The sequence below is a fragment of the Actinosynnema sp. NPDC049800 genome (genome assembly GCF_040656635.1).
GTDB lineage: Bacteria > Actinomycetota > Actinomycetes > Mycobacteriales > Pseudonocardiaceae > Actinosynnema.
This window is the reverse complement of the sequence record NZ_JBFAMT010000001.1, coordinates 1-112547: the sequence shown is the minus strand read 5'-3', so window position 1 is coordinate 112547 and position 112547 is coordinate 1. Positions and strand designations below refer to the sequence as shown.

Here is a 112547-nt window from a genome sequence, read left to right as displayed (position 1 = left end):
GATCACCGGCCACTGTGGACCGAGGCGTCCCGGTGTTCGGGCAAGCCTTTCCGCAGCGCGGACCGGTGACCCGAAGTCACTCGACGACCCGTCTCGGTGTGCGGCGACCATCGTGCCGGGGAATGGCCGTCCGGCGGACGTGCACCGTGTGTAACGCGCGCCGCCGGTGCGACGAATGACGGTTTGGCGAGGCGAGAAATCGCCGGCCGCACATTTGCCGTACACCACGCGGGTCCGTCGGGGATGCCCTGCGAACGTGCAACGCCGAACCGGCCCAACCCGGGGAGTACCACGATGAGCGAGCAGGTCCAGCCGACGCGACGCAGACCGGTCGCAGGGCTCGGCGCCGCCCAGGACACCGACCAGGGCGCCACCCGGCGCACCGCCGAGCACGCCACCCAGCGCACCACCAGCCCCACGGTGGGCAGTTGGGAACCCGCCTACCGCTACGGCGTCATCGCCGCCGACATCGTGTGCACCGTCCTGGTCGTCGTGCTCGCGGGCTTGCTCCTGTCCGCCCGCCACGCCTCGGTCGGCCCGCTGTCCTTGTTAGGGCTGCAAGCGGTCACGGTCGCGGTGATCGTGGGATCGCTGTTCCTCGGCCGCGTCTGGAACCCGATGGTGCTCGGCCAGGGCGCGGAGGAGTTCCGCCGCCTCGGCCGCGGCCTGTTCGGGTCCGTCGTCGCGCTGGGCCTCGGCGCGCTCGCGGCCGGGCTGCCGGGCGCCCGCCTGTGGGTGTTCGTGGTCGGACCGGCGGTCGCGCTGGTCGCCTTCCCGGTCCGCTACCTGCTGCGCCGCCCGCTGCACCGCGCCCGGGGCGAGGGCCGCTGCCTGCTGCCGGTGCTCGCCGCGGGCAACCTCGACACCGTCACCGACCTGATCGGCCGCACCCGCCGCGCGCCCCACCTCGGCTGGCGCGTGGACGCCGTGTGCACGGTCGACGGACGCGCCGAGATCGGCCTGGAGTTGGACGGCGTGCCGGTCGTCGGCCGGTTCGGCGACCTCGGCGAGCAGGTCCGCCGCGGCGGCTACCGGATCGTCGCGGTCACCGCCGACGCCTACTGGACGCCGCGCCGGCTCCAGCGGCTCGCCTGGGACCTGGAGGGCACCGGCACCGAGATGGTCGTCGCGCCCGCCCTGATGGACTTCGCCGGACCCCGGCTGCACGTCACCGGCGTGCTCGGGATGCCGCTGCTGCGGGTGAGCGAGCCGTCGTTCACCGGCTTCCGCCGCGTGGTCAAGACGGCCGTGGACAAGGTCGGCTCGGCCCTGCTCGTCGCGCTGCTCACCCCGGTGCTGCTGGCCGTCGCCGTGGCGATCATGGTCGACACCCGCGGGCCGGTGCTCTACCGGCAGCGCCGCGTCGGCAAGGACGGCGTGCCGTTCACCATCCTCAAGTTCCGCACCATGGTCACCGGCGCCGACGCGCTGCGCGCCCAGCTGCAAGCGGTGAACGAGGGCGCGGGCGTGCTGTTCAAGATGCGCCGCGACCCCCGCGTCACCGCCGTCGGCCGGTTCCTGCGGCGCTACTCGCTCGACGAGCTGCCGCAGCTGTTCAACGTCCTCACCGGCGCCATGTCGCTGGTCGGCCCGCGGCCGCCGCTGCCCGAGGAGAGCGCGAAGTACGGCCCCGACATGCGCCGCAGGCTGTTGGTCAAGCCGGGCCTGACCGGGCTGTGGCAGGTCTCCGGGCGCAGCGACCTGTCGTGGGAGGAGTCCGTGCGGCTCGACCTCCGGTACGTGGAGGAGTGGTCGCTCGCACTGGACGCGTTGATCTTGTGGAAGACCTTCCGGGCCGTGTTCGGCGGCCAGGGGGCCTACTGAGATGAGGGACGAGATGGACCAGCCGATCGGCATCGCCGTGATCGGCGCCGGCTACTGGGGGCCGAACCTGGTGCGCAACGCACAGGCCACCCCCGGCCTGAAGCTGCGCTACCTGTGCGACCTGGACGTGGAACGGGCCCGGCGCGTGCTGGGCGAGTACTCCACCGTCCGGGTGGCCGGCTCGCTGGACGACGTGCTCGCCGACCCGGCGGTCGACGCGGTCGCCATCGCCACCCCGGCCGCCACGCACCTGCCGGTCGCGCTGGCCGCGTTGCGCGCGGGCAAGCACGTGCTGGTGGAGAAGCCGCTGGCGGCGAACTACGCCGACGGCCTCGAACTCGTCCGCGAGGCCGAGGACCGGGGCCTCACGCTGATGCTCGACCACACCTTCGTCTACACGCCGACCGTGCAGCACCTGCGGCACCTGGTGCGCGGCGGCGAGATCGGCACCGTGCAGTACCTCGACTCGGTGCGGGTCAACCTCGGCCTGGTGCAGCCGGACGTGGACGTGTTCTGGGACCTCGCGCCGCACGACCTGTCGATCTTCGACGCGATCCTGCCCGACGGCGTGCGCGTGACGCGGGTCGCCGCGCACGGCTCGGACCCCATCGGCGCGGGCCGGGCGTGCGTCGGCCACCTCACGCTGGAGCTGTCCGACGGCGTGATGGCGCACGTGCACGTGAACTGGCTGTCCCCGAGCAAGATCCGCACCATGATCGTCGGCGGCTCCCGCCGCACGGTCGTGTGGGACGACGTGAACGCCGTGCAGCGCCTGTCGGTGCACGACCGGGGCGCCGACCGGATCGAGGACGACGAGGACCGCCGCCAGGCGATCATCTCCTACCGGCGCGGCGACACCGTGGCGCCCGCCCTGCCGGAGAAGGAAGCGCTGCGCGGGATGATGGCGGAGTTCGCCGCCTCCATCACCGAGAAGCGCGCGCCGCTCACCGACGGCTGGTCCGGCCTGCGCGTGCTGGCCACCCTCGAAGCCGCCTCCGCGAGCCTCGCCGCGGGCGGCGAGTTCGTCACCGTCGCCCGACTCGACCACCCGGCCGAGCTCCAGCTCGCCACCGCGTGACCCAGCAGATGGAAGGAACAAGCACCATGTCGGACGCGGCTCAGCCGATCACCGGCCAGCGGGCCCTCATCACCGGAGGGGCGGGCACCATCGGCTCCGCGGTGGTGGACCGGTTGCTCGCCGCCGGCGCCGCCGAGGTGGTCGTGCTGGACAACTTCGTCCGCGGCCGCCGGGAGAACCTCGCCGACGCCGCCGCGCTCGCGGGCGGGCGGCTCACCGTGGTCGAGGGCGACATCAACGACCGGACCCTGCTGGCCGAGCTGAGCACGGGGACCGACCTGGTGTTCCACCTCGCCGCCATCCGGATCACCCAGTGCGCCGAGGAACCGCGGCTCGCGCTGGAGTGCCTGGTCGACGGCACGTTCACGGTGATCGAGGCCGCCGCCGCGGCGGGCGTGAAGAAGGTGATCGCCTCGTCGTCGGCGTCGGTCTACGGGCTGGCGGAGGAGTTCCCGACCACCGAGCGGCACCACCCGTACAACAACGACACGTTCTACGGCGCGGCCAAGGCGTTCAACGAGGGCATGCTGCGCAGCTTCCACGCCATGCACGGGCTGGACTACGTGGCGCTGCGCTACTTCAACGTCTACGGGCCGCGGATGGACGCGCACGGCAAGTACACCGAGGTGCTGATCCGCTGGATGGAGCGCATCGCCGACGGCAAGCCGCCGCTGATCTTCGGCGACGGCGCGCAGACCATGGACTTCGTGCACGTGCACGACATCGCCCGCGCGAACGTCCTGGCCGCGATGGCCCCGGTGACCGACGAGGTCTACAACATCGCCAGCGCCCGGGAGACCAGCCTCAAGGAGCTGGCCCACGCCCTGCTCGTCGCGATGGACTCCGACCTGCCGCTGGAGCACGGCCCGGAGCGCGCGGTCAACGGCGTCACGCGCCGCCTCGCCGACATCTCCGCCGCCGCCCGCGACCTCGGCTGGAAGCCCGACATCGAGCTGGTGGACGGCCTGCGCGGGCTGGTGTCGTGGTGGCGGTCGGCGATGGTGGGCGCTCCCGGGGCCGAGGTGTCCCCGTGATCCCGGTGATGAAGCCGTGGCTGGGCGCGGAGGAGGCCGAGGCCGCGTCCGCCGCCGTGCTGTCCGGCTGGGTCGCGCAGGGCCCGAAGGTGGCGGCGTTCGAGGACGCCTTCGCCCGCCGCGTCGCCGCCCTGCACGCCGTCGCCGTGTCGTCGTGCACCACCGCGTTGCACCTCTCGCTGCACCTGCTCGACGTGCGGGCGGGTAACGAGGTCGTGGTGCCGTCGCTGTCGTTCATCGCCACCGCCAACGCGGTCCGCTACTGCGGCGCCACGCCGGTGTTCGCCGACGTGGAGCCGGGGACCGGCAACCTGTCCGCGGCCACGGTGGAGGCGGTGCTCACCGAGCGCACGCGCGCGGTGATCCTGGTGCACCAGGCCGGCGTGCCCGCGGACGTGGACGCGATCCGCGCGCTGTGCGGGCCGCGCGGCGTCACGGTGGTGGAGGACGCCGCCTGCGCCGCCGGGTCGACCTACCGGGGCGTGCCGGTCGGCGCGGACGCCGAGATCGCGGCGTGGTCGTTCCACCCGCGCAAGCTGATCACCACCGGTGAGGGCGGGATGCTCACCACGAACCGCCCGGAGTGGGCGGCCCGGGCCAAGCGCTTGCGCGAGCACGGCATGAGCGTGAGCGCCGCCGAGCGGCACAGCGGTGGCGGCGCGGTCGTGGAGAGCTACCTGGAGACCGCGTTCAACTACCGGATGACCGACATCCAGGCCGCCGTCGGCCTGGTGCAGCTGTCCAAACTGGACGCGATCGTGCGCCGCCGGCGCGAGCTGGCGGCCCGCTACCACGAGCTGCTCGCCGACGTGCCGGGGCTGCGCGCGGTGCGCGACCCGGAGCACGGCACGACGAACTACCAGTCGTTCTGGGTGATGCTCCCCGACGACCTCGCGGTGTCGCGCAACGACGTCCTGGCGCGCCTGGCCGAACGGGGTGTGTCCGCGCGGCGGGGGATCATGGCCGCGCACCTGGAGCCGGCGTACGCGGGTCACCCGCACGTCGAGCTGCCGGTGACGGAGGCGTTCACCACGAGGTCGCTGATCCTCCCGCTCTACCACGACCTCACGGCCGAGCAGCAGGACACCGTGGTGGAGGAGCTCGGCGCGGCGCTGCGGCTGCCGCTCCCGTCGCACTAGGGAGCACGCCCGACACGACCTGCGTTCGGCGGTGCGGATCCCCTCCGTTGTGGTGTAACGCGAAGCCGGCTCCCAGCGACGATCGGAGCAACGAGGCTCCGCTGGTCGACGCAGTGCGCACGCGATCACCACCCGTCACGACAGCTTGTGTTCGAAAGGTGCAACCATGACCGCCGACCGGAAGCGGGCCAGACCCGTTCTCACGGTGACCCTGCTGCGCGTGGCGGTGGTGGCCGCCCTCGTGGCGTCCACCATCGCGGTCGTCGGTCTGCTGCGCGCCCCCGAGGCCACCGCCGCGCCGTGCGACGTGCCCGTGGTCAACAAGGTGGCGTGCGAGAACACCAAGCCCGGCACGCCGGACTGGCAGGTGTCCTACCGGGACGACGCCATCCTCGGCTACACCACCGACATCAGCGCCACCCCCGGCGGCCGGGTCGACTTCAAGATGCTCACCAGCGCGTCGTCCTACTACGTCGACATCTACCGGCTCGGCTACTACGGCGGCGTCGGCGCCCGGTTCCAGGAGCGGATCACCCGCAACACCGCGCAGAACCAGCCGCCGTGCCTGCGCGGCGAGGACGGCAGCGCGTTGATCGACTGCGGCAACTGGGCCGTGTCGCTGAGCTGGAACGTGCCGACCACCGCGGTCTCCGGCCTGTACTACGCGCGCACGCACCGCAACGACAACGGCGCGGAGAACGAGATCGTGTTCGTCGTCCGCGACGACACCAGCACCTCGAAGATCCTGTTCCAGACCTCCGACTCGACCTGGGTGGCCTACAACCGCTACGGCGGCAACAGCCTGTACTTCGGCGACGGCCCCGGCCAGGGCGGGCAGGCGTACAAGGTCAGCTACAACCGCCCGTACACCGGCGGCGACGGCGACGACAACTTCATCTTCAACGCCGAGTACCCGATGCTGCGCTTCCTGGAGGCCAACGGGTACGACGTCAGCTACACCACCGACGCCGACTCCGCCCGGCGCGGCCACCTGATCCGCAACCACCAGGTGTTCATGGCCGTCGGCCACGACGAGTACTGGTCCGAGGAGCAGCGCGCCAACGTGGAGGCCGCCCGCGACGCGGGCGTGCACCTGGCGTTCCTCACCGGCAACGAGATCTTCTGGAAGCACCGGTGGGAGAAGAGCATCGACTCCTCGAAGACCGACTGGCGCACCGTCGCCTGCTACAAGGAGACCAAGGGCACCCAGAACGACAACCTGAGCGACTGGACCGGCACCTGGCGCGACCCGCGCTACCCCGACCAGGACGGCGGGAAGCCGGAGAACGCCCTGCTCGGCAACATCTTCACGGTCAACGGCCGCCGGGAGGACTCGCTCCAGGTGCCGGCCGCGCACGGGAAGATGCGGCTGTGGCGGCACACGTCGTTGCAGAGCCTGGCCGCCGGCAGCACGTACACCTTCCAGCCCGGCACGCTCGGCTACGAGTGGAACTCGGTGGAGGACAACGGCTTCCAGCCGCCCGGCGTGGCGCAGCTGTCCCGCACCACCGTGACCATGCCCGACGGCCCGTACGTGCTGCAGAACCACGGCGACCTCTACACACCGGACACCAAGACCCACGCCATCACCTACTACAAGCACCCGAGCGGGTCGCTGGTGTTCGGCGCGGGCACGGTCCAGTGGGCGTGGGGCGTGGACGACGAGCACGCGTTCCTCACCAACACGCCGACCTCCGACGTGCGGATGAAGCAGGCCACGGTCAACTTCCTGGCCGACATGGGCGTGCAGGCGAGCACGTTGCAGGCCGGGCTGGTGCAGGCGACCAAGAGCACCGACACCCAGGCCCCGGCGGTGGCGTTCACGACCGTGCCGCCGATCTCGACCGTGGGCGCGGCGTACACGTTCTCCGGCACGGTGGCCGACGTGGGCGGCCAGGTCGGCGGCGTCGAGGTGTCCACCGACGGCGGCGACCGCTGGCACCCGGCCGCGTGGCAGGCCGGTCAGACGACGTGGAGCTACACCTACACGCCGAGCAAGTCCGGGCCCGCGAGCCTGCGCGTGCGCGCGGTGGACGACTCGGCGAACCTGTCCACCCCCGTGGTGTCCACGCCCGGCGTGAACCCGCGCACCTGCCCGTGCGGCCTGTGGACCAACGCCGACGCGCCCGACGTGCCCGACAGCGGTGACGCCTCGCCGCTGGAGCTCGGCGTGAAGTGGCGGGCGAACAGCGACGGCTACGTGCGCGGCGTGCGGTTCTACAAGGGGCCGGGCAACACCGGCACGCACACCGGCACGTTGTGGGACAAGAACGGCGCCCCGCTGGCCACCGGCACGTTCACCAACGAGTCCGCGAACGGCTGGCAGACGCTGACGTTCGCCCAACCCGTGGCCGTCACCGGCGGCGTCACGTACGTCGTGTCGTACTTCGCGCCCAACGGCCACTACTCGTACGACCTGGAGTACTTCTTCCAGCAGCCCCGCTACCTCGAACCGCTCACCGGCCCGAAGAACGGCGAGGACGGCCCGAACGGCCTGTTCCGGTTCGGCGGCCCCGGCTTCCCGACCCAGTCCCACTGGGGCAGCAACTACTGGGTGGACGTGGTGTGGGCGCCGGACCCCGGACCCGACCAGCGCGCGCCGCTGCGGGTGTCCACCACGCCGGTCGACGGCGAGGGCACGGTCGCGCTCACCCCGGTGATCTCCGCGACCTACGACGAGGCGATCGCGCCCGGTTCCGCCCAGTTCACCGTGACCGGGCCCAACGGCGCGGTGTCGGGCTCGACGGCGCTGTCCGGCGAGAACAAGACCGTCACGTTCACGCCGAGCCAGGCGCTGACCCCGAACACCGGCTACACCGTGGCGCTGCGCGTGTCGGACGCGGCGGGCAACCAGACGCCGCAGTCGACGTGGTCGTTCACCACCGGCGCGACCAGGCCCTCGACGTGCCCGTGCACGATCTGGGACGACTTCGCCCGGCCCGCCGTGTACGCGGCCGACGACGCCACGCCGATCGAGGTCGGCACCAAGGTCCGCTTCAACGGCAAGGGCGAGGTGCTGGGCGTCCGGTTCTTCAAGGGCACCGGCAACACCGGCACGCACACCGGCTCGCTGTGGTCGTCCACCGGCCTGCTCTTGGCCACCGGCACGTTCACCAACGAGACCGCGAGCGGTTGGCAGAAGCTGACGTTCGCCTCACCGGTGGTTGTGCAGGCGAACACCACCTACATCGTGTCGTACCACGCGCCGAACGGGCGCTACTCGGTCACCCCCGGCGACTTCGCGGGCAAGGGCGCGAGCTACGCGGGCCTGCGGGCGCTCGCCGACGGCGTCGACGGGTCCAACGGCGTCTACCGCTACGGCAGCGGCGGCTTCGCGCCGACCTCGACCTACAACGCGACGAACTACTGGGTCGACGTCGTCTACCGCAACGGCCTCAACGGCGACACCACCCCGCCGACCCTCACCGACCGCACGCCGGCCCCGGGCGCGACGGACGTGGTCGCCGGCAGCCCGGTGACGGTGACGTTCAGCGAGCCCGTCGACCCGGCCAGCGCCCAGATCTGGCTGACCGACCGGCGCGGCGCGCAGCTGACCGGCTCGGTGTCCCTGTCCGGCGACCAGCGGACCGTCACGTGGACGCCGTCGGGCAAGCTCATGCCGTTCACCCGCTACACCGCGAGCGCGCTGATCGCCGACGTCAACGGCAACCCGATGCCCGACCCGGTGACGTGGTCGTTCACCACCACCATGGTGGTGATCTGCCCGTGCACGCTGTTCAGCTCGGCGACCGTGCCGACGGTCACCTCGGCCGACGACGGCGGCGCCTACGAGCTGGGCGTCCGGTTCACCCCGACCGCGGGCGGCCGGATCACCGGCGTGAAGTTCTACAAGGGCGCGGGCAACACCGGCACGCACACCGGCACGCTGTGGTCGCCGAGCGGTCAGCAGCTGGCGACGGGCACGTTCACCGGGGAGACCGCGTCCGGCTGGCAGACGTTGACCTTCGCCGCGCCGGTGTTCGTGTCCGCGGGCCAGACCTACACCGCCTCGTACACCACGACCACCGGCCACTACGCCGTCGACGCCGGGTACTTCGACGGCTACTCGGTGGCCAGCGGGCCGTTGAGCGCGCCGTCGGGCCTGGACGGCGGCAACGGCGTCTACCGCGCGGGCGCGGGCCACCCGACGAACTCCTACGCGGGCGGCAACTACTGGGTCGACGTCGTCTTCCTGCCCAACGAGGACAACACCCCGCCGGTCGTCAACGGGCGCACGCCGCTCGACGGCGCGGGCGAGGTGGCCCGCACGTCGCCGCTGACCGCGTCGTTCGACGAGCCGGTGGACCTGAGCACGGCCCAGTTCGCGCTCGCCGACTCCGGTGGCGCGAAGATCGCGGGCACGCTGTCGCTGTCGGCCAACCAGCAGCAGGTGACCTGGACGCCGGCCGCGCCGCTGGGCGGCGGCATGACCTACACCGCGAGCCTGCGCGTCGCCGACGTCTACGGCAACCTGATGACCTCGCCCACGACCTGGTCGTTCACCACGACCACGGACGGGGACTGCCCGTGCTCGCTGTTCAGCGCGGCGACCGCGCCGACGGTCACCTCGGCCGACGACACCGGCTCCTACGAGCTGGGCGTCCGGTTCGTGCCGTCGGTGAGCGGGTCGGTGACCGGCGTGAAGTTCTACAAGGGCGCGGGCAACACCGGCACGCACACCGGCACGCTGTGGGACGCGGCGGGCACTCCGCTGGCCACCGGCACGTTCGCGAACGAGACGGCCACCGGCTGGCAGACGCTCACGTTCTCCTCGCCGGTGACCGTGATCGCCGGGACCACCTACGTGGCGTCCTACACCGCGCCGAACGGCCGGTACTCCGTGGACACCGGGTACTTCATGGGCAACGCGGTGACCAGCCCGCCGCTGAGCGCGCCGGCCACGGCCGAGGGCGCCCGCAACGGCGTCTACCGGGCCGGCCCCGGGTTCCCGGAGTCGTCGTACGCGGGCAGCAACTACTGGGTCGACGTCGTGTTCACCACCGGATGAGCGCCGCCCGGATGAGTGCACCCCGACCGCTGCTGCTGGTGGGCGGTGGCGGACTGGCCCGCGAAGTCCTCGCGGCCGTCCGTCTCCTGCCGGCGTGGCGACCCGTGGGCGCGCTGGACGACGACCCGGCGCGGCACGGCGCGGACCTCGACGGCCTGCCCGTCCTCGGCGGCACGGACCTCGTGCACTCGACGGACGCGGCGGTGCTGGTGTGCGTGGCAAACGCGCACCGGCCGCGCGGCAGGCTCGACCTCGTCGCCCGGCTCGGCCTGCCGGAGGACCGGTGGGCGACCGTGGTCCACCCGGCGGCCTCGGTGGCCGTCGGCGCGGAGGTGGGGCCGGGCACGGTCCTGCTGGCCGGTGCGGTGGTGACGGCGCCGTTGCGCTTGGGGGCGCACGTCGTGGCCATGCCGCACGTGCTGGTCACGCACGACGACGAGGTGGGCGACGGCGTCACGTTCGCCGGCCGCGCGTCGCTGGGCGGGTCGGTGCGGGTGGGGGAGGGCGCGTACCTCGGGCAGGGCAGTGCGGTCCGCGAGGGCGTGTCGATCGGCGCGGGGGCGGTGGTGGGCATGGGTTCGGTGGTGCTCGCCGACGTGCCCGCGGGTGAGGTCTGGGCGGGCAACCCCGCCCGGCGACTGCGAGAGGGGAACGGTTCGTGATCGACATCCCGCTGGTCGACCTGCGCGCGCAGCACGAGCAGGTGGCCGACGAGGTAGCCGACGGCTGGGCGGACGTGCTCAAGCACACCTCCTTCGTCGGTGGCCGCCAGGTCGCCGAGTTCGAGGCGGAGTTCGCCGCGTACCAGGAGGTGCCGCACTGCGTCGGCGTCGGCAACGGCACCGACGCCATCGAGCTGGCGTTGCGCGCCTTGGACATCGGGCCGGGCGACGAGTGCGTGCTGCCCGCCAACACGTTCATCGCGACCGCGGGCGCGGTGGCGCGGACGGGGGCCACGCCGGTGCTCGTCGACTGCGTGGCCGACACCGGCCTGATCGACGTCTCGCAGGTCGCGGAGGCCGTGACGCCGCGCACCAAGGCGTTGCTGCCGGTGCACCTGTACGGGCAGGCCGCGCCGGTGGAGGAGCTGCGGTCGTTCGGCGTGCCGATCGTGGAGGACGCGGCGCAGGCGCAGGGCGCGCGGCGGCACGGCGTGCCGGTCGGCGGGCTCGGCGACCTCGCGGCGACCAGCTTCTACCCCGGCAAGAACCTGGGCGCGTACGGGGACGGCGGTGCGGTGCTGACCACGTCGGCCGAGCTGGCCTCGGCGGTGCGGCTGCTGCGCGAGCACGGGTCGCCGCGCAAGTACGAGCACTCCGTGGTCGGGTTCAACAGCCGGTTGGACACGCTGCAGGCCGTGGTGCTGTCGGCGAAGCTGCGGCGGCTGGAGGGGTGGAACGAGCTGCGCCGTGCGGCGGCCGACCGCTACTCGTCGCTGCTGGCCGACGTGCCGGGCGTGACGCTGCCGGTGGTGCTGGAGGGCAACCTGCCGGTGTGGCACCTGTACGTGGTGCGGGTGGCGTCCCGGGACCGGGTGCTGGCGTCGTTGCACGAGGCCGGGATCGGCGCGGGCATCCACTACCCGACGCCGGTGCACCTGACGGGCGCCTACGTCCACCTGGGCCACGCGCCGGGCGACTTCCCGGTCAGCGAGGCGGTGGCGGGGGAGATCGTGTCGCTGCCGCTGTTCCCGGAGATCACCGTGGCGCAGCAGGAGCGCGTGGTGGCGGCTCTGCGGGAGGCCGTGCGATGAGCGAGGTCTTCGTGCACCCGAACGGCCTGTGCGAGAGCTCCGACGTCGGCGACGGCACGCGCGTGTGGGCGTTCGCGCACGTGCTGCCGGGCGCGCGGGTCGGCCGGGACTGCAACATCTGCGACGGCGCGTTCGTGGAGGGTCGCGCGGTGCTCGGCGACCGGGTGACGGTGAAGAACGGCACCCTCGTGTACGACGGCGTGGTGTGCGAGGACGAGGTGTTCCTCGGCCCGAACGTGCTGTTCACCAACGACCTCCGGCCGCGTGCGGCGATCAGGCGCACCGGCGACGCCCTGCTGTCCACAGTGGTCCGCCGGGGCGCGACCCTGGGCGCGGGCACCGTGGTCGTCTGCGGGGTGGAGATCGGCGAGCACGCCTTCGCCGCCGCCGGGTCGGTGATCACGAAGGACGTCCCGGCCCACGCGTTCGTCGCGGGCAACCCGGCCACCCACAAGGGCTGGGTGTGCGCGTGCGGCCAACGCCTGGACCCGACCCTCACCTGCCCCGACTGCCACATCACCCACACCACCACCGCCACCGGCCTGACCCCGACCGACTGACCCCACTCCCCGCGTGTCCTGCGCTCAGGAACCCCGAGTTCAACCCTCAGAACACGCGACCTGCGGTTTCCGCGCCTCCTGAGTCGCCAAGACCCGTACGTGAGAGGGAAGCAGTGGACCTCTGGTCGATGGAGGCCGAACAAGCCCTGCGCGCGGCCGGTTGGTACCCGGGGCGACAGGTGGACACGACCCCGTGGCGGGTCCACTTCGAGCCGGTCGGACTGCACCTGCACCAAGCGGCCCAGCGGTTCCTCGGTGAGTTCGGCGGCTTGGCGTTCGACATCGGCGGACCCGGGATCACCTCGGCCAAGGAGCCGTTCGAACTCGACCCGATCCTGTGCGACGGCGAGGAGGACCGGTTCGAGGGCTGGGGCGACCACGTCGACCGGTCCCTGTTCCCGATCGGCGAACTCGACCACGGCCGGTTCCTCCTCGGCATCGACGAGCACGGCTTCCTCTACGTCGTCGCCGACTTCCTGATGAGGTTCAGCGCGCACGTCAGCGGCTTGGAGGAGTTACTCCTCGGCGTCATGGGCGAACGCGCCGACCTCTGACCTGCGCCTTCACGCCTCCGTGGTGGCCGGTTCCGCCGCGGCGCGCCGCCGCTGCTCCCTGGCCACCCGCAGCAACGCCCCCGTCGCGCCGATCATGGTGAACACCAGCCCGGTCGCCACGCCGAAGCCGAGCAGGTCGAACGTCACCGACGCGATCCCACCCGACACCACGGCCGCCACCAGCGCGCTCGCCAGGCTCCGCAGCTGCTCGTCCTCACTGATCATCCGCACCCGGATCGCCGCGAACGCCGCCGCCAGGAACATCCCGACCAGCGCGAACAGCCCCAGGTAGCCGTTCTCGATCAACGTCAGCAGGAACTGGTTGTCCAGGATCGTGTACTTCGTCGGCAGGTACGTGCCGAACCCGCGCCCCAGCAACGGGTTCAGGTCGATCTGCTCCCACGCCGCCTCGTAGTCCGCCGTGCGCGCCTTCACGCTCGGGTCGTCCTCGATGTTGGAGAACATCCCGCGCAACGTCCCGAACAGCCCCGGCACCACCAGCGTCGCACCGAGGAACGCCCCACCGCCCACCACCGCCGTGGCGATCTTGCGCGGCCTCGGCAACGTGATGATCATGATCACCGCCCCGACCGCCATGCACAGCAGCGCCGTCCGCGACAACGACAGCAACGCGCCCAGCCCCACCAGCCCCAGGCACACGAACCAGCGCACGTGCGGCGTGCCGTCGTCCCGGGCCTTGAACACGTAGTGCACGCCCAGCGGCACGGCCATCGCGCACACCAGGCCGAACTCGATCGGGTGGTTCGTGGTGCCGGTCGGCCGGCGGAAGATCGACCGCGCCTCCATCGCCGAGTACCCGTTGTCCTGCACGCGCAGCCCCGGCAGCGACACGTACGAGGCCAGGTCCACCCCGAGCCCGAACTGCACCAGCCCGACGAACGCGATCACCGCCGCACAGCCCAGCAGCAGCTTGAGCACCCGGTCCAGCCGCTCCTTCGTGCGCACGGCGTCGCACACGAACACCGCGACCGCGATCATCGACGTGATCCGGATGATGCTGCTGTCGGCCACGGTCAGCTCGTCGGTCGGCAGCCAGCGCCGGGTCGCCACGCCGTAGGTCGCCAGGTGCGACGCCAGGTACAGCGCCACGGCCGTCCGCACGACGTTGCGCCCCTTGCCCATGCCGACGTCGTCGACCATCTGCCCGGACACCCACAGCACGCCCAGCAGCAACGCCACCACCAGCGCGGGCGGCAGGGTCATGGGCACGAACGACAGCACCAGCCGGGCCGGGATGATCAGCAGCGCCAGCAGGAACGCGCTCATCAACGTGGCGCCGTCCGCCCGCCGCCGCACGGGCCGCTCCGGCGGGAACCGCTCGGCCACGGTCAGGGTTTGTCGTCGTTGGTCGGCCACGCCGGGGCACCCGGGTTGCCGAGGTTGCGCGGACCCGGCGCGGCGATCTTCACCGTCTGCTCGCTGGCCGTCGGCTGCGGTCGGCGGACCGGTGGGCCGGGCGGACGGCGCGGCACGCCGTTGGGCGCGGGCGGGGGAGAAGCGGGAGCGGCAGCCGGCGGGGTGGCGGTGGCCGGAGGAGGCGTCACGGCGTCGTCCGCGGCGTCGCCCTCATGCGCCTCACGACGTCGCCGCAGGTGGTTCAGCACGCTGTCGCCGCCGAACGTGGCCGCCGTCGTCAACAGCATGAGCAGCACGAACGCCGCGCCCGCGTACCGGACCTTGCCGCCGATCTGCGCCTCGGCCTCGGTCGGGTTCACGATCACCTGCGAGGTGATGAACGTCGACGCCGGCGCCTTCAGCGCGGTCTGCTGCTCGTCCAGCTCCTTGGCCGCGAACTCCATCACCGTGGTGACCAGCCGCTCGGCCGCCTCCGGGGTGCCGCCGTCCGCGGTCACGAACAGGAACGGGCCGCCCATGCCGCCACCGGCCGCGGTGAAGTTCTCCGTCGAGTCCTTGTCGAGGCCGAGCGACTCCTTGCGGGTCTTCGGGTCGGCCAGGATCTGCGAGATGATCTGCGCGGTGGTCGTCAGGCTGCCGTCGAACGACAGCAGCGGGTTGACCCGCACCGCGTCCTCGGGCGAGATGTTCTCCGAGAACGAGCCGCCGGCCGACGGCGACGTGAACACCATGACCCCGGTGGACTGGTAGCGGGTCGGGATGGACAGGAACACGCCGGCGGCCACGGCGACAGCCGTGATCGCCGCCGGCAGGGCGATGTACCACCGCCTGCGCAGCGTTCGCACGGCGCCCCAGAAGTCCATCCGCTCCCCGATCCACGTCTACCCCGCGGGCGTGCGCGCGGGGTGTTGTTACTCTGAAATCGGCCGACTCGCGCCCAGTCGTTACAGGTGGTGATGGACTTGACCCACCGGCGCGTGGTGTTCGCCGTCGTGGCCATCGTACTGGTCGTCGGCGCCTCGGTGGCGTACGTGACGTCGGTCGCGCGCGACACCCCGCCCGTGCCGGTGGCCGCGGTCGACGGCGACCTGATGTTCGTGGCGCTGACGGACGGGCGCGGCCGGGTCGAGCAGGCGCGCCTCGCCGATCCCGCCGCCCGCAGCGCGACCGCGATGACGTGCCAACGGGTGTACCGGGCCGCCGGCACGACGGTGTGCCTGAAGCTGTCCGGGCCGGGCCCGACCTACGCGGCCGAGGTGACGCGGGACGGCGGCGTGGCGCGGACCGTGCCGCTGCCGGGGGTGCCGAGCCGGGCGAAGGTGTCGGCGTCGGGGCAGGTGGTCACGTGGACGTCGTTCGTGACCGGCGACTCGTACTCGGTGCCCGGCGGGTTCTCCACCCGCACCGGGTACCTGGACCTGCGGACCGGCGAGGCGGTGGAGTCGCTGGAGGGTTTCGCCGCCGTGGTCGAGGGGCGGCCGCACGCCGCGCAGGACGTGAACTACTGGGGGCTCACGGTCGCCGCCGACGACCGGACGTTCTACGCGACCCTGGCCTCGGGCGGGTACACCTGGCTGGTGAAGGGCGACCTGGCGGAACGTCGCCTGGAGTCGCTGCGGCGTGACGCGGAGTGCCCGTCGCTGTCCCCGGACGGCACGAAGGTCGCCTATAAGAAGCGCATCGGCAGGCTCGGGCCGTGGGAGCTGGCGGTGCTGGACCTGGAGACGGGCGAGGAGCGCAGGCTGCCGGGCACCGCCGGGGTCGACGACCAGGCCACCTGGCTGGACGACGAGCGGATCGCGTTCGCCGCCGTGCCGAAGGACGCCAAGCTCGCCTCGATCCACGTCGTGCCCGCCGACGGCTCGGCCGCCGCCGTGCTGATGATCTCCGATGCCACCTCGCCGTCCCCGCTCTGATCTTCGGCTAACGCCTCTCGTGGCACCGCGATTTCCTTGTGGTCGAAGGAAATCCTGCTGCATCGGAGGTGGAAGTTGTTATTCTTTGCGGGAAACGAATATTCGACCGCAAGAATCGTGTTACGCGGCAACGGTGGCACGGACCGCTGCGCCGGTCGGGCCAACCGCCGATGACGAACGCGCCGGCGCCGCTCCCGTCGTCCGCCCCGGCGATCCCGCCACTGCCGCAGGTCCGGTTGCCCTCGCTCACCGGGCTGCGCTTCCTCGCCGCGTTCGTCGTCTTCGGCTTCCACCTGCACGCCGGCGGGTTGTTCGCGGGCACGGGAGCCGAAGGCGTCCTCGAAGCGGTGTTCGGGCAGGGCGCGACCGGGGTCGGGTTCTTCTTCCTCCTGTCCGGTTTCGTGCTCACGTGGTCCGCGCGGGAAGGCGTGCCGGCGAGCGTCGGCCGGCGGCGCAGGGCGGCCAGGGTGCTGCCCAACCACGTGGTGGTCTGGGTCGTGGTGTTCGCCGGCCTCGCCTGGCTGGGCGGCGTGTCCGTGCTCTCGGGCGTGGTGGGGCTGTTCCTGCTCCAAGCCTGGGTGCCGGTCCAGTCGGTCTACTTCGGCGTCAACACGCCGGCGTGGTCGCTGTCGTGCGAGGCCGCGTTCTACGCGGCGTTCGCCTGGCTCCTGGCGCGGGTGGACCGCGTGCCGCGGCGGAGGCTCTGGGCGCTCGCGCTCGGCCTCATGGCCGCGGTGGTCCTGGTCCCGGTGATCGCCCTGCCGCTGCCCGCGGACCTGGAGTACTGGTTCGTCTACGTCTTCCCGGTGACCCGGGCGCTGGAGTTCGTGCTGGGCATGGCGCTGGCCCGGATCGTGCGCGCCGGCCGCTGGCCCCGGCTGCCCCTGTGGCGGGCGGGCGCGCTCGCGGTCGCCGGGTACGTCGGCTCCGGTCACCTGCCGGGCACGTTCGGCTACGTCGCCGGCACGGTCGTCCCGCTGGCGCTGCTCATCCCGGCCGCCGCGGTCGCCGACATCACCGGCGCGCGGTCACCGTGGCGCGGCCGCACGGCGGTGTTCCTCGGCGAGGTCTCGTTCGCCTTCTACCTGGTGCACCAGGTGGTGATGCGGGCGGCGGAGGCGCTCGGGCCGCACGACGTCGCCCTGGCCGGGGCGATCGGGATCGCCGTGGCCGTCCTGGGCGTCTCGCTCGGGCTGGCGTGGCTGCTGCACCGGCTCGTCGAACGGCCGGCGCAGCGCCGCCTGCTCAGGCCGGCAGCTCCCGCCTGAGCACCTTCTCCAACTCGTGCCCGGCCGCGTCCCACGACCGGCCGGACACGCTCGCCGACGCGGCCCGGGCCACCGCGTCGAAGTCCGGTGACGTGACCACGTCGGACAGCGCGCGGGCCAGGTCGTGCGGTGTCGCGGGCGCGTACCGGACGTGGTCGTTGTCCAGCACGACCCGGTTGTGCACGGCGTCGTTGACGACCGGCAGGCACCCGGCGGCCAGCATCTCGTGCGGCACCAGCGAGACGTTCGTCATCGACAGCGTGAGGCCCGCGTAGCACCGGTTGTAGATCTCGTTGAGCCGGTCGGGCGTGACCAGCCCGTGGTCGACGTGCCGCGGGCCCAGCGAGCCGATCTTCTCCCCGTACGTGTGGATCACGACGTCCGGGTGCCGCTCGGCGAAGATCTCCAACGCCAGCAACCCGATCTCGATCGCCCGCCGGGGCGCCAGCCGGCGCGCGTAGAACACCACGCCGTTCCGCCGCACGCCCTCGGTCAGGTGGTAGCGGTCCGCGTCGCAGCCGAAGTCGAAGTGGTCGGCCGCCATCCCCGTCTCGGCGCGCACCTTGTCGGCCAGGAACCGGCCGGCGGTGAAGCCGTGGAACCCCATCCGGTAGGTGTTCTCCGCCAACGCCGAGAGTCCGCCGACCGGGAAGAACCACGGCTCGTAGTCCTGCACGAGGTAGAACCGCCTGCCCGCGCACGGGTCGTTGAACGCCGGGTAGGCCGTCATCCAGGCGGTGGCGAACACGGCGTGCGCGTCGGCCATCCCGTCCGCCACGTCGTGCACCGACCCGCGGAAGCCCGGGAACGCCGACCTGATCACCTGCTCGTGGTCGGCCGCACGGCTGCCGTACACGTCGTACAGGTACAGCCGGCACGTGTGCCCCACCGACTCCAGGTGCTCGATCAGCCGGAACATCGTGGTGTGCCCGCCGGAGCCCGGTGAGGGCGGCGTGCTGACCCAGTTGACCACCAGCCGCCCGTCCTCCGGCACCGGCGGCACGACCACCGGCCGCCGCGCGCCGATGTCCGCCGCGCGCACGTCCTCCAGGCGCACCGGGAACACCTCGGCGCCCGCGCCGAACCGCCGTGCCGCACGGCCGAGCGCGCGGGCGCCGACCTGACGCACACCCTGTTCGCGCATGATGCGCGTGACCTGGTGCGCCCGCCGTCGCAACTGCCGGACGACCCTCACGCGCCACTCCTCCGCAACAGGCCCAGCACCTCGTGGCGCAGGGGGAACACCACGGCCGCGTACGCCAGCGACGCCAACGCGCCGCCCACCAGCAGCCGCCACAGGGCGCCGTCGAGGACCCACTGCACGCCCGACGCCACCAGGACCATCACCACACCGCCGGCCACCGGCCGCGCGACCGCCGCGCCCAACGCCCGCGCCCGCAACCCGTAGGGCCGGAAGGCGATCAGGTACGCGGGCACGATCACCACGAGCACGACCACGCTCTGCGCCAGCGCCACGCCCCGGATGCCGTCCAGGTGCGCGCCCAGCGCCAGCAGCGGCACGAGCGCGGCCAGCCACACCAGGTGGATGACCAGGATCGCGCGCGACCGCCCGGCGCCGGCCAGGTAGTCGTACCCGAGCTCCAACGCCACCCGCAGCGCTCCCAGCAGCACCAGCAACGCCAACGCCTGCGCGGCCGGCGCCCACCGCTCGCCGTACACCGTGCGCACGAGCGGGTCGGCCAGCGCCGCCAGCAGCACGCACGCGGGCACCGTCACCAGCGCGAGCAGCCGCAACGCACGCGCGAACGTACGCGCGAACAGCTCCGGATCATCTCTGACCTGCGCGAACGCCGCCAGTGACACGCTGCGCACCGGCTGCGAGAACGCGCCGACCGGCCAGTTCGCCAGGTTGAACGCGAGCAGGTAGAACCCCAGCGGCACCGTGCCGAGCACGCCGCCCACGATGACGTAGTCGACGTTGAGCACCCCGAACACGAGCAGGCTCGCACCCGCCAACGGCAGCCCGAACGCCAGCACCTCCCGTGCCCGCGCCGGGTCGAACCCCGGTCCGTAGCGCTTCGGCGTGTAGGCGAACATCACCACCGCGGCGACCAGGTTGGTGGCGATCCGCGACCACGCCAGGCTCCACGCGCCGAAGCCCAGCAGCGCGAGCACGACCACCACGGCCGTGCCGACGACGAACGCCGACGTGTCCGCGACGAACTTGTGGTCCTGCCGGAACTCGCGTTGCAGCACGGCGCCCGGCACCGCCGACGCGCCGGCGACCACCAGCGACAACGACATGAGCTGGATCACGCCCGTCGCCTGCGGCGTGTCCATCGCCTCGGCGAACCACGGCGCGCCGAGCACGCACAGCAGCGCCAACAGCGCGCCGGACGCGATGGACAGCGTCGTCACCGTGGGCGCGAGCTCCTCGACCGGGCGTTCGCTGCGCACCAGGGCGACGCTCACGCCCATCTCGCTGACGCTCATCACGATGTTGAGCACCACCAGCGCGACCGCGAACACGCCGAACTGCTCCGGTGCGATCAGCCGGGCCAGCAGGACGCCGACACCCACCTGGCCCAACCGCTGCACCAGGCTGTTGACCACGCTCCACCGGATCGCCGAACCGACCTTGCGCCGCAGTTCCGGCCGCCCGGTCACCGGCGGCTCCACCTCGGCGGTCACTGGCCGCGCCACTTCCAGACCTGCTTGCCCACGACGCCTGCGCCGCGCTTGACCAGGTGGCTGCCGACGAACAGCTGCGTGCGGCTGCACACCCTCGGCCCCACCGCCCGTCGCCGCCGCAACGCCCGGTACTCGGGCAACCGCGCCGCGTCGGGGAACACCCGCCGGGCGAACGCCTCCAGCTCGTCCACCGGGATCTCGTCGAGCCGGTCCCGGTCGTAGGCGCGCACCGCCCGCCACAGCGCGTCCTTGGCGATCGACCGGTCGGCCAGCGCCCGCAGCCGCGCCGGCAGGTCGGGGTGCTCGGCGAAGAACCGCTCGAACACGGCCTGCCGCTGCTCCAGATCGGCGAAGAGCGACGAGAACTGCGTGCGCATCATGCTCTGCTGGTGCACGCGGTAGTACGCGGCGGGCTTGCCGCGCACGTAGCCGATGTCGGACACCGCGGCGATGCGCATCCACATCTCCAGGTCGCCCGCGTGCGGCAGGTCGGGCCGGTAGCCGCCGACGGCCTGCTGCACCGACGTGCGCACCACGGCCTCGGGCGAGGACAGCACGTTCTGCCCGGTGCGGCACCGCGCCTCGATCCAGTCCACACCGGACCAGACCGTGCGGCCGGCCGGCGGGGCGATCACGGACGGCAGGTTGTCGTGATCGGTGTAATAAACGACACGTCCGTACACCATGCCGACGTTCGGGTTCGCCTCGAAGACCTCGGCGGCACGGGCCAACGCGCCCGGCGCGAGCAGGTCGTCGGCGGACAGCAGCACGGTGTAGTCGGCCTTGGCCCACTCCAGCAGGCCCTCGTTGTAGGTCGCGATGTGGCCCTGGTTGACCTCGTGCCTGCGGCCCTCGACCCGGGGATCGCGCGCCAGGTCGGCCACGACCTCGGGCGTCTCGTCGGTGGACGTGTCGTCGATGATCAGCACCCGCACGTCGACACCGGGTTGGTCGAGCACGCTCTTCACGCACGCGCGCAGGAACCGCGCGTAGTTGTAACACGGGATGACGACGTCGACCGTTGGTCGTGCCGGGGGCTCAGTCACGCTCTACTCATCGTGCGCGACCGCGGATCGTTAACGGCGCGGCCCCGATCCCGATGTACGGGACACGAGGGAAGGGGTTCCATGGACCACGTCGTGCTGACGCGCTTCAACCTGCCGTCCGTCGGGGCGGAGAGCGTCGTGCGGGCGCGGGAGGGGTGGTTGACCGAACGCGTCGGGCTGTTCGAGCGGTACTGCCTGCCGTCCGTGGCGGCGCAGACGTCCTCGGACTTCCGGTGGCTCGTCTACTTCGACCCGGAGAGCCCGCGGTGGCTCAAGGACCGCATCGAGGCGCACGGCGACGCGTACACGCCCGTGTTCCGCACGCAGGTCAGCCGCGACGAGCTGGTCGAGGACATCGCCAAGCTCTTCCCGGTCAAGGGCGACGAGCTGATCACCACCAACCTCGACAACGACGACGGCCTCGCCGCGGACTTCGTCGCCCGGCTCCAGGCGCAGCCGTCCACCGGTCGCCGCACCGCCCTGTACCTGGCGAACGGGCTGGTCAAGAGCCCAACCGGGTTGTTCGCGCACCACGACCGCGACAACGCGTTCGCCTCGATGCGGGAGAGCTGGGACGCGCCGGTGACGTGCTGGGCCGACTGGCACAACCGGCTGCACCGGCACGCCGAGGTGGTGTCGCTGGGCGGACCGCCCGGCTGGCTCCAGGTCGTGCACGGCGGGAACGTGAGCAACCGCACCCGCGGCAGGCTGGTCGCGCCCGCGCCGCACCGGGCGCTGTTCGGCGCGGCGCTGGACGACGTGCCGGAGCCCGCCGGCGGTGTGCTGGCCCGTGACCGGTTCGTCGGTCACCCGCTGCGGTCGGCGCGTGACGGGGCCCGGTACGTGGTCAAGACCGCGGCGATGCGGCTGCTCGGCCCGGACGGCTTCGAGAAGGCGAAACGGGTGCTGGCCGCGCGGACGTCGAGGTGAAGCCGACCCGTGCGGCGCTGGCGCTCGCCCTCGTCGCGACCGCGTGCACGGCCGAGGCGCAACGGCCGGCCGACCCGCCACCGGTCCTCGCCGGCCCGTCCGTCGACTACTACAAGAAGTGGGCCAACGGACCCAACCCGACCGGCGACCCGGCCGTGTTCCCGATCAACGTCTGGATGCAGGACCCGTCCGGCGTCGAGAACGGGAAGAAGCTCGGCCGGGCGTTCCCGGAGATCGGCGTCGACTTCGGCATCGGGCTCTGGGAGGACGAGTGGTGGTACCTCCGCCAGGAAGGGCTCCACGAGACCGACTGGCGCGTGTACGTGGACGGCACGCGCGTCGACGAGGTCCTGGCCGACACCGCGCACGCCCGCAACTACGTCGGCTACCTGATCGCCGACGAGCCGGACATGACCAAGGTCTACGGCGACGTGTTCCACCCGGACATGCAGCCGTCGGCGATCGTGAAGGCCGCCGACGCGGTGCGCGCCGAGGACCCGTCCCGGCCGACGTACCTCAACTTCAGCCCGTGGATGGGCACGCCGACCGGCGAGATCGGCTACGGCTACATCGAGGAGTCCTACGAAGAGGACATGCGGACCTACTGCTCGGCCGCGGACATCGCGTCGGCCGACTACTACGGCTGGACCCACCCCGACCGCAACCACACCGTCGGCGCGTACAGCTACGGGCAGGTCATCGACACGATGCGCAAGTGGTGCGGCCCGGACAAGCCGCTGTACGGGTTCGTCGAGACGGGGCACCCGCACGACCGCGGCGAGATCATCGACCCCGACCAGCTCGAATCGGCGGTGTGGAACACGATCCTGCACGGCGCCACCGGCATCAACTACTTCGCGCACAGCTTCTACACCGACGGGACGGGGGAGTACTCCAGCATCCTGACCCGCCCGGAGATCACCGCCCGCGTCGCCGCGGTGAACGCGCGCCTGAAGTCGTTGGCGCCGGTGCTCAACGCGCCGAACGCGCCGGGCGTGACCGCGTCGAGCGACAACGGCATCCCGGTCCCCGTACTGCACAAGGATCCGGGCATGCACAAGCAGCTCGGCGACACCCGGTGGGTGCTGGCGCAGACCGACGGCACCAAGGACCACCCCCGCAGCCTCGCCGCCCGCGTCACGCTCACCGTGCCGGTGTCGTCGGGCACGGCCACGGTGGTGGACGAGGACCGGACCGTGCCGATCGTGGACGGCCGGATCGTGGACGACTTCGGTCCGTACCAAGTCCACGTGTACCGGTTCTGACGGCTAACGGCGGGGCGCCGGCCGGCGATGGGGGCAGTGGACCCCAACCCACGGAGGCCGATCGTGCTCAGACAGATCCGCAAGGCGCCGGCGGTGTGCGGCGCGGTCGCCCTGGGAGCGGCGCTGCTGCTCGGACCGTCCGGGACGGCCGTGGCGGCCCCCGTGCGCGTGCTCGCCTACGTCGCCAACAACGGCGGCGGGGTGTCGGTGCTGGACACCGCGACGAACGCCGTCACCGCCACGCTCGTCGACTCCGCGGGCGACTCGCCCTACGGCGTCGGCGTCGCGTTCGACGGCACGCGCGGCTACGTGACGAACGTCCGGGACGACACGCTCACCATCATCGACACGCCGACCAACACCGTGGACGCGTCCGTGCCGGTCGGCGACGGCCCCGCCGGCGTCGTCGTGTCGCCGTCGGGTGGGCACGTGTACGTGTCGAACTACCTGGCGGGCACGGTGTCCGTGGTGGACGCGGCCACGTCGACGACCACCGAGACCATCCCGGTCGGCGCGAACGCCGACGGCATCGCGATCGCGCCGGACGGCAGGCGGCTCTACGTCGCCCACGACGTCGCGGGCCCCGGCACGGTCTCCGTGGTGGACACCGCGACGAACGCGAAGGTCGCCGACATCCCGACCGGCAACACCCCGACCGCCGTGGCCGTGACCCCCGACGGCGCGAAGCTCGTCGTGGTCAACAAGCTGTCGAACACCGTGTCCGTGGTCGACACCGCGTCCAACGCCGTGATCGGCGCGGTCCCGGTCAGCTTCATCCCGCACGGCGTCGCGATCTCCCCGGACGGCGCGCGCGCCTACGTGACCAACAGCGAAGGCCACAGCCTGTCGGTGGTCGACGTCAACGCGCTGACGCAGGTGGCCCGGATCCCGGTGGGCAGCAGGCCGATCAGCGTCTCCCTGACCCCGGACGGCGCGAAGGCCTACGTGACGAACTACAACAGCGACACCGTGTCCATCGTGGACACCACGACCCTGGCGGTCGTCGGTACGGTCCCCGTGGGCGCGAACCCGGTCGGCATCGCGATCCACGCCGTACCCCCGGCACCCACCAAGCTGACCGCCGGCCACGCCCAGCTGCAGCTGCGCCTGCTCGGCTTCACCGCGCGCGGCCTGGACGCCACCCTCACCGAGTCCCACACGGGCAAACCGGTGGCGGGCAAGCAGATCTCCTTCCGCACGGTCAAGGGCCACCCGCTCTGCACCGCCACCACGAACGCCTACGGCAAGGCGCAGTGCGACGCCAACGTACCCCTGCTGGTGGGCCTGGCCACCCTGCTCCAGGGCTACACGGCGAGCCACGCGGGCGACCTGACCCACGGCCGTTCCGCCGCGCACGGCTCCATCGCCCTCACCCTGCTCTGACCCGGCAGAGCCCGGCCGCCACCAGGACCGCGACGAGCAACGAGCCGATGGCCGCGTGCACGGCCGTGCCGAAGGCGGCGAACTGGAGCAGGAAGCCGAAGGCGACGGACGACACCAGCCGCGCCAACGCCTGTCCCGTCTGCACCACCGCCAACCCGGACGCCCGCAACGACTCCGGCACGAGCGCGCTGACGCGGGCGGACAGGACGCCGTCCGTCGCGGCGTAGAAGAGCCCGTGCAGCAACAGGGCCGCACCGACCCCGGCGTAACCGGTGCCGGCGGCCAGCAGCAGCACGTACACGCCCAGCAGCAGCACGTGCCCGCCCAGGAACACCGGCCACCGGCCGATCCGGTCGGCCAGGCGTCCCACCGGCGCGGCGGCGAGGAGGAACACCAGAGCCGTGCCCAACGGCAACAGCGGCAACAGGTGCAGCGGCGCGCTCGTCGCCTTCTGCACCAGGATGAACACGAACGCGTCCGACAACGTCGCCAGGCCCAGCACCGCCGACGCGACCGCCAGCCGCCGGTACCCCGCCTCCCGCAGCAGCGCGAGACCCGCCTTCACCGACGGCCGCGGCCCGGTCGGCGCGGGGCGCGGGTTCTCCCGCACGAACGCCACCAGCACGATCAGCCCCACCACCGCGAAGCACGCGCTCACCACGAACACCGGGCCCGCGACCGTGCCGACCCAGTACAGCAGCAGGAACGTCACCAACGGCCCGAGCAGCGCGCCCACCGTGTCCATGCTCCGGTGCAGCCCGAACGCCGCGCCCAACCGGTCCGGCGGCGTGGCCAACGAGATCAGCGCGTCCCGCGGCGCGGTGCGCAGCCCCTTGCCCGCGCGGTCCGCCGCCATGGTCGCGCCGATCCCGAACGCCGACGCGCCCACGAGCGGGAAGATGAGCTTCGTCACCGCCGACAGCCCGTAACCGACCGCGGCGACCGCCTTGTGCCGGTGCGTCCGGTCCGACAGGTGCCCGCCGACGAGCCTCAGCACCGCCGTCGCACCGGTGTACAGGCCGTCGAGGACGCCGAACTGCGCGTAGCTCAGGTTGAGCGTGAACAGCAGGTAGACCGGCATGAACGCGGTGACCATCTCGGCCGAGACGTCGGTCAGCAGGCTCACCGCGCCCAACGCGACGACCGTGCCGGGAACCCTGCCCCTGACCCGCTCGCCGGGCCGGACGGACGCAACGTACATGCCCCCGATATCGGTCACGTGCGGTAACCGTTACCGCCGTTCGGGGACGTCGTAACGGGGACCACCCGGAACCCGATGACGCGGGTATGCCGGACATAGCGCAGGCCCGCGTTCGCGTGGGCGCCGTCGACGTGTGGTCCGTCCGCGAGTCCGGTGTGGCCGACCACGTCGCCGAGGCCTGGCGACGGGCCGAGGGCGGCGCGATCGTCACGGCCAACGTGGACATCGTGCGCGCGGCGACCCGCAGCCCCGAGCTCGCGGCGCTGATCGCCGAGTCCGAGCTGGTCGTCGCCGACGGGATGCCGGTCGTGTGGGCGGGCAGGCTCGCGGGCGTCCCGGTGCCCGAACGGGTCACCGGGTCGTCACTGGTGTTCACCCTCGCCGAAGCCGCCGCCCGCGAGGGCCGTTCGCTCTACCTGCTCGGCGGTGAGCCGGGCGTGCCGGAGAAGGCCGCCGACGCGCTGCGCGCCCAGTACCCCGGGCTGCGCGTGGTGGGCACGGACTCGCCGCCGTTCGGGTTCGAGACCTCCGCCGCGGCCACCGCCGGGACCGTCGCCAAGGCCGTGGGGGCCAAGCCGGACCTGGTGTTCGTCGGCCTCGGCTTCCCCAAGCAGGAACGCCTGATCCGACTCCTGCGCGCCGAGCTGCCCGCGTCCTGGTTCCTCGGCTGCGGCGCGGGCATCCCGATGGCCGCGGGCGAGTTCCGGCGCGCCTCGGGCGCGGTGCAGAAGCTGGGCGCGGAGTGGCTGCACCGCCTCGCGCTCGAACCGCGCCGCCTGGCCAGGCGCTACCTGCGCGACGACCTGCCGTTCGCGTTCCGCCTGCTCGGGGGCGCGCTGCGCACCCGGTTGCGCCGCTCGACCGCCGACGGAGTCGGCGACCAGCCCGGGGAGCAGAAGTGCCGCTAGCCGTCGTCGTCGTGACCTACCACAGCGCGGACGTCGTCGAGGACTGCCTGAAGTCTGTGGCGATCGCGCTGGAGTCCATTCCGGACAGCCGGGTCGTGGTGGTGGACAACGCTTCCACCGACGACACCCTGGCGGTCGTGGCACGGGTCGCGCCGCACGCCCAAGTCGTCGCCCGCGCGTCCAACGACGGCTTCGCGGCGGGCGTCAACGCCGGGTTCGCCGCCGCGCCGGACTGCGACGTGCTGGTGCTCAACCCGGACGTCCGGCTGCACCGCGACGCCGTCACGCTGCTGCGCGCCGCGCTCGCGCTGCCCGGCACCGGCATCGCGGTGCCCCGGCTGGCCGGTCCCGACGGAGCGCCGCAGCTGTCGTTGCGCCGGGCGCCGAACCCGTTGCGCGCCCTGGGCGAAGCGCTCCTCGGCGGCACGCGGGCCGGCCGGTCCGAGGCTCTCGGCGAGCTGGTGGTCGACCCGCTCCGGTACGAGACGGCCGGCACGGCGGACTGGGCGACCGGCGCGGCGTGGCTGATCTCCCGCGAGGCGCGCGAGGCGACCGGCGTGCTGGAGGAGCGGTACTTCCTGTACTCGGAGGAGACCGAGTACATGGTGCGCGCGGGCGAGCGCGGTTACGCCATCCGCTACGAGCCGCGGGCGCGTGCCGTGCACCTCGGCGGCGAGCAGTCGACGTCGCCGGTGCTGTGGTCGATGGCCACCACGAACCGGGTCCGCGCGGTCCGCGAGCGCGACGGCCGCCCGGCCGCCTTCGCGATGTGGTGCGCCGTGCTGCTGAACGAGCTGCTGCGCGTGCCGCGCGGCGCCAAGCACCGCAAGGCCGTCGGCGACCTGCTGCGCTGGCGGCGGTGGCCGGCCCGCCCCGGCGCGGACCCCGAACCCGGCTGGGTGTGCTTCTCCGCGCAGGACTGGTGGTACCACAACCGGGCGCACTCGGACTTCCAGCTGATGCGGTCGATGGCCGCGCACCGCAGGGTGCTCGTGGTCAACAGCATCGGCATGCGGATGCCGACCCGCGGCAACAGCACCCACGTGGCCCGGCGCGTCCTGCGCAAGCTGCGCAGCGTGGCCAAGTTCGTGCGCCGGCCGATGCCGGACTTCTACGTGATGTCCCCGTTGCCGCTGCCGTTCTACGGCTCGCCGTTGCTGCGCAAGGTCAACGCCGTCCTGGTCCGCGCCCAGGTGCGGCTGGTCGCCCTCGCGCTGGGCCTGCGCACGCCGGTGATCATGGTGACGATCCCCACCGCCTGGGACGTCGTCGCCCCGATGCGCCGGCACAGCCTGGTGTTCAACCGCTCGGACCGGCACTCGGACTTCCCCGAGGCCGACCGCGCGTCCATCGAGGCGTTGGAGGAGCAGCTGCTGGCCAACGCCGACCACGTCGTGTACGTCAGCCACGCGTTGATGGACGAGGAGCTGCCGCGCACCGGCTCCCGCGCCCACTTCCTCGACCACGGCGTGGACGTCGACCACTTCACCGCGCGGCCGGAGCACGAGTGGCCGTCGGACGTCCGCGCGATCCCCGGCCCGCGCATCGGCTTCTTCGGCGCGCTGGACGACTTCGTGGTCGACTTCGACCTGCTGGAACGCGTCGCCGCCGAGCTGCCGCACGCGTCCCTGGTGCTGATCGGCGACGCGACCCACCCGATGGAGCGCTTCGACAAGTACCCGAACGTGCACTGGCTGGGCTTCCGCCCCTACACCACGATCCCGGCCTACGGCTCGGCGTTCGACGTGGCGATCATGCCCTGGCAGGACAACGACTGGATCAAACGGTCCAACCCCATCAAGCTGAAGGAGTACCTGGCCCTGGGCCTCCCGGTGGTCAGCACCGACTTCGCCGAGCTGGCCGGCTACACCGACCGCGTCCGCGCCGCCCGCACCCACGCCGACTTCGTCGACGCCCTGCGCACCACCCTCGCGACCGGCCCCCTGCTGCCGCCGCACGCCCTCCGCGCCTCGGTCGAACCGCACTCCTGGCACGCCCGCACCCTGACCCTCCTCACCCTGACCACCGCGAGGGACCCTCGACTCCACGACCCGGTCTGAGGTTGCGCGGCTGTGTGCTGCGCCGCGAACCTCGCCGTCTTGCCCAAGAGGGGTGGCCGGCGCATCTAGTGTGGGTGTCGTGCAGCCACTGCCCCCGAACGCCCCGTCGCGGATCGGCGACTACACGCTGCTCGCCGCCCTCGGCCGCGGCGCGATGGGGTCGGTCTACCTGGCGCGGTCACGCGGCGGGCGGCCGATCGCGGTCAAGGTCTCGCGCGCCGAGCTGGCCGACAACCCCGAGTTCCGCGAGCGCTTCCGCCGCGAGGTCGAGATGGCGCGCGCGGTCGGCGGCTTCTGGACCGCCACCGTGGTGGACGCCGACCCCGACGCCGACCGGCCGTGGATGGCCACCGAGTACATCCCCGGCCCGAGCCTGCAGCAGGCCGTCCAGGACCACGGCCCCCTGCCCGAACGCGCCGTGCGCCGCCTCGCCGGCGGCCTGGCAGAAGCGCTGGTCGCGATCCACGGCGCGGGCCTGGTGCACCGCGACCTCAAGCCGTCGAACGTGCTGCTGGCCGACGACGGCCCCCGCGTGATCGACTTCGGCATCGCCCGCGCCTTGGAGCACTCCGCGCTCACCGAAGCGGGCATCGTGTTCGGCACCCCCGGCTACCTGTCACCCGAGCAGGTCGTCGGCCAGAAGATCACCACCCAGAGTGACGTGTTCGCGCTCGGTTCGGTGCTGGTCTACGCCGCGACGGGCGGTGGGCCGTTCGGCGAGGGCGCCACGTCCGCGCTGGTCTACCGCGTGGTCCACCAGGACCCGGACCTCTCCCGCGTGCCGCCGGGCCTGGTGCCGCTGATCGTGCCGTGCCTGGTCCGGGAGCCGGCGAACCGCCCGACGCCCGCACGCCTGCTGGAGGCGATCGGCCCGCCGTCCGCCGAACCGTCCTGGCTCCCCGCACGCGTCCGCACCATGGTCGAGCAACGGCACACCGAGCTGGGCGAGCTGCCCGCCAAGCCGCCGACCCGCGTGCTGGTGGACGAGCCGCCGCCCAAACCGCCGACCCTCGTCACCCCCGCGCCGGTGCAGCCACGCACCCCGACCGCGGCGCCCGTCCGCATCGACCCCGCGCCCAAGGAGGTCCGCCCCACCGGCGTCCGGTTCAAGACCTCCCGCGCGGTCGGCCTGAGCTGGGCCGGTGCGAACGCGCTGGCCGCCGTCGTGACGGGCTCGATCGCCGACGCCGCCTCCGGCGCGCCCGACGCGGTGCGGGCGGCCGCGTTCCTCGGGTTCCTGGCGTTCGCGCTGGCCGGCATCCGCCTCCTGGTCGGCGTCGCGCGCTCGCCGCTCACCCTCGACGTCGGCCCCGACGGCATCACGCTGTCCAACGGCGAGCAGTCGCGCCGCCTCCCGTGGTACGCGATCGCCCGCGTGAAGGTGGAGGCGCACCACGCCCGCCCGTGGCTCGTGGTCTGGCTGGTCGCCGCCGCCAAGACCCCGGACACGCTGGGACGCGGCAGCTTCACCAAGCACAAGGGCGGCCTGCGCGTCTACCCGATCTCGCACGAGCGCTACCGCAAGCGCCGCGACCGGGACGTGGTCGAGCTGCGCTCCGCCCTCGCCTGGTACGGCTCCGCCGCCTACGACCCCCGATAGGGTGCTCGCCGTGGACGAGCCTGAAGAGCAGCCGGTGAAGTCGGGCCTGAGCCCGCACGAGCTGGCGCTGGACCTGCTGGGCCGCATCGACCGCGCCCGCGACTACGGCCGGGAGCGCGCGGCCCGGTTCAGCCGCCGGGCGACCGCGCTCAAGGTCGGCCTGCTGACCATGTCCGCGACCGCGACGATCATCCTGGGCTGGCAGGACCTGGACTTCTGGACGGGTCTGGCGTTCTCGCTGGTCGCGTTGACCACGGTGTTCGCCGTGCTGGAGCCGTACTTCGCGTGGCGGCCCCTGTGGGTGCTGATGGAGGAGTCCATCTCCCGCTTCCACCGGCTGCACGACGACGTCAGCCACTACCTCGCGGCCACGCCGAGCGACCGGGTCGACGCCGCCAAGGTCGCCGAGATGTTCGCCGAGTACCAGGCGATCTGGGACCGCCAGAACACCCGCTGGGGCGAGTTCCGGCGGATCAGCGACCGCTGAACGTCGCCCTGCCCGGACCGTCGGCCAGGAACGACCGCACCGCGCCGCGCAGGTCCTCGGTCTCGAACAGCTCGGCCGCGATCGCGGTGACGTGCTCGTTCGCCTCGGGCACGCCGCCGCTCTCGAAGTGCGCCAGCACCCGCTTGGTCGCCGCGTGCGCCACCGTGGGCCCGGTCGCCAGCGCCGCGGTGAACTCCAGCGCCGCGTCGTCGAAGCCCTCGTCCGGCAGCACCCGGTTGACCACGCCCCACCGCTCCAGCGTGGCCGCGTCGTAGCGCTCGCCGGTCATCACGAGCTCCTTGGCCCGACCGACACCGGCCCGCGCGGCCAGCCGCTGCGTGCCGCCCATGGTCGGGGTCAACCCGACGACCTTCTCCACCAACCCGAACGTCGCCCGCCGCGCGGCCAGGACGAGGTCGCACGCCACCGCGACCTCGAACGCCCACGTCAGGCACAGCCCGTGCGCGGCGAACACGGTCGGGAACGGCAGCGCGGCCACCCGTTCGGTCAGCTCCAGCATCTGGTCGAGCAGGACCTTGGCCCGCGCGGACGTCTCCTGCGCGGCGAACAGCCCGACGTCGACACCGCCGCTGACGACCTTGCCCTCGAAGCGGATCAGCAGCGCACGCGCGGGCCGCTCCTCCAGGTCCTCGACCGCCGCCTCCAGCAGGTCGTGCAACTCGGCGGTGTAGAGGTTCAGCGGGGGAGCGTCCACGGTGAGGACGGCGAGCCCCACGGCGTCCCGCTCCAGCCGGACCTGTTGCGCTGCCACAGGCGGGGACTTTACACGCGTCCGGAATGACGAAAACCACGTGTCCGAATGGCCCAGCGCAGGTGAGAATCTGCCAATGAGTTCCTGGACCGTTCAGCCTGAACCGGTTGACAGCCCGACCGCGGTCGCGGTGATCCGCACGTACTTGACCGACATCATCGGGCGCTACTACGGCCGACCGGCCGTGCCCGAGGAGGTCGACCGGGCGATCGCCGACGACCCGACCGACGACCTGGCGGGGTTCTTCGTCGGTCGTCGCGACGGGGCGGTGCGAGGATGCGTCGGCTTCCGCATGGTTGACCGCGAAATGGCGGAGATGAAGCGGATGTTCGTCGATCCGGCCGCTCGCGGCACCGGCGGCGGAGCGGCGCTGCTCGCGGCGGTCGAGGTGGCGGCTGTCTCATTTGGTGCTGCGGCCATTCGCCTCGACACCCGTACTGACCTGGTCGAAGCGCGGGCGTTGTACGCGCGGCACGGCTACCGTGAGGTGCCCGCGTTCAACGACGACCGCTATGCGGAGTACTGGTTCGAAAAGCGGCTATAGGGGCCATTGGGTTCCCATATCACCGTTGTGATGTGTCTCACTTGACACTGAATAAACGTCACAGTTGAGTATGTGGCGAAAGTCGGCCGCGGAATGAAATGGGGATCAGTCCAGTGGCTTTCGCCGTTGAGTTGACATTTCGTGATGCGCGCCAGGTGCGGAGATCCATTCATCTCGCACACCGGGAATATTGGCGTCCGCTCGCCGAGCAGGGCGTGCTCGTCGGAACCGGCCCGTGGGCCGATGGTTCCGGCGTGCTGCTCATCGTTCAGGTGCCCGACGACGCCGCGGCCCGGGACCTGGTGCGCGGTGACCCGTACGTGCGATCGCAGTCGATCGCAGAGGTGCGCATACGCCAGTGGCACGTGCTGCTGGGTGTGCCGGAAGGTGAGCGCGTGCCGGGCATCGTCCGGCCGCGTGACGGGCAGAGCGCCGAGGCGCGCTCGCGCGAGCCGTTGACGCCGCACGAGCACCGGATCGCGCTGATGATGTTGGAGGGGATGACGAACCGGCAGATCGCCGAGCACTTCTCGGTGTCGACCCGGGCCGTCGAACTCCACATCACCCGCATCTACCGCAAGCTCGACATCGGCAGGCGGGCGCAGCTCGCCGCGGCGATGCCGTGGGGCCAGCGCTCGTACCTGTAGCGCACGTACCGGTCATGGACAGGCCGTGAGGCCGACGGGAGACCCCCGTCGGCCTCACGGCGTTTCCCGGTTCGGGCAGGGCCGCGGTCGTGATCGGCACGCTCCCGCGCTTCGGTGGCGTTATGGCGGCTGATCGGGTGGCAAACGTGGCGAACGGGGTGCGGAACCGATACCGGAATCGTCACCGACCGTGCGGTATGTCACATGATTAGGCGATTCGGGTGACTTCTGTCAATACTCCTTACCCGTCGGTAACGTGAGTGGTGGGAGTCCCGTTGGTGCGCAGCTTCGTCGTCGGATCCGCCGTGGTCGCGGTGCTGGCCGCCGGGTGCGGCGCGGCGGAGGAATCGCCGGTCAAGACGGGCCCCGGCGTCACCGACGACACGATCTCGCTCGGCGTGCTGACCGACATGACGGGACCGTTCTCGGCCACGTCGCTCATCCGGATCAAGGGCTACGAGCTGTTCCTGGCCGAGCTGAACGAGCGCGGCGGCATCTGCGGGCGCAAGGTCGAGCTCAAGCAGGCCGACCACGGCTACGACGTCGACCGCGCGTTGCAGGCGTACTTCGAGCTGGAGCCGCAGGTGCTCGGCTTCATGGACGTCACCGGCGCGCCGATGACCGAGGCCATCGAGCCGGACCTGATGCAGACCCGCGCCATCGCCGCGCCCGCGTCGTGGTCGGCGAGCCTGCTCGGCAACCCGCACATGGTCATCGTCGGCACGACCTACGACCTCGACGTGATCAACGGACTGGACCACGCCAAGCGCTCGGGCCTGATCGGCCCCGGTGACACCATCGGGCACATCCACGTCGAGAGCGACTACGGCCGCAACGCGCTGGAAGGCAGCACGTTCGCCGCCGAGCAGTGGGGCATGGAGCTGGTCGCGAAGGCCGTGCCGGAGACCGCGGACGTGGCCGCGCAGGTCGGCGCGCTGCGCGCGGCGGGGGCGAAGGCGGTGTTCCTGAGCACGTCGCCGCAGCAGACCGCGACCGCCGTCGCGACCGCCGAGCGGCTCGGCTGGGACGTGCCGTTCCTGGTCAACGCGGTGGGGTACGACCCGTTGATCCTCCAGTCGCCCGCGGCGGCGGCCGTGGTGAAGCGGGTGCAGGTGGTGTCGCCGATCGCGCCGTTCGCGACCGACCTGCCGGGGCCGCGCGCGGTGGCGGAGGCGTTCACGCGGAAGTTCCCGGAGCTGGAGCCGACCGGGTCGGTGGACCACGGGTACGTGATCGGGATGGCGTTCGCGGCGATCCTGGAGAAGGCGTGCGGCGAGCGCGACCTGACCCGTGACGGGGTGCTGCGGGCGTTCCAGGACACCAACAAGGTCGACACGAGGAGCCTGACGGGGCAGCTGCGGTTCTCCCTGGTCGGGCGGCCGTCGGCGACGCAGTCGTACATCGCGCGGCCCGACCCGGCGACACCCGGCGGGCTGGCCGTGGTCGCAGACCTGTTCGAGTCCGAGCTGGTCAAGCTCAAGGGCACGCGCGCCAAGTAGCCCTGGCGGGTAGTTTCCGCCGGTCCGCGCGGGGAATCCGAGGCGCATGATCGAGGTGCGCACGACGGTGCCGACGTCCGTGGAGCGGGTGTTCGCGGTGCTGGCCGACGGCTGGTCCTACGCGGGGTGGGTGGTCGGCGCCGCGCACATCCGCGAGGTCGACGCGGGGTGGCCGGGTACCGGCACGCGGATCCACCACAGCGTCGGCGCGTGGCCGTTGTCGGTGCAGGACGTGACCACGGTGCTGGACGTCGACCCGCCCCGGATGCTGGAGCTGGAGGCCCGCCTGTGGCCGCTGGGCGCGGCCCGCATCCGCTTCGACCTGAAGGCCACCTCGGACGGCTGCGAGGTCACCATGCTCGAGGAGGCGATCAAGGGCCCCCTCTCCCTGCTCCCCGAGCCGGCCCAGTCCCTCTTCCTGACCCCTCGCAACCGCGAGACCCTGGCCCGCCTCACCGCCCGAGCCGTCCGCAAACCCACCTGACCCCGCGCGTCGAACGCTCAGGACCTCTGGACGCGGGTCAGTAGAGGTGGTGGTGGAGGGTGCGGAGGAGGAGGCGGTAGGCGTCGCCGGCCAGGGCGTTGCGGGTCAGGGCGGCACGGGCGGCGTTCGCGCCCGGTGCGCCGTGGACGCCGCCACCGGGGTGGGCGGACGCGGACGTCAGGTACAGGCGGTCGACGGGGGTGTCGGCACGGGCCAGGCCCGGGGTCGGGCGGAAGACCAACTGCTGGTGGACGGCGGCGGTGCCCGCGTTGATCGAACCGCCGACCAGGCTGCGGTTGCGGGTCTCCAGGTCGGACGGCCCGTGCACCACACGGGCGCGGATCAGGTCGCGGAACCCCGGCGCGTGCCGCTCGACGAGCTGCTCCACCCGGTCGGCACGGCGGCGCACCCGGTCGGCGGACCACTGCTCACCCCGCGGCACGTGCGTGTACGCCCAAGCGGTCTCCGTGCCGACCGGTGACCGGCTCGGGTCCGTCGTCGTCATCTGCCCCATGATCACGAACGGCGTCCGCGGCGGCCGCCCGCACGCGATCTCCGCGCTGGACATCGACAACCCGTTGAAGTCCCCTCCCAAGTGGACGGTCCCCGCACCCCGCACCGCACCCGCCGTCCACGGCACCGGCCCGTCCAACGCCCAGTCCACCTTGATCGTCGCGTCGTCCCACTCGAACGCGCCCAGGTCCGACACCAACCGCGGCGGCAGGTGCTCCGCCCCCACCAACCCGAGGTACAACGCCGGCGCCGGCACGTCCGCCAGCACCGCCTTCCGCGCCCGCACGTACCCACCCGCGGCGTCACGCACCCCCAGCGCGCGCCCACCGGCGACCACCACCCGCTCCACCGCCCGGCCGCACTCCACCACACCGCCGAGCCGCCGCACCAACGCCCGCGTTAACGCGCCCGCACCGCCCTCCGGCACCGGGTACCCCACGTCCTGCCCCAGCATCGACAGCAACCACCCGAACGCGGCGCCGCCCGCCTGGTCGGGCCCCAGGTCGGTGTGCATCGCGTTGCCCGCCAACAACAACGGCGCGCCCTCACCCGAGAACCGCTCGTCCCCGAACGCCCGCACCGACTGCAGGAACGACCGCGCGAACCGCAACGCCCCACCCGCGCCCAGCGCACCCACCAACCCCGCGCCCGCGCGCACCGGCGGGAACGGCCGCATCAGCGCCTCGACCAACTCCTCCCGGACCCGTTGCCACAGCGCGAACTCCGCCCGCCACGCGTCACCGTCACCCGCGCCGAACGCCTCCACCGACGCCGCCGTCCGGTCCACGTCCCGCGACAGCACCACGGCCCGGTCGTCCGGCAGCACGTGCGCCAGCACCTCCGGCGCCCGCCGCCACCGCAACCCGTGCCGACCCAGGTCCAACCCGGAGATCACCGGCGACGCCGCGCCCAGCGGGTAGAACGCGCTGAACAGGTCGTGCCGGAACCCCGGCTCGGTCAACTCCGCCGTCCGCACCGCCCCACCGGGCTCGTCGGCCGCCTCCAGCACCAGCACGTCCCACCCGGCGTCCGCCAGCAGGTTCGCCGCCACCAGCCCGTTCGGGCCGGAACCGATGACCACCGCGTCCACGACATCGCTCAACGCACGTCTCCCTGGCTCTGCTGCACCGGCCGACCGAACCGCAACCCCCGCCACCGTCCCACATCGCGCGGCGCGAGCGGGCCCCACGTGCCGCGCCCCTCCGCGACCGCCACCACGAGCTCCGCCAACGCCTCCCGCGGCGGGTGCGCGGGCGCCCACCCCAACGCCCGCAACCGTGAACTGTCCACAACGGACACCTGATCCGCCAGCCGCAACCACCCGGGGTGCACGGGCTGCAGGCCCAGCCGCCACGTCGGCCAGGCCACCGCCCGCAACAGGGCCAACGGCACCGGCAGCAGGAACCCGCCGAACAACGGGGCCAGCTCACGCGCGTCCAACGGCGGGTCGGCGGCCACGTTGAACGCGCCGACGGCGTGCCGCGCGAGGACCACCTGGACCGCCCGCGCCACGTCCTCCGCGTGCACCACCTGCGCCCGCAACCCCCGCCACAACGGCACCGGCAGCCACCGCCGCCCCACCACCCGCGCGGGCGCCAACGGGCTCAGCACCCACCGGCCGAGCTCACCGCCCGCGTCCGGCTGCACGATCGCGCACGGCCGCAGCACGGCCACCCCGGGGCGACCGGCGACCAACCGCTCCAGCTCGGCCTTCTGCGCGCTGTACGCGCTGCCGGGCACCCCGCCGCACGGCCACGACTCGTCCACCGGCGTGGCAGCGGGCGTGTACGCGGCGACCGAGGACATCACCACCACGTGCGGCACACCGGCCCGGTCCGCCGCACGCAGCACGTGCGCGGTGCCGGTGAGGTTGGTGCGCCGCATGGCGGGCTCACCCGACGTGGGCTGCACCGCCCACGCCAGGTGCACCACCGCCTCCGCACCCGCGAACGCCCTGCCCAGCACCACCTCGGCGGCCGGCGCGCCCACGTCGCAACTCACCCAATCGGGTGAACCGACGGGTATCCGCCGCGCGATGCCCACCACCGGGTCGCCCGCGTCCGCGAGCACGCGGCGCAGGGCCGTCCCCACGTTGCCGCTGGCACCCGTGACGACGACCCTCATGGCCGCCGGGTACCCCTACTTCGCGCCGCCAAGCCCCGCGCGCCGCAGCGCCTCGGCCATCGCGCCGTTGGCCGGCGGGCGCTCCTGCTGCCGGGGCTTGCCGCCACCGCGGGGCGCGCCGCCACCGCGCTGACCGCCGCGCGGCTCGCGCTGCTCGCGGGGCGGCTTGCGGCCCGGCTCGTCCTCCAGCCGCAGCGTCAACCCGATCCGCTTGCGCGGGATGTCGACCTCCAGCACCTTCACCCGCACCACGTCACCGGACTTGACCACGTCGCGCGGGTCCTTGACGTAGGTGTTGGACAGCGCCGAGATGTGCACCAGGCCGTCCTGGTGCACGCCGACGTCCACGAACGCGCCGAACGCGGCCACGTTCGTCACCACGCCCTCCAGCACCATGCCGGGCTTGAGGTCGGCGATCTTCTCCACGCCCTCGGCGAACGTCGCCGTCTTGAACGCGGGCCGCGGGTCGCGCCCCGGCTTCTCCAGCTCGCGCAGGATGTCGGTGACCGTCGGCAGGCCGAACGTGTCGTCCACGAACTCCTGCGGCCGCAGCGCCTTCAGCACCGCCGTGTTGCCGATCAGCTGCTCGCCGCCCGCGCGCTCCTGCATCCGCCGCACCACCGGGTACGCCTCGGGGTGCACGGAGGAGGCGTCCAGCGGGTCGTCGCCGTTCGGGATGCGGAGGAAGCCCGCGCACTGCTCGAACGCCTTGGGGCCCAGCCGCGCCACGTCCTTCAACGCGCGCCGCGAGCGGAACGGGCCGTTGCTGTCGCGGTGCTGCACGATGTTCTCGGCCAGCCCGGCGGTGATGCCGGAGACGCGGGTCAGCAGCGGCACCGAGGCGGTGTTCAGGTCCACGCCGACCGCGTTCACGCAGTCCTCGACCACCGCGTCCAACGACTTCGACAGCTTCGTCTCGGACAGGTCGTGCTGGTACTGGCCGACGCCGATCGACTTCGGGTCGATCTTCACCAGCTCGGCCAGCGGGTCCTGCAGCCGGCGGGCGATGGACACCGCGCCGCGCAGCGACACGTCCATGCCCGGCAGCTCGGCCGACGCGAACGCCGACGCCGAGTACACCGACGCGCCCGCCTCCGACACCACGGCCTTGGTCAGCTTCAGCTCGGGGTGCCGCTTGAGCAGGTCGGCGGCCAGCTTGTCGGTCTCGCGCGACGCGGTGCCGTTGCCGATGGAGATCAGCTCGACGTCGTGCTTCTTCGCCAGCACCGCCAGCTTGGCGATCGACTCGTCCCACCGGTTCGCGGGCACGTGCGGGTAGATCACGTCGGTGTCGACGACCTTGCCGGTCGCGTCGACGACGGCCACCTTCACGCCGGTGCGGAAACCGGGGTCGAGGCCCATCGTGGCGCGGGTGCCGGCGGGCGCGGCCAGCAGCAGGTCGCGCAGGTTCGACGCGAACACCTTCACGGCCTCGTCCTCGGCGAACGCCCGCAGCCGCGACCGCAGGTCGATGCCGAGGTGCACCAGGATCCGGGTGCGCCACGCCCAGCGCACGGTGTCGCCGAGCCACCGGTCGGCGGGCCGGCCCCGGTCGTCCACGCCGAAGCGGGACGCGATGCGCGCCTCGTAGCCGGTGGGCTCGTCCTCGTCGGCGGGGTCGAACTGGAGGTCGAGCACCTCCTCCTTCTCGCCGCGCAGCAGCGCGAGGATGCGGTGCGAGGGCAGCTTCGCGAACGGCTCGGAGAAGTCGAAGTAGTCGGCGAACTTCGCGCCGTCCTCCTCCTTGCCCTCCCGGACCTTGGACGCGAGCCGCCCCTGCGCCCACATGCGCTCGCGCAGCTCGCCGATGAGGTCGCCGTCCTCGCCGAACCGCTCGACCAGGATCGCCCGCGCGCCCAGCAGCGCGGCGGCGACGTCGGCGACCTCCTCGGTCACGAACGCCTTCGCCACCTCCTGCGGGTCCTGCGTCGGGTCGCCCAGCAGGCCGTCGGCGAGCGGTTCGAGGCCCTGCTCGCGCGCGATCTGCGCCTTGGTCCGCCGCTTCGGCTTGAACGGCAGGTAGAGGTCCTCCAGCCGGGCCTTGGAGTCGGCGGCCAGGATCGACGCCTCCAGCGCGTCGTCCAGCTTGCCCTGCGACCGGATGGACTCGAGCACAGCCGCCCGGCGGTCCTCCAGCTCCCGCAGGTAGCCCAGCCGTTCCTCCAGCGTGCGGAGCTGGGTGTCGTCGAGCGCGCCGGTCGCTTCCTTGCGGTAGCGGGCGATGAAGGGAACGGTGGAACCACCGTCGAGCAGGTCGACGGCGGCGCTGACCTGCCCGGCCCGCACCCCGAGCTCGTCGGCGATCCTCTGGTGAATGGCTGTGGTCACAGCGAGCCATTGTGCCCTGCCCGCCGGGCCACGTTCGGGCACCCCGACCGGGCCCGGCCGCCGATCGGTCGGGGAGCCCCTCACCCGGCCGGATCAACCGCGACCCGGCCGGGGTCGTCCGTGCGCGGTGGTCGTCGTCCACTTCGGAGGGGAGCGCCGGGGTCAGCGGTGGGAGCCGAAGAAGTCGGCCAGGCCGACGTCGAGGGACAGGACCCGGCCGTCGCCGACGACCGCGGCGAACACCTCGCCCGCCGTCAGCGCCGTGACGCCGTCCGGGCCGACGAGCGCTCGACCGACCCGCGAGTCGACCGTCAACGTGGCCGTGACCTGCCCGGTCGCCAGGGACACCAGGCTCAGCGCGACGCCGGGGTCGTTCACCGAGCGCTGGTGCTCGACCAGCACGTGCCCGGTGGTGGTCGCGACCGCGGTCACGCCGTCGACCACCAGCCGGGCGTCGGGGAACGCGGTCGCGCCCACCTGGACCTCCCGACCGTCGGCCGTGACGCGGACCAGCACGCTGCCCGGCGTGCCACCCGGCGCCTGCCGCAGCGCGATCCGCTCGCCGCCGGCCAAGGCGGCCTCGGCACCGGTCGCGGCGGTCGGCGCGCCCGGGCCGCGCTGCACGGAGAGCCGGCCGGACCAGGTCGCGGCGGTCTGCGGGTCGACCGGCTCGGCCACCACCTCGTCGAGCCTGATCGCCAACACCCCTCCGGTGGCGGTCATGGCCATCAGGCGGCGGTTCTCCCGGTCGTACGCGTAGGCGGTCCGCGCGGTGGCGAACGCGTCGCCGAGCCCTTGGACACCCGCGCCCTCGGCCACCACCGAACCGTCCGCCAACCCGACCACGACCAGCCCGGAATCCGTGGCCAGGTAGGCGTAGCGCTGCCCGGCCGCCAGCACCGACGCCTCCCAGACCAGCTGGTCGGACAGCTGCGTGTCCCACAGCACGTCGCCGGTGGCCGGGTCCGTGGCCGCCAGCCGCACCTGGAACAGGTCCTGCGTCATCAGCTGGAACATCCCGCGCACGCCGTGCCGCGCGTACGGCGCCAGCACCACGTCCCGCCCGTCGACCTCGGCGAACGCGAACCCGTCCTGCATCTCCACGTCCGGCTCCGGCGAGACCGCGTAGGACCCGCCGAAGAACAGCAGCGCGAACAACACCGGCGGCAACAACAACAGCGGCAGGACGCGTCGCCGCCGAGGCGACGGCGTCTCGTAGGGCGTCATCGGCGAGTACTGCTGCGGTGTCCCGTACATGGTTCCCCCGTTCGGTCGTGGTGGGGGAAGCATCGGCCGGACACCTCGCCTACCGGTCCCAGGAACCGGGTGCGCGAGTCCGCCACCAGCGGTGATCCCGGTCGACTAGGCTCGGGTCGGTGAGCACCGTCCGAGCCGCGACGCTTCCGCGCGGTGCGCTGGTCGCCCGGGCGTGGGCCGGGTTGGGTGACGCGGTCGCGCCCCTGAGCAACGACGCCGGCCGCCCGCTGACCCGCACGGTCAAGCTGATCCTCGACCCGCTCGTGCTGCGGCCCGTGCTCAACCCGGAGTTCGCCGCGGGCGCGATCGCCGCCGAGCACGCCGACGCCCTGACCGCCCGGATCGCCGACGCGGGCCCCGTGCTGGCCGCGACCGCGAGCTGGTTCGCCGTGCTGAAGAAGGAACGCCGCCGCCGCTGGATCACCGACGGCAACCCGCAGGACCTGTACTTCCAACGCTGCTTCGAACTGGCCACGGTGCACGGCGAACCCGGGCCGGACGCCGCCGACGTCGCCGCGACCGTGCTGGCGGAGGTCCACGAGCAGGACGGTCCGACCGTCGCCGCGCTGCGCGACTTCGTGACCGACCCGGTCAACGCCGCCGAGCTGACCCGGCTGCTCGACGCCGCGTGGGCCGCGCGCCGCCCCGCCGCCGCGGGGTCGACGGCGACCTCGGAGTTCCTGGCCACCTGCGCCGTCGCACCCGACCGGACCCTGTTCGGGGCGCTGGTCGCGGGCCTGGCGGGCAGCGCGGGCGCGGCGGACCTCGACCGGCCGGGCGTGGCGCTGGCGCACGGGCTGACCTCGCGTGACCGGCCCGTGCGCCCCGAGCTGGGCCGTGGCGCGTCGAAGGCGAACCTGCCCAGGCCGTTCGACCGGTCGATCGTGGAACGCCTGTTCGCGCCGCTGACCAACGCCTTCCAGCGGGCCGGGCTGGCGGACGTGCCGACGTTGGTGCGGCGGGAGATCACCCGGTCGGCGGGGCCGTGGCAGCTCGCCGAGGAGGAGAGCAGGCTCGTCGTGGTGCTGGGCCGGGACGCGTCCGCCGACCTCGCGGGCCCGCCGGTGGGCGGGGCGGGCTCGGCGGGCTCGGCGGCGGCCAGGTTGCGGTCGAGGTGGGAGCGCGAGGCGTACGTGCACCGCGTGCTGCGGATGCCGTCGGCCGTGCCGCCGGAGGTCCGCGCGGACGTGCGCGGCGTGCGGGAGGCCTACCTGCGGCGGTTGTGGGTGCGCCTGCACGGCCGCGAGCTGCGGCACGAGACCGTGACGTTCGACCAGGTGTGGGACGTGCTCGACGGCGTGCTGCGCTCGGTGATCCTCGACCAGCGCGACCGGTTGCGGTCCGCGCTGGAGCGGGAGGCGGTGGCGTGAGGGTGACGCGCGCGGCCGATCTCGTCGTCGGCGACTGGCCCACGTCGCCCGAGGTCGTGGCGCTGCTCGAAGGCTCGGGTGCTTCGCTCGCCTGGGACGTCCTGGCCGACGCCGCCGCGCCCGCCGCACGCGTGCACGACCCGGAGCGCGCGGCCGAGTGGCTGTGGGAGGTCTACGGCGACGCGGCCGAGGCGATCCTCGGTGGTGCGGCGGAGGTGGAGGTGCCCGATGGCGGTGACTGGGGCGTCCGGGACGCCTGCCGCCGCGTGGCGCAGCTGAACTGGGCGGGCGCGTGGTGGCCCGCGTCGGTCACGGCCGGCGTGCCCGCGTTGGATCCCGCTGTGCTGCACGCGGAACGCGCGGTCGCCGTGTCCACTGTGGAGCACCTGCTGGACGACCCGGACGCGGTCGAGCGGGCGTTGGCCTCGGTCGGGTCGTTCGACGTGCCGACGTCCGATCCGGAGGTGGACGCGTTGGCCGAGCGGGTCGCCGCGCTGGCCGAGGACTACGGGGTGGAGCTGCGGCCGGCGCGGGCCCCGGGCAGGGCCGGGTTCGCGTTGGCCGCCGGAGGGGTGGACGGCGGCACCGGCGTCACGGCCCTGTCCGGGACGTCCACTGTGGACTGGGCTTTGGTGCCGCACGGCGCGGTCGACGCCGCCGCGCCCGCCCGGTGGGCCGTCGTGCGGCGGCAGGGGAGCACGGTGCTGGAGGTGTCCGTCGTGCCCGGACCCACTCCGGGGTCGCGGTTGGCGGCACGGTTCGGGTTCGGCGAGGTCGAGGTGGCGCTGGACGTCGACGCGACGGGGTGGCTCACCGGGTCCGCGCCGGTGTCGGCGGCCGTGCTGCTGCTGCCGCCGGACCGGCGCGCGCTGACCGTCTACGCACCGGACTTCGCAGAGCCGACCGCACCCGACCCGGACGCCGCGCCGCGCCGTGCGGCGATCATCTCCTATGCCCGGTCCCGGATCGGCTCGCCGACCGCCACCGTCACCGAGCGGACGGCCCGGTGAACGACCCGTCGGAGCTGAACGACGAAGGCGTGCGACTGGCCGGCGCCGGTGACCTGGTCGGCGCGCGGTCCGCGCTCGAAGCGGCGCTCGCGGCGTCCTCGGCGGAGGACCGCGCGCAGGTCTTGGTGAACCTGGCGCACGTGGTGGACATGGCCGGCGAGCGTGCGCACGCGGTGGAGCTGCTGACCGAGGCGATCGCGGTGGGGGAGGGGGCGGTCCGGCTGACGGCCGTCGCGGCGCGCGCGGACCTGCTGCCCTGGTTCGACCGGTGGGAGGAGGGGTGGCGGGACGTCGAGGAGGCGCTCGTCGGCGCCGAGCCGGCGCAGCAGGTGGTGCTGCGCACGACGCGCGTCGGGCTGCTGATGATGGCCGGTCACCTCGCGGAGGCCGAGGCGGAGGCCGTCGAGGCGGTCGAACTGGCCGGGCTGCACGCGCCCGAGTACCTGGAGAACCTCTACTCGAACCTGGCGGTCCTGGCCGACGAGGCGGGCGACGGGGATCGCGCCGCGATGTACCGGCTGCTGTCGGACAACCCCGGCCGCCGACCGCTCGGACCCCGGTGGCAGCGGTTCGTGGCGCTGAACTCCGAGGGCGCCGTGCTGCTGTCATCGGGCAACCGCGCCGCCGCCAAGTCCGCCTTCGCCGCCGCGTACCGCGAGGCGCTCGAAGTCCCGCAGCGCGAACCGTTCGAGGGCGCGCTTCACGACGCGCCCGGTACCGCCACCCGCGAGCCGTCCGACCGGGCGCCCGACTTGGCGCACGGCGAGGCCCCGGAATTGTCAGACCCTTCTGGGACAATAAAAACAGGGGTCCCCTTGGCGGGGACCCCTGCGAAGCAACCACCCGCCGCGAACGCCGACCCGACCGACCCGGCAGCCGCTGCAACGGCCGACCCCGCAACGGCCGACCTGGCAGCCGCGGCAAGGGCCGGAGCCGAACCGGCCACCGTGGACGACGTCGAAGCCCTGGTCTGCCGAGCGGGGGTCGCGGGCAACCTGGCCGGAGTCGCCGACCACCCCCGCGAAGCCGTCCGCTGGAGCACCGAAGCCATCGAGGCGGCCCGCACGGCGCTCACGCTCGTCGGCGACGCCTACGGCTCGGCCTCAGTCCTGGTCAACGCCCTCATCTCCCGAGCCGCGGCACGGCTCGGCCAGACCCACCTCCCCGCCGCCCTCACCGACCTGGACGAAGCCCTCGACCTGGTCACACAGGCCGACGACGCCGAACCCGTCGAAGCCACCGTCCGCGCCACCCGCGCCCGCGTCCTCGCCACCGGGGGCTGGTTCGCCGAAGCCGCCGACGAAGCGCGCACCGCGCTGGACCTCGCCTACACCGCCGCCCCGGCCCTGGCCGCGTCCGTCCACGCCACGCTGGCCGAGATCACGAGCGCGACCGGCGACCTCCCCGGCGCCGCCGAACACCTCGCCCTCGCCCGCGACCTGTGCGCCGCCACCGGCGACCTCCCCGGCGTCGCCACCGCCCTAATCAGCTCCGCCCGCCTGGCCTACCTCGCCTCCGACACCGACCGGGCGGACGCGCTGTACGACGAGGCCGAAGCCCTCCTCGCCGACGACCCCCGCCGACGAGCCGCCTGCCTGCACGGCCGGGCCGCCGTCGCGGTCCTGCGCGGCGAGCCCCGGGCAGCCCTGGCGTTGACGGACCGCGCACTCGCGCTCCTGGACACCGCGACCCCGCTGGAATCGTTGTCCCTGCACCAGGTGCGCGGCTCGGCGTTCGAGGCGGCGCAGGAGTTCGCCGAGGCCGAGTCCTGCTACGCCGAAGCGGCGGCGTTGTGCGAGGCGGCCGGCCTGTGGCACGTCGCGCTGGGCATGGCGTGGTGGCGCGCGGACGCCCTGATCCGCCGGGCCGCCGCCACCACCGGCGACCAACGGCAGCAGCTCGGCCGCCGCGCACTGGACCTGGCGCTGCCCGCCGCGCTCGCCGCGGAAGCGATCCGGCAACGGTTCCCGCACGGCCCCCTGCGCGAACGGTGGGTCGCACTGGCCTCCGCACCCGCCACCCGGTCGGCGTTCCTGGCCATCCGGGCGCTCGGTGACTCGACGTTGGCGGCCGAGTACATCGACCACGTCGCGGGCGCGGTGTCCCTGCACGCCGAGGGGGCCACGACACCCGTCGCACGCGGAGACCTGCTCACGTTGCCCGAACCCCCGACGACCGGCGCGCACCTGCCCTACGCGGCCTCCGGGTTCGCCACGGGCACGGACCCGGCCTTCCCCGCCACCGGCTTCGAACTGCCGCCGAGGGTCCGGCTCGACCCCGCCACGCCGACCGCCCTGGACGCCTGGATCGACGTGGCCGAGCAGCGCTACGGGTTCGCGGTGCGATCGGAACGGGCGGTGGCGTCGTGGTGACCGTGCAGCTCAAGTTCGTGGACGCGGGCGACCTGTACGCGTCGTGGCGGTGGGAGCACGAACCGGCCGAACCCCGCGTCATCGCCGTGCCGCGCGACCTCGTGCGGGCCACGTTGGACGAGTGGGCCGCGGCGGTGCCGTCGCCGTTGCCGGGCGAGACCGCCGACCAGGCGTTGCGGCGCGCCCTCACGAACGGCCCGCTCGTGGACCACGCGCGCGAACTCGACCTGGCGACGCGGCTGGCGCGCGCCCTGGTGCCGAACCGGCTGGCGGCCGAGCTGAACTCCTGGCTGGCGCAGGGGATCCGGCCGCACCTGCGCGTCCAGCCGTCCCCCTCGACCGCCCTGGTGCCCTGGGAAGCGCTGCGGGTCGACGAAGGACGGCGGGCGGTGCACGAGACCGCCATCTCGGTGCTGCCCCCGGCGACCGTCGGCAACGCCGCGGCACGCCGGGTGCACCCCTTCGACCCCCGCGGACCGGTCGTCCGCGTGCTGGACCCCGTCGTGCCCGGCTTCCCCGACGCGTCCGGCCTGGGCTCGGTGCTCGGCCACCCGACCCCGGAGCTGACCGCGCTCGCGCCCGGCGGCCTGCGCCGCGCCGACATCGACCGCGACCACCTCGAACGGGAGCTGGCCACCGCCTCGCGCTTCCTCTACGTCGGGCACGTCACCACCGGCGGGCACGGCCTCGACGCACGCCTGCACCTGTCCTGCACGTCCGCCACCACGGGCCGGGCCGCACCGCTCGGCGCGCACCGCCCCCTGGCCGCCGCCGACATCGTGCTGGGTCACCGGCCCGGCCCGGTGCGCCCGTGGCGGATACCGGCCCGGGTCGCCCTGGTGGCCTGCGAGAGCGGCGGCGACGTCCGCTTCGCCGAACCGTCCGGCCTGGTCACGGCCATGGTGCACGGTGGCGCGGAGCACGTGACCGCGACGAGGTGGACGTTGCCGACCGACGAAGGGCTGCGCCGACTGGTGACCGGCTTCCCGCCGACCCCCGTCCTCGCGCCCACCGTGCTCGCCATCGACGCCGCCCACCGCGCGCCCGACCCGGTGACCGCGCTCAACGACTGGCAACGCGCCGCGGCCACCCGGTGGGAGGAAACGGGCGACCCGACCTGCTCACCGCTCGTGTGGGCCGCGTTCGCCACCACCTGGGCGCCACACCGCGGCCGACCTTGAAACCGGTACCGCGGTACAGGCTTACCGTGGCGTCATGAGCACAGACGAACGCTGGGCGCCGGCGGCGTGCACGCTGCCGACCGCCGAACGCCCGCTGTGGGAAGCGGAGTTCGACGCGCTGTTCACCACCGGCGGCGTGGAGCGCCCGGACCCGACCCACCTGCGCATCACCCTCGACCCGACGCCGGAGACGGCGGCACGGGCGGCGGCGCTGGCCGTGCGCGAGACCACGTGCTGCTCGTTCTTCACGTTCGCCGTCGTGGCCTCGGCCGGGCGGGTGCGGCTGGACGTCACCGTCACGGACGCGCACGTCGACGTGCTCGACGCCCTGCAGCAGCGGGCGGGTGGGGCGACGTGACCGCGTTGCGCAGCGGGCAGCTCGCCGAGGCCGCCGGCGTGAACCACCAGACGTTGCGCTACTACGAGCGCCGGGGCCTGCTGTCGGAACCGGAGCGGACGCCGGGCGGCCACCGCCTCTACCCGCCCGAAGCGCTCACCGTGCTGCGGGTGATCAAGGCGGCGCAGCGGCTCGGGTTCACCCTGGACGAGATCTCCGACCTGCTCGACGTGCGCCGCCGGCGGCTCGGCTCCCGCCGCGAGCCCGGGTTGCGGGACCGGGTGACGGTCAAGCTCGCCGAGGTGGAGGCCAGGATCACCGACCTGGAGGTGATCCGCGAGACGCTGCGCACCGCCCTGGACTTCGGCTGCGACGACCTGGTCGCGTGCGCGCACGCCCCGTCCTGCCCGATCCCGTTCGCGGATCCGGCCGTCGACGCCGGTTGCGGGTCCTGCTGACCTACTTTGAGCGGTTGTGGCACACCGGACCTGTGCTCCATGGAGGGCGTTTGAGCGCCTGAATGAGTGGAAAGGGCCGGCTCGGAGAGTTAGTGGGCGCGCGATCACCGGTCACGAACCGGTGGGAGAACCGCGACAACTGATGAAACCGCGCCCGGGGCCGGGACATGGCGGTGCGGCGGCGTGTCTGATGGAGGGCATTGGATTTTCGCCGCAGCCGCCGCAGAGGGGAACGTCGTCGTGAACGCCCAGACGCACGACCGAGAGGCCGTGCCGAGCTGTCCCTTTCGTCACGACGAGGCCCTGGAACCGGACCCCTTCCTGACCCGGATGCGGACCGAGTCGCCGGTCGCCAGGGTCCGCCTGCCCTACGGCGAGGGCGACGCGTGGCTGGTGACGCGCCACGACGACGTCCGCGCGGTCACCTCGGACCGGCGGTTCAGCCGGGCCGCGCTGGTCGACCGCGACTTCCCCCGCATCACCCCGGCCCCCATCGCCCAGCGCGAGGCGATCAACCTGATGGACCCGCCCGCCCTCAACCGGGTCCGCCGGCTGGTCCTCAAGGCGTTCTCCACACCCCAGGTCGAAGCGCTGCGGCCGTGGGTGCGGCGGACCGTGGACGCCCTGCTGGACACCATGGTCGAGCACGGCCCGCCGGCGGACGTGGTCGAGCACCTCGCGGACCGGCTGCCCCTGATGACGATCTGCGAGCTGCTGGAGATCCCCGAGCCGGACCGGCCCGCGCTGCGCCGGTGGGCGACCGCGATGATGGCGATGAGCCCCGCCGACCGCGACGCCGCCGCGGCGGCCAGGACCGGGATGCGCGCCTACTTCGACCGGCTCACCGCCGCCCGCCGCCGCGACCCCGGCGACGACCTGGTCAGCGCCCTGGCCACGGCCCGCGCGAGCGACGAGGTGCTGACCGACGCGGAGCTGTCCGTGCTGGTCATGCTCCTGGTCGTCACGGGTCACGACACCACCACCTACGAGATCGGGGACATCACGTACACGCTGCTCACGCACCCCGAGCACCTGGAACGGCTGCGGTCCGGGCCCGAGTCGCTGCCCCGCGCCATCGAGGAGCTGCTGCGGTTCATCCCGTTCCGCCAGGGCGTCGGCATCCCGCGCGTCGCGCTGGAGGACGTCGAGGTCGGCGGCGTGACGATCAAGGCCGGCGACGCGGTCCACGTGTCGTACCTGACCGCCAACCGCGACGGGTCCGCCTACGAGCGGCCCGACGAGATCGACTTCGACCGCGAGGACCCCGCGCCGCACCTGGCGTTCGGCCACGGCAGCCACCACTGCCTGGGCTCGCACCTGGCCCGCATGGTCCTCCAAGAGGCCATCGGCGGGCTGCTGGACCGGTTCCCCACCCTGCGGCTGGCCGTGCCGGCGCGGGACGTGCGGTGGAACACCGTCTCGATCTGGCGGTACCCGCTCGTGCTGCCCGTCGCCTGGTGAGGGCCGGGTCGTGGCCACCCTCTGCCGGCCCGCCGTCGCGGTGCCCGAGCACCTCATCACCCGCGAGCAGACCCTGGAACTGGCCAGGACCCTGCACCGCGACCACCCGCAACTCGACCTCGCGTTGCGGCTCATCGGCAACACCGGCGTGCAGACCAGGCACATCCTCCAGCCGATCGAGGACACCCTCAGGCACCCCGGCTTCGCCGTGCGCAACGCCCTCTACGAGAAGGAGGCCAAGTCCAGGGTGCCGGAGGTGGTGCGGCGGGCGCTCGACCACGCCGACCTGCCCGCGACCGAGATCGACCTGATCGTGTACGTCTCGTGCACCGGGTTCACGATGCCCTCGCTGACGGCCTGGCTGATCAACACGATGGGGTTCCGGTCGTCCACCCGGCAACTCCCGATCGCGCAGCTCGGGTGTGCCGCGGGCGGTGCGGCGATCAACCGCGCGCACGACTTCTGCACCGCCTACCCCCGGTCCAACGTGCTGATCGTGGCCTGCGAGTTCTGCTCGCTGCTGTACCAGCCGACCGACCTCGGCGTCGGCAACCTGCTGTCCAACGGCCTGTTCGGCGACGCGCTGGCCGCGGCCGTGATGCGGGGCGAGGGCGGCGAGGGCGTGCGGGTCGAGCGGAACAGCTCGCGCCTGGTGCCCGACACCGAGGACTGGATCGCCTACGAGGTCCGCGAGACCGGGTTCCACTTCCTGCTGGACAAGCGGGTGCCCGGCACGATGTCGATGCTCGCGCCCGCCATGCGCGACATGGCCGACCCGCACGGCTGGGACATCGCGGGCCTCGACTTCTACATCGTGCACGCGGGCGGGCCGCGGATCCTGGACGACCTCGGCAAGCACCTGCGGCTGCCGCCGGAGACGTTCCGGTACAGCAGGATGACCCTCGCCGAACGCGGCAACGTGGCCAGCGTCGTCATCTTCGACGCCCTGGACCGGCTCTTCGCCGACGGCGGGGCCGGGCACGGCGCGCGCGGGATCATCGCCGGCTTCGGCCCCGGCATCACCGCGGAGATCGCGCTCGGCACCTGGACCGCGTCGAACCTGGCGGAGGCGACGTGATCGCGTGTGGGAGGCTGCCGGCATGCGTTGCGGGATCGTGCTGCCGTTCTTCGACGCGCCAGAGGTGGCGTCGTGCGCGGCGTTGGCCGAGGAGTGCGGCTGGGACGGCGTGTTCCTGGCCGAGGCGGTGTGGGGCGTCGACGCCTGGGTGGCGCTGACCGCGGCGGCGATGCGCACGTCGTCGGTGCGGCTGGGCACGATGCTGACGCCGTTGCCCCGGCTCAAGCCGTGGGACGTGGCGTCCAAGGCGGCGACGCTGGACCGGCTGTCCGGTGGACGCGTGCAGCTGTCGGTCGGGCTGGGCGCGCTGCACCCTGGGTGGACGGCGTTCGAGCGCGACACCGGTCGGGCGGAACGGGCGTTGCTGCTGGAGGAAGGTCTCGCGGTGTACGACGGGCTGATGCGCGGGCAGCCGTTCTCGTTCCGCGGGCAGCGCTACGACGTGCGGGAGACCGACTTCTTCCCTCCTCCGCCGCCCGTGCAGCGGCCGCGGGTGCCGGTGTGGGTGGTGGGCGCTTACGACCGTCCCGTGTCGATGAGGCGTGCCGTGGCGTGGGACGGGTTGTTGCCGAACCTGATCGACGGTGGCGAGGCGCGTGGCCCGGCGAACCCGGCGGAGCTGGCGGCCGTGGTGGCGCAGGCGCAGGAGCTGCGCACCTCCCTCGGGCTGCCGTGGGAGGGGTTCGACGTGATCGCCGAGGGCGTGGCGACCAGCGTGGGCGAGTGGGCCGACGCGGGCGCGACCTGGTGGGTCGAGTCGAACTGGGAGACCACCGTCGACGCCGTGCGCGACCGGATCGCCGCCGGGCCGCCGTCGTCCTAGAGCGCGGCGAGGACCTGGTCCGCCAGCTGCTCCGGGGTGTGCCGGTCGCCTCGGAGGACCAACGTGTCCGCGGGCAGGGCGGCCCGTGCGGCGACGCAGCGGTCGACGTTGCGCAGGCGGAAGGCGCGGGCCTGGGCGTCGGCGTCCGGGTTGTGCGGGTCCAGGACCTGGTTGTTGATGCGGCGGCGCAGCTCTTCGGCGGGCACGTCCAGGAACACGTGCCGGAGCGGGACGTCCGCGTCGGCGAGGAGCCCGAAGATCTCCTCCCGGTACGCCGGCTCGACCAGGGTCATGGGCGTGATCAGGTGCCGCCCGTACTCGTGGTGCAGGGTGATCGCGACCTCGGCGGTGAGCTTGCGCCACGCCCGCAGGTCCTGGAAGTCGCCGGTCCCGGACGGGGGAGCCGACACCTGGAGCAGGTAGCCGACGTGCTCCGGGTCGAACGACAGCGCGTCCGGCAGGCGGCGGCGCAGTTCCTCGGCCAGGGTCGTCTTGCCCGCGCCGAACGCGCCGTTGATCCACACGATCATGTTCACCACATTAGGCGACTTCGGGCCCCCGTCGGGACGTGGGTCGGGCCGGGACATACTGACCGGTATGACGACACTCGACCACTGGGGCGGCACGAGCAGGCACGTCGACCTGGACGGCGCTCCGGTGCACTACGTCGACTTCGGCGGCGACGGACCGCCGATGGTGCTCGTGCACGGCCTGGGCGGCTCGCACCTCAACTGGTGCCTGCTCGCGCCCCACCTGGTCGACCGGTACCGCGTGCTGGCCGTCGACCTGGCCGGGTTCGGGCTCACCCACCCCGAGGGACGTGCCACGACCGTGCCCGCCAACGCGCGGCTGCTGGAGCGGTTCCTGGCCGAGGTGGTCGGCGAGCCGGCCGTGCTCGTCGGCAACTCGATGGGCGGGATGATCTCGATCCTGCACGCCGCCCGCCGTCCCGCGTCGGTGACCGCGCTGGCGCTGCTGGACCCCGCCGTGCCGCTGGCGTTGGGCGCGAGGTTGGACCCGCAGGTGGCGGCGGCGTTCACGATGTACGCCGTGCCGGGGCTCGGGCAGTGGTTCCTGGCGAAGTCGCGGGCCGGGGTGTCGACGCGACGGCAGGTCAAGCGGGTGCTGAACCTGGTGTGCGCCAACGCGAGGTCGGTGCCGGAGGAGATGGTCCTGGCGTCGATGTCGCTGCTGGAGCAGCGCGCCGAGATCCCGGGGCTGGACGAGGCGTTCCTGACGGCGGCGCGCTCGGTCGTGTGGACCGGCGCCACCAGGCGGCGGTACTACGCGGCGATGAGCCGGGTGCGCGTGCCCGTGTACCTGATGGCGGGCGACAAGGACCGGCTGGTCCCCGTGGCGTCGTCCCGGGAAGCGGCCCGCCGCAACCCGTCGTGGCGCTTCGAGGTCCTGGAGGGCGTCGGCCACGTGCCGCAGCTGGAGGTGCCGGAGCTGGTGGCGTCGCGGATCAAGGACTGGCTGACGAACCCGGGCGGCTGAGGAACTTCGCCCAGGCGTGGCGCGGGAAGGACAACACCGGCCCGGCGGGGTTCTTCGAGTCGCGGACGTCGATCGCGTCGGGCACGAACCTGACCTCGACGCACGCCGGGTTGTCCGCACTGCGGCTCGACTTGAACCAACCACCGCGGTCGATGCGTTCGCTCACTCAAGCTCCTTGCGGATCTGCTCGATCAGACCATGGGATTCGGTCCGGCCGAGGGCATAGCTCAAGGCCTGGTCGTGCGCCAAACTGTACTCGCGCATCCGCATCGGCTGATCAATCAGATCCGTGGACGTGATCGTCTCCTGCCACACCAGCTCGGGCAGCCGGCTGCTGGCGAAGCCGAAGATGTAGAAGCTCGAACCGCCAAGGGCGTTGTAGTAGTCGGCGGAGAAGGGGACGATCCGGACGTCCAGGGTGTCCGGGAGCTGCTCGATCTTGTCGGCCAAGTGGCGGAGTTGTTCGACCATCACCTCGCGCCCGCCGACCTGTTGCCGCAGCGCGGACTCGGTGATGATCGCGGTGAACCGGAGCGGATCCGCCTTGTCGTCCAGGCGTTCCTGCCGCTTCAGGCGCACCTCGACCCGGCGGTTCGCCTCGGCGAGCCGGATGCTCGGCCCGCCTCCGTGCATGACCGCCAGGGCGTACGCCTGGGTCTGCAGCAATCCGCTGATCAGTCCTGCGTTGTAGGCGCGGATGCTCTCGGCGCCGTGCTCGAAGCCGAAGTACCGCAGCACGTCCGAGCTGAACATGGCGGAGTAAGGGCTCCACCAGGCGCGCTTGCCCGCGGCCTCGCGGAGTTCCTGCAGCTCCTCGGTCTCGTCCTGGTCGAAGTCGAGGACGGCGGCGAGTTCGGCCAGCTTGCGCGCGTTGATCTTGACCCGACCGGTTTCGACGCCCGACACGAACGACTGACCAGTGTGGATGGCCTTCGCCGCCGACGCCGCCGTGATGTCCATGAGTTCGCGGCGCTCTCGCAGGCGCAGTCCGAGTTCCCATGCCGCGAGCGTGGGTGATGAGGGTGCCATGCCGCCCCAATCGGGTGAAGTCCGTTGCTGATATCAGTAACAGCAGCCAGAATGGTAGCAGCGGATGTTGACTCGGTGTGGGAGGCGGATATGGGGCGCGCTCAAGTTCACCTGTGGGCGCAGGTGCCGGGTGACGTGTGGATCAACTACGAGGTGGAACCGGGCGGAGGGGCGGTGGTGTTCAAGATCGGTCAGGACGTGGAGCTGTTCATCGATCCGAAGGCGTTGAGCAGGATCAGCGAGGTGGCGGCGGAGGCGGTCGAGTTGGCGGGCGCGGTGGCGGCCGATCACGTCAGCTCGCGGTCGAGGTGACCAGTTCGTCGAAGCCCGCGCGGATGCCGTCGGCGAGCACCTGGACGTCCGGCACGCCGTCGAAGTCCGCGTTGATGCCGAAGGTGATCTGGTCGAGGTAGGAGAAGATGCCGACGCTGACGCGCATCGTGCTGGCGATCGGCACGTACGGGTAGATCTCGGACAGCCGCCTGCCCAGCATGAACAAGGGGATGCGGGGGCCGGGGACGTTCGTCGTGACCGTCTGCAACAGCTGCTGCGGGAAGCGCATGGCGGTGCGCGAGCCGAGCGCCAGCAGGGTGGGTGCGGCGAAGTTCGACAGGTTCGTGAGCACGTCCGCGCCGGCTGCCTGGCGGCTGCTCTTGAGGTCGTCCATCTGCTCCCGGATCGACGCCAGGCGCGCCAACGGGTCCGACTCGCTGACGGGGAGGTTCACCAGCACCGCGCTGACCCGGTTGTTCAGCACGCCGCGCTCGGCGGACGACCGCATCGACACCGGCACCATGCTGCGCACCACCTGACCGTCGGCCAGGTCGTCGCGCTTGGCGAGCAGGTCGCGGAAACCGCGCGTCACGGCCGCGAGGATGACGTCGTTCACCGTGCCACCGGTGACCCGGCGGACGGCCTTGATCTCGGCGAGGTCCGCGCGGGCCCACACCCACCGCCGGTGCGGTCCGATCGGCCCGTTCAAGGTCTTCGGGGTGCCGACGGCGAGTCGTCGGGCGGTCGTCGGCAGGCTGCCCAGCACGGCACGGCCGACGTCGAGCACCTCCGAGCCGCTGCGCAACCGCTTGGCCAGCGCCGGGAACTTGGCCAGGTGCGTGACCGGCGTCAACACCGCGTCGCGCACGCCGTCCGCGACGAGGTCCAGGGTCGACGGGCCGGCGGCGGGCCGCCACCGCACCGGCTCGGGCAGGGGCGCGTCCTCGCGCCAGTCCAGCAGCACCTGCATGAGGTCGCTGCCCGCGACGCCGTCGATCAGGCAGTGGTGGACCTTCGAGATGATCGCCCACCGACCGCCTTCCAGGCCCTCGACCAACCAGACCTCCCACAGCGGCTTGGCCAGGTCGAGGCGTTGCGCGAAGAGCCGTCCGGCGAGGTTGCGGAGCTGGTCGTCCGCGCCCGGCGACGGCACCGCGGTGTGCCGGACGTGGTAGAGGATCTGGAAGTGCTCGTCGTCCACCCACACCGGTCGGCCGACGTGCAGCGGGAGCGCCCGCACCCGTTGCCGGTAGCGCGGCACGGTGTCCAGCTTGGCGGCGAACAACCGCACCACGTCGCCGTACGACGGAGCCGGACCTTCGAACACCAGGACAGACCCGACGTGCATGGGCACGTTCTCGTCCTCGATGAAGAAGAAACCCGCGTCGATCGCGCTCATCCGGTCCATCGACCGACCGTAGGCCCGCACGGACCCGGCGGTCCAGGACGGCGACCGCGCAAGAATCGAGACTTCCCCGTACTGGCGGAATCAACCGCCAGGAAACATCATGGTTACCTGGGGTTCGCGCTCGACGCGGAGCGGGGGAGGGGCCATGTCAGCACTGCCGCACGTCCCACCGGATCACCCTGACCTGCACGAAGAGCACACCTCCGAGCCGGGGTCGGCGCCGGGCCTGCTCTGGTACCTGACCGAACCGACCCGCACCGCCGTCGCCATCGGCCAGTTCGCGGCCACCCGGTCGTTGTTGCGCGCCGCTCCCAGCGGCGACGGCCACACCGTCCTGGTGCTGCCGGGTCTGGGTGCGACCGACGCCTCGACCGCGACCCTGCGCAAGTTCCTCACTGGCCTGGGCTACGACGTCCACGGCTGGGGTCTCGGCCTGAACATCGGCCCCTCGGTCGGCGTCGTGCGCGGCATGCGCGAGCTGCTGAGTGAACTGGCCGTGAGCGGCAAGGTGAGCATCGTGGGCTGGTCCCTGGGCGGCATCTTCGCCCGCGAACTGGCCCGTGACCATCCCGGCATGGTCCGCCAGGTGATCACGCTGGGCAGTCCGTACGCGATGACCGACCTCCGGCAGACCAGGGTCAACCCGGTGTACCGGCTCCTGGCCCGGTTCTACGTCGCCGGCGCGGACATGCCGCCGCCGGAGCACACCCGGCCGCCCTTCCCGGTGCCGTCCACGTCGGTCTACTCGAAGTCGGACGGCATCGTCGCCTGGCAGACGTGCGTCTGCACCCCCGCGGCCCGCCAGGAGAACGTCGCCGTCACCTCCAGCCACCTCGGTTACGGCTACAACGCCACCGTCCTCTGGCTGATCGCCGACCGCCTCGCCCAACGCCGGAACCGCTGGCGCCCGTTCAGCCCGCCGCCGGGCATGTCCCGGATGTTCCCGGCCGCCTGACCCGAGGCCTCGCACCGCTCTCCGACCGCGGGCTGCGGCGTTCCGAAGGGTTGCCGCGCCCGGCAGGCGCGTCGGGCGCAATGATCACCTGTTTCACCCCTTGTGTCGACCACCGGTTCACCCCAGGGTTCAGCGCGGCCCGTTGGCTCCGACGGGCAACCCTGACGGAGGTGGAGCATGTTCCCTGCACGCAAGTTCGCCGCGTCCCTGTTCGCGGCGGCCACGCTCTCGGTGTTCCTGACGACCCCCGCGCACGCGGCGACCGACGCCGAACTGGCGTTCCACTGGGCGCCGGTGCACTACCAGGACACCGACTCGTCCGACTACGACGCCGACTACCTGTCCACTGTGGACTTCGACGGTAACTGGAGCACGGTGGACAACTGGGAGGCGCAGGACGACTCGTTGGCGCGTCTCACCGGTGCGGCGTACTACTCGGTGGTGGAGACGTCGACGCACTGGTTCCTGGTCTACAGCTTCTACCACCCGCGTGACTGGGAGGACTTCGCCGACCCGTTCGAGCAGTTCACGCACGAGAACGACATGGAGGGCCTGCTGGCGACCGTGCGCAAGGACGGTTCGACGTTCGGCAGGCTCGAAGCGGTGATCACGGTGGCGCACAGCGACTTCTACTCGTACGTGCCGGCCGGCAGCACGTTCACGTCGGGGCGTGAGGGGATCGACGGCACGTTGCGGCTCTCGGGCACCCGGCCGACCACGCGCCAAGAGGCGAAGGGGCACGGGCTGTACGCGTGGAACGGCGCGGAGTTCCCCGGCGGGGACGGTGTGGTGTACGTGCCGAGCGCCACGGGTGAGGTGCCGTCGGGCGGCAACGACCGCTCGGTCGGGTACCGGCTGGTGGACACCTTCGCGGCGGGCGGGTTGTGGGCGCAGCGCAACAGCTCCGCGACGTTCGCGAGCTGGGGCACGTTCCGGGGCGACAACGGCAAGGACAACTCCGCGAACAGCGCGTGGGGCTGGGACGACGGCAACGACGGCAGCGACCTCCAACGGGGCCTGCTGGCCACCGACCCGGCCTACCTGGTCTCCGTCTACTTCGCCAACCGCGGCACCTTCAGCCTGACCTACACCCGCAACTCCTACCGCTGACCGCGCGAGTCGAACCTCCAGGTCCCGCGTGTCTCGGACGTAGGACACGCGGGACCTGGGCGTTCGAGGCGCGCGGCTTGAGGTTCGGTGGTGACGGGGGCGGGCAGGGGTTCGGTGGGCGGGGTGTCGGTGGGCAGGGGTCCGGTGGCTCGGGTGGCGGTCGTGCTCGGCGACCACACCACGGCGCAGGTCACCGTCGGCACGGCGCTCGGCGCGATCGTCGGCGGCACGGTGTTCTGGCTGCTCACGGCAGTGTGAGCGTGGTTACGCCCGGTCACCGCCGTCGAGGACTTACCCTCCGGTGATGACGCTGAGGCTCGACACCGCAGGCCCGGTCGCCACGCTGACCATCGACCGCCCGGCCAAGCGCAACGCCATGAGCTACGCCATGTGGTCGGCGCTGCCCGGCCTGCTGGCCCAGGTCGAGCACGACGACGCCGTGCGCGTGCTGGTCGTCCGCGGCGGCGAGCACTTCTCGGCTGGCGCGGACATCAGCGAGTTCTCCACCCTCCGCAAGGGCGCGGACGGCGCGGCGAGGTACGGCGAGGCCGTGCACAACGGCGAACGCGCCATCGCCACCCTCGGCAAGCCGACCATCGCCGCCATCACGGGCTTCTGCATCGGCGGCGGCTGCGAGATCGCGCTGGCCTGCGACCTGCGCGTGGCGGCGGCGGACGCCCGGTTCGGCATCACGCCCGCCAAGCTCGGCATCGTCTACAACTTCACGTCCACCAAGCAGCTGGTCGACGTGGTCGGCCCGGCCTGGGCCAAGCAGATCCTGTTCGGCGGCGAGATCGTCGACTCGGCCACCGCGCTGCGCATCGGCCTGGTCAACGAGGTCCACCCGGCCGAGGCCCTGGACGCCAGGGTCGAGCAGCTCTCGGAGACCATCGCGGCACGCGCCCAGGTCAGCGTCCGCGGCGCGAAGCAGATCGTCAACCGGATCACCGACGGGCAGCACGACGAGGACGACGCCGTGCGCGCGCTGTACGACGAAGCGGTGCACAGCGAGGAGTACGCGGAGGGCGTGGCGGCCTTCCTGGAGAAGCGGGCGCCGAGGTTCTGAAACGCCGCATGCGGGTACCTCGACCGCATGACCGAACACCCGCTCGAAGGCGACCCGAACGACCCGGACCAGCACATCAACCCCGAACCGCCGCACTCGCCGGGCACGCCTGAGCCGCCCGACCTCGACGTGGACCCGGAGCAGTTCCTCGACGAGGGCGAGCGGCGCGGGCAGGAGGACGAGCCGCCCTCCTGAGAGGGCCCTCCCGGCGGGCGGGAGGGCCCTCCGGAAGGGTCAGTCGTCGTACTTGTTCGTGTCACCGGGCCATTCGCCGGTGAGCTTGTCGTAGCCGGTCGCGCCGCCCCGGTCGATCGCGGCCTTCACCAAGCCGAAGATCGCGCCCTGGACGGACGCGGCCAGGAGCACCTCGCCCCAGCCCCGGTCCTTCTGGGTCGGGGTGGGCGCCTCCTTGGTGCCGGTGATCAGCTTCCACACCTGGCCGAACAACGCGCTGGCGGCCAGACCGCCGAGCACGCCGAACAGCATGCCGAGGGGCCGGTACAGGAGCTTGTTCACGTTCACCGCCCCCTCCGCAGGAGCCTCCACAGCACGAGCACGGCCGCCGCGACGCCCGCCGCGACCGCCGCCGGGTGCCGGCGAGCCTGCTGCACGCCCTGCTCGACGCGGTGCTGCACGGGCGGCGGCAGCGACTCGACCGCCTGCGCGGCCTTCGTGCCGACCTGCTCCGCGACCACCCCGGCCTTGAGGCTGACCTGATCGGCCACCTCGCCGGCCTTCTGGCTCACCTGCCCGGCCACCTCGCTCGCCTTGTGGCCGACCTGCTCCGCCACCTCGCCGGCCTTGTGGCCGACCTGGGAGGCCACGGCGCCCGCCTTCTCGCCGATCACGGCCGCCTTCTCGCCGACGGCCGCACCGGCCGCGCTCGCCGCCGCGCCCGCCTTGCCGACCTGCTCGCCCGCCTTGTCGGTGGCGTGGCCGACCTTGGCGGTGGCCTTGCCCGCCGCCGCCGACACCGCCGCGTTGGCCCGCGTAGCGGTCTCCTTCACCTGTTCCACTCCTTCGTGCGCCTTGTCCTTCACCCGCCCGGGCACGTCGGTCTTGTGCACGAGCGCTTCCACCGTGTCCCCGAGCTCCCGCCGGGTCTGCTCGACGTCGGCGCGCAACTCGTCCGGGTCGGTGGGGCCGTCCTTGCCGCTCATCGGTGTGCCCTCTCGCTCACGGTGGCGATGTCCTGCTTGACACCCGCCATGGCCTCTTCCGGCAACGGCGGCGTGCCGCGTTCGAGCTGCTTGCGGCCGACCAGCGCGAGCACGCCCGCGACGGCGAGCACGACCACCGCGACGACGAACGCCGCGATCCACGCCGGCATGACGGTCGCCAGCAGCAGCACCAGCCCGGCGATCACCGTCATCAGGCCGAACCAGGCCAGCACGCCCGCGCCGCCGAGCAGCCCGGCGCCCGTGCCGACGCGCTTGCCCTTCGTGCGCATCTCGGACACGGCCAACCGGATCTCGTCCCTGGCCAGCCTGCTCACCTGCTCGGACAGCCTGTTCACCAGTTCCGCGGTGGACGGTTCCCGCGCGGCGGCACCCGCCGTAACCCGATCGGTGCCCGCGTCAGCCGCGCGGGTGGCGGCGACGTGACTCATGGCCGTCTCCTCTCTCCACTCGCCCTCCGACTACCCGGAAACGCGTGGGTGTACGCACCGTGTTCGGGGGAAACCCGTCGCCCATGTCGCACGCACCGGAGGCGCCCACCCAGCTCCCGAAGCGCTCGTGGTGGGCAGTGTTGAAGCGGACGGTCAAGGAGTTCGACGACGACAACCTCACCGATTGGGCCGCCGCCCTCACCTACTACGCGGTGCTGTCGCTGTTCCCCGGCCTGCTGCTGCTGACCGCGCTGCTGGGCCTGCTCGGCCCGGACGCGACGCAGTCCATTGTGGACAGCCTGGACGCGCTGGGGCCGGGCGAGGCCAAGGACACCGTCGCGGGCGCGCTGGAGAACCTGCGGAAGTCACAGGCCAGCGGCGTGCTGGCGATCGTCGGCCTGGTGACGGCGCTCTGGTCGGCCTCCGGCTACGTGGGCGCGTTCATGCGCGCGTCGAACTCGATCTACGACGTCGAGGAGGGCAGGCCGTTCTGGAAGGTCATCCCGCTGCGGCTGGGCCTGACCGTCGGCGTGGTGGTGCTGCTGGCGCTCACGGCGCTCGGCGTGACGCTCACCGGTGGCGTGGCCGAGTGGCTGGGCGAGGTGCTCGGGCTCGGCTCGACGTTCGTCACCGTGTGGGACATCGCGAAGTGGCCGGTGCTGTTCGTGCTCGCGAGCCTGGCCATCGGCCTGCTGTTCTGGGCCTCGCCGAACGTGCGGCAGCCCAGCTTCCTGTGGATCACGCCCGGTGGCCTGCTGACCGTGGTGGTGTGGGTCGCGGCCTCGCTCGGCTTCGCGTTCTACGTGGCGAACTTCGGTTCCTACAACAAGACCTACGGCTCGCTGGCCGGTGTGATCATCTTCCTGGTCTGGCTGTGGATCTCGAACCTGGCCCTGCTGCTCGGCGCCGAGCTGGACGCGGAGCTGGAGCGGGGCAGGCGGATGGAGGCCGGACAGCCCGCGGGGCGGGACCCGGTGGCCCCGCCCCGCGACACGGCTGCGATGGACTGAGCCGCCGGCGACCTACCCGCGTGGGCTCAGGCCTGCTGCTCGGTGACCTGCTTGCGCACTTCTTCCATGTCGACCTTGCGCGCCTGCTCGATGAGGTCCTCGAGCGCCGCCTCGGGCAGCGCGCCCGGCTGCGCGTACAGCACGACGCCGTCGCGCACGATCATCAAGGTCGGGATCGACCGGATCTGGAACGCCGCGGCGAGCTGCTGCTGCGCCTCGGTGTCGACCTTGCCGAACACGATGTCGGTGTGCTTCTTGGCGGACTTCTCGTAGGTCGGGGCGAACTGGACGCACGGCCCGCACCAGCCCGCCCAGAAATCGACCAGGACCATCTCGGAGCCGCCGACAACCTCGTCGAAGTTCTCCGCGGTCAGCTCCACGGTGGCCATAGGTCCTCCTTGCTGTGGACACGGGGGTCGCCCCCCTTGTACCCGGAGCAACGATGGTCACTCCCCGACAATTCCCTTCAACAAGCAGTGGACGTCTTCAACAGAACGTTGTAGCTTTCGGTTCACCCGAATGCAGGAGGTGCCCGTGCGCAGGACCGCAGCCCTCGCCCTGTCCCTGTTCGCGCTGGTGGCGTGCGGTTCGCCCGCCGAGGACCCGCCGGCCGGGACCGGCGACGACCTGCCGTCGTCCTCGGCGATCGTCGACGCGGTCACCAAGGACGACGCCCTGGCCGCGACCCTGCCGGCCGCCATCGCCCGATCGGGCAAGCTGCGCGTCGGCTCGAACATCCAGAACCCGCCGAACAACTTCTACGCCGCCGACGGCAAGACCCCGGTCGGCTCGGAGGTCGACCTGGCCAAGGCGCTCGGCGCCAAGCTCGGGCTGACCGTCGAGCACCAGGACATGGCGTTCGGCTCGCTCATCACGAGCCTGCAGGCGGGCCGGATCGACGTGACCATGGCCGCGATGAACGACACCCCGGAGCGGCAGCAGGCGATCGACTTCGTCGACTACTTCACCTCCGGCATCACGATCATGGTGCAGAAGGGCAACCCGGCGGGCATCAAGAGCCCCGACGACCTGTGCGGCAAGTCCGTCGCGGTCAACCTCGGCTCCAGCCAGGAGACCTACGCGAAGGAGTTCCAGTGCCTGTCCGGCGAACCCATCGGGGTGACCGCCACCGACAGCGACACGCAGAACCAGAACCAGCTGCGCACCGGCCGCGTCGCCGCCATCCTCAACGACCTGCCGACCGCCGTGTACGTGGCCAAGACCGCGGGTGACGGCGAGTTCTTCGAGGTCGTGGACCTGGCCCCGATCAACGGCGGCCCGTACGGCATCGGCGTCAACAAGAACACCCCCGAGCTGACCGGGGCGTTGCGGAAGGCGTTGCAGGCGCTGATCGACGACGGCACCTACGGCAAGATCCTCGAAGCCTGGGACGTCGAGCAGGGCGCCGTCACGAAGGCGACCGTCAATGGCAAGTGACACCGACGAGCTGGTCGTCGTCCCGCTGCGGCACTGGGGGCGGTGGGTCGTCGGCGCGGCGATCCTGGCCGTGCTCGGCGCGCTGGTCTGGGCGCTGGCCGGCGCGAAGATCGACTACGCCGCGGTGCCGGGGTTCTTCACCCACGACATCATGCTGCGCGGCCTGGTCAACACGGTCGTGCTGGCGCTGGCCGCGCAGGCGGGCGCGATCGTGCTCGGCGTGCTGATCGCGCTGCTGCGCCGCTCGGCCAACCCGGTCGCCCGCTGGTTCGCCGCCGGGTACGTGTGGCTGTTCCGCGGCCTGCCGGTGCTGCTGCAGATCCTGCTGTGGTTCAACCTGGCGCTGGTGTTCGAGAACATCTCCATCCCGGGGGTGTTCGAGGAGAAGACCAACGTCCTGGTGACCGCGTTCGTGGCCGCGCTGCTCGGGCTGGGCCTCAACGAGAGCGCCTACATGGCCGAGATCGTGCGGGCCGGGCTGAACAGCGTGGACCACGGCCAGGTCGAGGCGGCCAAGGCGATCGGCATGACGCCCGCGACCACGTTGCGGCGCGTCGTGCTGCCGCAGGCCATGCGCGTGATCATCCCGCCGACCGGCAACAACTTCATCAACATGCTCAAGGGCACGTCCATGGCGTCGGTCATCGGGTTCCTGGAGCTGATCCACGCCGCCAACAACATCGCCTCGCGCAACCTCCAGATCATGGAGACGCTGCTGGCCGCCGCCGCGTGGTACATGGTCGTGGTCAGCGTGGCGAGCGTCGGGCAGCACTTCCTGGAGCGCTACTACGGCAAGGGGGTGGCCCGGTGACCCTCGTGCGGGCGGTGGGCGTGCGCAAGTCGTTCGGGTCCACTCCCGCCGCCGGAGGTGGCAATCGGATACAAGTGTTGCGCGACTTCAACCTCACGGTGGCCGCGGGGCAGGTGGTGTGCCTGCTCGGGCCGTCGGGTGCGGGCAAGTCGACGTTCCTGCGCTGCGTGAACCACCTGGAGACGATCGACGCCGGCCGGATCTGGGTGGACGGCGAGCCGGTCGGGTTCACCGCGCGCGGCGGGAAGCTGTTCGAGCTGCGCGAGCGGGAGGTGGCGCGGCAGCGGCGCGGTGTCGGCATGGTGTTCCAGCGGTTCAACCTGTTCCCGCACCGCACGGCGGTGGAGAACGTCGCCGAGGGCCCGGTGCACGTGCTGCGGACGCCACGCAAGGCGGCCGTGGACGAGGCGCGGGCGTTGCTGGACCGGGTGGGGCTGGCCGACAAGGCCGACTCCTACCCGCACCAGCTGTCCGGCGGCCAGCAGCAACGGGTGGCGATCGCGCGGGCGCTGGCCATGCGGCCCAAGCTCATGCTGTTCGACGAGCCGACGTCCGCGCTGGACCCGGAGCTGGTCGGCGAGGTGCTGGACGTGATGGCCGACCTCGCCCGCGACGGCATGACCATGATCGTGGTCACGCACGAGATCGGGTTCGCCCGGCAGGTCGCCGACTCGGTGGTGTTCATGGTGGACGGCGCGGTGGTCGAGACCGGGCCGCCGGGTCAGGTGCTGGACAATCCGCGACAGCAACGCACGCAGCAGTTCCTCGCGAAGGTGCTCTAGGTGGTCATGCGCATCCCGTCGTCCTACCTCGTCCAGTTCCACGAGCCGGAGGGGTACCTGGACTTCGCCCGCTTCGGGCCGCCGTCGTTCGCCGTGGTGGACGCCTCCACGCGGCTGGTGGAGGCCTCGGTGTCGGCCGGGCCGTCCACGGTGGACGACCTGATGCGCCAGGAGCTGCGCGCGAAGGCCGCGGTGGCCCGGCTGTGCCGCGGCGACACCGACCACGTGACGCTGCTGCCGAACACGAGCACCGGCCTGTTCCAGACCGCGCTGGGGGTGACCGGCGAGGTGCTGGTGTCGTCGGGGGAGTTCCCGGCGAACACCTACCCGTGGGCGCGGTCGCCGTCGGTCGACGTGTCGTGGCTGCCGCCCGGCCCGGTGACGGCCGACGTGGTGCGGGAGGCGTTGACGCCCCGCACGACCGCCGTGTCCGTGAGCGCGGTGGACTTCCGCACCGGCTACCGGGCCGACTTGGCGGCGCTGCGCGAGGTGGTCGGCGATCGGCTGCTGGTCGTGGACGGCATCCAGGGCTTCGGGGTGGTCGACGAGCCGTGGGAAGTGGCCGACGTGCTGGTGGTCGGCGGGCAGAAGTGGCTGCGGGCGGGCTGGTCGACGGGGTTCATGACGCTGTCGGACCGGGCGCTGGGCAGGCTCGACCCGGTGCTGTCGGGCTGGACGGGCGCCGAGGACCCCGGGTTGTTCGACAACGGCATCCACCCGGTCGGCGAGGGGGCCGCGGGCTGGTCGATCACCAACCTGAGCCCGATCGCCTCGGGTGCGCTGGCGGCGGCGTTGGAGCTGGTCGAGGTGGCCGGGGTCGAGGCCATCCACGCGAGGATCGTTGAACGATCCGGCGAACTGGCCGAGGTGATCCGCGCGGCCGGCGGGGAGGTCGTGTCCGCGCCGGACCGCCGGGCGGGCATCCTCGCGTTCACGCTGCCCGAGCACGCGCCGTCGGTGATCGGCGCGGCGCTGGCGGACGCGGGCGTGGCGGCGACCGTGCGGCCGGAGCACGTCCGCCTGTCGCCGCACGCCTCCACGACGGCCGACACCGTCGCCCGCTTCGCCACCGCGTTGAAGGAGATCCGCAAGCCGGTCGTCGTCGAAGTGCCCGCGCCCGCTCCGGCGGTGACCTCCGAGGTGCTCACCGCGCTGATCCCGACGGTGAACAGCCTGGCCACCGCGTTGGGACCGGGCACCGAGGTCGTGCTGCACGACCTCGGCGCCCTGCCCAACTCGATCATCGCCATCGCGGGCGAGCTGACCGGCCGCAAGGTCGGCGGCCCGATGACCGACCTGCTGCTCGGCCTCGTCCGCCGCGGCACGACGCAGGACCTCGCCGGCTACGAGACCTACGCGCCGGACGGGCGGGTGATCCACTCGTCCACCGTGTTCCTGCGCGACGCCGACGGCGTGGCGGTCGGCTGCCTGTGCGTGAACAGCGACCCGGGCCCGGACCGGCGCCCGGAGCAGGCAGTGTCGGGTGCACCGGCGGTGGAGGCCTTCCCGGGTGACGTCGACACCCTCCAACGCCTCCTGGTCGAACGCGCCGTGACCGCCGTCGGCGTGCCCGTGGAGCTGATGAAGAAGTCGCACAAGTCCCAGGTGGTGCGGGTGCTCGACGAGGCGGGCCTCTTCCTGATCCGCGACTCGATCGACTACCTGGCCGGCGTGCTGGGCGTGACCCGGTACACGATCTACAACTACCTCAACGAGGTCAGGGGCTGACTGCCCTCGTGCACGGCCGCGTGGGCGGCGTCCCGCGCGGCGTTGGCGTCGTCGTCGGTCAGGGTGCGGGTCGGGTGGCGCAGGACCAGGCGCAGCAGCACGTTCTTCTGGTCCGGTCGCGCGCCCAGCCTCGCCACGGCCGCCGGCGGCAGGTCGGACACCGGGGTCTCGCCGACCACGGTGACCTCCTCCACCAGGTCGCCGACGGCGGCGCGCACGACGTCGCCGATCGTCTCGCCATCGGCGTCCGCGCCGACCGCGACGGAGATGTCCCGCATGACCGGCGGGTGCCTGGACACCGGCCGGTAGGGCGTGAGGTCCAGCATCTGGGCGGCCACGCGCGGGTCGTCCGAGGACAGCAGCCGGATGTCCGGGACGCCCTTGCGCAGCATCAGCAGCCGGTCGAGGCCGACGCCCAGCGCCAGGCCGTGCACGTCGTCGGGCAGCCACGCCCGGCGCAGGACGTGCCGGGCCGCCAGGCCGCACTCGGCGACCTCCAGCCACTCGCCGTCCACCAGCACGTCCACCTGCCGTCCCGCCGTGGTGTACGGGTGGGTCGCGGGCGTCGTCCGGTACCGCAGACCGGGCACGGCGGTGGTGATCACGGCGTCGATCAACTCGTCCAGGTCGGCCCGGTGGTGGGAGATCCGCCACAGGTCGAGCTGGTGCGGCGTGCCCGAGTGCACCCGGTCGACCGCGTCGCGGCGGTACACCATCCCCACGCACGCCAGCAGCACGTCGTCCCAGCCGTCCTGCGTGCCGAGCAGCCGCAACGCGGGCGGCACCATGGCCGTGGTGTGGCTGCGCAGCATGCGGTTCTCGCCGGTGTAGCGCGTGTAGCGGGCGTCGCGGGTGACGGCGTCGGGCGGGTAGCCCAGCGCGGTGTAGTTGTCGTCGACCGACACCTCCGGGTGGTCGCGCAGCACGCGCGGCTCACCCGGCAGGGCGGCGAGGACGTCGTCGACCAGCAGTTGCATGGCGTGCGGCCCGTAGGTGGGGTCGCTGAGGTCGCGAGGCACGGCGGGTGGTCCCTTCGGAGGTGGTGGACGTCGGCTGGAGGGGAATCCCCCGAGCCGGTCCGCCACCGGGACCGCGTGAACTAGCGCACGCCGCAGGCCCCAGCGACCGGGTCTCCCGGCCGGGGGCGGCTAAATCGGCGCGTCACGTTTTCCACGATAGCCCGCGCGTGCCGCATGATGCACGCATGTTGTCGAGCAAGGGCGAGGACTTCCGCGCGTTCTGGACCGAGCGCCACCTGTGCACGCTGACCACGATCCGCCCCGACGGCACGCCGCACGTGGTGCCGGTCGGCGTCACGCTGGACGTGGAGACGGCCACCGCCAGGGTGATCACCTCGGGTGACTCGCACAAGGCGCGGCGGATCCTGGCCGCCGGCGGCGCTCCCGTGGCGGTGTGCCAAGTGGACGGACGTCGGTGGTCGACGCTGGAGGGGCACGCGGTCGTCCGCCGCGAGCCGGAGGTGGTCAGGGACGCCGAGCGGCGGTACGCCGACCGCTACCGCACGCCCCGGCCCAACCCGCGGCGCGTGGTGATCGAGATCGCCGTCACCCGCGTGCTGGGGACGGTGTGAGCGTCACGGTCGTCGGCATCGGCGCCGACGGCTGGGCCGGGCTGCCGGACGCGTCGCGGCACGAGATCGCGTCGTGCGAGGTGCTGATGGGCAGCGCCCGGCAGCTCGACCTGGTGCCGGGGGAGTTCGAGCGGGTGCCGTGGCCGTCGCCGTTGCTGCCCGCGCTGCCGGGGCTGCTGGCCCGGCACGCCGGGCGGCGGGTCGGCGTGCTGGCCAGCGGCGACCCGATGTTCCACGGCATCGGCGCCACCGTGGTGCGGCTGCTGGGCGCCGAACGGGTCCGCGTCGTGCCGCACCCGTCGTCGGTGTCGCTGGCGTGCGCGCGCCTGGGGTGGGCGTTGCACGACGTGGCCGTGGTGAGCCTGGTCGGCAAGCCCGCCGCGCTCGTCGTGCCGCACCTGCACCCCGGACGGCGCGTGCTCGTGCTCGGCGGGAACCCGCGCGAGGTCGCGGCCCTGGCCCCGGACGCGCGGCTGACCGTGCTGGAGCAGCTGGGCGGGCCGGGGGAGCGGGTGCACCACTCGCTCGACGACGCCGACCCGTTGCACGTGCTCGCGGTCGAGTGCGGCGCGGACGGCGCGTCGCTGACGCCGGGCCGGCCGGACGAGGAGTACGAGCACGACGGGCAGTTGACCAAGCGCGAGGTGCGGGCGGTGACGCTGGCGCTGCTCGCGCCGCGCCCCGGCGAGCTGCTGTGGGACGTGGGCGCGGGTGCGGGCAGCATCGCCGTCGAGTGGTGCCGGACCCACCCGGGCTGCCGGGCCATCGCGGTGGAGCGGCACCCCGAGCGGGCCGCGCGCATCACCCGCAACGCGACCAAGTGGGGCGTGCCGGGCATCGAGGTCGTCGTCGGCTCGTCGCCGGGCGTGCTCGACCTGGAGGCGCCTGACGCGGTGTTCATCGGCGGCGGCCTCACCGCCGAGGGCGTGGTCGAGCGCTGCTGGGACGCCGTCAAGCCCGGCGGGCGGTTGGTGGCCAACGCCGTGACGCTGGAGTCGGAGGCAGTGCTGACCCGGTGGCACGGCAGGCTGGGCGGCGACCTGAGCCGGATCGAGGTGAGCCGGGCGACCGCGATCGGCGGCTTCACCGGCTGGCGCCCGCAGATGCCCGTGACCACCTGGCTAGTGACCAAGGAGCGTTCGTGACCGTCCACTTCATCGGCGCCGGGCCCGGCGCGGCCGACCTGCTCACCCTGCGCGCGGCGCGGCTCATCGCCGAGTCGCCGGTCTGCCTGTACGCGGGCGCGCTGGTGCCGGCCGAGGTGCTGGAGCACTGCCCGCCCGGCGCGCGCCTGGTCGACACCGCGAACCTGGACCTCGACGAGATCACGACCGAGCTCGCCGCCGCGCACGCCGCCGACCAGGACGTGGCCCGCCTGCACTCCGGCGACCCGTCGGTGTTCAGCGCGATGGCCGAGCAGATGCGCCGGCTGGACGCCCTGGGCATCGCCTACGACGTGACGCCGGGCGTGCCCGCCTTCGCCGCAGCCGCCGCGTCGCTGAACCGCGAGCTGACCGTGCCGGGCGTCGGGCAGACGGTGATCCTGACCCGCACCGCGGCCCGCGCCACCGCGATGCCGCCGGGGGAGGACCTGCTGACGCTCGGCCGCCCCGGCGCCACGATCGTGCTGCACCTGGCCGTGCAGCGGATCCTGGAGGTGGTCGCCGATTTGCTGCCGAACTACGGCGCGGACTGCCCGGTCGCCGTCGTCGCCCGTGCCGGCCGCGACGACGAGCTGGTGTTGCGCGGCACCCTGGCCGACATCGCCGACCAGGTGCGCGCGGCGGGCGTGAAGCGCACCGCCGTCATCGTCGTGGGCCGGGTGCTGACCGCCGAGGGCTTCCCGGACAGCCACCTCTACTCGACCACCCGCAGCCGGTCGTGACGGGGTCAGGCCCGGCCGACGACGGCGCCCGCGCGGTCGATCACGATCACGTCCACGGTGACCGGGGCGCCGCGCAGCACGTCGTCCGCCGTCGCCTTGGCGCGTTCGGCCACCAGGTCGCCCAGCGGCACCCCCGCCGCCTGGCACACCTGCAACGCGCCGAGCGCCGTGTTCGCTTCGAGGACGGCCGAGGCGAGCGCCGGGTCGGCCACGAGCGACGCCAGGAAGCCCAGGTTCACCTGCGACCGCCCCGAGTGCAGGTCCAGGTGCCCGTCCGCCAGCTTGGACAGCTTCCCGATCCCGCCCGCCACGGTCAGCCGGCGCACGGGGTGGCGGCGCAGGTACTTCAGCACCGCGCCGGCGAAGTCGCCCATGTCCAGCAACGCGTCCTCCGGCAGCCCGTGCAGCGCCGCCGCGACCTTCTCCGACGTGCTCCCGGTGCACCCGGCCACGTGCTCGTAGCCCTGCGCCCGCGCCACGTCGATGCCCCGCCGGATGCTGTCGATCCACGCCGAGCACGAGTACGGCACCACGATCCCCGTCGTGCCCAGGATCGACAGCCCGCCCAGGATCCCCAGCCGCGGGTTCCAGGTCTTGCGCGCCAACTCCTCGCCGTGCTCGACCGAGATCGACACGACCACGTCGCCGCTGCCGCCGTGCTCGGCCGCGACCCGCGCGACGTGCTCGCGCATCAGCTGCCGCGGCACGGGGTTGATCGCCGGCTCGCCGACCGCCAGCGGCAGGCCGGGCTTGGTCACCGTGCCGACACCGGGCCCCGCCTCGAACACCACGCCGCTGCCCGGCGCGCCGTGCCGGACGGTGGACCCGACCAGCGCGAGGTGCGTGACGTCCGGGTCGTCGCCCGCGTCCTTCACGATCGCGGCGAACGCCCGGCCCTCGCCCAACTCCTCGCGGGCCAGCGCGAACGACGGCGTCTGACCCTTCGGCAGCACGATCCCGACCGGGTCGGGGAACTCGCCGGTGAGCAACGCCGTGTACGCCGCCGTGGTCGCGGCGGTGGCGCAGGCGCCGGTGGTCCAGCCGAAGCGCAGGTTCGTGCTCACGACGACAGGATGCAACAGCCGTGAGGACCGTGCTGGTGCTGGGTGGCACGGGCGAGGCCCGCGCGCTGGCCGCCGCGCTCACCGGCACCCGCGTGATCTCGTCGCTGGCCGGCCGGGTGGCCGACCCGAAGCTGCCCGCCGGCGAGGTCCGGATCGGCGGCTTCGGCGGCGTGGACGGGCTCGTGGCCTACCTGCGGGCCGAACGCGTGGACGCCGTCGTCGACGCCACGCACCCGTTCGCCGACCGCATCACCGCCAACGCCCTCGCCGCCACCACCGCGACCGGCACGCCGTTCCTCGTGCTGCGCCGCCCCGGCTGGCCGCCGGAGGACGACTGGCATTACGTGGACAGCGTCGCCGAAGCCGCCGCGCTCGTCGCCGGCCGCCGCGCGTTCATCACCACCGGCCGCCAGGAGCTGGCCGCGTTCACCAGCGGTGTCGCGCGCACCGTCGACCCGCCCGACCCGCCGAACCCGCACGTGCACCTCGTGCTGGACCGCGGACCGTACACAGTGGACGGTGAACTGGCGCTCCTGCGCGAGCACCGGATCGAAGTCCTGGTCACCAAGGACAGCGGCGGTCCGATGACGGCGGCCAAGCTGACCGCGGCCCGTCACCTCGGCATCCCCGTCGTCGTCGTGCGCCGACCACCGCCGCCACCGGCGCCGCTGGTGGAGACGGTGGCCGAGGCCGTCGACTGGCTCACCCGGGGTAGCGGCGCGGCGTGAACACCGTGCCGCGCGCGCTGACCCGCGTCTGCGAGGACCCGACCAGCAACAGGCACCGCATGTCCACGGTGGACGCGTCCAGGTCCGCCAACCGCACCACCCGCACGGACTCCTCCGGCCCGCCGACGTCGCGCCCGACGACCACCGGCGTGTCGGGGGAGCGGTGCCGCAGCAGCGCGTCCCGCGCCTTGTCCACCTGCCACGTGCGGCTGCGCGAGGCCGGGTTGTAGATCGCCAGCACGAGGTCGGCCCTCGCCGCCGCCTCCAGCCGCTCCTCGATCACGTCCCACGGCTTGAGCCGGTCGGACAACGACACCACGCAGTAGTCGTGCCCCAGCGGCGCGCCGACCCGGCTCGCCACCGCGTGCGCCGCGGTCAACCCCGGCAGCACCGTCACCGGCACGTCCGCGAACTGCTCCTCGGTCGCCACCTCCAGCACCGCGCTGGCCATCGCGAACACGCCCGGGTCGCCCGACGACACCACCGCGACCCGCCGCCCGCGCTTGGCCAGGTCCAGCGCGAACGCCGCCCGCTCGGCCTCCACCTTGTTGTCCGACGCGTGCCGCCGCTGCCGCGGGTTCACCGGCACCCGGTTCAGGTAGGTCACGTAGCCGACCAGGTCGTCGGCCTCCGCCAGCGCCCGCCGCGCCTCCGGCGTCAACCACTCCGGCCCGGCCGGGCCGAGCCCGACCACCACCACCCGGCCCTCGGGCGCCGGCCGCGCCGCGGGCTTGCTCGGCAGCAACGCCAACGAGAAGTACGGCACGCCCTCGGCGTCCACTTCGGACAGCGGCGCGGTCCGCTGCGCGCCGGTCGTCGCCCGCTCCACGTACCAGGCCTCGTCCAACCGCCCCGCGCGCGCCAACGCCTCCCGCACCTGCGGGAACGTCCGCCCCAGCTTCATGATCGCGACCGGGTCGCCGCCGGCCAGGTGCTCCACCAGCGCGTCCGCCGACAACGTCCCCGGCAGCACGGTCAGCACCTCGTCCCGCTCCACGAGCGGGCGGCCGATCACCGCCGCGCCCGCGCTCACCGACGTCACGCCGGGCACGACCTCGGCCTCGTACCGGTGCGCCAGCCGCTTGTGCAGGTGCATGTAGGAGCCGTAGAAGAACGGGTCGCCGGCCGCCAGCACCACCACCGTGCGCCCGGCGTCCAGGTGCGCGGCCAACCGCGCCGCGCACTCCTCGTAGAACGCGTCGATCTCGCCCTGGTAGTCGTCGGAGTCCTCGGTCGTGACGGGGTAGACCAGCTGCTCCTCGACCTGCCCCTCCCGCAGGTACGGCGCGGCGATCCGGCGCGCGACGCTGCGCCCGTGCCGCGCGCTGTGGAAGACGACCACGTCCGCCTCGCCGATCAGCCGCGCCGCCTTGACGGTCACCAGCTCCGGGTCGCCCGGACCCACCCCGACCCCGTACAGCTTGCCCGTCATTCTTCCTCGCTCGCGATCGCGTTGAGCGCCGCCGCGGTCATGGCGCTGCCGCCACGCCGACCGCGCACGACCAGGTGCTCCAACCCCAGGTCGTTGTCCGCCAACGCGTCCTTCGACTCGGCCGCGCCGATGAACCCCACCGGCACCCCCAGCACGGCGGCGGGCCGGGGCGCGCCCGCCGCGATCATGTCCAGCAGGTGGAACAACGCGGTCGGCGCGTTGCCGATGGCGACCACCGCGCCGTCCAGCCGGTCGCGCCACAGCTCCAACGCCGCCGCGCTGCGCGTGGTGCCCAGCTCCGCCGCCAGGTCCGGCACGCGCGGGTCGCCCAACGTGCACACGACCTCGTTGTCCGCGGGCAGCCGACGCCGCGTCACGCCCGCCGCGACCATCTGCGCGTCGCAGAGGATCGGCGCACCGGCCACCAGCGCCGCCCGCGCGTCGCGCACCACGTGGGGCGAGAAGTCGACGTCCGCGACCAGGTCGACCATCCCGCAAGCGTGGATCATGCGCACCACCACCCGGGACACGTCCGACGGGAAGCGCGCCAGGTCTGCCTCGGCGCGGATGGTGGCGAAGGAGCGGCGGTAGATCTCCGCGCCGTCCTTGACGTAGCTGGTCAATTGATCTCCTCGTACCCGTCGCCGGTCGCGACGAACTCCACCACGTCGCCGGCCGGCCTGCCGCACCGGCGTGCGCAGCCCGACCAGTGCACCCGGCCCGGCGTGGACCGGGTGTCGAGCCAGCGGGTCGCGTCGGCGCGCACGTCGGCCAGCGACTTGGCGCAGCCCGGCCGCCCGGTGCACGCGCTGACGCCGTGCCACGGGGAGTCCGGCGAGGTGAACAGGCCGCCGGTGTCGCTCCCGGCCGGCAGCACCACGCTGCGCCACGGCGTGAGCCGGACCGGCACGCCGGCCAGCAGCCGTGCGTCCCAGCGCCCGAACGGCACGCCCGCCACGACCGCGGAACCGTGCGGCCCCGGTGCGACGGGCGTCACATCCGGCTCGATCCGGACGTCACCCGGAACGCCCAACGCCGCCGTGATCTTCCGCACACCGCCGTCCACTTCGGACAGCCGCCACGCGTCGCCGCGGAGCTCGCCGAACAGCCGCGCGGCGGTCACCACGGCCGCGACCGGATCGGCCACGCGCAGCCCTGAATCGTGGCCTGCCAGGAACAACGCGTCGCCGACCAGCCCGACGTCACCTCCCAGGCCGCTGACCGCGCCACCCACCGTGACCAGGAAACGCCCTGGCAGGGACGCCAGCTCCGGCACGGCCAGCAACGCCGCGTCGATCTCGTCGACCAGCGCCTGGTTGTCGTCCAACGGCGCGGCGACGATGTTCCGCATCCGCTCGTGGCTCATCGAGGGCAGCAGGCCGACGTCGCGCAACCGCGCGCCCAGCTCGTGCTCCGCCCCCGGCGCCAAGCCCCTGATCTGCAGGTTCGCCCGCGAGGTCAACTCCAGGACGCCGTCGCCCAGCTCGATCGCGGCGGACCGGAGCACGTCGACCTGCCCGGCGTCCAACGTCCCGCCGGGCACCCGCACGCGCGCCAGCCCGCCGTCGGCGGCCCGGTGCACGTCGACCGCGCCGGGGCAGGCGTCCGGGTGAGTTCGATCCGTGGGCATGGACTGGATGCTAACTGCCGTTAGGGTGACCTCCGAACGGCGAAGCAGCAGGAGGAAGCCGGTGTGAATCCGGCGCGGTCCCGCCACTGTGACCGGGGGAGGCCCCGGAAGTCAGGAACTCCGCTCGCCGTACCCACGACCGGGGCGAGGACCCCCGAGGGATGGAGCCCGCACGTGATCCTGCTGTTGTCGACCTCCGACACGGACCTGCTGTCCGCCCGCGCGAGTGGCGCCGACTACCGCCTGGCCAACCCCGCCCGCACCGCCGTCGACGACCTGCCGGCCCTGGTGGAGGGCGTCGACCTGGTGGTCGTGCGCATCCTCGGCGGGCGCCGGATGTGGGAGGAGGGGCTCGACCGGCTGCTCGCCTCGGGCCTGCCGGTCGTCGTGCTGGGCGGTGAGCAGAACCCCGACGCGCCGCTGATGGAGCTGTCGACCGTGCCCGGCGGGGTCTGCGCCGAGGCGCACGCCTACCTGGCGCACGGCGGCGCGGCGAACCTCGCCCAGCTGCACCACTTCCTGTCCGACACGGTGCTGCTCACCGGCCACGGCTTCGCGCCGCCCGCACCGACGCCCACCTGGGGCGTGCTCGAACGGCAGGACGCGGGCGAGGGCCCGACCATCGCCGTCCTGTACTACCGCGCCCACCACGTGGCCGGGAACACGGCGTTCGTGCACGCGCTGTGCGACGCGATCGTGGCCAAGGGCGGCCGTCCGCTGCCGGTCTTCTGCGCCTCGCTGCGCACCGCCGAGCCGGAGCTGCTGGCCGTGCTCGGCCAGGCCGACGCCCTGGTGGTGACCGTGCTCGCGGCCGGCGGCACCAAGCCCGCCTCCGCGTCCGCCGGCGGTGATGACGAGGCGTGGGACGTGGGCGCGCTGGCCGCCCTCGACGTGCCGGTGCTGCAGGCCCTGTGCCTGACCACGAGCCGGGCCGCGTGGGACGGCAACGACGACGGGCTGTCCCCTTTGGACACCGCCACCCAGGTCGCGATCCCGGAGTTCGACGGCCGGATCATCACGGTGCCGTTCTCGTTCAAGGAGGTCGACGAGGACGGCCTCACGGTCTACGTCGCCGACGACGAGCGCGCGGCGCGGGTCGCGGGCATCGCCGTGCGCCACGGCCGGCTGCGCCACGTGCAGCCGGCCGAACGGCGCATCGCGGTGATGCTGTCGGCCTACCCGACCAAGCACTCCCGCATCGGCAACGCGGTCGGCCTGGACACGCCGGCCAGCGTCGTGCGGCTGCTCACCGCCATGGCGGAGCACGGCTACGACATCGGCGACGAGCTGCCGGGCGTGGCCGACCTCGACGGCGACGCGCTGATCCACGCCCTCATCGCGGCCGGCGGCCAGGACGCCGACTGGCTCACCGAGGAGCAGCTCCAGGGCAACCCCGTGCGGCTGCCGGCGGCCCGCTACCGGCAGTGGTACGCCACCCTGCCCGAGGACACCCGCGAGGAGATGGAGCGGCACTGGGGCGAGGCGCCCGGCGAGCTGTTCGTGGACCGGTCGCGGGACCCCGACGGCGAGATCGTGCTGGCCGCCCTGCGCTCCGGCAACGTCGTGGTCATGGTCCAGCCGCCGCGCGGCTTCGGCGAGAACCCCATCGCCATCTACCACGACCCGGACCTGCCGCCGAGCCACCACTACCTGGCCGCCTACCGCTGGCTGGAGGACGAGTTCGGCGCCGACGCCGTGGTGCACGTGGGCAAGCACGGCAACCTGGAGTGGCTGCCCGGCAAGACCGTCGGCCTGTCGGCGGGCTGCGGGCCCGACGCGGCGCTGGGCGACCTGCCGCTGATCTACCCGTTCCTGGTCAACGACCCGGGCGAGGGCACCCAGGCGAAGCGCCGGGCGCACGCCACCCTGGTCGACCACCTCGTGCCGCCGATGGCCAGGGCCGACAGCTACGGCGACATCGCCCGGCTGGAGCAGCTGCTGGACGAGCACGGCACCATCGCCGCCATGGACCCGGCCAAGCTGCCGGCGATCCGGGCCCAGATCTGGACCCTCATCCAGGCCGCCAAGCTCGACCACGACCTCGGCCTGGCCGACCGGCCGGAGGACGACGGGTTCGACGAGCTGATCCTGCACGTCGACGGCTGGCTGTGCGAGATCAAGGACGTCCAGATCCGCGACGGCCTGCACGTGCTGGGCCAGGCGCCCACCGGCGGGACCAGGGTGAACCTGGTGCTGTCGATCCTGCAGGCCAAGCAGATGTGGGCGGGCCGGGTCGCCGCCCTGCCCGGCCTGCGCGAGGCGCTGGGCCTGAGCGAGTCCGGCGACGACCGGACCGCCACCGACCGGGTCGAGGAACAGGCCCGCGCGCTCGTCCAGGCGATGGAAGACGCCAATTGGGACGTGAACGCGGCCCGGACGCTCACCGACGACGAGGACGTGGCGCGGATCCTGGAGTTCGCCGCGCTGGAGGTCGTGCCCCGGCTGGCCCGCACCACCGACGAGCTGGCGAACGTGCTGCACGCCCTGGACGGCGGGTACGTGCCGGCCGGTCCGAGCGGCTCGCCGCTGCGCGGCCTGGTGAACGTGCTGCCGACCGGCCGCAACTTCTACTCGGTCGACCCCAAGGCGGTGCCGTCCCGGCTGGCCTGGGAGACCGGCCAGGCCATGGCCGACTCGCTGCTGGAGCGCTACCGCGCCGACACGGGGGAGTGGCCGCCGTCGGTCGGCCTGTCGGTCTGGGGCACGAGCGCGATGCGCACCGCGGGTGACGACATCGCCGAGGTGCTGGCCCTGCTGGGCGTGCGGCCCGAATGGGACGAGCAGTCCCGCCGGGTGACCGGACTGGAAGTGATCCCGCTCGCCGAGCTGAACCGGCCGCGAATCGACGTCACGGTCCGGATCAGCGGTTTCTTCCGCGACGCGTTCCCCCACGTCGTGGCACTGATCGACGACGCGGTGCGACTGGTCGCGAACTTGGACGAGTCGGCCTCGGACAACTACGTCCGGGCGCACGCCCAAGCCGATCTCGCGCAGCACAACGACCCGCGCCGGGCGACAATGCGGATCTTCGGCAGCAAACCCGGTGCGTACGGCGCCGGCCTCCTCCCGCTGATCGACAGCCGCAACTGGCGCGACGACGCCGACTTGGCCGAGGTGTACGCGGTGTGGGGCGGCTACGCCTACGGCCGCGAACTCGACGGCGTCGAAGCCCGGCCGGCGATGGAGAGCGCCTACAAGCGCATCGCGGTGGCGGCGAAGAACATCGACACGCGTGAACACGACATCGCCGATTCCGACGACTACTTCCAATATCACGGCGGAATGATCGCGACCGTGCGCGCGCTCACCGGAAAAGCGCCCGCCGCTTATGTCGGCGACAGCACGCGGCCCGATGCCGTGCGCACCAGAACGCTGAACGAGGAGACGAACCGGATCTTCCGCGCCCGCGTGGTGAACCCGAGGTGGTTGGCCGCGATGCGCGAGCACGGGTACAAGGGCGCGTTCGAACTCGCGGCCACCGTCGACTACCTGTTCGGCTACGACGCCACCACCGGCGTGGTCGCGGACTGGATGTACGAGCAGCTCGTGGCGAGCTACGTGCTGGACCCGGTGAACCGGGAGTTCCTGGCCCGGTCCAACCCGTGGGCGCTGCACGGCATGTCCGAACGGCTCCTGGAGGCGGCCGAGCGGGGTATGTGGGAGCACCCGGAGCCCGCGACGCTGGAAGCGCTGCGAAAGGCGTACCTGGAAACCGAGGGCGACCTGGAGGACGGCGGCTGAGCCTTCGGGCCGCCCGCCCGCGGTCCACGACGCCGTCTATAACGTCGCGGAAACGCGTCGATCATGAGGGGTACCCCTATATCCCCGGGCGCCGCGCGCGTGACGAAACACTTCGGTGAATCACTGGCCCGGAACGGACGTCCCGCCGCGCGCCGCGGGACGTCCGGCGGTGACTCGGCCGGCCGGTGACGCCACCCGGTCGGCCGACTCGCGCTACCCGTCCGGACGACTCGGCGCGCCACTCCCCGCGACTCGCCGTGGGGCGGTGCCGGACACGCGCGCACTTCCGGTGCAGACTGGTGGCGGGTGAGCGGGTTCGCGACTCGGGAATCTTTTCGGGCCGTTCGGCGCGGAGATGGACCGAGCGTGTCCGACCGGTCTACGAACAGTGCCTGAACGGACCACTGGGCCAGCGGCTAGCAGAATCGGTCCAGCAAGGCAAATGACGCAACGTCGGTAACAGCGCGGACACGGGAGCTTGACACAACTCCGTGGCGCGAACCACACTCCCCCAAAACCTGGGAGCGCTCCCAGAACGTTCACCGCCGATCAACTGAGGAGTTCTCGTGCGCTACCGTCGAGCAGGCTTGGCCAAAGTCCTGGCCTGCACCGCAGTGCTTGCCGCTGTCGCCACGGCCTGTGGCTCGGGAGGTTCCGGAGGGGCATCCGACGGCAAGGTCGAGCTGACCATCGCGACCTTCAACGAGTTCGGGTACGAGGAGCTCCTCAAGGAGTACGAAGCCGCGAACCCGAACGTCAAGGTCACGCAGCGCAAGACCGGCCAGGCCGCGCCGCACCACCAGAACCTGTTCACCAAGCTGGGCGCGGGTTCCGGCCTCGCCGACGTCGAGGCCGTCGAAGAGGGCTTCCTGAGCCAGGTCATGTCCAAGTCGGGCCAGTTCGAGAACCTCAAGGAGATCGGTCCGAAGGACGTCCGCGACGACCGCTGGCTGCAGTGGAAGGTCGACGCCGTCACGACCAAGGACAACAAGCTCATCGGCTACGGCACCGACATCGGCCCGCTGGCCATGTGCTACCGCAAGGACATGCTGGAGGCCGCCGGCCTGCCGGCCGACCCCGAGGGCGTCAAGGCCCTGTTCGCCACCTGGGACTCGTACTTCGAGGCCGGTGACAAGTACGTCAAGGCGACCGGCAAGCCGTGGTTCGACTCGGCCGCGCAGATCTTCAACCCGATGCACAACCAGGCCGAGACCGGCTACTTCGACCGCGACGACAAGCTCGTGATCGAGACCAACGACGACAAGAAGATCTGGGACCAGGTCACCGGCGCGGTCGCGCGCGGCCAGTCGGCCAAGCTCTCCGCGTGGAGCCCGGAGTGGCAGACCGGCTTCAAGGAGTCGGCGTTCGCCACCAAGACCTGCCCGTCCTGGATGCTGGGTGTCATCGAGGGCAACGCCGGTCCCGACCACAAGGGCAAGTGGGCCGTCACCGCGGCGTTCCCCGGCGGCGGCGGCAACTGGGGCGGCTCGTACCTGACCGTCCCGAAGCAGGGCAAGAACAAGGCCGAGGCCGCCAAGCTGGCCGCGTGGCTGACCGCGCCCGAGCAGCAGATCAAGGCGTTCAAGGCCAAGGGCACCTTCCCGAGCCAGACCGAGGGCCTGATCTCCCCCGAGCTGCTCAACCAGACCAGCGAGTACTTCGGTGGCGAGAAGGTCGGCATGCTGTTCGCCGAGCAGGCCAACAAGGTCGCGGCGGCCCAGTACAAGGGCCCGCAGGACGGTGAGATCCAGGACAACGTGGTCTCCCCGGCGCTGACCTCGGTCGAGCAGGGCACGTCGCCCGACGAGGCGTGGGCGAAGGTCGTCGAGGGAGCCAAGAAGGCTGCCAAGTAATGACGACCGAGCTTTCGGTCGCGCGCGGGCGGGGCGCCGAGCCCCGCCCGCCGCGGCGCGACGACAACGATGACATCGGCACGGGCAAGCTGAGCTGGCGCTACCGGTTGAACCGGCTGGACGTGAAGTTCTCGCCCTACCTGTACATCGCCCCGTTCTTCGTCCTGTTCGCGGTCGTGGGCCTGTTCCCGCTGCTCTACACGGCCTACATCTCCCTGTTCGAGTGGGAGCTCGGCGCGGACGAGCAGCCGTTCATCGGCGTCGAGAACTACACCAACCTGTTGGCCGACTCGCAGTTCTGGAACGCGATGGTCAACACGTTCAGCATCTTCGCGATCTCGACGATCCCGCAGGTCATCATCGCGGTGCTGCTGGCCGCGCTGCTCAACACCGCCCTGCGCGGGCGCACCGGCTGGCGCATGGGCGTGCTGCTGCCCTACGTGGCCAGCCTCGTCGCCCTGACCATCATCTTCGGCGACCTGTTCGGCGTGCAGTACGGCAGCGTCAACAACATCATCGAGCTGTTCGGCTTCGACCGGATCGACTGGCAGGCCGACCGCTGGTGGAGCCACGTGGCCATCGCCACCATGGTCAACTGGCGCTGGACCGGCTACAACGCCCTGATCGTGCTGGCCGCCATGCAGGCCATCCCGCGCGACGTCTACGAGGCGGCCTGGGTCGACGGCGCGAGCAAGGTGCGCCAGTTCGTCAGCATCACGCTGCCGATGCTGCGCCCCACCCTGATCTTCGTGATCGTCACGTCGACCATCGGCGGTCTGCAGATCTTCACCGAGCCGTTGCTGTTCTCGCCCTCGGCGGGCGCCAACGGCGGCGCGACCCACCAGTACCAGACGGTCGTGCTCTACATGTACCAAGCCGGCTTCCAGAGCCAGGACCTCGGCTACGCCTCGGCGATGGCCTGGATCCTGTTCATCGTCATCATCGCGATCGCGGGGATCAACTTCCTGCTCACCCGCAAGCTCGCGTCCAGTGGGGAGGCGTGATGGCCACCATCACCGATCGCCCGGCGCCGAGCGCGGCCGGGTCCAAGCCCGTCAAGCGGAGGCGCTCGAAGGCGGTGTCGCTCTCCGAGCGGCGCCCGAGCTTCGTCGTCTACGGGATCCTGATCGCCTTCATCCTGGGCTCGGCGTTCCCGTTCTACTGGTCGTTCCTGGTGGCCAGCCACGACGACGCGACCTTCACCAAGGACTCGCCGATGTTGCCGGGCGGGAACTTCTTCCAGAACGCGAGCCGCGTGCTGGACACGATCCCGTTCTGGAAGGCGCTGGGCAACAGCATCATCGTCTCCGGCACGGTCACGATCTCCGTCGTGGTGCTCTCGACGCTGGCCGGGTTCGCGTTCGCCAAGCTGCGGTTCAAGGGCCGCGGTCCGCTGATGGTGTTCGTGGTCGCCACGCTCGCCGTGCCCACGCAGCTCGGCATCATCCCGCTGTACATGGTGATGGCGGAGTACGGCTGGTCAGGCACCCTCGGCGCGGTCATCGTCCCCAACCTGGTGACCGCGTTCGGCGTGTTCTGGATGCGCCAGTACATCGCCGACGCCGTGCCGGACGAGCTGATCGAGGCGGCCCGCATGGACGGGTGCAGCATGATCCGCACGTTCTGGCACGTGTGCCTGCCCGCGGTGCGCCCGGCGGCCGCCATGCTGGGCATCTTCACGTTCATGATGTCGTGGAACGACTTCCTCTGGCCGCTGATCGTGCTCAACGCGGACAACCCGACGATGCAGGTCGCCCTGGAGAAGTTGCAGAGCGGCTACTACGTCGACAAAACGCTCGTGCTCGCCGGGACCACGATGGCCACGGTCCCGATTCTAATCGTCTTCCTCGTACTCGGTCGGCAGATCGTCGCCGGGATCATGCAGGGTGCTGTGAAGGGGTAGCTGTGGAGTCGATTTCCTTTCCCGAGGGATTCGTGTGGGGCGCCGCGACCGCGGCGTTCCAGATCGAAGGCGCGACCACCGCGGACGGTCGCACCGCGTCCATCTGGGACACGTTCTGCCAGCTTCCGGGCGCGGTCGTGGGCGGTGACACGGGTGATCCCGCGGCCGACCACTACTACCGCGTGGACGAGGACGTCCAGCTGATGGTCGACCTCGGGCTGCACGCCTACCGGTTCTCCACCGCGTGGCCGCGCATCCGCCCGGACGCCGGTCCGGTCAACCAGCCCGGCCTGGACTTCTACTCCCGGCTGGTCGACAAGCTGCTCGAGAACAACATCACCCCGTGGCTGACGCTCTACCACTGGGACCTCCCGCAGACGCTGGAGGACGAGGGCGGCTGGGCCAACCGCGACACCGCGTACCGCTTCGCGGAGTACGCCGAGTCGGTCGTCGGCGCCCTCGGCGACCGCGTGGACAACTGGACCACGCTCAACGAGCCGTGGTGCTCGTCGCTGCTCAGCTACGCCGCCGGCGTGCACGCGCCCGGCCGCCAGGAGCCGGAGGCCGCCGTCGCGGCCGTGCACCACCTGCTGCTGGCCCACGGCCTGGCCACCTCGGCGATCCGCGAGCAGGCGCCGAACGCCAAGATCGGCATCACGCTCAACATGTACCCGATCATCCCGGCGAACCCGGACGACCCGGCCGACCTCGACGCCGCCCGCCGGCTCGACGGCCTGCAGAACCGGATCTTCCTGGACCCGCTGTTCAAGGGCGAGTACCCGGCCGACATCGTGGAGGACCTGGAGCCGTACGGCTTCTCGAAGCACATCCGCGAGAACGACCTGGAGATCATCTCCGCGCCGCTGGACCAGCTGGGCGTCAACTACTACGCCGAGCACTTCGTGAGCGGCACGCCGGAGCCGGAGGTCGAGGTCCAGACCAACGGGCGTCGCCCGACCGGGTCACCCTGGGTGGGCGCCGAGCACGTGTCGTTCCCCAGCCGCGGCCTGCCGCGCACCGACATGGACTGGGAGGTGCAGCCGGACGGCCTGTTCAAGGTCCTCATGCGGGTGCACCAGGACTACCCCAGCATTCCGCTGTACGTCACCGAGAACGGCGCGGCCTACGTCGACTCCGTCAACGACGACGGGTCGATCAACGACCCCGAGCGCCTCGGTTACATCGAGTCGCACCTCAGGGCCGCGCACGCGGCCATCGAGGCGGGTGTCGACCTCCGCGGTTACTTCGCGTGGTCGCTCATGGACAACTTCGAATGGGCCGAGGGCTACGCCAAGCGGTTCGGGATCGTGCATGTCGACTACGAGACCCAGGTGCGGACGCCTAAGATGAGTGCCATGTGGTACTCACAGGTTGCCCGTGGCAACGTTCTCGCGGCGACGGTCGCTCCGTGACAGATGCCGTTGACCCGCCCAAGGCGCGACGACCCAACACCCGGCTCGAGGAGGTCGCTCGGGCAGCCGGGGTGTCGAAGTCGACCGTCTCCCGGGTGATCAACGGCGAGCCGTACGTCAGCTCCAGGGCGCGTGAAGCCGTCCACCAGGCCATCGGCAAGCTCGGGTACAGCCCGAACCAGGCGGCCCGGACGCTCGCGGGCAGCCGGGCGAACTGCATCGCCATGGTCGTGTCCGAGCAGGGCAGCCGGGTGCTGAACGACCCGTTCTTCGCCGGTGTGCTGCGCGGAGTGCACGCCGAGCTCGCGGGCAAGCGGGTCCAGCTCGTCCTCATGATGAGCAAGGAGGGCGACGAGCAGGACCTGGTGAACTACCTGTGCGGTGGCCACGTGGACGGCGTGCTGGTGATCAGCCTGCACGGCCAGGACCCGCTGCCCCGCACGCTCGCCGACGCGGGCCTGCCGACCGTGGTCTGCGGCAGGCCCCTCGGCGCCGGTGGAGTGCCCTATGTGGACTCGGACAACTTCAACGGCGCGATGGAAGCGGCTCGCTACCTGGTCGCGCGGGGTCACAAGCGCATCGGCACCATCGCGGGCCCCCGGGACATGGCGGTCGGCATGGACCGCCTGTCGGGCTGGAAGCGCGGCCTGAGCCAGGCCAGGGTCGACACCGGCCTGGTCGCGTACGGCGACTTCACGCCGGAGAGCGGCGCCGCGGCCATGGCCGACCTGCTCGAGCAGGCCCCGGACCTGGACGCGGTGTTCGTCGGCGCGGACATCATGGCGCTGGGCGCGTTGCAGACCCTGCACGCGCACGGCAAGAAGGTGCCCGAGGACGTCGCCGTGGTCGGGTTCGACGACCTGATGATCGCCTCGACCGCGGTGCCGCCGCTGACCACGATCCGGCAGGACGTGGAGCAGTTGGGCCGCACCATGACGTGGCGTCTCATGGCGGAGCTGGCCGGCGAGGAGAACCTCCCGCCGTTCCTGCTCCTCCCGACCTCGATGGTCACCCGTTCGAGCGCCTGAGTCGCTCTCGGAGGAACACTGCCGCGACCCGGGCCTTCGGTCCGGGTCGCGGTATTTCGAAGCGATTCGACGTCTCGTTCGACGCGTTCGACCCAATCCGGTGGGCCTGAGCGCACAGTTCACTCGGATGGCGTAGCCCCGACCCTTGCCGTGAGTCGATCAGCCTGGCTACGGTCCAATCCTGCCCGATCTGGGAGCGCTCCCAGAACTGGTAACCCGGACGGCCTCCCGCGCGCCCGGACCGCACGACCTCCAGTACCCCGACTTCCAGCCAGGGGGGAGGCGGATCCCTCTCGCCCACCGCCTCCTCCCACCCCGCGCGAAGGAGCGCAGCACCGATGGCCCGTCGCACCCCGTTCACGGCGGCAGCCCCGCCGGGCCCGGTGGGAGTCGCGGGCCGTCGTGCCGGGAACCACCCCGACGCCACCTCGACCGCGAACCCGGTCGGGGCCGGTGCGTTCGGACAGGTCGGGCGGGTCCGGCCGATCACCAGCGCGCCGGTCACGGCCGCGCCGGTCACGAATGGGGGAGTGGAGTCATGAAGCGCCTTCTCGCGTTGACCACCGCGGCCGTCGCCGCGCTCGGTGTGGTGCTGGTGACCGCCGCGGCGAGTCCCGCGTCCTCGCCGCCGCTGTCCGCCTCGGGCATCGTGCAGCCGCACGACTGGCGCAACGTGGAGATCGCGGGCGGCGGGTTCGTGCCGGGCATCGTGTTCAGCCCCGCGGAGAAGGACCTGGTCTACGCGCGCACCGACATCGGCGGCGCCTACCGGTGGAACCAGGCCACCGGCCGCTGGGTCCCGCTGCTGGACTGGGTCGGCTGGGACAAGTGGGGCTACAACGGCGTGGCGAGCATCGCGCCGGACCCGAAGAACGCCGACAAGGTGTACGCGGCCGTGGGCATGTACACCAACAGCTGGGACCCGAACAACGGCGCGATCCTGCGCTCCTCGGACCGCGGCGCCACGTGGCAGCGCACCGAGCTGCCGTTCAAGGTCGGCGGCAACATGCCGGGTCGCGGCATGGGTGAGCGGCTGTCGGTCGACCCGAACGACGGGCGGGTGCTGTACTTCGGCGCGCCGAGCGGCAAGGGCCTGTGGCGCAGCGCGGACAGCGGCGTGACCTGGGCGCAGGTGACGAGCTTCCCCAACCCGGGCAACTACGTCGCCGACCCGAACGACCCCAACGGCTACTCCAACGACATCCAGGGCGTGGTCTGGGTGACCTACGACCCGCGCTCCTCGACCGCGGGCAGCCCGTCCAGGACGATCTACGTCGGCGTGGCCGACAAGGAGAACACGGTCTACCGCAGCACGGACGCGGGCGCGACCTGGACCCGGCTGGCCGGCCAGCCCACCGGCTACCTCGCCCACCAGGGCGAGCTGGACGCCGAGGGCGGCTTCCTCTACCTGGCCACCAGCGACACCGGCGGCCCGTACGACGGCGGCAAGGGCGACGTGTGGAAGTACGACACCGCCACCGGCGCGTGGACGCGGATCAGCCCGGTCCCGTCCACCAGCTCCGACGCCTACTTCGGCTACAGCGGCCTGACCATCGACCGGCAGAGCCCGGACACGCTCATGGTCGCCACCCAGATCTCCTGGTGGCCGGACGTCATCATCTTCCGCAGCACTGACGGCGGCGCGACGTGGACGCGGGCGTGGGACTTCACGAGCTACCCCGAGCGCAGCTTCCGCTACACCATGGACATCGGCTCCTCGCCGTGGCTGAGCTGGGGCGCGAACCCGCAGCCGCCGGAGACCTCGCCGAAGCTCGGCTGGATGGTGGAGTCGCTGGAGATCGACCCGTTCGACTCCAACCGGATGATGTACGGCACCGGCGCCACCATCTACGGCACGACGGACCTGCTCAAGTGGGACGACGGCGGAAAGATCACGATCAAGCCGACCGCCGCGGGGCTGGAGGAGACCGCGGTGCTCGACCTGATCAGCCCGCCCACCGGCGCGCCGCTGATCAGCGGCCTCGGCGACATCGGCGGGTTCCGGCACACCGACATCACCAAGGTGCCGCCGCTGATGTTCCAGCAGCCCAACTTCACCACGACCACCAGCCTGGACTACGCGGAGAAGAACCCGTCGGTGATCGTCCGCTCCGGCAACGTGGACGGCTCGCCGCACGTGGCGTTCTCCACCGACGGCGGCGCGAACTGGTTCGCGGGCTCCGAACCGGGCGGCGTCACCGGCGGCGGCACGGTCGCGGCGTCGGCGGACGGCTCGCGGTTCGTGTGGAGCCCGGCCGGCGCGGCCGTGCACCACTCGGTGGGCTTCGGCACCACCTGGGCGCCGTCCACCGGCATCCCGGCGGGGGCCGTCGTCGAGTCGGACCGGGTGAACCCCAACAAGTTCTACGGCCTGGCCGGCGGCCGGCTCTACGCCAGCACCGACGGCGGCGCGACGTTCACCGTGGGGCCCGAGGTGGCGGCGACCAGGCTCAAGGCCGTGCCGGGCCACGAGGGCGACCTCTGGCTGACCGGCGACGGCTTGTTCCGGTCCACCGACTCCGGCGCCACGGTCCGGAAGAACAAGTGGGTCACCAAGGCGGTCAGCGTCGGGTTCGGCAAGGCCGCCGAGGGCAAGACCTACCCGGCCATGTACACCGTGCTGGCCTTCGAGGACGGCCGCCTGGGCGTCTACCGGATGGAGGGCTTCGGCTTCGACGGCCTGGCCGCGGGCTTCGTGCACATCAACACCGGGGCGAACCAGCAGTACGGCAACATGGGCGAGGCGATCACCGGTGACCCGCGCGTCTACGGGCGCGTCTACCTGGGCACCAACGGCCGCGGCATCCTCGTCGCCGACCCGGCCGGGAACATCTCGACCACCGAGCCGTTCCCCACCACGACCACCACGATCCCGAACACCACGTCGAGCACCACCTCCGGGACGACCACGGTCACCGACCAGCCGCCACCCGGCTGCTCGGTGCAGTACCGGGTCTCCTCCCAGTGGGGAGGTGGCTTCACCGGATCGGTGAGGATCACCAACCGGGACACCAGGGCCGTCACGGGCTGGAACCTGGGCTGGTCGTTCGCGAACGGCCAGAAGATCACCAACAGTTGGAACGGCAAGGCGTCGCAGACCGGCGCCGCCGTGACCGTGAGCAACGAGGGCTGGAACGGGACCATCGCGGCGGGAAGCACGGTGGAATTCGGATTCCAGGCGAGCTGGCAGGGCAGCAACGTCGCACCCACCGGCTTCACGCTGAACGGCAGGCCCTGCCTCGCAGGGTGACGCCGTCGACTACCGCAGCCCTCGTTTGGCCTGGCGGCGCAGCTGCATTATCCGGGCTGCGCCGACCAGGGCCACCAGGATCGCGCCGGCGATCGCCGCGAACAGCAGTGCCACGCCCAGCGGCAGCGTGCCCGCCGCGCCCAAGAAGTGGATCGTGGCGTCGGCGAGGTTCTGCAGGATGAACACCAGCAGCACGATCAGCACCACGATCGACGCCAGCACGGCGACCCACGTGCCGCTGATCCTGGTCGGCTTCAGCTTGGCCTGCGGCCCGGCCTTCCGCTCCGGCACGTCGGTCACCGAGGGCTCGACCGCGCCCGGTCCGGGCTGACCCGCCGGCGGCGGACCGCCCGGGATCTGGCTCGTCGGCGGCGCCTGGGTGCGGTCGTCGTCACGCGGAGTGGTCACGCGGTGATTATCTGCCCGCCCGCGCCGGCCCGCCAATCAACCGCACGGGCGGCGGTACTCCAGCGCGCCGACGTAGAGCTGCCACTCCTCCTGGGTGATGGGTGCGGTGACGCCGGCGCACATCTCGCGCACCGCCGTGTCGAAGTCGAACTCCCACGCGCGCGTCGTGCCGTTGGACTTCGAGGTCACCACCCTGGTCGCGGTGTCGTCGAACCGCACCGCGTAGACGCCTTCGGTGACCCCGTTGATCCGGCCGCGCCCCGAGGTCCGCCGCGGGTCCGACACGTCCCACAGCGCGACCACGTCCTGCGTGCCGACCGTGGCGAGCGCGTCACCGGACCTGTCGAAGCCGAGCGCCTGCACCGCGCCCCGGTGCGCCCGGCCGGACCACAGCTCCGCGGGCTTGGCCCGGTCGGTCACGTCGTACAGCCGGACCTCGCCCTTCGCGGTGCCGTACGCCAGCGTGCGGTGGTCGTGCGACACGGCGACCGCGGTGACGTCCCGCGCGGTGTCCAGCCGCGTGACCGGCTTCGGGCTCTTCGGGTCGGACACGTCCCACAGCCGGATCACGCCCATGACGTCGAAGGTGATGACGTCGCGGCCGTCCGGGCTGTAGGCGACGCCGACGACCTGGTTCGGGTGGTCGGTCAGGCGTGCCACCTCGACCGGCTCGGCCGGGTCCGACCAGTCCCACACCGCGACACCGGACGGCTCCGACACGGTGACCAGCGTGCGGGCGCGGGCTGGGTCCAACACGATCCGGTCGACCCGGGGGTCGAAGGTGTGCACGATCTCCGGGGTCAGGTCGGTGACGTCCCAGACCTTCGCGGGCCCGTCCACCAGCGTCGTGGCGAACGCCTGGCCGGCGTGGTTCACGGCGATCGAGGTCACGGTCTCGTTCGCCGGCCCGAGCACCCGGGTGGGCGTCTGCTGCTCGCCGTCCGGGCTGCGGGCCAGGGCCGAGGCGAAGGCGGCGCGCGCGGCTTCGTTGAGCTCGCTGCTCGCCCGCGCGCTGAGCACGCCGTCCCGCGTCTCGTCGTTCGGGTTGAGGCGGTGGGCGACCAGGGCGAGCTGGTCGGCGAGCTCCGAGGCGCTGCTGCGCAGGCTCTGCGACTGGTTGGCCACGTACCAGGCGGCCGAGGAGTTCCAGCCCGCCGCGGCCTCCTTCTGCGCGCTGATCGCGATCACCACGGCGGTGCCGGCGAGCACGAGCAGCACGGCCAGCAGCGCCACGAGCTGGCGCAGCCTGCGGGTGTGCCGCTGCGTGACCAGCCGTTCCCGGTCGCGCGCCTGGAGGCTCTCGGCCAGGAAGTCGCGCTCTTGCGCGCTGGTGCGCACGCCGTCGCGCCGCGTCCACTCGACCGCGGTGTCCAGCCGCGTGCCCCGGTACAGCGCGTCCGGGTCGCGGCCGAGCGACTCCCAGGTGGCCGCGGCCTCGGTGAGCCGGCGCATGGTGCGCAGCCCTTCCCGGTCCTCGGCCAGCCAGCCGCGCAGCCGCGGCCAGGAGCGGATCAGCGCCTCGTGCGCGATCTCCACGCTGTCGCGGTCCAGGGTGAGCAGCCGGGCGTGGGCGAGCCGGTCGAGCACCACGTCCACGTCCACGTCGTGGTCGAGCTCGGCGCGCGGCAGCCGGCGCTTGGTGTCCTCGGTGCCGTCGCCGAGCGCGGTGAGCCGCAGGAACACCTGCCGCGCCACCGCGCGCTGGTGCCGTTCCAGGGACGTGTAGGTGCGTTCGGCGGTCTGGGCGATGGCGTGCTGGACGCCGCCCGCGGCCTCGTAGCCGGCCAGCGTCAACGTGGTGCCGCGCCGTCGCCGCCACGTCTCCAGCAGCGCGTGCGACATCAGCGGCAGCACGCCCGCCTGACCGGTGGCGTCCGCGATGAGCCGGGACACCAGCGCCGTCTCCACCGTGCACGACGCCTTCACGGCGGGCTGCATGATCACCTGGCGCAGTTCCTCGGCGCCCATCGGCCCGAGCAGCAGCTGGGCGTCGGCCAGCGCCTCGACCAGCGCCGGGTGCTGCGCGCAGTGACCGTAGAAGTCGGCCCGCACGCCGACCACGACCTTGCACCGGGCGGCCAGCAGCGCGTCGACGTAAGCGGTGCGCCGGTCGGCGTCCGGCCACAGCGTGAAGACCTCTTCGAACTGGTCGACGATGAGCAGGTCGGCGTCCAGGTCCGGGTCGGCGGTCTCGCTCGGTGCGGTGACCACGACCCGGCCGGCCACCCTCGGCACCAGGCCGGCGCGCAGCAGGGACGACTTGCCCGCGCCCGACGCGCCGAACACCGCGATGAACCGGCGGTGCGCCAGGCGCTGCTCCAGGTCGTCCAGCAGGTGGTCGCGGCCGAAGAACCACTCGGCGTCCTCGGTGCCGTAGGCGGCCAGGCCCGCGTACGGCGGGTGGCCCTCGTCGGGGGCGGGGTCGGAGCTGGGCAGGACCTCGGCGGCGACCTGCCGCCACCGGTCCTCCCACTCGGCCACGTCGCCCTCGCAGGCGCGCACGTAGGCCAGCGTCACCGCGAGCGTGGGCAGCCTGCGCCCGCCCGCCGCGTCGGACAACGTGGTCGCCGAGTAGTGGGCGCGCGCGCCCAACTGCCGGTAGCTGTGCCCGCCCGCCTTGTCCCGCAACGACCTCAGGTCGGCGGCGAACTTCAGCAGCGGGCTGTCACCGACGTCCAACGGGCGTTCTCCGCGCGGCAACCGGTCCACCCCCCTGGCAGTCTCACCACGATTGTCCGCAGTGACAAACGTGCCGTCCAGGCTGTCATGCGAGGTCCCGCGGCGCGCCCGCTTCGGGGGACTGCATTCGGGTGAAGCGGTCCGGAGCAGGTCGCCCGGTGTGCGTGCGGGCTCGGGTCTGAGGCGCGCCGGGGTAGGCGCGCGGGCGCGTGTCCGGTGCTCCGGTGCAGGTCTACGGCCTGGAAGCGGTCCCGGTCGCGCCCAGGGCTAGGCTCGGCGGAGTGCCTCGCCTGATCGCTCTGAACGGTCCGCCAGGGTGCGGCAAGTCGACCATCGCGCGCCGTTACGCCGACGACCACCCGCCCGCGCTGGCGCTGGACGTGGACCGGGTGCGCGACCTGATCGCGGGCGACCTCGGCGAGGCCGGCCGCCTGGCGCGCGACATCGCCGTCGCCGCCGCCCGCGTGCACCTGACGTCCGGCCACGACGTGGTGGTGCCCCAGTTCCTCGGCCGCCCGGAGTTCCTGGACCGCCTCGCCGCCCTGGCGGCCGAGGTGGGCGCGGCCTACTACGAGGTCGTCCTGATCGACACCAAGGACAACGCGATCCGCCGCTTCACCGAGCGCGGCACGATCCAGGCCACCCCGGCCGAGCTCTCGGCCATGTACGACAACCTGCAAGCCGTCATCGCCACGCGCGGCCCCACCCTCATCCGCTCCGTCGAAGGTGACCCGGCTCACACCTATGAGGCGCTCCTGGCCGTTCTGGACGCAGGGCAGGCGCGGGGTCAGGTCAGGGCGGTGGTGACGTAGGGGTCGGGGTCGGCGAGGATCGCGCGGACGGCGGTGGTCGCGGCGCCGCGCATGGCGGCCTCCGCGCCCAGCGACGAGGCGACCACCCGAACGGGTGACCACTCGGCGCTGACGACCCGCCGGTCCAGCTCGGCGTGCAACGGCTCCTGCAGCCACGGCTCCAGGCGGGCGTACGTGCCGCCCAGCACCACCGTCGGCAGGTCGAGCAGGTTCACCGCGCCCGACAGCGCCACGCCCAGCCACCGCGCCGCCGAGCGCACCGCGGTGGTGGCCGTCCGCTCGCCCGCGGCCAGCCTGACCAGCAGCTCGTCCACCCCCGACACGCCCGCCGCGCGCACGATCTCGTCCTGCCCGGCCAGCCGCTCCAGGCACCCGCGCGACCCGCACGCGCACCGCGGCCCGCGCGGGTCGACGGACAGGTGCCCGATCTCGCCGCCGAACCCGGACACGCCCTCGAACAGCGCGCCGCCCACCACCAGGCCCGCGCCGATGCCGATCTCGCCCGAGATGTGCAGGAAGTCGGTCGCCACGTCCCCGTGCCACAGCTCGGCCAGCGCGGCGAGGTTCGCCTCGTTGCCCACCAGCACCGGCACGTCCAGCTCGACCCGGCGGGTCAGCTCGCCCCGGACGTCCACCTCGCGCCAGCCCAGGTTCGGCGCGACCCGCAGCGACCCGCCGGCCACCTCCACCAGGCCCGGCACGGCCACGCCGACCCCGCCGATCGGCACGTCCTGCTTCGCCGCCGTGCGCACCGCCGTCGCCACCTTGGCCAGCACCCGGGCGGGGGAGGAGGCACGATTGTCGCTGGGCCGCACCCAGCGCGCCCGCACCCGCCCGGTGAGGTCGACCAGGCACGTGGCCAGGTAGTCGACCCCGACCTCCACCCCGAGCCCGTGCGGCCCGGTGGGCGAGAGGTGCAACGCCGTGCCGCGCCGCCCGGGACCGGATCTGGCCTGCGCCTCGCCCTCGGCCACGAGCCCGGCGCCGATCATCCGGTCGACCAGGCTCGACACGGTGGCCTTGGTCAGGCCAGTGCGGGCGGCCACGGCCGCGCGCGACGACCCGGGCGCCTCGGCGATGGCGTCGAGCACGAGGGCGGAGTTGTGCCGTCGCACGGTGTGCTGGCTCGCGGGCTGCGGTCTGGACACCACTGGATCCTAGCGGCTGAGTGCGATAAGTTCAGGCATCAAACTTATTGGAGGTGCCCTCGTGGACAAGTTCAGCTTCGGCCTGTGGACGGTCGGCTGGCCGGGACGCGACCCGTTCGGTGACGCGACCCGCCCGCCGCTGGACGCGCCGTTGGCGGTGCGCAAGCTCTCGGAGCTCGGTGCGTGGGGCATCACGTTCCACGACGACGACCTGTTCCCCTTCGGCTCCGACGCGGCCGAGGTGGGCAAGCGGGTCGCCGCGTTCCGCGCGGCGCTGGACGAGACCGGCATGGTCGTGCCCATGGTGACCACCAACCTGTTCACCCACCCGGTGTTCAAGGACGGCGGCTTCACCAGCAACGACCGCACGGTCCGGCGGTTCGCGCTGCGGAAGGTGCTGCGCAACCTGGAACTGGCGGCCGAGCTCGGCGCCGAGACCATCGTGATGTGGGGCGGCCGGGAAGGCTCCGAGGTCGACGCGGGCAAGCCCGTGTCCGCCGCCCTCGACCGCTACCGCGAGGCCGTCGACACGGTCGCGCAGTACTCGGTCGACCAGGGCTACGGCTTCCGCTTCGCGCTGGAGCCCAAGCCGAACGAGCCGCGCGGCGACATCCTGCTGCCGACGATCGGCCACGCGCTGGCGTTCATCTCGACGCTGGAGCACCACGAGCTGGTCGGCGTGAACCCCGAGGTCGGCCACGAGCAGATGGCGGGCCTCAACTTCGTGCACGGCATCGGCCAGGCGCTGTGGCAGGGCAAGCTCTTCCACATCGACCTCAACGGCCAGAAGGGCCCGCGCTACGACCAGGACTTCGTGTTCGGCCAGGGCGACCTGCTGTCCGCGTTCTTCCTGGTCGACCTGCTGGAGAACGGCGGCTACGAAGGGCCCCGGCACTTCGACTACAAGCCGCTGCGCACCGAGGACCTCGACGGCGTGTGGGAGAGCGCGGCCGCCAACATGCGCACCTACACGCTGCTGCGCGAGCGGGCGGCGGCGTTCCGGGCCGACCCCGAGGTGCAGGAGGCGATGAAGGTCAGCGGCGTGTACGAGCTGGCCGAGCCGACCCTGAACCCCGGTGAGTCGATCGAGGACTTCCTAAAGGGCGAGGACTTCGACCCGGACACCGCTGCCGAGCGCGGCTTCGGCTTCGTGCGCCTGGCGCAGCTGGCGACCGAGCACCTGCTGGGCGCGCGCTGATGGCGCTCGTCGCGGGCGTCGACTCGTCCACCCAGTCCTGCAAGGTTGTGGTCCGCGACGCGGACACCGGCGCCCTTGTTCGGCAAGGGCGTGCGACGCACCCGACGGGCACCGAGGTGCATCCCGCCGCCTGGTGGGACGCGCTCCAGACGGCCATCGCGGACGCGGGCGGCCTGGACGACGTGGCCGCCGTGTCGGTGGCCGCGCAGCAGCACGGCATGGTGACGCTCGACGAGGCCGGTGAGGTGGTCCGGCCGGCGCTGCTGTGGAACGACACCCGTTCCGCGCCGGCGGCGGCCGACCTCACCGCCGAGCTGGGCGGTCCGGACCGGTGGGCCGAGGCGATCGGCAGCGTGCCGGTCGCCTCGCTCACGGTGACCAAGCTGCGGTGGCTGGCGGCCAACGAGCCGGAGTCGGTCGCCCGCACCGCGGCGGTCTGCCTCCCGCACGACTGGCTGACGTGGAAGCTGGCCGGCGGCACGTCGCTGGACGCGCTGACCACCGACCGCAGCGACGCCAGCGGCACCGGGTACTGGTCTCCGTCCACAGAGGACTACCGACCGGACCTGCTCGAACTGGCCCTGGGCAAGGTCGTCGCGCTGCCGCGGGTGGTGGGCCCGGCGGAACTGGTCGACGGCCGGTTCGGCGCGGGCGCGGGCGACAACGCGGCGGCGGCCCTCGGCGTGCAGGCGCAGCCCGGTGACGTGGTGGTGTCCATCGGCACGTCCGGCACGGCGTTCGCGCGCTGGCCGAACCCCGTCGCCGACGGCACCGGCATCGTCAACGGCTTCGCCGACGCCGAGGGCGGCCACCTGCCGCTGGTGTGCACCCTGAACGCGTCCCGGGTGCTCACGTCGACCTCGTCGGTGCTCGGCGTCGACCTGGCGGACCTGTCGGACCTGGCCCTGACCGCGCCCGCGGGCGCCGACGGCCTGGTCTTCGTGCCCTACCTGGAGGGGGAGCGGACGCCGAACAAGCCCGACTCCACCGGCGCCCTGCACGGCATGAGGCTCGACACCATGACCCCGGCGCACCTCGCGCGCGCCGCGGTCGAGGGCCTGCTGTGCAGCCTGGCGGACGCGATCGACGCACTGCGGGCGCTCGGCATGCCGGTCACCCGCGTGCTGCTGATCGGCGGCGGGGCGCGCATGCCCGCCGTCCGGCAGCTCGCGCCCGCGATCTTCGGCTGCCCGGTCCTGGTACCGGCGCCGAGCGAGTACGTGGCCGACGGCGCCGCCAGGCAGGCGGCGTGGGCGGCGGGCGGCGCGGACACCCCGCCCCACTGGTCGGAACTGGCCTCGACCTCCGTCGAAGCCGACCCGACCCCGTGGGTCCGGGACCGCTACGCCTCGGCGCGCGACCTGACCGTCAACCGCTGACGCAAGGGGTGAAAGGGGGCGCCTCCGGCCGCGGGGGCGCCCCCTTTCACCACGGCGAGTCGCCGAGCACTTCCGCCACGACCCGCCGCGGCCCGTCGTCGCGGTCGTCGCCGTCGGCGAGCGTGATCAGGGCCTTCCACAACGCCCAACCACGCGCACGCGCCCACGTGGCGTCGTCCAGCCCGACCGCCTCGCGGAAGGCCCGCCTGCTCTCGCCCGAGAACATCGTCCAGGCGATCACGAGGTCGCAGGCCGGATCCCCGACCCCCGAGGTGCCGAAGTCGATCACCGCGGTCAACTTCCCGCCGTCGACCAGCAGGTTCCCGTGCGCGATGTCGCCGTGGAACCACACCGGCGGCCGCGACCACCCCGGCGCGTTCAGCGCGTCGTCCCACACCGCAGCTGCCCGTGCGGTGTCGACGCGCCCTTCCAGCACGGCGAGCGCCCGCCGCGTGCCGTCGTCGTAGTGGCCCGGCGGCGCGCCCCGGTAGAAGCTGTGCGCACCGGCCCGCGGCCCCTCCGCCGCGTCGACCCGCTGCAACGCGCGGAGGAACTCGGCGATCGACTCCGCGAACGCCACCAGGTCCTCGACGCGCTCCGGCGACGCCGTCCGCCCGGCCAACCACCGCCGCACCGACCAGGGGAACGGATAGCCCTCACCCGGCGCGCCCAGCGCCAGCGGCACGGGCACCGGCACCGGCAGCGCCGGCGCGAGGACCGGCAACCACCGGTGTTCTTTCTCCACCGCCGGCGCGTAACCCTCGCCCGTGGGCAGCCGCACGGTCATGCCGTCACCCAGCCGGTACGTGCGGTTGTCCCACCCGTCGACCTCGACCGGCGTCACGGGCAGTCCGGCCCACTGCGGGAACTGGCTCGCGATCAGCCGCCGCACCAGCCCGGCGTCGATACCGGCACGACCGTCGCGCGGGGAGATGTCCACCATCCCGCCACCCTCCCGATCACCCCGCGTGCCGGGCAACGCATTTTCCGGTTCGGCGCGGGTATCCCGGCGGTTGGCCGACCGGATGCGGAGGTGCCCGTGATGAGGGCCGTGGTGCTCAACTGCACGTTGAAGAAGTCGCCCGACCCGTCCAACACGCAGATGCTGGCGGACGTCGTCGTCAAAGCCCTCGAACAGCGGGACGTGGAAGTGCGGACGTTCCGGGTGGTGGACCACGACGTGCCGCCGGGCGTCGTGACCGACCTGGGGGACGGCGACGAGTGGCCGGTGCTGCACGACGCGCTGCTCAACGCCGAGATCCTGGTCGTCGCCACGCCGACGTGGGTCGGCCACCCGTCGTCCGTCGCGCAGCGCGTGATCGAGCGGATGGACGCGATGATCTCCGAGCAGGACGACGAGGGCCGGCCGGTCGCGTACAACCGCGTGGCGGGCGTCGTGGTGACCGGCAACGAGGACGGCGCGCACCACGTGATCAGCGAGGTGGCCGGCGCCCTGGGCGACATCGGCTACACCATCCCGGGCCAGGCGTGGACCTACTGGAACATGGGTCCCGGGCCGGGCCCGAGCTACCCGGACACCGTCCACGGCCACGACTGGTCGAAGAGCACGGGCGAAGCCATGGCCGCCAACCTCCACGCCGTCGCCCAGGCGCTGGCGAAGTCCCCGATCCCGGCCCCGCCGTCGAGCGGCTGACACGTGCACGAACGTTCGTGCACGTGGTGGCCGCTCAGATGTGCGACAGCGCGAACGCGCTGAGGAAACCGGCCACGGTGACCACGCCGACCAGCAGGTGGGCGTCGTCGAACGCCTCGGGGATCATGGTGTCGGCGATCATCGCCAGGATCGCGCCGCCCGCGAACGCCGTGATCGCGGCGAGCCACTGCGGCGGCGCGTCGGCGAGCAGGCCGCGGCCCGCCATCGCCGCCAGGCCGCTCACCAGCGCTATCGCGATCCAGAGGCCGAACACGTACGTCCGCGACCGACCGGCCTGCCGCATGCCCGCGGCCGAGGACAGCCCTTCCGGCACGTTGCTGACGAACACCGCCGCCACGGTCACCGCGCTCACCCCGCCGCCGCCGAGCAGGCTCGCCCCGATCACCACCGACTCCGGGATGCCGTCCAGCAGCGCGCCGACCGCGATCGCCGAACCCGACCCGCTCTGCTCGGACTCCGACGGCTGCAACCCGCCCGACCGCTTCCGGTGGCGCGCGCCGCGCTTGGCCAGCGCCACGTTCGCCGCGGTGTAGACCAGGGCGCCCAGCGCGGCGCCGGACGCCGTCGGCAGCAGTCCGCCCAGCTCGTGGGCCTCGTCGATCAGGTCGAACGACACCGCCGACATCAGCACGCCGCTGCCGAACCCCATCACCGCGGCGACCACACCTCGCGGCACCCGGACCAGGTAGCCCACGAGCGCGCCGAGCACCAGCGCCGACCCGGCCAGCAACCCCCACCCCGCCGCCTGCAACACCCGGCCTCCCCGTGTCGCACCCGGCCCGCGCGGGTACCCGACCGCCATGAGGATCGTCGTCACCGGCGCCACCGGCAATCTGGGCACCGCGCTCCTGCGCCGCCTCGCCGACGAACCGGACATCGCCGTGCACGGCACCTCCCGCCGTCCGCCGGGCGTCGAACCGCCCTACGACACCATCACGTGGACCCCGGTCGACCTCAGCCGCGAAGGCGCGGAGGAACCCCTCGCCGAGGCCTTCCGGGACGCCGACGCCGTCGTGCACCTCGCCTGGCGCATCCAACCGGGCCACGACGAGCGCCTCCTCTACCGGACGAACGTCGCCGGCAGCGAGCGCGTGTTCGCCGCGGTCGCGAAGGCAGGCGTCCCGCACCTCGTCCACATGTCGTCGGTCGGCGCGTACTCGCCGGCCTCGAAAGACCACACCGTGGACGAGACCTGGCCGACCGACGGCCTCGCGAACTCCTACTACAGCCGGCACAAGGCCGCCGTCGAACACCTGCTCGACCAGGTCGAACGCGAACAGCCCCGACTGGTCGTCACCCGCGTCCGGCCCGGCCTGGTGCTGCAACCGGCGGCCGCCGCCGAGATCAAGCGGTACTTCCTCGGGCCCCTGGTCCCGCACGCCCTGTTCCGGCCCGGCGTCCTCGCCAAGCTGCCCGTCCTGCCCCTGCCTCGCACGATGGTGCTGCAGTTCGTGCACGCCGACGACGTGGCCGACGCCCTGGTGAAGATCCTCACCACGCGGGCCGAGGGCGCGTTCAACCTGGTCTCCGAGCCGGTCGTGACGCCCCAGGTGCTCGCCGAGGTCATGGGCACGCGGCACGTGGCGATCCCGCCGGCCGTCCTCCGCAACGCCGCCCGGATCAGCTGGCGCCTGCGCCTGCAACCCACCTCGCACGGCTGGGTCGACCTGGCCCTCACCGCGCCGCTGCTGGACGCCACCAAGGCGTTCGCCCGGCTCGGCTGGGCACCTCGGCACAACGCCCGCGACACCCTGGCCCGACTCCTGGAGGGCCTCGGCCGGAAGGAGGGCCTGCGCCCGAGCCCTCCGCTGAAGCCCTGACCGCTTGACCTCGTCAGTAGCCCTCGAACAGGTTCGTCCAGCCCATCACCTGGGCCACGACGAACGCCAGCGCCAGCAGCGTCACGACCAGCACGGCCACCAGCGTGATGATCGGGCCGCGCCGCGAGGGCATCGGCTGCGGGTGGGACAGGCCGGAGGTCTGACCCGAATCGGGCGGTGTCTCGCCGGGCGCGACCCCGCCACCGGGCTCGAGACCGGGCGTGCGGTCCGGGTCCGGGTCGGGCGGTGTGGCAGTCATGCCGAGTGGACTACCCCGTGTGGACGGCGCTACCCGCGGCCGTGTGAAGACCCAGCCGTACGGGTAATCAGCACGCATGAGCGGTGTCCAAGACGAGTTGCTGCGCACGTTGACGAAAGTCGCCAAGGCCCTGCGCGCGCACGACATCCCCTTCGCCCTGGCGGGCGGGTGCGCGGTGTACGCCAGAGGCGGTCCCGCGACGGAGCACGATGTGGACATCCTGGTTCGGGAGGAGGACGCCAGTGCGGCGGTGAGCGCGCTCGTCTCGGTCGGCATGCGTGCCGCGACGCCGCCCGAGGACTGGTTGCTCAAGGTCTACGACGGCGACTCGCTCGTGGACCTGCTGTTCCGTCCCAACGAGGTGCCGGTGACCGACGCGACGCTGTCGCGGGCCGAGGAGCTGCAGGTCGGCTCGGTGGTGCTGCCGGTCATGCCGGCCACCGAGGTCCTGATCGGCAAGCTGCTGGTCCTCGACGGCCACCGCTGCGACTTCAGCGAGCTGCTGCCGTTCGCCCGCGCGCTGCGCGAGCAGATCGACTGGGAGCACGTCCGCGCGGCGACCAAGCACTCCCCGTACGCCGAGGCGTTCCTCGTGCTCGCCGAACGCCTCGACCTCCTGCCCTCACCGATGACCAGGAGCGCCTGATGACCGCTGAACAGTACCTCTCCGCCCGGCTGCGCCAGGCGTTGGCCGAGGACCCGCGCACCACCGAGCTGGGCGTGCGGGTCACCGTGCGCGGTGACCACGTGCTGCTGTCCGGTGACGTGGCCAGCCCGGAGCGCCGCGCCGAGCTCGAAGCCGTGATCCACGACGTGGCGCCGGAGTTGACCGTGCTCGACGACGTGAAGGTGGTGCCGTCCGACGCGCCGGTCGGCCGAGAGGAGCTTCGATGATCCGCATCGCCGCGGTGGGTGACGTGCACCTGGGCGAAGACGCGCGCGGTCGGCTGCGGCCCGCGTTGGACGAGCTGGGCGGCTGCGCCGACGTGCTGCTGCTGGCGGGCGACCTGACCCGGCACGGCACGGTGTCCGAGGCGCGGGTGGTGGCCGACGAGTTCGGCGGCCTGGCCGTGCCCGTGGTCGCGGTGCTGGGCAACCACGACCACCACGACGACAAGCCGGACGAGGTCACCTCCGTGCTCCGCGACGCGGGCATCACCGTGCTGGAGGGCGAGGCGACCACGATCGGCGTGGACGGCCACACGTTGGGCGTCGCGGGCGTGAAGGGCTTCGGCGGCGGGTTCGCCGGCAAGTGCGGTAGCGCGTTCGGCGAGCCGGAGATGAAGGCGTTCATCCGGCACACCAGCGAGATCGCCGACTCGCTCGCGGCGGCCCTCGGCAGCCTCGACACCGACGTGAAGGTGGCGTTGACGCACTACTCGCCGGTGCCGGACACGTTGCGCGGCGAGCCGCCGGAGATCTACCCGTTCCTCGGCTCGTACCTGCTCGGCGAGGCGATCGACGCCAACGACGCGCAGCTGGCCGTGCACGGGCACGCGCACTTCGGCAACGAGCACGGCATGACGCCCGGCGGCGTGCGGGTGCGCAACGTCGCGCAGCCGGTCATCCGGTCGGCGTACACGGTCTACTGCGTGGAACCAGCCGTGGTGGAGGTGTAGCCGCATGCAGGAGGAACCCAGGGCCGGCGGTCCGTCCGTGGTGTGGGCGGGCCCGCCCGACGCGCCGGCGGTGATCGTGCTCGACCCGGCCGGCGTCGGCAGGCACGGCGACCTGCCGGGCACGTGGCGGCCGTTGACCGAGCACCTGCAGGTCATGTGGTGCCGGCTGCCCGCGGCGGACGAGCCGTGGCACGAGGTGGACGAGGTGCTGTCGGAGTTCGCCGACCGCGAGGTGCCGGTGCACCTGGTGGCGGGCGCGGCGGCCGGCGCGGGCGTCGGGGAGCTGATCCGGCGGCACCAGGACCTGATCAGCTCCGCCCAGACGTTCGCCGCCCCCGTGCCGCTCGGGCACCCGGAGGTCGTGCTGGAGGTGCTGCGCGAGCTGCTGGCCCAGGACGTGGAGCCGCAGAGCGCGGAGGGGACCGACCGGGCGGTGAACGGCAGCCCTCCCGAGTCGGGCTCGCTGCTCGGCGACGCGGCCTCGGCACTGCGACGGTCGGTGGGACAGCTGTTCGAACGACTGAAGAACGGCTAGGACGGCCGGCAGAACACAGCCGGCAGAACACAGCCGGCAGAACACAGCCGGGAGGACACGGCCGGGAGGACACGGCCGGGAGGACACGGCTGAGGAATGCCGCCTGGAGGAACCCCTCGAAAGGCCCGCGGGTACCACGCACCCGCGGGCCTTTCGCATTCCAGGCCAGAAGCCCGACCGCCACCGCTGCGCTCCCACCCCCACTACTGCACTGGGCACGAAGAACTGCACTGGGCACGAAGAGGCCCCGCCGACCGGAGTCGGCGGGGCCTTCGCTTCACGTCGGTCGCGACGGTGGTCGACCGGGACGGTCAACCGTCGTCGACCGGCGGCCGGGGGTGGGGGATCGGAGGGTGTGACCGGCTCCGATCCCGTGGCTCCCGAACCGCCTTCGGGCTCATCGCAGCGGATCACCCGGGCGACCGGCGTCCGGCAGGTCGTGGCGCGTCTCGCCGGCCTGCGGCGGTCGGCTCACGTCACCCCGCCACGCGCCCGTCTCCAGGCCGCGGCCCTCGATGAACTCCTTGAACCGCTCCAGGTCACCGGAGACGCGGTGGCCGACCACGCCGACCGCCGCACCCGCCTTCTCGGTGAGCGTCTGCGGGTCGTACTCCATCTGCACGTGGACTCGCGTCCGCCGGTCGTCGAGCCGGTGGAACGTCACCACACCACCCTGCGGCGGACCGTCGACCGTGTGCCAGGCGACCCGCTCGTCGGGGTGCTGCTCGGTGATCTCGGCATCGAACTCCCTGGTCACACCACCGATCTTGGTGACCCAGTGGGTCCGGGTGGGAGTGACCTGGGTGATGCGCTCGACGCCCTCCATGAACCGCGGGAACGACTCGAACTGCGTCCACTGGTTGTACGCGGTCGTGACCGGGACCTCGACGTCCACGGACTTCTCGATCGTCGTCACTGCAACAACCTCTCCTCGGGGAATCGAGTTCGACATCCGGTTACCCGTCCGGGCGGCCTCACACACATTCGCTCCCCCGAAGGGTGACCGTGAGTAGCGCCTCTCGGAGAAGTGTTTGCTTCTCCTGCTACCGGCTAAGTCTCCTCTGTGGACCAGTACCCCGATGCGGTTCTCTTCGACCGCGACGGCACGCTCATCACCGACGTGCCCTACAACGGCGACCCCGAGCGGGTGCGCCCGATGCCCGGTGCGCGAGACGTCCTCCGGGTGCTCCGCGCGCACGGGGTCCGCACCGGGGTCGTCAGCAACCAGTCCGGCATCGGCCGCGGTCTGCTGACCCGCGCCCAAGTGGACGCGGTGAACGCCGAGGTCGAGGCCCGGCTCGGCCGGTTCGGCACGTGGCAGGTGTGCCCGCACCACCCCGACGACGGCTGCGAGTGCCGCAAACCCGCGCCCACCATGATCCTCCGCGCCTGCGCGGCCCTCGGCGCGCGCCCCAAGCGCACCTACTTCATCGGCGACATCGAGGCGGACGTCCAAGCGGCCCTGGCCGCCGGCGCGACCCCGATCCTCGTGCCCACGCCCGCCACCCTGCCCGACGAGGTCGACCGCGCGCCCCACACGGCACCCGATCTGCGGTCCGCGGTGGCGATGGTCCTATGAGGACACTGGTGGCCCGACTCGACAGCGACGGCGACGTGCTGCTCGCCGGCCCGGCCGTGCGCGCCGCCGCGCACGCGGGCGAAGTCGTGCTGCTGTGCGGTCATTCCGGCGCGCAGGCGGCCGAGCTGCTGCCCGGCGTGCGGCGCGTCGTGCGGTGGGACTGCCCGTGGATCGCCTACCCGGCGCCCGACGTCCGCACCCCGGACGTCGAGGGGATCGTCGCCCTGCTCAAGGGGATTCGCGCCGACGTGGCACTGGTCCTGACCTCCTTCCACCAGAGCCCGCTGCCGCTCGCCCTGCTCCTCAAGCTCGCCGGCGTGCCGAAGGTCGTGGCCCGCTCCACGGACTACCCGGGCTCCCTCCTCGACGTCCGGCTGCGCGACGACCCCGACCTCCCCGAAGCCGAACGTGCGCTGGAAGTCGCCCGCGCCGCCGGTTTCGAGCTCCCGCCGGGCGACGACGGGAAGTTGGCGATCACCACCCCACCGGAACCGGCCGAGATCGGGCCGTACGTCGTCCTGCACCCGGGAGCCTCCGTGCCCGCCCGCGCCTGGTCGCCCGACCGGTGCGCCGAGGCCGTCACGGCGCTCACCGAGGCCGGGCACCGCGTCCTGGTCACCGGCGGACCGGGCGAGACCGCGTTGACCAGGCACGTGGCCGGCACGCGCGGCGTCGACCTCGGCGGCCGGACGACGTTCGCCGAACTGGCCGGGCTGCTGGCCCGCGCGGACGCGGTCGTGGTCGGCAACACCGGACCGGCGCACCTCGCCGCCGCGGTCGGCACGCCGGTCGTGTCCTTGTTCTCACCCGTCGTGCCCGCCGGCCGGTGGGCGCCGCACGGGCCGCACGTGTTGCTGGGCGACCAGGGCGCCCCGTGCCGCGACTCGCGCGCACGCGAGTGCCCGGTGCCCGGCCACCCGTGCCTTGACCGGGTGACGGCCGACCAGGTCGTCACCGCCGTCGCCGAACTCGTGGGGGTGCGGACGTGAAGATCCTGCTGTGGCACGTGCACGGCTCGTGGACGAACGCGTTCGTCCGGGGCGGTCACGAGTACCTGATCCCCGGGCCGCCCCAGGGCATCGGACTGTCCGGGCGCGACTGGCCCGCCGCCCGCGAGGTCGACGTGTCCGAAGCCGACGCGGACATCGCGGTGCTGCAACGGCCGGCGGAGGTCGGCCTGGTGCCCGCCGGGATCCCGGTCGTGTACCTGGAGCACAACACGCCCAAGTACCCGAACCAGGCGCACCCGCTCAAGGACTGGTCCGGCACGATCGTCCACGTCACCCACTTCAACGACCTGATGTGGGACTGCGGCGCGACGCGCACCGTCGTGATCGAGCACGGCGTGGTCGACCCCGGCCCCCGGTACACCGGTGAGCTGCCCCGTGCCGCCGTCGTGGTCAACGAGCCGGTGCGGCGCGGCCGGGTGGTCGGCACGGACCTGCTGCCCCGGTTCGCCGAGGCGGCGCCGGTGGACGTCTACGGCATGAAGACCCGCAAGCTGGGCGCGATGGGGCGCGGCGACCACGACCTGGAGTCGCTGCACCGGGAACTGGCCCTGCGACGGCTCTACCTGCACCCGGTGCGGTGGACGTCGTTGGGGCTGTCGCTGATCGAGGCGATGCACCTGGGGATGCCGGTGGTGGCGTTGGCGTGCACCGAAGTGGTGCGCGCGGTGCCGCCGGAGGCGGGCGTGGTGTCCACCGACGTGGACGAGCTGGTGCGGGCCGTGTCCGAGTTGGTCGCGGACCCCGCGCTGGCCAGGCAGAAGGGAAAACAGGCCAGGGAGTTCGCCCTGGCCCGGTACGGGCTCGACGCCTTCCTGCGGAGTTGGGACCGGTTGCTGACAGGAGTGAGCGGATGAGGATCGCGATGGTGTCCGAGCACGCCAGCCCGTTGGCCGCCCTGGGCGGTGTCGACGCCGGTGGGCAGAACGTGCACGTCGCCGCGTTGTCGTCGGCGTTGTCGGCACTGGGGCACGACGTGGTGGTGTACACCCGTCGGGACGACCCCGGCCTGCCCGAGCGGGTGCGCGCCGAGCAGGGTTACGAGGTCGTGCACGTGCCCGCCGGTCCCGCCCGCACGGTGCCGAAGGACGAGCTGCTGCCGCACATGGGCGAGTTCGCCCGCTTCCTGGAGCAGCGGTGGTACGAGGATCGGCCCGACGTCGTGCACGCGCACTTCTGGATGTCCGGCCTGGCCTCGGTGCTCGCGGCGCGCAAGGTCGGCGTGCCCGTCGTGCAGACCTACCACGCCCTGGGCACGGTGAAGCGCCGCCACCAGGGCGCCGACGACACCAGCCCGGCCGAGCGGATCGGCATCGAGCGGATGATCGGCCGCGAGGCCGACCGGATCGCCGCGACGTGCGACGACGAGGTGACCGAGCTGATGCGCATGGGCGTGCGGCGGTCCCGGATCTCCGTCGTGCCGTGCGGCGTGGACCCGGCCCGCTTTCGGCCCGACGGCCCGGCCGCCCGCCGCCGCCACCCGCACCGGATCGTCTCCGTCGGCAGGCTGGTGCCGCGCAAGGGCTTCCAGGACCTGATCACCGCGTTGCGGTCGTTGCCGGACACCGAGCTGGTCATCGCGGGCGGCCCGGTGGACGTCGAGTCCGACCTGGAGGCGCGGCGGCTGGCCGAGCACGCGGACCGCGTCGGCGTGCGCGCTCGGCTGTGGCTGGCCGGCCAGGTCTCGCGGGACGCCATGCCCGAGTTGCTGCGCTCGGCCGACGTGGTGGCGTGCGTGCCCTGGTACGAGCCTTTCGGCATCGTGCCGCTGGAGGCCATGGCGTGCGGCGTGCCCGTGGTGGCCAGCTCCGTCGGCGGCCTGATCGACACCGTGGTGGACGGCGTCACCGGCGTGCTCGTGCCGCCGCGCGACCCGTCCGCGCTGGCCCGCGCCCTGAACGCGCTGTTGACCGACCAGGCCCGGCGGGAGGCGTGCGGGCTGGCGGGCCTGGACCGGGTCGGCGTCCGCTACACGTGGAGCCGGATCGCCGAGGACACCGAACGCGTCTACGAGCGGGTCATGGCTCCGCGGGCCGTGGCCGTGGGAGGTGCGCGATGACCGTCGAGACCCACCTCAACGGGCTGGCCCAGTCGCTGGCCGGGCTGCGCGCCCAGGCGCCGCGGCTGACCCGCTGGGGCGGCGTGCTGGCCCGCCGGCTCGCCGACGGCGGGCGGCTGCTGGCGGCGGGCAACGGCGGGTCGGCCGCCGAGGCGCAGCACCTGACCGCCGAGCTCGTCGGCCGGTTCCGCGACGACCGGCGGCCGTTCTCGGCGATCGCGCTGTGCGCGGAGTCCTCCAGCGTCACCGCGATCGGCAACGACTACGGCTACGAGGAGGTGTTCGCCCGCCAGGTCACCGCGCACGCCCGGCCGCAGGACGTGGTCGTGCTGCTGTCGACCAGCGGGCGCAGCCCGAACCTCATCCGGGCGGCGAAGGCGGCCAGGCGTGCGGGCGCGCACGTGTGGGCGATGACGGGCCCCGCCCCGAACCCGCTGGCCGAGGCGGTGGACGAGGTGCTGGCCCTGCCCGGCGAGCCCGCGAACGTGCAGGAGGCCCAACTGGTCGCGGTCCACGCGCTGTGCGCCGCGTTCGAGGCGGCGTTGGATGGCGCCGCCTCCGGGGTCGCTGGCTCGGTCGCCTGCCTGGAGCCGGAGTGGCCGCTCCGCGGCGGGCAGGCCGCCGGCGCCTGATTCCCCGACGATCGAGAGCGTGATCACCGGGAGACGAGTCGCGAACGACAGACGCGACCTCGCGGTGGTGGGAATGACCTGGAGGTGAAGAGATCGTGAAGCTGGTGGTCGTCGGCGACTCGCTGCTCGACGTGGACGTGCTCGGCACCGCCGAGCGCCTGTGCCCGGACGCCCCCGCGCCCGTCCTGGACGTGACCGGGGAACGCGCCCGACCCGGCGGCGCGGGACTGGCCGCCGCCCTGGCCGCCGCCGACGGCGTGGACGTCACGCTCGTCACCGCCGTCGCCGACGACGAGGACGGTCACCGGCTGCGTGACGAGTTGGCCCGGGTGCCGTCGGTGCTGGGCCCCTCGCCGACGCCGACCCCGGTGAAGACCCGGCTGCGCTGCGGCGACCAGTCGATCGCCCGGCTCGACCGCGGCGGCGGCCCCGGCACGCCCCACGCCACCGACGACATGCTCGACGCCGTCCTGGAGGCCGACTGCGTGCTCGTCTCCGACTACGGCCGCGGACTGGTGCGCGACGAACGGCTGCGCGCCGTGCTCGCCCGCCGCCCGGTGGTCTGGGACCCGCACCCGCGCGGCCCGGACCCGGTGCCCGGCGCCCGCCTGGTCACGCCGAACGCCGCCGAGGCGAAGGCGTTCAGCGGCCTCTCCGACCCGATGGACGCCCTGGAAGCACTGCGGGCCCGGTGGCGGGCACGGGCCGTCGTCGTCACGCTCGGCGCCGACGGCGCGCTGCTGCACGGCGGCGGCACGCCGGTCGCCGTGCCCGCGCCACGCGTGCCCGTGGTCGACCCGTGCGGCGCGGGCGACCGGTTCGCGGCGACGGCCGCGGCACGGCTCATGCAGGGCGCGGCGATGGACGACGCGGTCGCCGACGCCGTGACCTCCGCCGCCGAGTTCCTGCGCTGCGGCGGCGCGTCGGGCTTCCGGCCCGTGGACCGACTGTCCACCGTGGACGCGATACGGGCGCGCGGCGGCACGGTCGTCGCCACGGGAGGGTGCTTCGACCTGCTGCACGCGGGCCACGTCCGCACCCTGCGCGCCGCCCGGTCACTCGGCGACTGCCTGGTGGTGTGCCTGAACTCCGACGCGTCCGTGCGCCGGCTCAAGGGCCCGGACCGGCCCGTCACCAAGGAGCAGGACCGGGTCGAGGTGCTGCGCGCGCTGGGCTGCGTGGACGACGTGGTGGTGTTCGAGGACGACACGCCGGAGCGCGTGCTGGCCGCCCTGCGCCCGGACGTGTGGGTCAAGGGCGGCGACTACACCGTTGATTCGTTGCCGGAGGCGGACCTGGTGCGGGGCTGGGGCGGGCGGACCGTCGTCGTGCCCTACCACCGGGGCCGCTCGACCACCGAGATGCTGTCGAGGAGGGGCTGATGCTCGGCCAGGTGTTGGTGACCGGAGGCGCGTCCGGCTTGGGCGCGGCCGTGGTGCACGCGGTGCACGAGTTGGGCGGGCAGCCGCTGGTGCTGGACAAGGCCGCGCCGGCGTCGTCGGAGGTGGCCGACTTCGAGTCGGTCGACCTGTCCGACACCAGGGCGGCGGAACGCGCGGTGCAGGCCATCGCCGAGCGCAACGGCGGCCTGCGGGCCGTCGTCACGGCGGCGGGCACGGACGCGTGCGGCCGGCTGGACGACGTGCCCGGCGCGGACTGGGACCGGGTGGTGATGGTGAACCTGCTCGGCACCGCGGCGGTGGTGCGGGCGGCGTTGCCCCTGCTGGAGGGCGGCCGGGTGGTGACCATCGCGTCCACGCTCGGCATCAAGGCGGTCAGCGACGCCACCGCGTACTGCGCCTCGAAGTTCGGCGTCGTCGGCTTCACCAGGGCGCTGGCCGCCGAGACCGCCGGGCGGGTCGGCGTCACGCTGGTGATCCCCGGTGGCATGCGCACGCACTTCTTCGACGACCGCGCGGAGCAGTACCGGCCGCCGGACGACAGCAAGTTGAACCCGCCCGAGCGGGTCGCCGACGCGATCGTGTTCGCGCTGCGCCAGCCCGAGGGCTGCGAGGTGCGCGAGCTCGTCGTCGCCCACGCCGAGGAGGGGTCGTGGCCGTAGCGTCCCGGCTCGACACGGGACGGGTGTTCGCCAAGGTGCTGCTGCCGACGCTGGCCAAGGGCGTGATCGTGCGCCGGCCGGCGGTGACGGCGATGGCCGAGAAGGCGCGGGTGGACGCCGCGGCGGTGGCCACCATGAGGCGGTTGCGCGCGCGGTACGGTCCGGAGCCCTTGCGACTGCGGGTGACGGGCCGCAGCGTCGCGCTGCTGCTCGACCCGGTGGACGTGGCGCGGCTGCTGGCCGACTCGCCGTCGCCGTTCGCCCTGGCCACCCGGGAGAAGACCGCCGCGCTGGCGCACTTCCAGCCGCACGGCGTGCTGATCTCGACGGGGGAGGAGCGGGCGCGGCGGCGCGCGGTGAACGAGGACGTGCTGCGGCCGGACAAGATCGACGTGCCGGGGATCGTGGCCGACGAGGCGGACCTGTTGCTGCGGCACGTCCGCAGCACGGGCGTGCTGACCTGGGACGCGTTCGCGCAGGCGTGGTGGCGGGCGGCGCGGCGGATCGTGCTCGGGTCGTTCGCGCGCGAGGACGTCGAGCTCACCGACCTGCTGAAGACGTTGCGCGGCAACGCCAACTGGGCCTACCTGCACCCGCGCCGGGACGCGGCGCGCGAGCGGTTCGAGCGGCGGTTGCGCGCGCACCTGGCCCGCCGCGAGCCGGGCAGCCTCGCGAGCCTCGGCTCACCGGAGGAGCTGCTGGGCCAGGCGCCGCACTGGCTGTTCGCGTTCGACGCGGCGGGCATCGTGACCATGCGGGCGCTGGCGCTGGGCGGCGAGGGCGAGGCCGGCATCTGGGAGTCGGCGCGGTTGTGGCCGACGACGCCGGTGATCCTGCGCGAGAGCACCGAACCCACGCGCTGGCACGGCGCCTGGCTGCCGGCCGGCACCACGTTCGTCGTGTTCGTGCCGTACTTCCACCGCGACCCGGACCGGTTGCCCTACGCCGACTCCTACGCGCCGGAGAACTGGCCCGCGCCGAACGACCCCGGGCTGGTGCCGTTCAGCGGCGGTCCGGGCATCTGCCCCGGGCGCGACCTCGTGCTGGTCGCCGGCGGCACGATGCTCGACGCCCTGCGCGAGCACCTGGACGTGCCGACGCTGCGCGCGCCGCTGCCCGTGACGCTGAACCACTTCGGGCTGTCCTTCGTCACCCGTAGTAATGGTTGAACCGCTCCTCCGTTGGGTACGTGGTGGCGGTGAGTCAGGCTGAGGAATCACACCAGCGGAGGTTGGCCCGCAACCTCAACGAGTTGCTGCAGGAACTGCGCGTGGCGCAGGCCGGCGTGCAGATCCTGTTCGGCTTCCTGCTGTCGATCGCGTTCACCGAGCGCTACGCGTCGGCCGGCGGCTACATCCGCGCCACCCACCTGATCACCGTCCTGTTCGCGGCGTGCGCCGTCGCGCTGCTGACCGCGCCGGCCGCCTGGCACCGGCTGCTCTTCCGCCGCGGCAGGCGGGAGGACGTGATCGAGGTGGCCAACCGCTTCGCCATCATCGGGCTGGCGTGCCTCGCGGTCGCCATGACGGGCACGATACTGCTGCTCGCCGAGGTCATCGTCGGGGGTTGGCCGGCCATCGTGCTCGGCGCGTTCGCGGCCGTGCTGTTCGGCACGTTGTGGTTCGCGTGGCCGTGGCGCGAGCGGAGCCGGGACACTATCGCGGACGACGACGTGGACGACGAGGACCGCATCGAGTGAGCGGGTCCGGTCAGCCCGTCTCGTCCGTGCGGTCGTGCGGCGCGCCGACGGGCTTGGACTCCGGCGATCCCCGCTGGCGCAGGTAGACGCTCAACACCACCATCGAGCCGATGGCCAGGAACTCGGACTGCCAGTTCTGCAGCGAGCGGTTCCAGAAGTCGGCCGACAGCACGTAGTCCCACCAGGTCACCGGGTCCTGGAAGGTGTTGAGCTGGTCGTTGTTGTACGCGCTGCGCCCGGCGATCGACTGGGTCAGCCACGAGCCGACGAACAGGCCGAGCATCACCAGGCCGAGCGAGTTCGAGTACAGCGCCGTGCGCCACCCGCCCGCCTTCGCCCACGGCGGCGACTGCTCCTTCACGTGCGCGCCCAGCAGCTGGTCCTCGTCGGACTCCGCGCCCATGCGGCCGGCCGGCTTCGACTCGGGCGAGCCGCGCTGCATCAACCACACCGTGGCGAAGATGAACAGGAAGAACTGGAGGTACTCGGACTGCCAGTTCTCGGCCACGTCGACGGCGAAGTCCGACGACGTCACGTACTGCCAGAAGCCGATCGGGTCACCGCCGTCGGTGAGCCGGTGGTCGTTGAGGTCGGCGTTGCCGGAGAACGCCTGGCCGACCAGCGTCGCCAGGCACAGCAGGCCGAACACCAGCCCCAAGCCGTTGTCCCGCAGGAACCTCTTCACAGGCCCACCAGCCCGATGACGCTGAAGTACACCAGCAGGCCCAGCACGCCCAGCAGGTAGGCGTAGAACATCCCGCGCTGCGTCACGGTCCTCCCACCTCGCACTCGTAGGGCCGTTCACCCCGCGACTCGCAGCCCGCGCCCGACACCCGCCACCCGTCCGTCAGGTCCCGGAGGAACAGCACGTCGTCGGAGGTGCGGACCTGTGCCGCGTCACCCCAGACCTCGACTGATCGCACCGCCCCGCCGGGCACGTCGAGCGAGGAGCACTCCACGTCCTCGCGCGCGCGTTCGGTCAGCAACCCGCAGGCCCGGTCGGTGTCGCCCGAGGCGACCGCCGCGGTGAACTCCTCCGCCGCGCGCCGCGCCAGGTCGTCCGAGGCCTTGCCGCACCCGCCCACCACCAACACCGCCGGCAAGGCCACGGCGGGCAACCACCGAAAGCGGATCATGGTCGGACGATAACGCCTCACGGGCGCAGCAGCACCTTGACGGCGTTGTCCTGCTTGCGCTGGAAGATCTCGTAGGCGTGCGGCGCCTCGTCGAGCGGCAGGTGGTGGGTGGCGAAGGAGTCCACGCCGAGCGGGTCGTCGTCGGTGAGCAGCGGCAGGATCTCCGGCACCCAGCGCCAGACGTTGGCCTGGCCCATGCGCAGCTGCACCTGCTTGTCGAACAGGGTCAGCATCGGCATCGGATCCGCCATCCCGCCGTACACGCCGGACACCGAGATGGTGCCGCCGCGCCGCACGATGTCGATCGCGAGCCTCAGCGCGTGCAGCCGGTCGACGCCCGCGGTGCGCATGAACGGCGCCGCGATGGCGTCCGGGAGCAGGCCGACGGCCTGGTGCGCGAGCTTCGCGACCGGCGCGCCGTGCGCCTCCATGCCGACGGCGTCGATCACGGCCTCCGGCCCGCGCCCGCCGGTGAGCTCGCGGATGTGGTCGACCAGGTGGCTGTCGCGCACGTTGAGCACGGTCACGCCGTGCCCGCGGGCCCGCGCCATGCGCTCGGGCACGAGGTCCACGCCGATGACCGTCTCGACGCCGCGGTGCTGCGCGATCCGGGTCGCCATGTCGCCGATCGGGCCGAGCCCGAGCACGACCAGGCTGTCCCGGGTGCCCGCGTACTCCACCGCCTGCCACGCCGTGGGCAGCACGTCGGAGAGGTAGACGAACCGGTCGTCCGGCGGGCCGTCCGGGACCTTGATCGGCAGCGTGTTGCCGAACGGCACCCGCAGGTACTCGGCCTGCCCGCCCGGCACCTGCCCGTACAGCTTGGTGTAGCCGAACAGCGCGGCGCCCGACCCGTGCTCGCGCACCTGGGTCGTCTCGCACTGCGACTGCAGGCCGCGGTCGCACATGAAGCACGTGCCGCACGAGATGTTGAACGGCACCACGACGCGGTCACCCGGCGCGACCTCGGTGACCTCCGCGCCGACCTCCTCGACCACGCCCATCGGCTCGTGCCCGAGGATGTCGCCCTCGTCGATGAACGGACCCATCACCTCGTACAGGTGCAGGTCGGAGCCGCACAAGCCGGTGGACGTGATGCGGACGACGACGTCGGTCGGCTCCTTGAGGATCGGATCCGGCACGGTGTCCACGCGGACGTCCCGCTTGCCGTGCCAGGTGACGGCCTTCATCAGTGCTCCTCTGTTGGATTGCCGCTGCTCCGCAGACGGCGGCGAGGTCGCCGGGAAGTCGGTCGTTCGCGCCCTGATTCCCGACGATCGAAAAGCGTGATCGCCGGGAATGAGGACG

General features: G+C 72.7%; 105 protein-coding genes and 1 riboswitch. Of the genes, 71 read left to right on the top strand and 34 right to left on the bottom strand.

Annotated elements, in window-relative coordinates:
- Positions 1-294: 294 nt before the first annotated feature.
- The 9 genes from AB0I91_RS00525 to AB0I91_RS00485 all read left to right on the top strand — a co-directional run bounded on the left by AB0I91_RS00525 (position 295) and on the right by AB0I91_RS00485 (position 12950).
- On the top strand, positions 295-1824 hold the full coding sequence (locus AB0I91_RS00525; RefSeq protein WP_499634431.1) for a sugar transferase: 1530 nt from the start codon (positions 295-297) through the stop codon (positions 1822-1824).
- A gap of 13 nt (positions 1825-1837) precedes the next feature.
- Complete coding sequence (locus AB0I91_RS00520) at positions 1838-2902, top strand: Gfo/Idh/MocA family protein (RefSeq protein ID WP_499634428.1); 1065 nt, start codon at positions 1838-1840, stop codon at positions 2900-2902.
- A 26-nt stretch (positions 2903-2928) separates the two neighbouring features.
- Complete coding sequence (locus AB0I91_RS00515) at positions 2929-3936, top strand: NAD-dependent epimerase/dehydratase family protein (protein WP_499634425.1); 1008 nt, start codon at positions 2929-2931, stop codon at positions 3934-3936.
- Entirely contained in the window at positions 3933-5075 is a 1143-nt protein-coding gene (locus AB0I91_RS00510) for a DegT/DnrJ/EryC1/StrS family aminotransferase (protein WP_499634422.1), read from the top strand. Before AB0I91_RS00515 ends, AB0I91_RS00510 begins: the two co-directional genes overlap by 4 nt.
- 166 nt (positions 5076-5241) lie before the next feature.
- Positions 5242-10083: a DUF4082 domain-containing protein gene (locus AB0I91_RS00505; RefSeq protein ID WP_499634418.1), complete on the top strand. Its 4842-nt coding sequence runs from the start codon at positions 5242-5244 to the stop codon at positions 10081-10083.
- An 11-nt stretch (positions 10084-10094) separates the two neighbouring features.
- Complete coding sequence (locus tag AB0I91_RS00500; RefSeq protein ID WP_498772516.1) at positions 10095-10745, top strand: NeuD/PglB/VioB family sugar acetyltransferase; 651 nt, start codon at positions 10095-10097, stop codon at positions 10743-10745.
- A complete protein-coding gene (locus AB0I91_RS00495; RefSeq protein WP_498772517.1) occupies positions 10742-11836 on the top strand; it encodes a DegT/DnrJ/EryC1/StrS family aminotransferase in 1095 nt (364 codons plus the stop codon). The genes AB0I91_RS00500 and AB0I91_RS00495 overlap by 4 nt, the downstream gene beginning before the upstream one ends.
- The gene (locus AB0I91_RS00490) at positions 11833-12396 is read left to right on the top strand and encodes an acyltransferase (protein ID WP_499634415.1); all 564 of its coding nucleotides are present in this window, start codon (positions 11833-11835) and stop codon (positions 12394-12396) included. The genes AB0I91_RS00495 and AB0I91_RS00490 overlap by 4 nt, the downstream gene beginning before the upstream one ends.
- 128 nt (positions 12397-12524) lie before the next feature.
- Complete coding sequence (locus AB0I91_RS00485) at positions 12525-12950, top strand: SUKH-3 domain-containing protein (RefSeq protein WP_499634412.1); 426 nt, start codon at positions 12525-12527, stop codon at positions 12948-12950.
- Positions 12951-12959: 9 nt separating this feature from the next.
- Here AB0I91_RS00485 and AB0I91_RS00480 read toward each other — a convergent pair whose 3' ends face one another.
- On the bottom strand, positions 12960-14327 hold the full coding sequence (locus AB0I91_RS00480) for an O-antigen ligase family protein (RefSeq protein ID WP_499634410.1): 1368 nt from the start codon (positions 14325-14327) through the stop codon (positions 12960-12962).
- Positions 14300-15190, bottom strand: a complete 891-nt coding sequence (locus tag AB0I91_RS00475) for a hypothetical protein (RefSeq protein ID WP_499634408.1) — start codon at positions 15188-15190, stop codon at positions 14300-14302. The genes AB0I91_RS00480 and AB0I91_RS00475 overlap by 28 nt, the downstream gene beginning before the upstream one ends.
- A gap of 93 nt (positions 15191-15283) precedes the next feature.
- On the opposite strand from AB0I91_RS00475, the gene AB0I91_RS00470 reads away from it, so the two are divergent.
- Positions 15284-16243 carry a TolB family protein gene (locus AB0I91_RS00470; protein WP_499634405.1) on the top strand — a complete coding sequence of 320 codons (960 nt, stop codon included), beginning with the start codon at positions 15284-15286 and terminating at the stop codon, positions 16241-16243.
- Positions 16244-16413: 170 nt separating this feature from the next.
- Entirely contained in the window at positions 16414-17511 is a 1098-nt protein-coding gene (locus AB0I91_RS00465; RefSeq protein WP_499634403.1) for an acyltransferase family protein, read from the top strand.
- Here the strand turns inward: AB0I91_RS00465 and AB0I91_RS00460 are convergent.
- From AB0I91_RS00460 to AB0I91_RS00450, 3 genes are read right to left on the bottom strand one after another with little or no spacing between them, the layout of a single operon-like run.
- Complete coding sequence (locus AB0I91_RS00460; protein WP_499634400.1) at positions 17489-18706, bottom strand: rhamnosyltransferase WsaF family glycosyltransferase; 1218 nt, start codon at positions 18704-18706, stop codon at positions 17489-17491. The two genes, AB0I91_RS00465 and AB0I91_RS00460, sit on opposite strands and share 23 nt — an antisense overlap.
- Complete coding sequence (locus AB0I91_RS00455; RefSeq protein WP_498772531.1) at positions 18703-20175, bottom strand: lipopolysaccharide biosynthesis protein; 1473 nt, start codon at positions 20173-20175, stop codon at positions 18703-18705. Before AB0I91_RS00455 ends, AB0I91_RS00460 begins: the two co-directional genes overlap by 4 nt.
- Positions 20160-21209: a glycosyltransferase gene (locus tag AB0I91_RS00450; protein ID WP_499634397.1), complete on the bottom strand. Its 1050-nt coding sequence runs from the start codon at positions 21207-21209 to the stop codon at positions 20160-20162. The genes AB0I91_RS00455 and AB0I91_RS00450 overlap by 16 nt, the downstream gene beginning before the upstream one ends.
- An 81-nt stretch (positions 21210-21290) precedes the next feature.
- Between AB0I91_RS00450 and AB0I91_RS00445 the strand changes: the two genes are divergently transcribed.
- From AB0I91_RS00445 to AB0I91_RS00435, 3 genes are all read left to right on the top strand, one after another.
- The gene (locus AB0I91_RS00445) at positions 21291-22139 is read left to right on the top strand and encodes a glycosyltransferase (RefSeq protein ID WP_499617374.1); all 849 of its coding nucleotides are present in this window, start codon (positions 21291-21293) and stop codon (positions 22137-22139) included.
- Entirely contained in the window at positions 22136-23404 is a 1269-nt protein-coding gene (locus AB0I91_RS00440) for a hypothetical protein (RefSeq protein ID WP_499634395.1), read from the top strand. The genes AB0I91_RS00445 and AB0I91_RS00440 overlap by 4 nt, the downstream gene beginning before the upstream one ends.
- 63 nt (positions 23405-23467) lie before the next feature.
- Positions 23468-24787, top strand: a complete 1320-nt coding sequence (locus AB0I91_RS00435; RefSeq protein WP_499634392.1) for a cytochrome D1 domain-containing protein — start codon at positions 23468-23470, stop codon at positions 24785-24787.
- Here AB0I91_RS00435 and AB0I91_RS00430 read toward each other — a convergent pair.
- The gene (locus AB0I91_RS00430) at positions 24774-25988 is read right to left on the bottom strand and encodes an MFS transporter (protein ID WP_498772817.1); all 1215 of its coding nucleotides are present in this window, start codon (positions 25986-25988) and stop codon (positions 24774-24776) included. The genes AB0I91_RS00435 and AB0I91_RS00430 overlap by 14 nt on opposite strands.
- Positions 25989-26074: 86 nt before the next feature.
- Between AB0I91_RS00430 and AB0I91_RS00425 the strand changes: the two genes are divergently transcribed.
- From AB0I91_RS00425 to AB0I91_RS00410, 4 genes are all read left to right on the top strand, one after another.
- Positions 26075-26896, top strand: a complete 822-nt coding sequence (locus tag AB0I91_RS00425; RefSeq protein ID WP_498772541.1) for a WecB/TagA/CpsF family glycosyltransferase — start codon at positions 26075-26077, stop codon at positions 26894-26896.
- Complete coding sequence (locus tag AB0I91_RS00420; protein ID WP_499617366.1) at positions 26887-28956, top strand: glycosyltransferase; 2070 nt, start codon at positions 26887-26889, stop codon at positions 28954-28956. Before AB0I91_RS00425 ends, AB0I91_RS00420 begins: the two co-directional genes overlap by 10 nt.
- A gap of 79 nt (positions 28957-29035) precedes the next feature.
- Positions 29036-30556, top strand: coding sequence for a serine/threonine-protein kinase (locus AB0I91_RS00415; protein WP_499634390.1), 1521 nt, complete (start codon positions 29036-29038; stop codon positions 30554-30556).
- Positions 30557-30566: 10 nt separating this feature from the next.
- On the top strand, positions 30567-31043 hold the full coding sequence (locus AB0I91_RS00410) for an SLATT domain-containing protein (RefSeq protein ID WP_499634387.1): 477 nt from the start codon (positions 30567-30569) through the stop codon (positions 31041-31043).
- Here the strand turns inward: AB0I91_RS00410 and AB0I91_RS00405 are convergent.
- The gene (locus AB0I91_RS00405) at positions 31030-31815 is read right to left on the bottom strand and encodes an enoyl-CoA hydratase/isomerase family protein (RefSeq protein ID WP_499617357.1); all 786 of its coding nucleotides are present in this window, start codon (positions 31813-31815) and stop codon (positions 31030-31032) included. The genes AB0I91_RS00410 and AB0I91_RS00405 overlap by 14 nt on opposite strands.
- A gap of 76 nt (positions 31816-31891) precedes the next feature.
- Between AB0I91_RS00405 and AB0I91_RS00400 the strand changes: the two genes are divergently transcribed.
- The 4 genes from AB0I91_RS00400 (at position 31892) to AB0I91_RS00385 (ending at position 34989) form a co-directional block, all read left to right on the top strand.
- Entirely contained in the window at positions 31892-32359 is a 468-nt protein-coding gene (locus AB0I91_RS00400; protein ID WP_499634384.1) for a GNAT family N-acetyltransferase, read from the top strand.
- Between the two features lie 113 nt (positions 32360-32472).
- Positions 32473-33006 (top strand): LuxR C-terminal-related transcriptional regulator, encoded by a 534-nt coding sequence (locus AB0I91_RS00395; RefSeq protein WP_236594835.1) that lies wholly within the window; start codon positions 32473-32475, stop codon positions 33004-33006.
- Positions 33007-33284: 278 nt separating this feature from the next.
- Positions 33285-34505 (top strand): ABC transporter substrate-binding protein, encoded by a 1221-nt coding sequence (locus AB0I91_RS00390; RefSeq protein WP_499614179.1) that lies wholly within the window; start codon positions 33285-33287, stop codon positions 34503-34505.
- Between the two features lie 46 nt (positions 34506-34551).
- Positions 34552-34989 carry an SRPBCC family protein gene (locus AB0I91_RS00385; RefSeq protein ID WP_498772555.1) on the top strand — a complete coding sequence of 146 codons (438 nt, stop codon included), beginning with the start codon at positions 34552-34554 and terminating at the stop codon, positions 34987-34989.
- 37 nt (positions 34990-35026) lie between these two features.
- Here the strand turns inward: AB0I91_RS00385 and AB0I91_RS00380 are convergent, their stop codons facing one another.
- From AB0I91_RS00380 to AB0I91_RS00365, 4 genes are all read right to left on the bottom strand, one after another.
- On the bottom strand, positions 35027-36604 hold the full coding sequence (locus tag AB0I91_RS00380; RefSeq protein WP_498772557.1) for a phytoene desaturase family protein: 1578 nt from the start codon (positions 36602-36604) through the stop codon (positions 35027-35029).
- Positions 36601-37626 carry an NAD-dependent epimerase/dehydratase family protein gene (locus tag AB0I91_RS00375; protein ID WP_499634381.1) on the bottom strand — a complete coding sequence of 342 codons (1026 nt, stop codon included), beginning with the start codon at positions 37624-37626 and terminating at the stop codon, positions 36601-36603. The genes AB0I91_RS00380 and AB0I91_RS00375 overlap by 4 nt, the downstream gene beginning before the upstream one ends.
- Positions 37627-37641: 15 nt before the next feature.
- Positions 37642-39954 (bottom strand): Tex family protein, encoded by a 2313-nt coding sequence (locus AB0I91_RS00370; RefSeq protein ID WP_499634378.1) that lies wholly within the window; start codon positions 39952-39954, stop codon positions 37642-37644.
- Positions 39955-40116: 162 nt separating this feature from the next.
- The gene (locus AB0I91_RS00365; protein ID WP_498772563.1) at positions 40117-41211 is read right to left on the bottom strand and encodes a PA2928 family protein; all 1095 of its coding nucleotides are present in this window, start codon (positions 41209-41211) and stop codon (positions 40117-40119) included.
- 119 nt (positions 41212-41330) lie between these two features.
- On the opposite strand from AB0I91_RS00365, the gene AB0I91_RS00360 reads away from it, so the two are divergent.
- The 9 genes from AB0I91_RS00360 to AB0I91_RS00320 all read left to right on the top strand — a co-directional run bounded on the left by AB0I91_RS00360 (position 41331) and on the right by AB0I91_RS00320 (position 51301).
- Entirely contained in the window at positions 41331-42581 is a 1251-nt protein-coding gene (locus AB0I91_RS00360) for a hypothetical protein (protein ID WP_499634374.1), read from the top strand.
- Positions 42578-43591, top strand: a complete 1014-nt coding sequence (locus AB0I91_RS00355; RefSeq protein WP_499634371.1) for a hypothetical protein — start codon at positions 42578-42580, stop codon at positions 43589-43591. The genes AB0I91_RS00360 and AB0I91_RS00355 overlap by 4 nt, the downstream gene beginning before the upstream one ends.
- Complete coding sequence (locus tag AB0I91_RS00350; RefSeq protein WP_499634368.1) at positions 43588-45963, top strand: hypothetical protein; 2376 nt, start codon at positions 43588-43590, stop codon at positions 45961-45963. The genes AB0I91_RS00355 and AB0I91_RS00350 overlap by 4 nt, the downstream gene beginning before the upstream one ends.
- Complete coding sequence (locus tag AB0I91_RS00345; RefSeq protein ID WP_499634365.1) at positions 45960-47144, top strand: CHAT domain-containing protein; 1185 nt, start codon at positions 45960-45962, stop codon at positions 47142-47144. The genes AB0I91_RS00350 and AB0I91_RS00345 overlap by 4 nt, the downstream gene beginning before the upstream one ends.
- Before the next feature lie 34 nt (positions 47145-47178).
- Complete coding sequence (locus AB0I91_RS00340; protein ID WP_499634362.1) at positions 47179-47502, top strand: hypothetical protein; 324 nt, start codon at positions 47179-47181, stop codon at positions 47500-47502.
- On the top strand, positions 47499-47939 hold the full coding sequence (locus AB0I91_RS00335; RefSeq protein WP_498772577.1) for a MerR family transcriptional regulator: 441 nt from the start codon (positions 47499-47501) through the stop codon (positions 47937-47939). The genes AB0I91_RS00340 and AB0I91_RS00335 overlap by 4 nt, the downstream gene beginning before the upstream one ends.
- A 330-nt stretch (positions 47940-48269) precedes the next feature.
- On the top strand, positions 48270-49400 hold the full coding sequence (locus AB0I91_RS00330) for a cytochrome P450 (protein ID WP_499634359.1): 1131 nt from the start codon (positions 48270-48272) through the stop codon (positions 49398-49400).
- A gap of 10 nt (positions 49401-49410) precedes the next feature.
- Entirely contained in the window at positions 49411-50478 is a 1068-nt protein-coding gene (locus AB0I91_RS00325; RefSeq protein WP_498772581.1) for a type III polyketide synthase, read from the top strand.
- A gap of 22 nt (positions 50479-50500) precedes the next feature.
- Positions 50501-51301 (top strand): LLM class flavin-dependent oxidoreductase, encoded by an 801-nt coding sequence (locus AB0I91_RS00320; protein ID WP_499614151.1) that lies wholly within the window; start codon positions 50501-50503, stop codon positions 51299-51301.
- Here AB0I91_RS00320 and AB0I91_RS00315 read toward each other — a convergent pair.
- Positions 51298-51831, bottom strand: coding sequence for a P-loop nucleotide/nucleoside kinase family protein (locus tag AB0I91_RS00315; RefSeq protein ID WP_499634356.1), 534 nt, complete (start codon positions 51829-51831; stop codon positions 51298-51300). The two genes, AB0I91_RS00320 and AB0I91_RS00315, sit on opposite strands and share 4 nt — an antisense overlap.
- Before the next feature lie 67 nt (positions 51832-51898).
- Between AB0I91_RS00315 and AB0I91_RS00310 the strand changes: the two genes are divergently transcribed.
- On the top strand, positions 51899-52798 hold the full coding sequence (locus AB0I91_RS00310) for an alpha/beta fold hydrolase (protein ID WP_499614145.1): 900 nt from the start codon (positions 51899-51901) through the stop codon (positions 52796-52798).
- On the opposite strand, the gene AB0I91_RS00305 is transcribed toward AB0I91_RS00310, so the two are convergent.
- Complete coding sequence (locus AB0I91_RS00305) at positions 52767-52964, bottom strand: DUF397 domain-containing protein (protein WP_498772589.1); 198 nt, start codon at positions 52962-52964, stop codon at positions 52767-52769. The genes AB0I91_RS00310 and AB0I91_RS00305 overlap by 32 nt on opposite strands.
- Positions 52961-53827 (bottom strand): helix-turn-helix domain-containing protein, encoded by an 867-nt coding sequence (locus tag AB0I91_RS00300; protein ID WP_499634353.1) that lies wholly within the window; start codon positions 53825-53827, stop codon positions 52961-52963. The genes AB0I91_RS00305 and AB0I91_RS00300 overlap by 4 nt, the downstream gene beginning before the upstream one ends.
- Before the next feature lie 90 nt (positions 53828-53917).
- Between AB0I91_RS00300 and AB0I91_RS00295 the strand changes: the two genes are divergently transcribed.
- Entirely contained in the window at positions 53918-54139 is a 222-nt protein-coding gene (locus AB0I91_RS00295) for a hypothetical protein (RefSeq protein WP_498772593.1), read from the top strand.
- On the opposite strand, the gene AB0I91_RS00290 is transcribed toward AB0I91_RS00295, so the two are convergent.
- Entirely contained in the window at positions 54120-55508 is a 1389-nt protein-coding gene (locus AB0I91_RS00290; protein ID WP_498772595.1) for a WS/DGAT/MGAT family O-acyltransferase, read from the bottom strand. The two genes, AB0I91_RS00295 and AB0I91_RS00290, sit on opposite strands and share 20 nt — an antisense overlap.
- A 145-nt stretch (positions 55509-55653) precedes the next feature.
- Between AB0I91_RS00290 and AB0I91_RS00285 the strand changes: the two genes are divergently transcribed.
- The 4 genes from AB0I91_RS00285 (at position 55654) to AB0I91_RS00270 (ending at position 58834) form a co-directional block, all read left to right on the top strand.
- Positions 55654-56463 (top strand): lipase family alpha/beta hydrolase, encoded by an 810-nt coding sequence (locus tag AB0I91_RS00285; RefSeq protein ID WP_499614137.1) that lies wholly within the window; start codon positions 55654-55656, stop codon positions 56461-56463.
- A 177-nt stretch (positions 56464-56640) separates the two neighbouring features.
- Positions 56641-57573, top strand: coding sequence for a hypothetical protein (locus tag AB0I91_RS00280; RefSeq protein ID WP_498772599.1), 933 nt, complete (start codon positions 56641-56643; stop codon positions 57571-57573).
- Positions 57574-57877: 304 nt separating this feature from the next.
- Positions 57878-58639: an enoyl-CoA hydratase/isomerase family protein gene (locus AB0I91_RS00275; protein ID WP_499634349.1), complete on the top strand. Its 762-nt coding sequence runs from the start codon at positions 57878-57880 to the stop codon at positions 58637-58639.
- 27 nt (positions 58640-58666) lie between these two features.
- Entirely contained in the window at positions 58667-58834 is a 168-nt protein-coding gene (locus AB0I91_RS00270; protein ID WP_498772603.1) for a hypothetical protein, read from the top strand.
- Positions 58835-58873: 39 nt separating this feature from the next.
- On the opposite strand, the gene AB0I91_RS00265 is transcribed toward AB0I91_RS00270, so the two are convergent.
- Genes AB0I91_RS00265 through AB0I91_RS00255 form a run of 3 tightly spaced genes read right to left on the bottom strand, consistent with a single transcriptional unit; the run spans position 58874 to position 60248 of the window.
- The gene (locus AB0I91_RS00265; protein ID WP_499614131.1) at positions 58874-59161 is read right to left on the bottom strand and encodes a DUF4235 domain-containing protein; all 288 of its coding nucleotides are present in this window, start codon (positions 59159-59161) and stop codon (positions 58874-58876) included.
- Positions 59158-59799, bottom strand: a complete 642-nt coding sequence (locus AB0I91_RS00260; RefSeq protein WP_499634346.1) for a DUF3618 domain-containing protein — start codon at positions 59797-59799, stop codon at positions 59158-59160. Before AB0I91_RS00260 ends, AB0I91_RS00265 begins: the two co-directional genes overlap by 4 nt.
- A complete protein-coding gene (locus tag AB0I91_RS00255; RefSeq protein ID WP_498772609.1) occupies positions 59796-60248 on the bottom strand; it encodes a phage holin family protein in 453 nt (150 codons plus the stop codon). Before AB0I91_RS00255 ends, AB0I91_RS00260 begins: the two co-directional genes overlap by 4 nt.
- Before the next feature lie 83 nt (positions 60249-60331).
- Between AB0I91_RS00255 and AB0I91_RS00250 the strand changes: the two genes are divergently transcribed.
- Positions 60332-61258 carry a YihY/virulence factor BrkB family protein gene (locus AB0I91_RS00250; RefSeq protein ID WP_498772611.1) on the top strand — a complete coding sequence of 309 codons (927 nt, stop codon included), beginning with the start codon at positions 60332-60334 and terminating at the stop codon, positions 61256-61258.
- 26 nt (positions 61259-61284) lie between these two features.
- On the opposite strand, the gene trxA is transcribed toward AB0I91_RS00250, so the two are convergent.
- Positions 61285-61647: a thioredoxin gene (gene trxA / locus AB0I91_RS00245; RefSeq protein ID WP_498772613.1), complete on the bottom strand. Its 363-nt coding sequence runs from the start codon at positions 61645-61647 to the stop codon at positions 61285-61287.
- A gap of 130 nt (positions 61648-61777) precedes the next feature.
- Between trxA and AB0I91_RS00240 the strand changes: the two genes are divergently transcribed.
- From AB0I91_RS00240 to AB0I91_RS00225, 4 genes are read left to right on the top strand one after another with little or no spacing between them, the layout of a single operon-like run.
- Positions 61778-62695, top strand: coding sequence for an ABC transporter substrate-binding protein (locus AB0I91_RS00240; RefSeq protein WP_499614122.1), 918 nt, complete (start codon positions 61778-61780; stop codon positions 62693-62695).
- Positions 62685-63506: an amino acid ABC transporter permease gene (locus tag AB0I91_RS00235; protein WP_498772617.1), complete on the top strand. Its 822-nt coding sequence runs from the start codon at positions 62685-62687 to the stop codon at positions 63504-63506. The genes AB0I91_RS00240 and AB0I91_RS00235 overlap by 11 nt, the downstream gene beginning before the upstream one ends.
- Positions 63503-64288, top strand: a complete 786-nt coding sequence (locus AB0I91_RS00230; protein ID WP_499614119.1) for an amino acid ABC transporter ATP-binding protein — start codon at positions 63503-63505, stop codon at positions 64286-64288. Before AB0I91_RS00235 ends, AB0I91_RS00230 begins: the two co-directional genes overlap by 4 nt.
- Before the next feature lie 6 nt (positions 64289-64294).
- Positions 64295-66016: an aminotransferase class V-fold PLP-dependent enzyme gene (locus tag AB0I91_RS00225; RefSeq protein WP_499614184.1), complete on the top strand. Its 1722-nt coding sequence runs from the start codon at positions 64295-64297 to the stop codon at positions 66014-66016.
- On the opposite strand, the gene srmL is transcribed toward AB0I91_RS00225, so the two are convergent.
- On the bottom strand, positions 65992-67035 hold the full coding sequence (gene srmL, locus AB0I91_RS00220) for a PheS-related mystery ligase SrmL (protein WP_499614117.1): 1044 nt from the start codon (positions 67033-67035) through the stop codon (positions 65992-65994). The two genes, AB0I91_RS00225 and srmL, sit on opposite strands and share 25 nt — an antisense overlap.
- A 185-nt stretch (positions 67036-67220) precedes the next feature.
- On the opposite strand from srmL, the gene AB0I91_RS00215 reads away from it, so the two are divergent.
- From AB0I91_RS00215 to cobM, 3 genes are read left to right on the top strand one after another with little or no spacing between them, the layout of a single operon-like run.
- On the top strand, positions 67221-67607 hold the full coding sequence (locus AB0I91_RS00215; RefSeq protein ID WP_498772623.1) for a pyridoxamine 5'-phosphate oxidase family protein: 387 nt from the start codon (positions 67221-67223) through the stop codon (positions 67605-67607).
- Complete coding sequence (gene cbiE / locus AB0I91_RS00210) at positions 67604-68752, top strand: precorrin-6y C5,15-methyltransferase (decarboxylating) subunit CbiE (RefSeq protein WP_499634343.1); 1149 nt, start codon at positions 67604-67606, stop codon at positions 68750-68752. Before AB0I91_RS00215 ends, cbiE begins: the two co-directional genes overlap by 4 nt.
- Positions 68749-69492, top strand: coding sequence for a precorrin-4 C(11)-methyltransferase (gene cobM, locus AB0I91_RS00205; protein ID WP_499614111.1), 744 nt, complete (start codon positions 68749-68751; stop codon positions 69490-69492). The genes cbiE and cobM overlap by 4 nt, the downstream gene beginning before the upstream one ends.
- 5 nt (positions 69493-69497) lie before the next feature.
- Here the strand turns inward: cobM and AB0I91_RS00200 are convergent, their stop codons facing one another.
- Positions 69498-70556, bottom strand: coding sequence for a cobalt-precorrin-5B (C(1))-methyltransferase (locus AB0I91_RS00200; RefSeq protein ID WP_498772629.1), 1059 nt, complete (start codon positions 70554-70556; stop codon positions 69498-69500).
- Positions 70557-70576: 20 nt separating this feature from the next.
- Here AB0I91_RS00200 and AB0I91_RS00195 point away from each other — a divergent pair, with 20 nt between their 5' ends.
- The gene (locus AB0I91_RS00195) at positions 70577-71284 is read left to right on the top strand and encodes a cobalt-precorrin-6A reductase (protein ID WP_499634339.1); all 708 of its coding nucleotides are present in this window, start codon (positions 70577-70579) and stop codon (positions 71282-71284) included.
- Here AB0I91_RS00195 and AB0I91_RS00190 read toward each other — a convergent pair.
- From AB0I91_RS00190 to AB0I91_RS00180, 3 genes are read right to left on the bottom strand one after another with little or no spacing between them, the layout of a single operon-like run.
- Positions 71259-72716: a precorrin-2 C(20)-methyltransferase gene (locus tag AB0I91_RS00190; protein ID WP_498772633.1), complete on the bottom strand. Its 1458-nt coding sequence runs from the start codon at positions 72714-72716 to the stop codon at positions 71259-71261. The two genes, AB0I91_RS00195 and AB0I91_RS00190, sit on opposite strands and share 26 nt — an antisense overlap.
- Positions 72713-73339, bottom strand: a complete 627-nt coding sequence (locus AB0I91_RS00185) for a precorrin-8X methylmutase (RefSeq protein WP_498772635.1) — start codon at positions 73337-73339, stop codon at positions 72713-72715. The genes AB0I91_RS00190 and AB0I91_RS00185 overlap by 4 nt, the downstream gene beginning before the upstream one ends.
- A complete protein-coding gene (locus AB0I91_RS00180; protein WP_499634336.1) occupies positions 73336-74346 on the bottom strand; it encodes a ferredoxin-like domain-containing protein in 1011 nt (336 codons plus the stop codon). Before AB0I91_RS00180 ends, AB0I91_RS00185 begins: the two co-directional genes overlap by 4 nt.
- 11 nt (positions 74347-74357) lie before the next feature.
- Positions 74358-74487: riboswitch (cobalamin riboswitch) on the top strand.
- A 33-nt stretch (positions 74488-74520) separates the two neighbouring features.
- On the opposite strand from AB0I91_RS00180, the gene cobN reads away from it, so the two are divergent.
- From cobN to AB0I91_RS00145, 7 genes are all read left to right on the top strand, one after another.
- Positions 74521-78087 (top strand): cobaltochelatase subunit CobN, encoded by a 3567-nt coding sequence (gene cobN, locus AB0I91_RS00175; RefSeq protein WP_498772639.1) that lies wholly within the window; start codon positions 74521-74523, stop codon positions 78085-78087.
- A 566-nt stretch (positions 78088-78653) separates the two neighbouring features.
- On the top strand, positions 78654-79940 hold the full coding sequence (locus AB0I91_RS00170) for an ABC transporter substrate-binding protein (RefSeq protein ID WP_498772641.1): 1287 nt from the start codon (positions 78654-78656) through the stop codon (positions 79938-79940).
- Positions 79940-80944 carry a carbohydrate ABC transporter permease gene (locus AB0I91_RS00165; RefSeq protein WP_498772643.1) on the top strand — a complete coding sequence of 335 codons (1005 nt, stop codon included), beginning with the start codon at positions 79940-79942 and terminating at the stop codon, positions 80942-80944. The genes AB0I91_RS00170 and AB0I91_RS00165 overlap by 1 nt, the downstream gene beginning before the upstream one ends.
- Positions 80944-81843 (top strand): carbohydrate ABC transporter permease, encoded by a 900-nt coding sequence (locus tag AB0I91_RS00160; RefSeq protein ID WP_498772645.1) that lies wholly within the window; start codon positions 80944-80946, stop codon positions 81841-81843. The genes AB0I91_RS00165 and AB0I91_RS00160 overlap by 1 nt, the downstream gene beginning before the upstream one ends.
- A gap of 11 nt (positions 81844-81854) precedes the next feature.
- Positions 81855-83255 carry a GH1 family beta-glucosidase gene (locus tag AB0I91_RS00155; RefSeq protein ID WP_498772821.1) on the top strand — a complete coding sequence of 467 codons (1401 nt, stop codon included), beginning with the start codon at positions 81855-81857 and terminating at the stop codon, positions 83253-83255.
- On the top strand, positions 83252-84283 hold the full coding sequence (locus tag AB0I91_RS00150; protein ID WP_498772647.1) for a LacI family DNA-binding transcriptional regulator: 1032 nt from the start codon (positions 83252-83254) through the stop codon (positions 84281-84283). The genes AB0I91_RS00155 and AB0I91_RS00150 overlap by 4 nt, the downstream gene beginning before the upstream one ends.
- A gap of 538 nt (positions 84284-84821) precedes the next feature.
- Positions 84822-87533 carry a cellulose binding domain-containing protein gene (locus tag AB0I91_RS00145; protein ID WP_499634332.1) on the top strand — a complete coding sequence of 904 codons (2712 nt, stop codon included), beginning with the start codon at positions 84822-84824 and terminating at the stop codon, positions 87531-87533.
- 9 nt (positions 87534-87542) lie between these two features.
- On the opposite strand, the gene AB0I91_RS00140 is transcribed toward AB0I91_RS00145, so the two are convergent.
- Together AB0I91_RS00140 and AB0I91_RS00135 are read right to left on the bottom strand one after the other, a co-directional pair.
- A complete protein-coding gene (locus AB0I91_RS00140) occupies positions 87543-87890 on the bottom strand; it encodes a LapA family protein (RefSeq protein ID WP_498772823.1) in 348 nt (115 codons plus the stop codon).
- Between the two features lie 87 nt (positions 87891-87977).
- Positions 87978-90620 (bottom strand): nSTAND1 domain-containing NTPase, encoded by a 2643-nt coding sequence (locus tag AB0I91_RS00135; RefSeq protein ID WP_499634329.1) that lies wholly within the window; start codon positions 90618-90620, stop codon positions 87978-87980.
- A gap of 281 nt (positions 90621-90901) precedes the next feature.
- On the opposite strand from AB0I91_RS00135, the gene AB0I91_RS00130 reads away from it, so the two are divergent.
- Entirely contained in the window at positions 90902-91432 is a 531-nt protein-coding gene (locus tag AB0I91_RS00130; RefSeq protein ID WP_498772653.1) for an AAA family ATPase, read from the top strand.
- Here the strand turns inward: AB0I91_RS00130 and AB0I91_RS00125 are convergent.
- Positions 91408-92580, bottom strand: coding sequence for an ROK family protein (locus AB0I91_RS00125; protein ID WP_498772655.1), 1173 nt, complete (start codon positions 92578-92580; stop codon positions 91408-91410). The genes AB0I91_RS00130 and AB0I91_RS00125 overlap by 25 nt on opposite strands.
- Before the next feature lie 61 nt (positions 92581-92641).
- Between AB0I91_RS00125 and xylA the strand changes: the two genes are divergently transcribed.
- Positions 92642-93778 (top strand): xylose isomerase, encoded by a 1137-nt coding sequence (gene xylA / locus AB0I91_RS00120; RefSeq protein ID WP_498772657.1) that lies wholly within the window; start codon positions 92642-92644, stop codon positions 93776-93778.
- Positions 93778-95157, top strand: a complete 1380-nt coding sequence (gene xylB, locus AB0I91_RS00115; protein WP_498772659.1) for a xylulokinase — start codon at positions 93778-93780, stop codon at positions 95155-95157. Before xylA ends, xylB begins: the two co-directional genes overlap by 1 nt.
- Positions 95158-95203: 46 nt before the next feature.
- Here xylB and AB0I91_RS00110 read toward each other — a convergent pair whose 3' ends face one another.
- Positions 95204-96100 carry an aminoglycoside phosphotransferase family protein gene (locus tag AB0I91_RS00110; RefSeq protein ID WP_498772661.1) on the bottom strand — a complete coding sequence of 299 codons (897 nt, stop codon included), beginning with the start codon at positions 96098-96100 and terminating at the stop codon, positions 95204-95206.
- A 99-nt stretch (positions 96101-96199) separates the two neighbouring features.
- Here AB0I91_RS00110 and AB0I91_RS00105 point away from each other — a divergent pair, with 99 nt between their 5' ends.
- Positions 96200-96811 (top strand): flavodoxin family protein, encoded by a 612-nt coding sequence (locus AB0I91_RS00105; protein ID WP_499634326.1) that lies wholly within the window; start codon positions 96200-96202, stop codon positions 96809-96811.
- Positions 96812-96845: 34 nt separating this feature from the next.
- Here AB0I91_RS00105 and AB0I91_RS00100 read toward each other — a convergent pair whose 3' ends face one another.
- On the bottom strand, positions 96846-97634 hold the full coding sequence (locus AB0I91_RS00100; protein WP_498772825.1) for a ZIP family metal transporter: 789 nt from the start codon (positions 97632-97634) through the stop codon (positions 96846-96848).
- Here AB0I91_RS00100 and AB0I91_RS00095 point away from each other — a divergent pair.
- Positions 97633-98652 carry an NAD-dependent epimerase/dehydratase family protein gene (locus AB0I91_RS00095; protein WP_498772665.1) on the top strand — a complete coding sequence of 340 codons (1020 nt, stop codon included), beginning with the start codon at positions 97633-97635 and terminating at the stop codon, positions 98650-98652. The two genes, AB0I91_RS00100 and AB0I91_RS00095, sit on opposite strands and share 2 nt — an antisense overlap.
- 13 nt (positions 98653-98665) lie before the next feature.
- Here AB0I91_RS00095 and AB0I91_RS00090 read toward each other — a convergent pair whose 3' ends face one another.
- The gene (locus tag AB0I91_RS00090) at positions 98666-98911 is read right to left on the bottom strand and encodes a DUF6480 family protein (protein ID WP_498772667.1); all 246 of its coding nucleotides are present in this window, start codon (positions 98909-98911) and stop codon (positions 98666-98668) included.
- Between the two features lie 76 nt (positions 98912-98987).
- Here AB0I91_RS00090 and AB0I91_RS00085 point away from each other — a divergent pair, with 76 nt between their 5' ends.
- From AB0I91_RS00085 to AB0I91_RS00070, 4 genes are read left to right on the top strand one after another with little or no spacing between them, the layout of a single operon-like run.
- Positions 98988-99557: a nucleotidyltransferase family protein gene (locus tag AB0I91_RS00085; protein WP_498772669.1), complete on the top strand. Its 570-nt coding sequence runs from the start codon at positions 98988-98990 to the stop codon at positions 99555-99557.
- Entirely contained in the window at positions 99557-99805 is a 249-nt protein-coding gene (locus AB0I91_RS00080; RefSeq protein WP_461120832.1) for a BON domain-containing protein, read from the top strand. The genes AB0I91_RS00085 and AB0I91_RS00080 overlap by 1 nt, the downstream gene beginning before the upstream one ends.
- The gene (locus tag AB0I91_RS00075; RefSeq protein ID WP_498772671.1) at positions 99802-100530 is read left to right on the top strand and encodes a metallophosphoesterase family protein; all 729 of its coding nucleotides are present in this window, start codon (positions 99802-99804) and stop codon (positions 100528-100530) included. The genes AB0I91_RS00080 and AB0I91_RS00075 overlap by 4 nt, the downstream gene beginning before the upstream one ends.
- A gap of 4 nt (positions 100531-100534) precedes the next feature.
- Complete coding sequence (locus tag AB0I91_RS00070) at positions 100535-101065, top strand: hypothetical protein (RefSeq protein WP_499614078.1); 531 nt, start codon at positions 100535-100537, stop codon at positions 101063-101065.
- Positions 101066-101462: 397 nt separating this feature from the next.
- Here the strand turns inward: AB0I91_RS00070 and AB0I91_RS00065 are convergent, their stop codons facing one another.
- Positions 101463-101981, bottom strand: a complete 519-nt coding sequence (locus tag AB0I91_RS00065; protein ID WP_498772675.1) for an SRPBCC family protein — start codon at positions 101979-101981, stop codon at positions 101463-101465.
- A gap of 147 nt (positions 101982-102128) precedes the next feature.
- Between AB0I91_RS00065 and AB0I91_RS00060 the strand changes: the two genes are divergently transcribed.
- The 9 genes from AB0I91_RS00060 to AB0I91_RS00020 all read left to right on the top strand — a co-directional run bounded on the left by AB0I91_RS00060 (position 102129) and on the right by AB0I91_RS00020 (position 110103).
- On the top strand, positions 102129-102644 hold the full coding sequence (locus AB0I91_RS00060) for a D-glycero-alpha-D-manno-heptose-1,7-bisphosphate 7-phosphatase (RefSeq protein WP_499634323.1): 516 nt from the start codon (positions 102129-102131) through the stop codon (positions 102642-102644).
- Positions 102641-103633 (top strand): glycosyltransferase family 9 protein, encoded by a 993-nt coding sequence (locus tag AB0I91_RS00055; RefSeq protein ID WP_498772679.1) that lies wholly within the window; start codon positions 102641-102643, stop codon positions 103631-103633. Before AB0I91_RS00060 ends, AB0I91_RS00055 begins: the two co-directional genes overlap by 4 nt.
- Entirely contained in the window at positions 103630-104508 is an 879-nt protein-coding gene (locus AB0I91_RS00050) for a glycosyltransferase (protein ID WP_498772681.1), read from the top strand. Before AB0I91_RS00055 ends, AB0I91_RS00050 begins: the two co-directional genes overlap by 4 nt.
- Positions 104505-105710 (top strand): glycosyltransferase, encoded by a 1206-nt coding sequence (locus AB0I91_RS00045; protein WP_498772683.1) that lies wholly within the window; start codon positions 104505-104507, stop codon positions 105708-105710. Before AB0I91_RS00050 ends, AB0I91_RS00045 begins: the two co-directional genes overlap by 4 nt.
- The gene (locus AB0I91_RS00040; protein WP_499634319.1) at positions 105707-106342 is read left to right on the top strand and encodes a D-sedoheptulose-7-phosphate isomerase; all 636 of its coding nucleotides are present in this window, start codon (positions 105707-105709) and stop codon (positions 106340-106342) included. Before AB0I91_RS00045 ends, AB0I91_RS00040 begins: the two co-directional genes overlap by 4 nt.
- Before the next feature lie 92 nt (positions 106343-106434).
- A complete protein-coding gene (gene rfaE2, locus AB0I91_RS00035; RefSeq protein ID WP_498772827.1) occupies positions 106435-107724 on the top strand; it encodes a D-glycero-beta-D-manno-heptose 1-phosphate adenylyltransferase in 1290 nt (429 codons plus the stop codon).
- Complete coding sequence (locus AB0I91_RS00030) at positions 107724-108404, top strand: SDR family oxidoreductase (protein WP_499634317.1); 681 nt, start codon at positions 107724-107726, stop codon at positions 108402-108404. Before rfaE2 ends, AB0I91_RS00030 begins: the two co-directional genes overlap by 1 nt.
- Positions 108395-109573 carry a cytochrome P450 gene (locus AB0I91_RS00025; protein WP_499634315.1) on the top strand — a complete coding sequence of 393 codons (1179 nt, stop codon included), beginning with the start codon at positions 108395-108397 and terminating at the stop codon, positions 109571-109573. Before AB0I91_RS00030 ends, AB0I91_RS00025 begins: the two co-directional genes overlap by 10 nt.
- A gap of 29 nt (positions 109574-109602) precedes the next feature.
- Positions 109603-110103 carry a DUF6328 family protein gene (locus tag AB0I91_RS00020; protein WP_498772691.1) on the top strand — a complete coding sequence of 167 codons (501 nt, stop codon included), beginning with the start codon at positions 109603-109605 and terminating at the stop codon, positions 110101-110103.
- A gap of 10 nt (positions 110104-110113) precedes the next feature.
- On the opposite strand, the gene AB0I91_RS00015 is transcribed toward AB0I91_RS00020, so the two are convergent.
- The 3 genes from AB0I91_RS00015 to AB0I91_RS00005 form a co-directional block, all read right to left on the bottom strand.
- Positions 110114-110788, bottom strand: coding sequence for a DUF6766 family protein (locus AB0I91_RS00015; protein WP_498772693.1), 675 nt, complete (start codon positions 110786-110788; stop codon positions 110114-110116).
- Positions 110789-110870: 82 nt separating this feature from the next.
- Positions 110871-111239, bottom strand: coding sequence for a hypothetical protein (locus AB0I91_RS00010; RefSeq protein WP_499634312.1), 369 nt, complete (start codon positions 111237-111239; stop codon positions 110871-110873).
- 17 nt (positions 111240-111256) lie between these two features.
- Positions 111257-112429, bottom strand: a complete 1173-nt coding sequence (locus AB0I91_RS00005) for a zinc-dependent alcohol dehydrogenase (protein ID WP_498772697.1) — start codon at positions 112427-112429, stop codon at positions 111257-111259.
- Between the last annotated feature and the right edge of the window lie 118 nt (positions 112430-112547).

What these genes read in the sequence shown, in the direction of transcription:
- AB0I91_RS00525 (WP_499634431.1), top strand. Translation starts at nt 295, where the DNA reads ATGAGCGAGCAGGTCCAGCCGACGCGACGCAGACCGGTCGCAGGGCTC.
- AB0I91_RS00520 (WP_499634428.1), top strand. Translation starts at nt 1,838, where the DNA reads ATGGACCAGCCGATCGGCATCGCCGTGATCGGCGCCGGCTACTGGGGG.
- AB0I91_RS00515 (WP_499634425.1), top strand. Translation starts at nt 2,929, where the DNA reads ATGTCGGACGCGGCTCAGCCGATCACCGGCCAGCGGGCCCTCATCACC.
- AB0I91_RS00505 (WP_499634418.1), top strand. Translation starts at nt 5,242, where the DNA reads ATGACCGCCGACCGGAAGCGGGCCAGACCCGTTCTCACGGTGACCCTG.
- AB0I91_RS00500 (WP_498772516.1), top strand. Translation starts at nt 10,095, where the DNA reads ATGAGTGCACCCCGACCGCTGCTGCTGGTGGGCGGTGGCGGACTGGCC.
- AB0I91_RS00490 (WP_499634415.1), top strand. Translation starts at nt 11,833, where the DNA reads ATGAGCGAGGTCTTCGTGCACCCGAACGGCCTGTGCGAGAGCTCCGAC.
- AB0I91_RS00485 (WP_499634412.1), top strand. Translation starts at nt 12,525, where the DNA reads ATGGAGGCCGAACAAGCCCTGCGCGCGGCCGGTTGGTACCCGGGGCGA.
- AB0I91_RS00475 (WP_499634408.1), bottom strand. Translation starts at nt 15,190, where the DNA reads ATGGACTTCTGGGGCGCCGTGCGAACGCTGCGCAGGCGGTGGTACATC.
- AB0I91_RS00470 (WP_499634405.1), top strand. Translation starts at nt 15,284, where the DNA reads ATGGACTTGACCCACCGGCGCGTGGTGTTCGCCGTCGTGGCCATCGTA.
- AB0I91_RS00465 (WP_499634403.1), top strand. Translation starts at nt 16,414, where the DNA reads ATGACGAACGCGCCGGCGCCGCTCCCGTCGTCCGCCCCGGCGATCCCG.
- AB0I91_RS00445 (WP_499617374.1), top strand. Translation starts at nt 21,291, where the DNA reads ATGGACCACGTCGTGCTGACGCGCTTCAACCTGCCGTCCGTCGGGGCG.
- AB0I91_RS00430 (WP_498772817.1), bottom strand. Translation starts at nt 25,988, where the DNA reads ATGTACGTTGCGTCCGTCCGGCCCGGCGAGCGGGTCAGGGGCAGGGTT.
- AB0I91_RS00425 (WP_498772541.1), top strand. Translation starts at nt 26,075, where the DNA reads ATGCCGGACATAGCGCAGGCCCGCGTTCGCGTGGGCGCCGTCGACGTG.
- AB0I91_RS00400 (WP_499634384.1), top strand. Translation starts at nt 31,892, where the DNA reads ATGAGTTCCTGGACCGTTCAGCCTGAACCGGTTGACAGCCCGACCGCG.
- AB0I91_RS00385 (WP_498772555.1), top strand. Translation starts at nt 34,552, where the DNA reads ATGATCGAGGTGCGCACGACGGTGCCGACGTCCGTGGAGCGGGTGTTC.
- AB0I91_RS00375 (WP_499634381.1), bottom strand. Translation starts at nt 37,626, where the DNA reads ATGAGGGTCGTCGTCACGGGTGCCAGCGGCAACGTGGGGACGGCCCTG.
- AB0I91_RS00365 (WP_498772563.1), bottom strand. Translation starts at nt 41,211, where the DNA reads ATGTACGGGACACCGCAGCAGTACTCGCCGATGACGCCCTACGAGACG.
- AB0I91_RS00340 (WP_499634362.1), top strand. Translation starts at nt 47,179, where the DNA reads ATGAGCACAGACGAACGCTGGGCGCCGGCGGCGTGCACGCTGCCGACC.
- AB0I91_RS00330 (WP_499634359.1), top strand. Translation starts at nt 48,270, where the DNA reads ATGCGGACCGAGTCGCCGGTCGCCAGGGTCCGCCTGCCCTACGGCGAG.
- AB0I91_RS00320 (WP_499614151.1), top strand. Translation starts at nt 50,501, where the DNA reads ATGCGTTGCGGGATCGTGCTGCCGTTCTTCGACGCGCCAGAGGTGGCG.
- AB0I91_RS00315 (WP_499634356.1), bottom strand. Translation starts at nt 51,831, where the DNA reads ATGATCGTGTGGATCAACGGCGCGTTCGGCGCGGGCAAGACGACCCTG.
- AB0I91_RS00310 (WP_499614145.1), top strand. Translation starts at nt 51,899, where the DNA reads ATGACGACACTCGACCACTGGGGCGGCACGAGCAGGCACGTCGACCTG.
- AB0I91_RS00300 (WP_499634353.1), bottom strand. Translation starts at nt 53,827, where the DNA reads ATGGCACCCTCATCACCCACGCTCGCGGCATGGGAACTCGGACTGCGC.
- AB0I91_RS00295 (WP_498772593.1), top strand. Translation starts at nt 53,918, where the DNA reads ATGGGGCGCGCTCAAGTTCACCTGTGGGCGCAGGTGCCGGGTGACGTG.
- AB0I91_RS00290 (WP_498772595.1), bottom strand. Translation starts at nt 55,508, where the DNA reads ATGGACCGGATGAGCGCGATCGACGCGGGTTTCTTCTTCATCGAGGAC.
- AB0I91_RS00285 (WP_499614137.1), top strand. Translation starts at nt 55,654, where the DNA reads ATGTCAGCACTGCCGCACGTCCCACCGGATCACCCTGACCTGCACGAA.
- AB0I91_RS00280 (WP_498772599.1), top strand. Translation starts at nt 56,641, where the DNA reads ATGTTCCCTGCACGCAAGTTCGCCGCGTCCCTGTTCGCGGCGGCCACG.
- AB0I91_RS00275 (WP_499634349.1), top strand. Translation starts at nt 57,878, where the DNA reads ATGACGCTGAGGCTCGACACCGCAGGCCCGGTCGCCACGCTGACCATC.
- AB0I91_RS00270 (WP_498772603.1), top strand. Translation starts at nt 58,667, where the DNA reads ATGACCGAACACCCGCTCGAAGGCGACCCGAACGACCCGGACCAGCAC.
- AB0I91_RS00260 (WP_499634346.1), bottom strand. Translation starts at nt 59,799, where the DNA reads ATGAGCGGCAAGGACGGCCCCACCGACCCGGACGAGTTGCGCGCCGAC.
- AB0I91_RS00255 (WP_498772609.1), bottom strand. Translation starts at nt 60,248, where the DNA reads ATGAGTCACGTCGCCGCCACCCGCGCGGCTGACGCGGGCACCGATCGG.
- AB0I91_RS00250 (WP_498772611.1), top strand. Translation starts at nt 60,332, where the DNA reads ATGTCGCACGCACCGGAGGCGCCCACCCAGCTCCCGAAGCGCTCGTGG.
- trxA (WP_498772613.1), bottom strand. Translation starts at nt 61,647, where the DNA reads ATGGCCACCGTGGAGCTGACCGCGGAGAACTTCGACGAGGTTGTCGGC.
- AB0I91_RS00240 (WP_499614122.1), top strand. Translation starts at nt 61,778, where the DNA reads ATGCAGGAGGTGCCCGTGCGCAGGACCGCAGCCCTCGCCCTGTCCCTG.
- AB0I91_RS00235 (WP_498772617.1), top strand. Translation starts at nt 62,685, where the DNA reads ATGGCAAGTGACACCGACGAGCTGGTCGTCGTCCCGCTGCGGCACTGG.
- AB0I91_RS00225 (WP_499614184.1), top strand. Translation starts at nt 64,295, where the DNA reads ATGCGCATCCCGTCGTCCTACCTCGTCCAGTTCCACGAGCCGGAGGGG.
- AB0I91_RS00215 (WP_498772623.1), top strand. Translation starts at nt 67,221, where the DNA reads ATGTTGTCGAGCAAGGGCGAGGACTTCCGCGCGTTCTGGACCGAGCGC.
- AB0I91_RS00190 (WP_498772633.1), bottom strand. Translation starts at nt 72,716, where the DNA reads ATGACGGGCAAGCTGTACGGGGTCGGGGTGGGTCCGGGCGACCCGGAG.
- AB0I91_RS00180 (WP_499634336.1), bottom strand. Translation starts at nt 74,346, where the DNA reads ATGCCCACGGATCGAACTCACCCGGACGCCTGCCCCGGCGCGGTCGAC.
- AB0I91_RS00165 (WP_498772643.1), top strand. Translation starts at nt 79,940, where the DNA reads ATGACGACCGAGCTTTCGGTCGCGCGCGGGCGGGGCGCCGAGCCCCGC.
- AB0I91_RS00160 (WP_498772645.1), top strand. Translation starts at nt 80,944, where the DNA reads ATGGCCACCATCACCGATCGCCCGGCGCCGAGCGCGGCCGGGTCCAAG.
- AB0I91_RS00145 (WP_499634332.1), top strand. Translation starts at nt 84,822, where the DNA reads ATGAAGCGCCTTCTCGCGTTGACCACCGCGGCCGTCGCCGCGCTCGGT.
- xylB (WP_498772659.1), top strand. Translation starts at nt 93,778, where the DNA reads ATGGCGCTCGTCGCGGGCGTCGACTCGTCCACCCAGTCCTGCAAGGTT.
- AB0I91_RS00110 (WP_498772661.1), bottom strand. Translation starts at nt 96,100, where the DNA reads ATGGTGGACATCTCCCCGCGCGACGGTCGTGCCGGTATCGACGCCGGG.
- AB0I91_RS00105 (WP_499634326.1), top strand. Translation starts at nt 96,200, where the DNA reads ATGAGGGCCGTGGTGCTCAACTGCACGTTGAAGAAGTCGCCCGACCCG.
- AB0I91_RS00095 (WP_498772665.1), top strand. Translation starts at nt 97,633, where the DNA reads ATGAGGATCGTCGTCACCGGCGCCACCGGCAATCTGGGCACCGCGCTC.
- AB0I91_RS00100 (WP_498772825.1), bottom strand. Translation starts at nt 97,634, where the DNA reads ATGGCGGTCGGGTACCCGCGCGGGCCGGGTGCGACACGGGGAGGCCGG.
- AB0I91_RS00090 (WP_498772667.1), bottom strand. Translation starts at nt 98,911, where the DNA reads ATGACTGCCACACCGCCCGACCCGGACCCGGACCGCACGCCCGGTCTC.
- AB0I91_RS00085 (WP_498772669.1), top strand. Translation starts at nt 98,988, where the DNA reads ATGAGCGGTGTCCAAGACGAGTTGCTGCGCACGTTGACGAAAGTCGCC.
- AB0I91_RS00080 (WP_461120832.1), top strand. Translation starts at nt 99,557, where the DNA reads ATGACCGCTGAACAGTACCTCTCCGCCCGGCTGCGCCAGGCGTTGGCC.
- AB0I91_RS00075 (WP_498772671.1), top strand. Translation starts at nt 99,802, where the DNA reads ATGATCCGCATCGCCGCGGTGGGTGACGTGCACCTGGGCGAAGACGCG.
- AB0I91_RS00070 (WP_499614078.1), top strand. Translation starts at nt 100,535, where the DNA reads ATGCAGGAGGAACCCAGGGCCGGCGGTCCGTCCGTGGTGTGGGCGGGC.
- AB0I91_RS00055 (WP_498772679.1), top strand. Translation starts at nt 102,641, where the DNA reads ATGAGGACACTGGTGGCCCGACTCGACAGCGACGGCGACGTGCTGCTC.
- AB0I91_RS00045 (WP_498772683.1), top strand. Translation starts at nt 104,505, where the DNA reads ATGAGGATCGCGATGGTGTCCGAGCACGCCAGCCCGTTGGCCGCCCTG.
- AB0I91_RS00040 (WP_499634319.1), top strand. Translation starts at nt 105,707, where the DNA reads ATGACCGTCGAGACCCACCTCAACGGGCTGGCCCAGTCGCTGGCCGGG.
- AB0I91_RS00030 (WP_499634317.1), top strand. Translation starts at nt 107,724, where the DNA reads ATGCTCGGCCAGGTGTTGGTGACCGGAGGCGCGTCCGGCTTGGGCGCG.
- AB0I91_RS00010 (WP_499634312.1), bottom strand. Translation starts at nt 111,239, where the DNA reads ATGATCCGCTTTCGGTGGTTGCCCGCCGTGGCCTTGCCGGCGGTGTTG.
- AB0I91_RS00005 (WP_498772697.1), bottom strand. Translation starts at nt 112,429, where the DNA reads ATGAAGGCCGTCACCTGGCACGGCAAGCGGGACGTCCGCGTGGACACC.